Raw genomic sequence first — 113278 nt, forward strand, 5'->3', positions numbered from 1 at the left:
GTTCCGAAAAACGAAAGCGAAACGCCTGAGGGTTTGCTGCGCCAAATGGGCGCCTATCGCGCGATGCTGGGCGAAATCTATCCCGACACTCCAATCGAAATCGGCATTCTCTGGACCCGCACCGCCATCTATATGCCGTTGTCCGAAACCCTGACGGCACAAGCTCTCGTGAGGGCACGCCATCTTGACGCCCCTGCGCAGGATACCTAGTCTTCTAGATCGACCCACACATGCGCCAGAACCGCAAGGAGAGACCAGATGTCCACAGTCGCCGTCACCGATGACACTTTCGATGCCGAAGTGAAAAATTCAAGCGTTCCAGTTGTTGTCGATTTTTGGGCCGAATGGTGTGGCCCCTGCAAACAGATCGGCCCGGCCCTCGAAGAGCTTGCCGCCGAATATGGCGATACCATCAAGATCGCCAAGGTCGATGTCGACAACAATCCCAACACCGCCGCGGCGATGGGTGTGCGCGGGATCCCGTCGCTCTTCATCTTCAAAGACGGACAGATCGTCTCCAACCGCACCGGTGCTGCGCCAAAGGCGGCTCTCAAGGGCTGGATCGACGAAAGCATCTGAGGCTCCCCTCTCGTTTCGCAAACGCCCGGCCGTCACTGCCGGGCGTTTCGCGTTGCGGGGTTGTGTGACCTGCCTCTTCGGCCCATATCGACATCAAACGCGAGAAGGACAATCCATGGCTGACAACGAGTTTCCCGGCTGGCACGGCACCACGATCATCGGCGTTCGCAAAGGCGGCAAGGTCGTGATCGCAGGCGACGGGCAAGTCAGCCTCGGGCAGACGGTGATCAAGGGCACCGCGCGCAAGGTGCGGCGGATTTCTCCCGGCGGGTACGATGTCGTCGCCGGGTTCGCAGGCTCGACCGCGGATGCGTTCACATTGCTCGAACGGTTGGAGACGAAGCTCGAGGCGACGCCTGGTCAACTTCAGAGAGCCAGCGTCGAGTTGGCGAAAGACTGGCGTACCGACAAATATCTCCAAAAGCTCGAAGCGATGCTTATCGTCACCGACGGCAAGGATCTGTACGTCATCACCGGCGCGGGAGATGTGCTCGAGCCCGAGCATGATGTGACCGCCATCGGATCGGGCGGCAATTATGCACTGGCTGCCGGACGCGCTCTGATGGAGGGCGATCTTGACGCAGAAGAAGTGGCACGCCGCGCGATGGCGATTGCTGCCGACATTTGTGTCTACACCAATGGCAATCTGACCGTCGAAACCATCGAGGCCTGAATCGACTACGCCCGGTTCCGAAAAGGAAATCCCATATGACCGACCTCACTCCGCGCGAAATCGTCTCTGAACTGGACCGTTTCATCATCGGCCAGAAAGACGCCAAACGAGCTGTTGCCGTTGCGCTGCGCAACCGCTGGCGACGCAAGCAATTAAGCGATGATCTGCGCGATGAGGTGTACCCCAAGAATATTCTGATGATCGGCCCGACCGGCGTTGGCAAAACCGAGATCAGCCGCCGCCTCGCCAAACTCGCCCGCGCGCCCTTCCTCAAGGTCGAAGCGACCAAGTTTACCGAAGTGGGATATGTCGGGCGCGACGTTGAACAGATCATCCGCGACCTGATGGACGCCGCCATTGCCATGACCCGCGATCACATGCGTGAGGATGTGAAAGCCAAGGCACACGAGGCCGCCGAAGAACGCGTGATCGAAGCAATTGCCGGTGAGGGTGCCCGCGAAGGCACGCGCGAGATGTTTCGCAAGAAGCTCAAGGATGGCCTTCTCGATGACACCATCATCGAACTCGAACTTCAGGACACATCCAGCCCGTTCCCGACAATGGACATCCCCGGCCAGCCGGGCATGGGCGGTGCTGGCATGATGAATCTTGGTGATCTGTTCGGCAAGGCGTTCAGCGGGCGCACCACGCGCAAGCGCCTTACCGTGGCCGAAAGCTATGACATCCTGATCGCCGAAGAGGCCGACAAGCTGCTGGACGATGAACAGGTCAAGGAAGCCGCGCTCGAGGCGGTTGAACAGAACGGCATCGTTTTTCTTGACGAAATCGACAAGGTCGCTGCCCGCCAGGAAACCCGTGGCGGTGATGTCAGCCGCGAGGGTGTGCAACGGGATTTGCTGCCGCTGATCGAAGGCACCACTGTCAGCACCAAGCATGGACCGGTGAAAACCGACCATATCCTGTTCATCGCATCCGGCGCATTCCACATTGCCAAACCATCAGACCTCCTGCCCGAACTCCAGGGTCGCCTGCCGATCCGGGTCAACCTGCGCGCCCTCACCGAAGAGGATTTCGTGCGCATCCTGACCGAAACCGACAATGCGCTGACGCTGCAATACACCGCGCTCATGGCGACAGAAGAGGTGACCGTGACCTTCACCGAGGACGGAATCGCCGCCTTGGCCAAGATCGCGGCGGACGTAAACCAGAGCATCGAAAACATCGGTGCACGGCGTTTGTACACCGTCATGGAGCGCGTTTTCGAAGAGCTGAGCTTTGAAGCACCCGACAAATCCGGCGAAAGCGTCACCGTCGACGCGGACTTCGTGGAGCAACATCTGGGCGAATTGACGAGATCCACGGATTTGAGCAGATATGTTCTCTAGGCGCGGTCCAGTTTCTCTTTTTTCAGAATACTCCCGCCGGAGGCATCCTAACACTTCCCGGCGGGCCTGTTTCTGGATATGTGAGCGCCAACAACTCGCAAGAGGCGCTTATGAAACGATCCCGCATCAACGACATCCTGCGCGAAGGCGATGCCTTCATTCGCTCCTTCGGCTACACGCTGCCGCCATTTGCCTATCTGTCCCCGGATGCGTTGCGCGCCCGCGATCATACATGGATCAAGGCACGGCGCATGGGGTGGGACATTACCGATTACGGTGCCGAGCGCTTCGACGAGATGGGCCTGTTTCTGTTTACCGTTCGAAACGGGCTCACCAGCGATCTCGGCAAGGAAAGCGCTATGGTCTATGCCGAGAAAATTATGATTTCACAGCGCGATCAGCTTAGCCCGATGCATCGGCACGACCTCAAGGTCGAGGACATCATCAACCGCGGCGGCGGCACACTGGTGCTTGAACTTTACATGGCTGATCGCTCGGGCGAGATCGACCGTTCGGCAGAGGTGCAGGTGATGGTTGACGGCACATCGCGCAGTCTTCCCGCAGGTGGGCGTCTCAAGCTTGATCTCGGTGAATCCGTGACGTTGTTCCCGAATATATGGCACGCGTTCTGGGCCGAAGACGAAGATGTCTTGATTGGCGAGGTTTCGACTGTGAATGACGATCTGACCGACAATATATTCGAACAACCCATCGGGCGGTTTTCCAACATCGACGAGGACGAGCCACCGTTGCATCTGTTGGTGTCGGATTACGACACGTATCTGTGACGTAAGACGCCCCGCCTGTCGGCAGGGCGTCTTGGTCTTATAGCGGCCTTATGACATCCACCACCGCTCGGCCATCCGGCCATTGTCCATCTGCCAGAGGTTGCCGATAGTCTCTGGGTGGGACACCTTGCTGGCGACCGCTTGCACATAATTCGCGAACATCGGGAGGATCACGCCGCCTTCGTCGCGCAGAATCTGCTGCATCTCGTAATACATTTCGCGACGTTTGTTTGTGTCGAGTTCCGCACGCGCTTCGAGCAAAAGGTTCTGGAACCGCTCGCTGTCCTCGCGGCCCCATTGGGTGTCATTCCACGGCACGCCTTCCTCGTAGGCGCTCGAGAACATCCAGTCCTCGGTGGCGCGACCCGACCAGTAACACGCGCACCACGGCTTCTTGAGCCACACATTCGACCAATATCCGTCAGCCGGTTCCTGCACGACGTTGATGTTGATGCCACCCATCTTGGCCGAAGCCTGATACAGCTGTGCCGCATCCACCGCACCCTCGAAGGCCGCATTGGAGGCTGACATATCCACATCGAGCGAGTCGAGACCCGCTTCCTTGAGGTGGAATTTCGCACGATCGGGATCGTAGGCAATTTGCTCCATCTCGTCGTTGAAAAACTGGTTCGCGGGGCCGATGGGGGTGTCGTTGCCGACACGCCCGTGACCAAGCAGGATCTTGTCGACCATCTCTTGGCGGTTGACACCGTATTTCAACGCCTTGCGCACATTCACATCATTGAACGGCGCAACGTTGGTCAGCATGGGAAAGGTGTATTGCTGGTTGCCGGTAACTTCCTGGATACGGATCATCGGATTGGCGCGCAGCAACGCTTCGGTCTTGAAATCGATCCGGTTGATCGCATCCACCTGACCGGTCATCAGGGCGTTCATCCGCGCGGTATTGTCATTGATCGCGATATATTCGATCTCATCGAACCAGCCTGCGTCACCATCCTTGTAGTGTCCATCGACCCGGCTTGCGACCATGCGCACGCCCGGTTCAAACGACTCGACCTTGTAAAGACCGGTGCCGATCCCCTTGGCGATTGCTTCCTCGATCTGGCCTGCGGGATACATGAGCAGGTGGTAGTCAGACATAAGATACGGGAAATCCGCATTGCCCGCCTCCAGCGTGAATTGCACCTGATGATCGGTGATTTTCTTCATCTCGGTGATGGTGGAGATGATCGGCTGCGCGGCAGATTTCGCACCTTCGGCAACGTGAATTTGAAGCGACTCGATCACGTCATCGGCACCGAACGCCTTGCCGTTGTGAAAGGTCACGCCCTGTCGCAAGTTGAATGTCCAGACCTTGGCATCGGCCGAAGCCTCCCAATCTGTTGCCAACTCGCCTGCCAGCGAACCATCGGCTTTGATCTCGGTCAGGCTATCGAACACCGCACCTTGCGCGCTCGCGATCATGTAGAGATCCGAATGGGTGCGCCCATCCCAACTGTCTGACGTGTTGGCACCCGAGAGTCCCGCGCGAAGGCGCCCGCCCTTCTTGGCCTGTGCGCGCAGCGGCAGGCCGCTGGCTGCCAGAACCCCTGCGGCCGCGCCGGTCTTAAGTAGTCCGCGTCTTGAAATACGTGTCATCGTGTTCTCCCTGTTTTAGTTGGCGGTCTCGTGCCGCCTGACGGCCGTAAACGACCGATTCTCATGTCATCTTATCAATTGCAGCGTCGCCGATGTTATCAACTCCACGTTCATCGAGCAGATTGGTGAGCCAGTCCGGGTCCATTTCCGGAACTGAACTCAGCAATAGATCCGTGTAGGGGTGGTGTGGTGGCACAAACATTTCCGTCTTCGGACCTTGTTCGACAACCTTGCCCTCTTTCATCACCACAACCTCGTCAGCGATCGCCTTGACGGTCGCCAAGTCGTGCGTGATGAACATATAGCTCAACCGCAGTTCATCCTGAAGCCGCGCCAGAAGGCGCAGGATACCTTCGGCCACCAATTGATCGAGAGCGCTTGTCACCTCATCACAGATGATGAACTTCGGCTCTGCGGCAAGCGCGCGCGCGATGCCAACGCGCTGTTTTTGTCCGCCGGACAATTCACCCGGCAAGCGTTTGATATACTCAGACGCCGGCAATTCGATTTGCTCAAGCAATTCCTCGACCCGGCGGCGTTTGGCCTTTCCAGTCAGACCCATGTAGAACCGCACCGGGCGACCGATGATATCGCCAACGGTTTTGCGCGGATTGAGAGCCGTGTCGGCCATTTGGTAGATCATCTGAATCTGCCGCAACTGGTCCTTGGACCGCTTGCGGTAATCTGCGGGCAATGTTTCGCCGTCCAGCTGGATCAGTCCGTCGGTTGGGGGCAACAGCCCTGTGATGCAGCGGGCTGTGGTCGATTTGCCCGAACCGGATTCTCCGACAACCGCGACCGTGCGTCCTTCGTGAATGTCAAAGCTGACATTGTGCAACACCGGCACCTTGCCATAGGAGGCCGACATGTTCTGCACCGAGATAACCGGCGTTGCATCGCGTTTGACCGCTGGTTTTTGCGGACGCTCGAAAGCGCGAACAGCCCAAAGGCTTTTGGTATAGTCTTCTTCCGGCGCCGTTAGCATCGTCCGGGTATCCGCCTCTTCGACCTCGTCGCCTTTGAGCAGAACCTTGATCCGGTCAGCCATCTGGGCCACCACGGCCAGATCGTGCGTGATGTAAATCGCGGCAGTGTCGAATTGGTCGACAATATCGCGGATCGACGCCAGAACTTCGATCTGGGTTGTCACATCCAGCGCGGTTGTCGGTTCGTCAAAGATGATGAGATCGGGCCGACACGACATTGCCATCGCGGTCATCGCTCGCTGCAATTGGCCTCCCGAAACCTGATGGGGGTAACGGAAGCCGATTTCCTCGGGGTTCGGCAATCGCAGGCGGCGGTAAAGCTCGATCCCGTCTTCGATGCTCTCGGCGCGGGTCATCACATTGTGCTGCACCGGTCCTTCGGTGTGTTGGTCGATGATCTTGTGCGCCGGATTGAAACTGGCCGCCGCCGACTGCGCGACATAGGCGATCCGCTTGCCCAACAACGCCCGCTTTTGTGTTGCCGAGGCTTGCAGCAAGTCGATCCCGTCGAATGTGACCGACCCCTTGGACACCCGCACACCATCGCGGGTGAAGCCCATCGCGGCGAGCCCGAGCGTCGATTTGCCGGCGCCGGATTCTCCGATCAGACCAAGAACTTCGCCCTTGTCCAAATCAAGATCGACGCCGTTGATGATCGGCGACCACGCTTCGTCACTGCGCCCTTCGATCCAGAGATCGCGAATTTCGAGAAGCGCGCTCATTCCTTCAGCCCCGAACTTTTGTGCAGCATCCAATCGACGATAAAGTTGACGCCGACAGTCAGCAAAGCAATCGCACCGGCCGCCATCAGCGGCAGCGCCGCGGTCAGCGGTGAAAACGCCGCAAAGTTGATGAACTGAGCGCTGTCGCGCACCATCGTGCCCCAGTCGGCCAGCGGCGGCTGAATGCCGACGCCCAGAAAGCTGAGGGACGCGATTGTCAAAAACACGAAGCAGAAGCGCAAGCCGAACTCAGCCAGCAGAGGCGCAATCGCGTTGGGCAAGATTTCCTTGAAGATCAGATATCTCAGCCCCTCACCACGCAGCTTGGCCGCTTCTATGTAATCCATGACCACGATATTCGACCCCACCGCGCGGGCAAGCCGGAACACGCGCGTGCTGTCAATCACCGCGATGATCAGGATCATGTAGACGGTCAGCAACCAGCGTTCGGACCCTGCCCATGCGCTTGCGATGGTCATCAGCAACAGCGCGAAGATCAGCGACGGGATCGCCATGAGCACATCCACTGCGCGGCTAACGACCTGATCGAGCCATCCTTGCAACGTCGCTGCCAGAAATCCCAAAGAACCGCCCAGAAAAAACGCCAGGCATGTCGTGATGAATGCGATGCCCACCGTATTTTGCGCGCCGTATATCAAGCGGCTCAACAAATCACGTCCGATCTGATCGGTCCCCAGGAGGTGCGCCGGATCGCCTCCGGTGGCTTCGTTTCCACCAGGCAGGACATTCACGCGCGCGAAGATCTCGTCTTGACCATAAGGCGCCAGAACAGGCGCAAATATCGCGGTGATGGCGTAAAGTATAACGACCAAGACGCCGAAACTGGCTGTCAAAGGCATCTGGCGAAACAGCTTCTTGGTGGTCACAGTGCCGACATATTGGCCGAGCCATCGAAACAGGTACGCCGCCACCGCCGCGAAAAGGAAAAAATGCACGGCCCAGCGGAAAAACGTGACCCCGGCCACCGGCGTTCCGGCCTCGGTTTCCGTGGGCTGGAAATAGTAAATGATCGCCAAGACCAAAAGGCTTCCCGCCAGAACATACCCGAATGCCACCGCAAAGGGCATGTCGCGAAACCCTGGGGCGTTTGCAGTGACTTTTTGCCCCGCAAATCGAAACACCATCGCCCCCAAGGCAATCGCGGCAAGCGCCAAACCCGCTGTCATCGGCATGTTCATTTGGGATGCCTCAATCGGGGGTTCGACAGGATCGACATGATGTCTGCCAGTAGATTGAGCAGAATATAGGCTGCCGCGAAGATCAGGCAGCACGCCTGAACCACCGGGATGTCGCGTATCTTCACGCTGTCGACGAAGAGCTGGCCTATTCCGGGATACACGAACACAACCTCAACCACGACGACGCCGGTGATGAGATAGGCAAGATTAAGAGCGATGACGTTGATGATGGGCGCCAACGCATTTGGAAGCGCATGTTTCACGATCACCCGCATCGGTGATATCCCCTTGAGCCGCGCCATTTCGATGTAGGGGCTTGCCAGCAGATTGATAATCGCGGCGCGTGTCATCCGCATCATATGGGCCGTCACGACAAGCGTCAGCGTCAGCGCGGGCAACAACGTCTTCTCAAGTCGTTCGGCAAACGACATGCCATCATAGATGTTCGACAAGGAGGGCAGAACGGGGTTCAGGACCGCGAGAAACAGGATCAGCACGTAGGCCAGAAAGAATTCGGGCGACGAGATCGACGACAGGGTCGTCACATTGGCTGCGCGGTCGAACACGGAATTCCGGTAAAGCGCCGCAAGAATTCCCAGAACCAGCGACAGCGGTACGGCGATACAGGCTGTGACGGCGGCAAGAAACATCGTATTGGCAAAGCGCGGCGCGATCTGCTGTGCGACGGTTGTCCTCACACCGCTATCGGCACCGACGAAGCTGGCAAAGTTTGCTTGCGCGAATGAATTGCCAAGATCGCCTCGCATCGCGCCGGCAAGCCAATCAAAATATCGGACAACAGGCGGCTGATCCAGCCCAAGATCACGGCGGATCGAGGCAACGGCTCCGGGCGTTGCGCCCTGTCCCAGGATCGCCTGAGCGAAATCGCCGGGCAGCATGTTTACCGCGGTGAATATGACGATTGAAACAACAAAGAGCGTGAGCAGTCCAAGCGCGAGACGCTGCAAGATAATGCGAAGGACTGAATGCAAATGCTCGGCTTACACTTTGTTTCTTGGGTGGCGTACAGGTTAGCAACCGGTTCGCGCGAGTAAAACAGAAAAAGGAAAAAACCTCTATCCGTCTGGAATTGCGTCCATAATTCGCACCAGTTCCGCGCTTATGCCCGGTTCCGACAACGCATGTCCGGCGTTTCGGATCATCCGCAGGTCGCATTCCGGCCACGCGCGCGCCAATTCCCAGGCCCTGAGAGGAGGGCAGATCATATCGTACCGGCCCTGCACGATCACTCCGGGAACGCCCGAAAGACGGTGGACGTTTTTGAGAATCCATCCGTCCTCGTCGAGAAATCCGTTATTGATGAAATAGTGGTTTTCCAGCCGCGCAAAGGCACGCGCATATTCGCCGGGAGACTCGCCGCCGGACCCGTTCGAATAGACCGAGGCCAAGGCGTTCTCCCAGGCGGACCATGCCTTCGCGAAACGGGTTTCAGTCCGCAAGTCGCCACTGAACAGGCGATCGTGGTAGGCAGAGATCAAATCTCCTCGCTCGTTTTCGGGAATCATGTCAACGAAGCGCGCCCAGGTTTCGGGCCAGAATTGTCCGGCGCCGCCGCCATAAAACCAGTCAAGCTCCGCCTTTGTCATGGTAAAGACGCCGCGCAACACGAGATGGCTGACCGCCTGCGGGTGCGTGATGGCGTAAATGAGCCCCAACGTCGCGCCCCAACTGCCACCAAAGATAATCGCGTGCTCTATCCCCAAAGTTTTTCGGATGAGTTCGATATCCGCGACCAGATCCCATGTGGTGTTATTTACCACGCTGGCGTGCGGCCGGGAGCGTCCGCAGCCGCGCTGGTCAAACAATATAATCCGGTAGATCTTGGGATCGAAGTACCTGCGCATGGACGGGCTACAGCCGCCGCCGGGTCCGCCATGCAGGACAATCACCGGAATTCCTTGTTCCGCGCCGCATTGTTCGACATAAACCGTGTGCCCGTCGCCGACATCCAGCATCCGCTGATCGAACGGGTCGATGGGTGGATAGAGATATTGCACTGCGCGCTTTTGGCTCGGGAATTTATCCATACCCAAACTATATTGGCACTAAATACCAAAAGACCATGAGGAAACGTCGCATGACCGTGACCAGCACCGTCGATCCCACCGAAATTGCCAAATTCGAGGCTATGGCCGCCGAGTGGTGGGATCCCGAGGGCAAGTTCAAACCGCTCCACATGCTCAACCCGTGCCGTCTGGATTACATCTCGAACCAGATCGCCGCCGAGTTCGACCGAGACCTGACACAGCCATTGGCTTTCAAGGGCTTACGCATTCTTGACATCGGCTGCGGCGGCGGCTTGCTCTGCGAACCGATGGCGCGTCTTGGGGCCACCGTCGTTGGCGTCGATGCGGCAGAGCGCAACATTCCCGTCGCTCGCACCCATGCCGAACAATCGGGGCTCGAGATCGATTATCGCTTCACCACTGCCGAGGCGATGGCGGGTGAAGGAGAGCAATTCGACGTGGTTCTGAACATGGAAGTGGTCGAACATGTCGCTGACCCGTTGGCATATCTCACAGCATGCCAACAACTGCTCAAGCCCGGCGGGCTTCACATCTGCTCGACCATCAACCGCAATCCGAAAAGCTTTGCGATGGCCATCGTCGGGGCGGAATATGTCATGCGCTGGCTCCCCAAGGGCACGCATGAGTGGTCAAAGTTCATCACACCCGATGAGCTCTTTGAGCTTATGCGCAAGGCGGGCCTTGAACCGGTGGATCGCAAGGGTTTCCAGTTCAATCCCGTGACATGGAAATGGCGCTTGTCGGATCGTGATCTGAGTGTGAACTACGTCACAGCGGCGCTCAAACCGGCCTAATCTGCGCTATCGGGTTCGAGTTTGACGCGCAATTCGCGCAGCACAGGAATTGCGGCGCGCACCTTTGCCTCGCCCAGTTCCATCACCATCTCGTTGATCAGCGGCGTAATCGCCTCGATCGCGGCCTCCCGCGCCGTGCCGCCAGCCGGACTGATCGAGACCTGCTTGCGGCGGGCATCGTCCCAGTCGGGGCGAATATGGACATATCCCGCAGCTTCAAGCTTGCGCAGCGTGTTGGTCATTGCGCCCCGCGTGACGTGAAACGTCTTGGCAAGTTGCGCGGGCGTCTTTTCGGCGCCACCCCGCGCCAGTTGGTTCAACACCGAAAAATGCGAGATTTCCATCTTGTTCGGCAATACGCGTGTCAGACGGTTCCGCAAAAGCTGATCTGCGGTCAGCAATTCGCTGAATAGCGAGATGGCAAGAGGGCTGCTGTCGCTCATACCGGACCAGAGTACCCTCTAGGATGCTGTTTTGACGGGGCTGGTATGCACGTCTCTGCCATGTCGCCTAACGCAACGTCAATTGGCATCTTCGTTCCAGCCCGCGCACCGCGCGCTTGACAGCAGATCAACGCGCTACGCACCGGAATTACGCTTTCAACATCGGATCGAGCTTATTCGCACGATCCAAAGCGTAAAGCTCGTCACAGCCCCCGACATGCGTCTTACCGATAAAAATCTGCGGCACAGATGTCTTGCCATTGGCGCGTTGTATCATCTCGGGTTTGCGACTGGGGTCTGACCAGACGTCGATTTCCGTGAACGTCGCGCCTTTTTGCGTCAGCAAACGCTTTGCGGCATGGCAGAATCCGCACAGCGGAGAGGTGTAGATTTCGATGGTCGGCATGATTAATCCCTTTTGTCGTTTGTCAGGGATCTAGGTGGCCTTTGCAACACGCGCCAGAACCGCGATGAAAATCTTGTGCGAATGTAGCGGTCCCAGCGCCAAGGCACAGGCAGCGAGAGTTGCGCCCGACGTCATGACGTCGTCAACCAAAAGGATCGGCCGGCCGTGCAATACGGCCATCCTCTTGGGGTTGATGGTGATCGCGTCCGCCAGTTCCGCAAACCGCGCCTCACGGGATTTTCCGTTGAGCGATGCGGTGCGCCGCGACCGTCGCATCGCATCGGGGCAAAACTCCAGGTCAAGTCGCCGCGCCATCGCCCGGGCCAGCAAGGCCGATTGGTTGTAGCGTCGGCGCAACAGCCGGCCGAGGTGAAGCGGCACCGGAACCACCAGCGTATCGGACGGCGGTTTGATCGCAAGTGCGCTCACCATCCAATCCGCGGCGGTGCCGACAATTTCGTGCCGATCACCATGTTTCAATCCCAGCACCAGCTTGCGGCCCACGCCCTCATATTGCAAAGGCGCGCGGCCCTGATGCCAGGGGCGACCAACGGCTATGCAATCGTCGCACTGAACACCGTAATCGGACGCTCCGGGCAGTGGCACGCCGCACAGATCGCACACCAGTCCGGTGATAAAGGGCGTTTGCGCGAAGCAGTCGGCGCACAGGCCGTTCTCTTGCTCGACCATCCCGCCGCAGGCCAGGCATCGCGGCGGATAGATCATGCGCAGCGCGGTTTGCAATCCGGTGTGCAGCATCCTATTTGCCGATCATGTCCGAAACTCCTCAATTGACCGATCGCGCAGCGCTTGAACTGCACCGTGCCCGCGCGCTGCGTGATCCCGCGCTGTTTCTGCACGAAGAAGCGCTGGCCGAAATTCAGGATCGCCTGAGTCTGGTTAACAAGACCTTTAAGCGAGTGGCGATTGTCACGCCCTTCCCGCAGGTGTGGCAGAGCAGTTTTCCCGACGCGCATATCATCCCTGACACGGACATCCTCGATCTGACCGAGGGTGCACATGATCTGATCATCCACGCGATGGCTCTGCATTGGGCGAATGATCCGGTAGGGCAACTAATTCAATGTCGCCGCGCGCTTGTTCCCGACGGGCTGTTGCTGGTCATCGCGCCCGGCGGGCAAACCCTGCACGAATTGCGCGCGGCTCTTGGGCAAGCCGAGGTCGAGATCACTGGCGGCCTGTCGCCGCGTGTCGCACCCATGGCAGAGATCCGCGATCTGGGCGGCCTTTTGCAACGCGCCGGACTGGCCCTGCCTGTTGCCGATAGCGCCGTGGTGAACACCAGCTACGCTTCGGCCTTGCACCTGATGCGCGACCTGCGTGCCATGGGTGAAACCAACGCGTTGACCAACCGGATCAAGTGCCCGACGCGGCGCGAGGTGATGTTGCGCGCGGTTGCGCTCTATGGCGAGGCATACAAGCGCGACGGTGATCGCATCGCCGCCACGTTTGAGCTTATAACGCTGACGGGATGGGCGCCGGATGCGTCGCAACCTCAACCCCTGCGCCCTGGTTCGGCGGTCGGACGACTTGCGGACGCCCTCAATACGGCTGAAACGCCGCTGAAAGATTGACCTGCCCTGCATAGGGTTTAGGTATCCCAGAAACCGCATATAAGGACGCAGGACAGATGTTGGACGCCACCACACCCGCACAACGCCCGACCCACGCACCCAACGATCATCCAAAGGTCAAGACAGAGCGTGTCGGCATCCTGCTCGCCAATCTTGGCACGCCGGATGCCTACACCTATTGGCCGATGCGCCGCTATCTGAACGAGTTCCTCTCGGATCGGCGTGTGATTGATTACAGCCCCTGGAAATGGCAACCGTTGTTGCAGCTGATCATTCTCTCGAAGCGCCCGTTCACGTCCGGCGCGGCGTACAAATCCATCTGGAACGAAGAGCAGGGCGAGAGCCCTTTGATGACGATCACCAAAGATCAGACCGCCAAAGTGTCCGCCGCGATGCAGGCGCGCTACGGAGATCAGGTGATGGTGGATTTCTGCATGCGATACGGCAATCCGTCGACGAAATCCAAGGTGCGTGCGATGGTCGAGGCGGGATGCCGCAAGATCCTGTTCTTTCCGCTGTATCCGCACTACGCGGGAGCGACATCGGCCACGGCAAACGATGCGTTCTTCCGCGCCCTGATGGATGAAAAATGGCAACCGAGTGCGCGCACCGTCGATCCCTATTTCGACCATCCGCTTTATATAGAGGCGCTGGCCCAGTCGATCGAGCGTGCCTACGCCAAAGCTCCGAAACGCCCCGAGATTCTGGTCATGTCGTACCACGGAATGCCCGAGCGCTATCTCATGGAGGGCGATCCCTATCATTGCCAGTGTCAAAAAACGACACGTCTGGTCAAGGAGCGGCTGGGCTGGGGCGACACGGAAATCACCACCACGTTCCAATCTGTTTTCGGACCGGAAGAATGGCTCAAGCCCTATACCGTGAAACACGTCGCGGAGCTTGCCAAACAGGGGAAAACGAACATCGCCGTCGCCGCGCCGGCATTTTCAGCCGATTGCATCGAGACGCTGGAAGAGATCAACGAAGAGATCAAGGAAAGCTTTGAGGAGGCCGGCGGCGAACATTTCACCTATATCCCGTGCCTCAACGATGACGATGCCCATATCAAGGCGTTGTCGGCCGTAATCGAGGAAAACATGGGCGGCTGGCTTGAATGAAATCGCCGCCGAAACTGTGATCGCTCAACAAAAAAGGCGGTGCAAACGCACCGCCTTTTCCGTTTCGAATAATCCGCCGTGGATTAGTCAGCAGCAGCAGCAGCCAGCAGGGCGATAACGACCAGCGGGATGATGAGGCCAGCGGAAGAAGAGCTGGATGCGGCTTCTTCAACCACAACTACCGGCTCCATTACCACGTCATCTTTTGCGTAAGAACCGGCCATTGCTGTCGAAGCAGCACCAGCAAACGCAGCGGCGAGTACAAGTTTATTCATGTTAACCTCCAGATATTCGCCAATCGGAACGCATACAGCATCACACGACCAGCACCCAAGACTTACCTCGTAAGACTCTCTAACCAGCTTATCCGGGCAATTGCAAACCTATCTTATCACTCAACTTTCTCGCCGGATCGCATTGTCGTCAAATTAGCAACACCTGTGTGCCGACTTTCGCGAGCGCGTAAAGCTCTTCGATATGTTCGTTGTAAAGGCCGATGCAGCCGTTGGAGGAACGACGCCCGATCTTGCGCGTGTCATGGGTTCCGTGGATGCGATAATAGGTCCAGCTGAGGTGCAAGGCGCGGGTGCCGAGCGGGTTGTCCGGGCCGGGGGCGACATAGTCGGGCCACTCGGGATTGCGCTCTTTCATCGACGGAGTCGGGCGCCAATCGGGCGACGGATCTTTCAGCGTCACGCTGGTGCGACCGCGCCGCGTCAGGTCTTCGCTCAGCGGAACCGACGACGGGTAAAGCCGGTAATCGCCATTCTCGGCCCAATAATGCAGAGCACGCGAATCGATGTCGACTAGGATCGCACCATTGTTCAGATTGCTGAAATACGGACGCCAATCGAGCGTGCGGAAGCTTGAGATATTGCGCCGGACGGCCTGCGACAAATCGCGCTCCATCTCGGTTGTAGCCGCTCCATCAACGCTTTGCGCGATGGCTGGGGTTGCAAGAAATGCAGCCGAGCCTGCGAGAAACGCCCGGCGGTTTACGGAGAAACGCGGTGTATTTGCCATGACTGAGGCCTCTTTTGTTGCCAGCGACAGGATTCGAAGTCTTTAGTATATATGACCTGAATGCCGCAGTCGCAATTCAAAGGACCGCGAGATCTGCCAATCTCGCCTTTGTGTGTTTGCTCCGATCCGCTCAGCGGATAAGTGCGGCACTGATAATAAATAGGGTGGCGTAAGATGAAGCGTTCGACATTTCTGTTAGGTATGGCTGCAATGGCCCTGACCGCGTGCGCCGCGGAACCGATAGCACCGACGCTTGGCCCCGACGGCAAACCGCTGCCGCGCGTCTATCGGATCGGGCCGGGCGACAAGGGGCGTATCCAGTTCCGGATGCTCGATGCGATCAACTCTCTGCGCCAAGCCAAAGGTGCAACCGCACTCGAACTGGATTCCCGCCTCAACGCTGCTGCCGCCACACACGCACGTGACATGAGCGTGCAAAACCGGCCGTGGCATTTCGGCTCTGACGGATCGTCGCCCATCACGCGCATCCAGCGCGCCGGATATGACGGGCGCTTGGTGGGCGAAGCGATTTCGGAAACCTATGAGACAGAACTCGAGACGCTTGGCGCATGGATGGAAGCCGCGAATACGCGCACCGTCATTCTTGACCCGACAGCGCGCGATATGGGCTTTTCCTGGTATCAGGAATCCAACGGTAAGATCTGGTGGAACCTCATTCTGGGTGCGCCCGGAGAGTCGGGTTTCATTCCGCTCAACGCGCCGTCCTAAAGGCCGATATTCTCAGGGATTGATCGTGATCGGTGTGCCATCTTTCACCATCGCATAGATTTGGCGAATTTCACGGTTCGATACAGCGATACACCCCCACGTCCAGTCGCGCCCGCCCTTGCGATTCTTCCAGGGTCGGCCGTGAATGAAGATGTCGCCGCCGGGTGATTTGCCCATGGTGCTTGCGATCTCGATGTCCCGTGGACGCGGATAATCAATGCCGATCGACAGGTAAAAGTTGCTGTTGGGATTGCGGCGGTCAATGAGGTACTCGCCTTCCGGCGTTCTGCCGTCACCCTCGACCTGCTTGTGCCCCTCCGGAGCAAATCCGAGACCGACATCATAGCTTTCGAGAACCGTGTTGTGATGCAGCAAATGCATCCGCCGCTCGCCTTTGTTGACGATCACCCGCGTCACTTCGGGCCCGTCATAGGTTTGAAATTTGCTCGCGCATCCGCTCAGGCCCAAAGCCAGAGTAAGTAGAATAATTAGCCGAAACATGCCTGCCACACTGCTCTTGGTTTTTTTGACATGATACACGACCAAGAGCGATTTGGCGAAACGAAAACGCCACCTCACCGCTGATTTAGCTGTTTCTCAATGGCTTCAAGGCGATGCAGCACTTCATCCCGATACGCGTCGGTCTTTTCGTTGGATTCTTCGGCATGCGCGTCTTGCATGGAATTGACGATCAGACCCACCAGAAGGTTCACGACAGCAAATGTCGTGACCATGATGAACGGAACGAAGAATGCCCATGCCCAGGGATAGACCTCCATCACGGGCCGGACGATTCCCATTGACCATGATTCGAGCGTCATGATCTGGAACAGCGAATAAGCCGACTGACCGAGGTCGCCAAACCATTCGGGAAACGCTGCGCCAAAGAGCTTCGTCGCCATCACAGCGCCAATGTAGAAGATCAGCGCCATCAACAGAAAGACGCTGCCCATCCCTGGAAGCGCCGTGACAAAGCCCTCGACCACGCGTCGCAGACGGGGCGTCGCCGATATAACCCGAAGAATCCGCAAGATCCGAAGAGCACGCAGAACAGCGAACCCCTGGGTCGCCGGAACAAGCGCGATGCCCACGATGAAAAAATCGAAGAGATTCCAGCCATTGCGAAAGAAACGCCAGCCATGGGCAAACAGCTTGAGCCCGATTTCGATCACAAAGATCATCAGGCACAAAGTATCGAGCGTCAGGATAACCGGCCCCGCAAGAGCCATGAGCGTGTCAGACGTCTCCATCCCAAGCAGGATCGCGTTGAACACGATCACCCCGATGATGAAATTCGTCACCCATGGCTGCGCCATGAACGCGGCAACCCTGTTGCGCATCGCTTTGCCCTTCACCTGACCCGGCGCAGCAGCGCCACCAGTTCCACATGGGTGGACCATCGGAATTGATCAACCACTCTGACCCATTCCACGTCGAACCCGGCGCCAACTAGCGTTGCGGTGTCGCGCGCGAATGTCGCTGGGTTGCAGGACACATGAGCGATTCGCGATACGCTTGATTTCGCAAGTTCGGCCACCTGAGCTAGGGCACCGGCGCGCGGCGGGTCGATCACCACCGCATCGAAACGTGCAAGTTCGTCAGCCAGTAACGGGTTGCGAAACAGGTCACGGGCTTCATGTGTGACACGCTTCAATCCTTCGGTGTTCCGCCAACCATGATCCAACGCGACTACCATATCCCGGTCACCCTCAACGGCATGAACCGCCGCACGTTCGGCCAATGGCAGCGCAAATGTGCCACATCCGGCGAACAGGTCGGCGATGTGTTTCGCCCCTGTCAGAGCCTGCTTCACAGACTCTACGAGCACCGCTTCTCCTGCTTTGGTGGCTTGCAAGAACGCGCCGGGCGGCGGTGTCACGTGCGCGGTGCCAAGCCGCACCAGCGGTGCGCGGCGCTGCAATGCGACCTCGCCATCCCAGGCGATGCGCGCCAGGTCATATTCCCGCGCGAGCGCGGCAAGCGACTGATGCAAGTCCACGTCAAGCGGCTTGCCGCCGGTGACGGATACGTCCAATCCGGTGTCCGACAACGTCAGAAGAACCGACAGCTCACCCTTGCGCGACGCGGCCAACACGCCCAGCGCTTCGACCATTGGCAATGCGGCTGCCAGATCCGGATGCACCAACTGACAGTTGGGCACCGCGATGATCGTGTCGGAGGCCTTCATGTGAAAGCCCGCCAACGCACCCTTCTTGGTTCGGCGCACGGAAAAAGTTGCCCGGCGGCGCGATTGAGGCGGCGACGTGATCGGCAGGCCCGGATCGGCAGAAATCCCCTGCATCTCCAATGCCTGACGCACCACATCGCGCTTCCATTCCGCAACGAACCTGTCGGAGGCGTATTGCAACTGGCACCCGCCACAGGATTTTGCGTGCGGACACGGTGGTTTGACACGGCTCTCCGACGGCGTGACGATTCTGACGTCTCGCAAGTGATCACCGGCCAGAGTGCCGGTGACCTGCTCGCCGGGCAACGCACCGGGCACGAACACTGGCCCATCCGCGATACCATCGCCCAAATGGCCCAGCCGTTTGATGGTAAGTTCTGTCATGCGCCGGCTAATGCCTTAGCTGAGATGCCGGGTCGAGGCTTATTCCGCAGCATCGCGCAGATTGAGAAAGCCGCCAGATTGCCTGTCCCAGTAACGCGCATATAGTCCACCCTTGGCGAGCAGGTCGTCATGCGTGCCAATCTCGGCGATGTGGCCCTGATCCATGACCACGATCCGGTCCATGTTGGCGATGGTCGACAGGCGGTGCGCAATGGCCAGCACTGTCTTGCCGGTCATCACACGATCAAGCGCGGATTGGATCATCGCCTCGACCTCGGAATCCAGCGCACTTGTGGCTTCGTCCAGAACAAGGATCGGAGCGTCCTTGATGATCGCGCGGGCCAAGGCGATGCGCTGCCGCTGACCGCCAGACAGCTTGACACCGCGTTCGCCCAGGTGAGCGTTATAGCCGGTGCGCCCACGGTGATCCTCCAAGTCCAGAATAAACTCATGGGCCTCGGCCTTGCGCGCGGCGGCAATCACCTCGTCCTCGGTCGCATCGGGGCGGCCATAGCGGATATTGTCCATGGCCGACCGGTTGAACATCGCGGTCTCCTGCGTGACCATCCCGATCTGGCGACGCAAGCTTTCCTGTGTGACGTTGCCAATCGGTTGACCGTCTATTGAAATGACGCCGCTTTCGGTATCGTAGAGCCGCAACAGCAGCGCGACCAATGTTGATTTGCCCGCACCCGACGCCCCGACAATGGCAAGTTTTTCGCCCGGATGGATCGTGAGAGAGATATTCTCGATCCCTCCGGTTCTGCGTCCATAGGCAAAGCTGACATTGTCAAACGTCACTTCGCCGTTGTGCACAACCATGTCATTCGCATCGTGCGCATCGCTGAGCGTGTGCGCCGGCGTCAATGTGCGCATTCCGTCCTCAACCTCGCCGATGTTGGCGTAAAGACCCATCAACGTGAAGCTGACCCAGCCGGTCATCTGTGCAAGCCGCAAGCTGACTGCGCCCGTCGCCGCGATGTCGCCCGCTGAAATCAGACCGCGCGACCAATACCAAAGCGCACCGCCGATCAGAAGGACTGGCAAGACACCAGCCAGCGCCATGAGCCAGAAGCGGAACGCAACAGAAACGTACCCAAATTCAAGATAGCGCTTGCGATATTCGCCCATCGCGCCCAGCGCCGCGCGATCCTCATGGCCCATGTGAGCAAACAGCTTGACCGTCTTGATATTGGTCACGGTATCGACAACCTGCCCCGTCACCATGGCACGCGCCGACGCGCGCGCTTTCGAGCGTTTTCGGATGCGCGGCATGAAGTACCTGATCAAAAAGCCGTAGGCAATCATCCACACCAACAGACCGGCGGCGATCCGGATATCGACAGTGCCAAGCAGCAGGATCGCACCGACGACAGAGGCAAGCGCGAACAATACGGTGTGCACGATCTCGATCACGCTGTCGTTCAACGCGCGCGCAGTCTGCATTTCTTTCTGCGCAATCCGCCCGGCAAAGTCGTTGTCAAAGAACGTCACTGCCTGTCCCAGCGTGTAGCGGTGAATCCGAGACAACACGAGGTTCAGGATATTTGGCTGCATCAAGACGGTCTGCGAATATGCGCTTAAGCCCAAAACGGCAGGCCGCAGGAACAGGAAAAACACGGCCGACGCGATCAGCAGCCCAGAGCCGTCGCTGAAGACGGTCTCGGGCCCGGATTGCAATGCAGAGTCGATCACCTGACCCAACAGAATCGCCGCCGCAACTTCGGCCACCCCGCCAACGATTGACAACGCGCTGGCGAGCCACAGCACCGGCCAGCAGCCGCGCAGTGCCCATCCAAAGAACGCGCCGAGCGTGTTCGGAGGTGGCCCGTCAGCCGGGGCAAAGGGATCAATGAGAAAACGCTTCACTCTGCAGCCTCGGTTTTGCTATCAGTGTCGGTTGCGATGAACCCGCCAGATTGACGGGCCCAGAACCCCGCATATAGCCCGCCTTGCGCCAAAAGCGCGTCATGGGTGCCATCTTCGACAATTCGGCCCTGGTCCATGACCAATATGCGATCCATGTGCGCGATGGTGGACAAGCGGTGCGCAATCGCGATCACCGTCTTGCCCTCCATCATCCCGTAGAGCGTGTCTTGAATGGCTGCCTCGACTTCGGAGTCAAGCGCGCTGGTCGCTTCGTCCAGAAGCAGGATCGGCGCGTCCTTGAGGATCACCCGCGCCAATGTCACGCGCTGCCGCTGACCGCCAGACAGTTTCACGCCACGTTCGCCCACCTGAGCGTCATACCCGGTGCGACCCTGAGGATCGGCGAGATCGAGGATAAACTCGTGCGCCTGCGCTTGCCGGGTCGCCGCGACGATCGCCTCCTCGGTCGCATCCGGACGTCCGTATAGAATGTTGTCGCGCACGGAGCGGTGTAGCAGGGAACTGTCCTGTTGCACCATTCCGATGGCCAGCCGCAGACTGTCTTGGGTGACATGCTTGATGTCCTGACCGTCAATCAGAATGCGACCCTGCTCCGCCTCGTAGAACCGCAACAACAGCTTGACGAGCGTCGACTTCCCCGCGCCCGACCTGCCGATCAGTCCTACTTTCTGGCCCGGCTCGATTTTCAGATCAATCCCGTTCAGCCCACCGGAGGTGCGCCCGTAATGATGGGTCAGACCCTCAAGCTCGATCTTGCCCTTGCCAAGCTGCAACGGCTTTGCGCCGACATGATCCACCAGGGTGATCGGCTGTGCGATCGTCTGCATTCCTTCGGCGACCACGCCAAGCTGGCGGAAAAACGACGTCAGCGCCCACATGATCCAACCGGTCATGGAGTTCAGACGCAGCGTCAGCGCAATCGCCGCCGCAACGACTCCAACGCTGGCCTGCCCATTCATCCAGAGCCAGAACGCCCACCCCACAACAGACACGATCAACAGCCCGTTCAGGATCACGAGGACGACATCCATGATGGTGAACAGCCGCATTTCGTACTGAAAGGTCCGGCGGGTGTTTTCAATCGCGTCCTTTGCGTAGTCGAGTTCCTGAGTGTTGTGGGCGAACATCTTGACGGAATGGATATTGGTATAGCTGTCGACAACACGCCCCGTCACTTCAGAGCGTGCGTCCGACGCGGCTTGCGACGCCGGGCCGACCCGCTTTATCGTCCACACGACCAACGCGCCATAAAGCACAAGCCACCCCAGCATCGGGAGCGCCAACCGCCCATCTGCCTGCCCCAAAAGGATCAGCGCGCCGACGACATAGGCAATCGAAAAAGTGATCGCATCGAACACCTGAAACACCGCTTCCCCCGCAGCGGGCGGCGTTTGCATGATCCGATTGGCGATACGTCCGGCAAAATCATTCTCGAACCAGCCAACGGATTGGCGCAGCACGTGCTTGTGCGCGCGCCACCGGATGAGCGTGCCAAAGTTCGGCAGGATCGTATTGTTCAGCAGCAACACATCCAGCGCCTGCAAGGCCGGTCGGATCAGCAGAATGAACAGCGCCAGCGCGATCAGCCAGCCGCCATATTCGTCCCACACCTGAGACGGCTCACCGTTCAGGATATCAACAACCCATCCCATCGCCCAGATCAACCCGATCTCGATTCCCGCAACGATAACCGACATGATCGCGGCAAGAGCAAATACGCGTTTGAAGGGCTGGGCATAGTCGAGCATGAACGGCAGCAGCTTGGCGGGTGGTGCGTCCTTCTCGTCGTAAGCAACATAAGGATCCACGAGGTTTTCAAAGTAGCGAAACACCGTTTGGTCTCCTTTGGCGCAAATTTCACAGAAGGCGTGCGATTGATCTGAAACGCGCGTTTTGCGCGAAATCGTGTGTTGATCGGCCCGCCGTCGCAACCATAGCCAAGCCGGTCGAAAAATGGAAACTGATCAGTCGAGGAGATCTGACCTGGTGAGCGAAAATCCGGACGCGATCCAGCGGTCCTCAATCTCGCGCAGTTTCTCGCCCAGCGCAACGCCACTATAAACGGGCATCAGATCGGCAGCCTTGACCGGGCAAGTCGCAGTAGAACCGCATTGTGCGGCACTTAACGCCTCTGGTTCGAGACCGGTTTCGAACAAGACCGCGCGCAACACGAGAATGTCGGTCGCGACTTCTGGACCGCGCCGGTAGCCAAGTTCAGACGCGCTTTGAGTGCCCGAAATCAGGCTCTGATACAACGAAAGACGGCGCTGATCCTTCCTCGACAGGCGCAAAGCCGCTCCGTCGACCACTCCGAGGCAGGTGAGGCGACGCACAGGATCGGCAGGAATGCCAAGGCTTTGTTCGATGTGAACAAGTGGCGCAAGAAACCGAGAGTCGGCTCCGGGCAGGATCGCGTGCATAACGCCAGTCTGCGCCATCGACCCCACCGCTGGAGCAGGGTCAAGTGCTGTCAAAAGCTTCATCAACTCCGCTCCGACACGCTCTCGCGACAGGCCGCTCAACCCGTCAAGGTTCTGCCCAATCGCGGCCAGCGCGTCAGCGTCAAAACCATACGCCGGATCGCCGTACCACGCTGAAAACCGAAAGAAGCGCAATATCCGCAAGTAATCCTCGGTGATCCGCGCATTTGCGTCGCCGATAAATCGCACGCGCCGCGCCTTGAGATCCTCGAGCCCACCCAGCGGATCGACAACACGCCCGTCTGCGGCGGCGTAAATCGCGTTCATGGTGAAATCGCGGCGCGCGGCGTCTTCTGCCATGTCGGTCGAAAAACGCACAACCGCATGTCGCCCGTCAGTTTCGGTGTCTGCGCGAAAGGTTGTAACTTCATATCCCACGCCGCCCGAAACGATCGTGATCGTGCCATGATCGATCCCGGTTGGCACCGATTTCAGGCCAGCGGCCTCGGCCAGGAATTGAACCTCTTGAGGCGTCGCACTGGTGGCGATGTCCACATCCGTCACCGCGACACCCATCAGTGAATTGCGCACGCAACCACCGACGGCAAAGGCGGAGTGGCCTTGCTGTGTCAGCGCGGCAAAGACCGCCTGCGCGCCATCCGCTTCAAGCCAGTCGCCCGAGACCTTCATATGCCCTCCAGTTGCTGGGCCAATCCACGCAGGATTCGGGCGGTTGCGCCCCAGATGTAGTAGGGACCAAACGGAACGGTGTAGTAATGGCGGCGCGTGCCGCGCCAGCGCCGCGATTGCACGTTGAAACATGACGAGGCGGTGACGTGGGCAAGTGGCACCTGAAACACCTCTGCCACTTCACCCGGTTCCGGCACGATGTCGAATGGATTTTCGATCCACCCAATGACCGGCGTGACAAGAAATCCTGTCACTGTTTCATGCGCGGGCAGCGTACCCAAAACCTGCACATTGTGCGGTTCCAGCCCAACTTCCTCGCGCGCCTCGCGCAAGGCAGCGGCAATGACGTCCGCATCACCTTCGTCCTGCTTGCCACCGGGAAACGCGATCTGGCCTGGATGGTGTTTGAGCCGGGAGGATCGTACCGTCAGCAACACCTTTGCGCCGTGCACTCCGGCCATGACCGGCACCAGAACCCCGGCCGGACGCAGTTTGCGTCCCGCCGGCAACACGACATCCGGGTTCAGATCGAAATCAGACGATGCGCCCGCATCCCGCTGTGTCGCAATGCAAAGTCGGTCCCGGTCATTCACCAGGCACCTCTTTGGCCTCAAACCCCACGGTCGCCGGATCAAGGTCATAATGGGCGCCGCAAAACTGGCAGTCGGCAGTGACCCGGCCATTTTCGGTCGTCATGGTGGCGATATCCTTGGCCGAATAGATTGACAGGCTTTGGCGTACACGCTCTTCGGAGCAGGTGCAGCCAAAACGCACTGGTAGAGCATCGAACACACGCGGGTTTTCCTCGTGAAACAGGCGGACCAGCAGGTCCGTGGGCGGAAGCGACGGGCCGATCAGTTCCATCTCTTCGACCGTCGCCAACAAATGATTGACCCGGTTCCAGTTTTCGCCTTCGTCCTCGTCCAGAAGATCGTCGGGCAGCAGCAAGCCGCCCTCACCCGACCCTTCTCGAGCGGCACTGGGCGACGCTTTGGGCATATGCTGGATCATGATGCCCCCCGCGCGCCAATGCGACGCGACCCCCGGTTCAATCGATTGGCCAAAGCTCAGAGCGAACCGCGTCGGCAATTGCTCGGATTGCGCGAAATACGCCTCGGCACAGTGCGCCAGCGAGTCTCCACTGAGGCTGGTAATGCCTTTATATGGCTCCATCCCCGACCCCTGATCCAGCATGACCGCGAAATAGCCTTTGCCGATCTGTTCCATCGCGGGGCCGTCGGTCACTCGTTCGGGATCATAGCTGGCATAGGCGCGAATGCGTGCAGGTTCACCTTCGGCCTCGGGTGCGTAGAAATCGGTCGCGATCATGCGCACTGCGCCCTTGGACTGAACCTGCAACGACAGCTTCCAGCGCAGCTTGATCGTCTGACCGATCAACGCCGTCAAAAGCGCCATTTCCGCAACCAGCGCCTCGACCGCCGGAGGATAATCGTGCTGTCTGAGGATACCGCTCAGAACGCCATCAAGGCGGGCCACCCGACCGCGGATGTCCGAACGATCAAGCTGAAATGGCAGGACTGTGTCGTCCCAGACGAGTTTCGATCCAAAAGACATGGAATTTCCTTGCTTGCTGCCCGTGGGCATGTCCGCGACTATATAAGCGACGATCCGGCAGGTCCAAGGGGTGCAAAGGAATTGCTATGCTGCGCAGGTTTGGTGAACCACCGGAAACTGGCCGGATTTACACACTGCGCACCGGCGCTTACGCGATCCTTCCGGGAGAAGACGGGCTCTTGGTGACATACCAATCCGCAGAGAATTCGGAATACCAACTGCCCGGTGGCGGAGTCGATCCTGGCGAATCGCCAACTCAAGCCCTGGTGCGAGAAGTACACGAGGAAACCGGCTGGCGCATCGCCCGGCCACAGCGGCTTGGCGCGTACCGCCGGTTCACGTTTATGCCGGAATACGATCTTTGGGCGGAAAAGCTTTGCCTGATCTACATGGCTCTGCCTGTCATGTGCTACGGCCCGCCGACAGAAGCGGATCATACCGCCCTTTGGATGACACCCGATATCGCGTTGCGCCATCTGGTCAATTCCGGCGATCGAGAATTTGTGCGCCGCTTTGCACTACGCGCCGCCATATTCCAGAAGCGCGGCTGAAATATCATCATCGAATTCGCGCCCAAGCCGGGTTTTCGACTTGAGAGCATCGTACAGCGCGTCGAGAAAATCAGCGCCTGTACGGTGCGAGGGGACGGATTGTACGATCTCAAGTAACCCATCCTCCTCAAGCATCGTACCATCTGCAAGAACCGCCTCGGTAAAGCCGTCGGAATATAGAAGCATCCTGTCACCCGGACAAAGTCGCACGAAGTGGTCTTCATATGTTGCACCCTCGATCAGTCCGATGGGCAGCCCGCCATCTCCGATAAATCCCGCCTCACCATTACGGCGCAGCAAAAGAGGCGGCGGATGCCCGGCCTGCACCAAGCTGACCCGTCCGGAGTGCGCCGCCACCTGCACATAGGCCATGGTCAGATACTCGGTCACACCTTTCTGGCCCACCATCCTCTCGTTCAACCGGCGCGCCACGCATTGTGGGGGCAAGAAACCATAGTCAGACCCATCCGGACACAGAGCCAGATTTTCATCCGGGTATTCCGAACTCAGATATCCGGCAACACGCGCCGTAATCATTGCCGAGGTGATGCCGTGCCCGGAGACATCGAGACTGAACAGGCCAAAATCGCCTGATTCGATCCCGCACATGCCCGCCAGATCACCGCCGACATGACCACACGAGTGCAACATCACGCTGACCCGACTGTTGCCATAGGTCACGCTTCGCGTCGGCATCAGTGAGTGTTGCAAGACACGCGCGCGCTGCAGATCCTTGTCGATAGAGGCGTGAACGGCCTGCAACTCTGACAGCGTTTCCGCGATGACGCCGTTTTTGGCCTTCAACTCCCGCTCCATTGACAGGATACGCGCGCCAGCGCTGATGCGCGCGCGCAATTCGTCCCCGTGAACCGGCTTGGTCAGAAAATCATCCGCGCCCGATTCAAGCCCCGATGCGACCGCTGCCTTTTCGCTCTTCGACGTGAGAAGGATGAAATAGCCGTAGCTTTCCCGCTCCATGTTGCGAAACGCGGCACAAAACTCGACACCGCTCATGCCCGGCATCATCCAATCCGAGATAACAAGGTCCGGCTGAAAGCTCTGGCAAAGACGCATTCCCTGGTAGGCGTCTTCAGCCTCTTCCACCTCGAACCCCCAGCGCTTGAGCATCAGTGTCAAAATCCGACGCTGCGCGCGGCTGTCGTCAACCACCAGCACACGCTGAAGACAGGCGCCATGCACCTCGGGGAACGCCAACTGCGCGTCCTGTAACATACCCATTTTACCAACCCCTACGTTGGCCCCCGACAATGGTTTTAGGGATCGAGTCTTAACGAGGGATGAAGCCTAAAATTGACACCAGTTCGATAATGAAAGTCAGGAGATCTTCATCTCTTATCTTTATTGAGACCTAAATCGAGGAGGTTTTCATGATCGACTGGACGCGTATCGCTGAATTGCGCGATGAAATCGGCGTTGACGATTTTGATGAGGTTGCCGAGCTGTTTCTGATGGAGGTCGAAGACACGCTCTCGCGACTGGACAGCACTGTGGATGACCCGATCCAGTTGCACGAATTGCTGCATTTTCTGAAAGGCGCGGCGTTGAACCTCGGTTTTTCCGATATGTCGAAGATGTGTGAATCCGGAAACAACGGCGCGGGGATCGAATTGGCAGATCTTAAATCGCTCTACGCGGAATCGCGTGCACTGTTTGAAAGGGAATATGGCCAACGCTTTGCGGCCTGACGGCGCAATCAGTGCTAAGCGGTATCAAATCATGAACTGCGACAGGAGATCATCGTCGGTGATATCCTGATAGGTGAACCCACCGGCATCGAGCTTGCCGAACAGACGGTCGAAGTTTTCCGCGTCCCGAGTTTCGATCCCGATCAGGACCGAGCCGTAATTGCGCGCAGATTTTTTCAGGTACTCGAACCGGGCGATGTCATCGTCGGGCCCCAAGAGGGTGAGGAAATCCTTCAACGCTCCGGGGCGTTGTGGCATGCGCAGGACAAAATACTTCTTCAAACCGAGAAATTTTTGCGCGCGTTCCTTGACCTCCGGCAAGCGCTCGAAGTCGAAATTTCCCCCCGAGGTGATGCACACCACGGTGCGCCCGCGAATGGACTGGCCTAAATCCTGCAACGCATCAATCGACAGAGCACCGGCAGGTTCCAACACGATGCCCTCGACATTCAGCATTTCCAGCATCGTCGTGCACAAGCGATCTTCGGAGACCCTCAGGGTATTCGCCAATCCCACGTTCTGAAGCCGGGAGAAGGTTTTTTGCCCGATCTGCCCAACAGCCGCACCATCGGCAAAATTGTTGACACGCTCCAGCCGCACCGGTTTGCCCGCCTCCAGGGCTGCATGCAAACATGCGCCCCCGGCGGGTTCCACGAAGGTATACTGGCACTGCGGGCCAAGGTAACTTAGCATGCCGGCCGACAATCCGCCGCCGCCCACGGGGATCACCAGGTTATCCGGCATCTTGCCCAGCTGCTCAACCAGTTCCACAGCAACGCTCGCCTGGCCTTCAATCACATCCTCATCGTCGAACGGCGACAGAAAATGCCCGCCCGCCTCGGCACAGAACGCCTGAGCAGAGGCAAGGGTGTCATCGAAATAATCACCCGTCAGACGTATTTCGACGCTATCGCCGCCAAACATCGCGGTTTTCTGGATTTTCTGTTGAGGCGTGGTCACGGGCATGAAGATCACGCCCTGCTTGCCGAAATGCTTGCACATGAACGCCACGCCCTGTGCGTGATTGCCCGCGCTTGCACAGACAAACAGATCAACGTCAGGCCGCTTGCGCATGGCATTGAACGCGCCGCGCAGCTTGTAACTGCGCACCGGCGACAGGTCTTCGCGCTTGAGATACACATCTGCGTCATAGATTTCCGACAGATGCGCGTTGCGCAGAAGCGGAGTTGCGGGAAACACGGCACGCATTGCCTGTGTCGCGTCACGCACGGATTGGGCAAAATCACACATATGGCACCCCTAAGCAATCTCGGCCGGATCGCAAGCTGTCAGTCGATGGATCGACCTTCGACGTAGTGGCCGTAGAGCGTGGTCAGAACGGAAATACCGATCATCGTCGCAATCCAGTTCATCACCAGCGCATAGACCAGGTTGATGATCGAGGACGGATCGTCGTTGAACCAGGACGGCAACTGGATGACGATGCTTGCGCCGACAACGATCAGCGCCAGAACCAGAATGGTCGCGCTTTGCCCCTTGGTCGCGGCCCATGCTTCGCCAAGGCGCAGCTTGTTGCCCAGCGCCGCGGCTGGCAGCATGATGCCGAGCCTGAAGAACAGATATGCCGCGAACCCGACCAGAAACAGGGTGAGCAGGCCCAACAGCGCAGGCAGTCCGGCTGACAGCAGCCCGACGGGAACAGATACAATGATCACACCGAACACGATCAGGAAGCCGATCAGGATCGACCTTCCGAGATAGGACAGAATTTCGGAGCCGTGAAACCGCGGAACCCAGCCTCTGACTTGCTCGCCCATAAGTGCAAAACGGTGCCACGCGACGGCAATCCAAAGGCTTGCGATCACCGCCAGTAGCCCAAGCACGATGGTTGGGAGCACCGTTTCCGGAGACATCGTGGGGATTTGCGTACCTTCGACTTCCGTCAACTCCGGCGGGTTGAGGTAGCTGTAGATCGTGTACGCACTTTGAACGAGATAAAGCACCAGCGACAGGCGCAGCGCCTGATCGAGATTGGTCATCACCAGATTGAACGAATGTCGGAATATCTGCCAACCTTGCATCATAACTATCCTTGGTCTTGCGCCGCCTTATTCAAAGGCGGCTTCTTGCCCCTGTCTTCAAAAACAAGTAATCGCCCGATCAAACCCGTTAAAGGAAAACCCATGTCTGCGCCCAAAAAAGTTGTGCTGGCCTATTCCGGTGGCCTCGATACCTCGATCATCCTGAAGTGGCTCCAAACCGAATATGAGTGTGAGGTTGTGACCTTTACCGCCGATCTTGGTCAGGGCGAAGAGCTCGAGCCTGCGCGCGAAAAGGCGGTGATGCTGGGGATCAAACCCGAGAATATTTACATCGAAGACATCCGCGAAGAATTCGTCCGCGATTTCGTGTTTCCGATGTTCCGCGCCAATGCCGCATACGAGGGTGTGTATCTTTTGGGCACCTCCATCGCACGCCCGCTGATTTCCAAACGTCTGGTCGAAATCGCTGCCGAAACCGGCGCGGATGCTGTGTCTCATGGCGCCACGGGCAAGGGCAACGATCAGGTACGTTTCGAACTCGCGGCCTATGCGTTGAACCCGGATATCAAGGTGATCGCGCCTTGGCGGGAGTGGGATCTGTCCTCGCGCACCAAGCTGCTCGACTTTGCGGAAAAGAACCAGATTCCCATCGCCAAGGACAAGCGCGGCGAAGCGCCGTTCTCGGTTGATGCGAACCTCTTGCACACCTCGTCCGAAGGCAAGGTTCTGGAAGACCCGGCACAGGAAGCGCCCGATTACGTCTACCAGCGCACGGTGCATCCCGAGGACGCGCCCGACACAGCGGAGATGGTGGAGATCACCTTTGAAAAGGGCGACGCGGTTGCTATCAATGGCGAGGCGATGTCACCCGCGACGATCCTGACCAAGCTGAACGAACTGGGTGGAAAACACGGTGTTGGGCGTCTGGACCTTGTTGAAAACCGCTTTGTCGGTATGAAATCACGCGGCATTTATGAGACACCGGGCGGCACTGTCCTGCTCGAAGCGCATCGCGGGATCGAGCAGATTACGCTGGATAGCGGCGCAGGTCACCTGAAGGATTCGATCATGCCGCGTTACGCGGAACTGATCTACAACGGCTTCTGGTTCAGCCCCGAGCGCGAGATGTTGCAAGCGCTGATCGACAAAAGCCAGGAACACGTCACCGGCACCGTCCGGGTGAAGCTCTACAAGGGCTCGGTGAACACGGTTGCACGCTGGTCGGATCATTCGCTTTATTCCGAGGCGCATGTGACCTTTGAGGAAGACGCCGGAGCCTACGATCAGAAGGACGCACAGGGCTTTATCCAGCTGAACGCATTGCGGCTGAAGTTGCTCGCGGCGCGGAATCGGCGATTGAAAGGCTGAGCCGTCACGGCGGCATTCATCCAGCCTTCAACGCATTGGCTTTCATTTTGTCGTAATATGGCAAGGCGCGACGCGTTACGTCCTCCAACCGGGGCGACAATTCGGGCAGTTTCTCTTCCGGCCCGGCAAAACCGGTCGTTTCGTGAAGTGATTTGTACCAGATCGGTGCCCAAACGCCGTCATAAGCCTTGGGTCCGGCGGGCCAATTCAGCATCGCCGGATCCCATTGCAGCTCGACTGCATGACACAACGCACGCAACATCGCTTCGGGATCGCGGCGGATGTCGGCGCTGTCGATGACGATGGGATGTTGGCCCAGCGCCATCGCCTCGTCGTATAAATCGGCCTGTTGCCAGAACCCAATATCGTCCAGCGTGACCTGCGGATAACCCTTGGCAAAACTCGCGGTGACGCGGGCGGGGTGGCGGATCAGAAAGACGTTTACACACTCCGCCATGAACTGGCGCGGAACTCCGGCGATCATATGTTGGCACATGTGCTTGTGATAGACATGTGGTTTGCCGCCGGGGATCGGGCCAAGCAGCCTTTGCTCCACCGCATTCGCGTCATGCTGTCTGCTTTGGAGAATTTCGTCGCGCATCGGGTGATCGAGGCCAGTCAACCGGAGGTACGGCCCGTAGAACGGCTCGTCGACGACCGAAAAGTCGTCTCGTTGAGCAAACGAATACATCAGCGCCGTGGATAGATTCCGTGGCCCTGACCACATTGCGAGTCTCATTGATCTCTCTGACCCCTTTTACACCAGACGCTAAACCAAGGACGGTCTCACGCAAGCGGTAACTCACGCTCACCTTCGAGTGAACCGGGGCATTGGCAAATTGCGTTGGGCGCAAAAGCTGTTGCATGGTGACATCAATCAAAGGAGTACCGTTATGCGCCCACTTCGCCAATCTCGCCCTGTCTTGCTGTCCCTGGCCATCATCGCAGGTTGTATCATGCAATCCTCTGCCGCCGAAGCCGCAGAAACCCGCGATATCGTGGTTGCGGGCGGCTGTTTCTGGTGCGTCGAATCCGATTTTGAAAGCGTGCGCGGAGTGAAGGAAGCGGTGTCCGGATATACAGGCGGCACAACCGAAAACCCGACGTACAAAGAGGTTGGACGCGGCGGAACAGGCCATTACGAGGCAGTCAAAATCACCTATGACAGCGGCGAAATTGATCGCGCGCGGTTGTATGACCTTTTCTTTCGCTCGATCGACCCGACCGACGCGGGCGGCCAGTTCTGCGATCGCGGCGAAAGCTATGCAACGGCCATATTCGTCTCTAACCCAGAGGAACGCGCAGCAGCCGAGAAAGCAAAAGCCGAGGCCGAAGCCGAGCTGGGCCAAAAGATCGTCACGCCGATCCTGGACGCGAAAACCTTCTACGACGCCGAGGATTACCATCAGGATTACTACAAGGGCGATAATCTGGTGCTGTCGCGGTTCGGTCCGATCAAGCAATCGGACGCTTACAAACGCTATCGCGAGGGCTGCCGTCGGGATGAGCGCGTCAAGGAGCTTTGGGGAAATAACGCCCCGTTTGTGTCACATTAAGCCAAACGCGCGTCTTCGATATCCTTAAGGTCTGGTATGACATCCGCAGTACCCCGGCGCGTCACCATAATCGCGCCGGCCTGTTGTCCGAGTGAGATCGCCTGCTCCATCGGCAAGCCGCGATCCAGACCCGCAATCAAAAAACCGGTAAATGTATCGCCTGCGCCAGTGGTATCGACGGGGGCGACGGGAATGGCTGGAAATTGTGTGTCAGTCCCTAAATCGGTGTTCAACCAGCGGCAACCTTCACCGCCAAGCGTCACGATGACGTCGCGCACCGGCAAATCCGGCAACGCGACCTTCAGCGACGCGCTCAGCTGCTCTGCCTCGACCGCATTCATCACAAGCATGTCGAGCATCGGCAAAACCGCACGCACCGCATCCGCGTCAAACGGTGCGGCAGCGTAGACAACGCGTAACCCGCGTGCAGATGCCAATGCCGCGCCTTCACGCTGTGCGGATGTTTCGTTCTGAAAGAGGAACGTGTCGCCATCACTTGCGTCTTTCAGAACGGCCTCGATATGCGTCTCTAACACGGTGCTGTTCGCGCCGGGATGAATGAGAATGGCATTCTCGCCCTGAGGATCAACCATGATGATCGCATGGCCAGTCGCTTCGGAGACCTCGGAAATATGACGCGTGTCCACGCCGTATTCGAGCAGTCGCTCCACCGCCCAACGCCCGTCGGTCCCAACCGCGCCGATGTGGACCACACGGGCGGCAGCGCGGGCAATGGCGACCGACATGTTCGCGCCCTTCCCGCCCAACCCGCGGTTATGTGCCGTTGCCGCCAAAGTTTCACCGGGCGCGAGCAGATGCGGCACTTGGTAAAACAAATCGGCGTTGATCGAACCAAGATTGAACACCGTCACGATCAGTTGCCCTTGCACGCGGCAAGCACCGCCATGTTGAGAATGTCATTCGCTGTCATGGTGGTCGAGCACACCTGAATCGACTTGTCGATCCCGACCAGAATTGGCCCGATCACCGTCGCATGTGCGATTTCCTGCATCAGCTTGACCGATATCGAGGCGGAGTGACGCGCTGGCACCACCAGAATGTTGGCCGGACCCGTCAGCCTTTGAAAGGGATAATGCGCCTGTGCTTTGGGATTCAATGCCACGTCGACGGTCATCTCGCCTTCGTATTCGAAGTTCACGCCTCGACGGTCCAGCACACGCGGCGCCAGATACATCTTTTCGGCACGCTCCGACACCGGATAGCCGAAGGTCGAGAACGACACGAAGGCAACCCTCGGCTCCAGGCCGATCAGTCGCGCCACCTCGGCCGCCCGCTCCGCGATGTTGGCCAAATCCTCTTCGTTTGGCCATTCGTGGACCAGTGTGTCGGCGATCAGAACGATCCGTCCATTATAAAGGACCGCTGTAACGCCCGCAGCGCCATGCGCCGCATCCGCGTCAAACACGTGGTTGATCAGCTCAAGGACATGCGCGGATTTGCGCGTCGCGCCTGTCACCAGTGCATCACCATGCCCTTGCTGCAACATCAGCGCCGCAAACACATGGCGGTCGCGCGCTGCAAGTCGGTGAACGTCTTGTCGATCAAGTCCCTTGCGCTGCAATCGTCCGTAGAGGAACTCTTTGTATTGCTCCAGATACTGGGTGTTTGCCGCGTTGATCACTTCGATTTCGCGCACCGCGTCACCAAGACCGGCATCCTCCAGCTTGGTTTTGACGTCGCTCTCACGCCCGACAACCAGCGCTTTGCCAAAACCGGCGCGCTGATACATGACCGCAGCGCGCAGCACGCGTGGGTCATCGCCTTCCGCGAAGATCACACGCGCCTGAGCCGACCGCGCCCGCGCATTGATCCCGCGCAGGATGCTGGCTGTCGGATCCATTCGCGACTTGAGCGACTCTTCGTAAGCCTCAAGATCAATGATCGGTCGCCGCGCTGCGCCGGTATCCATGCCCGCCTTGGCAACGGCTGTGGGAATCCGGTGGATCAATCGCGGGTCAAACGGCGTGGGAATGATGTAGTCCCGCCCAAAGCTCAGGTTCTTGCCATATGCCAGAGCAACCTCGTCTGGCACATCCTCACGCGCCAGTTCGGCAAGCGCCTGGGCACAGGCGATCTTCATCTCGTCATTGATCGCGCGCGCATGAATGTCGAGCGCGCCTCGGAACAGATAGGGAAAGCCCAAAACATTGTTCACCTGATTTGGATAATCGCTGCGTCCGGTGGCAACGATCGCATCCACCCGGACCTCATGCGCCTCTTCCGGCGTGATTTCGGGATCCGGGTTGGCCATCGCAAAGATCACCGGATTGTCGGCCATATTGCGAACCATCTCCTGCGTCACCGCACCTTTGGCGCTGACCCCGAGAAACACGTCGGCGTTCAACATCGCCTCTTCAAGCGAACGTATGGCGGTGTTCACGGCATGAGCCGATTTCCACTGGTTCATTCCTTCGGTACGGCCTTGGTAAATAACGCCCTTGGTGTCGCAGACGATACAGTTGTCGTGCCGCGCGCCCATCTGCTTGAGCAGTTCGATACAGGCTATACCTGCCGCACCGGCCCCATTCAGCACGATCTTCACATCCTCGATCTTTTTGCCCGACAAATGCAGCGCGTTGATGAGACCGGCGGCGCAAATCACCGCTGTGCCGTGCTGATCGTCATGGAACACCGGGATGTCCATTTCTTCCTTGAGCCGCTGCTCGATAATGAAACATTCTGGCGCCTTGATGTCCTCAAGATTGATCCCGCCGAATGTCGGACCCATGAGCCGCACGGCGTTGCAAAAAGCATCCGGGTCTTCCGTATCAAGCTCAATGTCGATCGAGTTCACATCGGCAAACCGCTTGAACAGCACGGACTTGCCTTCCATCACCGGCTTCGACCCGAGCGCTCCGAGGTTTCCCAAGCCCAAGACGGCCGTTCCATTGGAAATGACCGCGACAAGATTGCCTTTGTTGGTGTAGTCATAGGCAAGTTCAGGGTTCTTCGCGATGTCTTCGCACGGCACCGCGACCCCGGGCGAATAGGCCAGCGAAAGGTCGCGTTGTGTGGTCATGGGAACGGTGGCCTGAACCTCCCATTTGCCCGGCGTCGGATCGAGGTGGAACGCCAGCGCTTCTTCGCGGGTGAACTTGGGTCTGGACATGCGTTGGAGCCTCTTTCGTCAAATTCGGGTTTTCCACCCGTACCGGTCGCCTTAATGTCACGCCAAAGCACCGAGGGGAAGCTTGTGAACGCGAATAAATCTGCCGTCACACCCATGATGGCGCAATATCTGGAAATAAAATCTCAGTATGCAGATGCTTTGTTGTTCTATCGCATGGGTGATTTTTACGAATTGTTCTTCGATGACGCCGCAGCGGCGGCTGACGCGCTGGACATTGCGCTGACCAAACGGGGGAAACACGACGGCTCGGACATTCCGATGTGCGGCGTTCCCGTACACGCCGCCGAAGGGTACCTGCTCACCCTGATCCGCAAGGGCTTTCGCGTTGCGGTCTGCGAACAGATGGAAAGCCCGGCCGAGGCCAAGAAACGTGGCTCCAAATCTGTCGTCAAGCGCGATGTGGTTCGGTTGGTGACGCCCGGCACGCTGACCGAAGACACGTTGCTCGAAGCACGGAGACATAACTTTCTGGCCGCATTGGCCAGTGTTAGAGACGAATGGGCGCTGGCCTGGACCGATATCTCGACCGGCGCGCTGCATGTGCTGCCACTGCCGTTGGCAAGGGTCAGCCCAGAATTGGCACAACTTGCGCCGGCGGAAATCCTGATCGCGGAGGGAGACGATGAAGCTTTGGCCGCCGTTCTCGATGATCTGGGACTTGAGCCGACCCGGCTCGGGAAATCCAGTTTCGACTCCATCGGTGCGCTCGCCCGTTTGACGCAGCAGTTCAATGTCACCTCACTTGACGCATTTGGACGATTTACGCGCCCGGAGCTGGCCGCGATGGGCGCTTTGGTTGACTATCTTGACCTCACCCAAAAGGGACGGCTGCCGCTACTTCGCCCGCCGCAGCAAGAACAGATCCACAACGCCATGCAGATCGACGCCGCGACGCGTCGCAATCTTGAATTGACGCATAGCTTGAACGGCGGCAGGTCGGGATCGCTTCTTTCCGTGATCGATCGTACCGTGACAGCCGGCGGCGCCCGGTTGCTGGAGCGGCATCTGTCCACTCCGTCGCGTGACCTCACCGTGATCCGCGAGCGACAAGAGGCAATTACATGGGCGTCGAACACGCCGGCGCTGGCGTCTGATGTCCGTTTCAGGTTGAAACGTGTTCCGGATGTCGACCGGGCGCTCTCACGCCTCGGACTGGAGCGCGGCGGTCCACGGGATATGGCGGGCATCCGAAACACTTTGGCTCAAGCAGAAGGCATTTCTTCCCTTTTAGAGACACTAGAGTTGCCTGCGATCCTCGATGCGGCGCGGACCTCGCTGCGGGGGCACGACGCGTTGATGGCGTATCTTGACGATGCGCTGGTCGCCGATCCGCCGCTCTTGGCGCGCGATGGCGGCTTCATCGCAACGGGATACAATGCCGAGCTTGATGAAGCCCGCACGCTGCGCGACGAGGGGCGCGGCATCGTGGCCGGTCTTCAGGCGCAATATGCGGAACAAACCGGAGTTTCGTCCCTGAAAATCAAACATAACAACGTTCTGGGCTATTTTATCGAAACAACCGCGACACACGCACAAAAGATGATGGCTGCGCCGCTGAACGAGACGTTTATTCACCGCCAGACAACTGCAAACCAAATCAGGTTTACGACGGTTGAACTGTCTGAGCTTGAACGACGCATCATGAATGCCGGTGCCGAAGCAATAGCCATCGAAAAGCGGCTCTATTCCGAATTAAGTGACGCAATTCTGGCCGAACAGGCTGTCTTGAACGCGCTTTCCGCCGGACTTGCGGAACTCGATCTCGCCACATCCCTGGCCGATCTTGCTGCCGATCTGGATTGGACCTGTCCCACCGTCGACAAAAGCCGCGCCTTTTCAATTGAAGGCGGGCGGCACCCGGTTGTCGAGCGTGCCCTCAAGGCGCAAGGGGGCGCGAGTTTCGTCGCCAATGATTGCAACCTGAGCGCCGAAACCGATCATGCGGCGATCACACTTTTGACCGGTCCGAACATGGCCGGCAAATCAACCTATCTGCGCCAGAATGCACTGATCGCGCTGCTGGCGCAAATCGGGGCTTATGTTCCGGCGAAATCGGCGCATATCGGGCTTGTCAGCCAGATCTTCAGCCGCGTTGGTGCCTCCGACGATCTGGCAAGAGGGCGCTCCACCTTCATGGTCGAAATGGTCGAAACCGCAGCGATTCTCAATCAGGCTGATGATCGCGCCTTGGTGATCCTTGATGAAATCGGGCGTGGAACTGCAACCTATGACGGGTTGTCCATTGCGTGGGCGACGCTGGAACACCTGCAATCGGTGAACAAGGTGCGTGCATTGTTTGCGACGCATTATCACGAACTGACCGCGCTGGCGAAAACGCTAGACGGAGTGCGAAATTCGACCGTGGCGGTGCGCGAATGGGACGGAGACGTCATATTTCTCCACGAAGTCCGCGACGGCGCAGCAGATCGGTCTTATGGCGTACAAGTGGCGCAGCTTGCGGGTCTGCCAGCTGCGGTCATCACCCGCGCGCGATCGGTTCTCGACGCGTTGGAAAAAGGCGAACGTGAGAACACGTCGCCGAAAGCCCTGATCGACGATCTGCCGCTTTTCTCGGCGGTGGCGGCGGCGCCTGCCCCGGCGAAACAGGAGCCCAAAACGGAAATCGAGGCGCAGATCAAACATCTGCACCCCGATCAAATGACCCCGATTGAAGCTCTACAGGCGCTTTACGATCTGAAGGCGCTGCTTCAGGACGGCAACTAGGACGCTGGCATCGAGCTCACACCTACCTGCGCGGGCCGCAGCAAGCGATCATAGAGCATGAAGCCTTCGGCAGAGACCTGGATGATCTCGCCAGCCTTGGTTCCCGGCAACGGCGCTTCGAACATCGCTTCGTGATGCTGAGGGTCGAACTTGTCACCGACTTCGGGCTTGATGACCTGAACGCCATGCTTTCCGAACACGTGCAGCAGTTCACGCAGCGTCAGCTCTACACCTTCAATCAGCGCCGCGGACGCTTCACGCTGGTCTTCGGCGATGGCGCCTAAAGCACGCTGGAGGTTGTCGTAAACCGGCAGCAGGTCGCGCGCCAGACGCGAACCACCATATTGCTGCGCCTCGCGGCGATCCTTGTCAGACCGTTTGCGCGCGTTCTCGGCATCGGCCAATGCGCGCATGAACCGATCCTTCAACTGGTCACGCTCAGCGCGCAGCGAATCGATCTCTGCCGCTTCGTCGTCGATTTCTTCCTCAAGCGCTTCGTTTTCTTCTGCCTCAGCCTCGGCCAGGCTATCGAGAAAATCTTTTGTGTGATCTGTTTCCGCCATCTCGTTACCCTTGGTTGCGATCGCCGAGAAGTTTCCCGACGAGCTGCGCGGTGTAGTCTACGATAGGAACGATGCGCCCATAGTTGAGACGCGTCGGCCCGATGACTCCAACCGCACCGATTATTTTACGATCCGAGTTCATATATGGAGAGACGACCAAAGAGGAACCCGAAAGTGAGAAAAGTTTGTTCTCCGAACCGATAAAAATACGCACACCTTCGCCCGTTTCGGTCAATTCAAGAAATTCGGCAATGTCCCGCTTGCGCTCCAGGTCGTCAAACAGCTCTCTGATACGGCCCAACTCTTCGGCATGGGCGTCTTGAGACAAAAGATTTGAGCGGCCGCGCACGATCAGACGTTCGGATGTATCGCCGTTGTCGTCCCAGATGGCCAGCCCCTGTTCCACCAGTGTCGCCGCAAGCGCGTTAAGCTCCTGACGGCGGGCTGCGATCTCTTCGGTCATCGAACGGCGCAATTCCGACAGCGTGCGTCCTTCAACCAGCGCATTGAGAAAATTCGCCGCTTCGCGCATGGAACTCGGCGTTTGCCCCAGCGGCGGTGTGAACAGACGGTTTTCAACGTGTCCGTCAGAAAACACCAGAACCACCAACGCTTGTTGCCCGCCGACATGCACGAATTCGATATGCTTGATGGCCGCCTCGTGTTTGGGCGTCAAAACCAAAGATGCGCCTTGCGTCACACCCGACAGCGCAGATCCGACACGATCCAGAATGGTGCTCACATCCTGGCTGTTGCTGGTGAGCGTTGCGTCGATCTTCTGGCGATCCGCCTGATCCAGATCTCGGACTTCAAGCAAGCCGTCCACGAACATCCGCAATCCAAGCTGCGTGGGAACCCGCCCGGCACTGATATGCGGACTGTTGAGCAATCCCAAAAATTCGAGGTCCTGCATGACATTGCGGATCGTCGCCGCTGAAACCTTTTCATCCAGCGTGCGCGTCAACGTGCGGGAGCCAACAGGCTCTCCGCTCGTCAGATATCCTTCGACCACCTTGCGAAACACCTCGCGAGAGCGATCGTTCATTTCGTCCAGGAGTTTCGATCCGTCGCTCACTTACTCACCTCGCGTCAGCACCGACCGTCCTTGTACAACACTCTGTAATGGGTTGCGAACCCCGCAAGCCTGCCTGTATCGGTACACCGAAATCAAAGGAAATGCCCATGCGACCGTCAGGACGGAAATTAAGCCAAATGCGCGAGGTTTCAATCGAAACCGGAATAAGCAAACACGCCGAAGGATCTTGCATGATCCGGATGGGCGACACCCATGTGCTGTGCACAGCCACAATCGAAGACCGCGTGCCGCCCTTTATCAAGGGGTCGGGCCTTGGTTGGGTGACAGCGGAATACGGAATGCTCCCCCGCTCAACCACCAGCCGGATGCGTCGCGAGAGCTCTGCCGGAAAGCAACAGGGGCGCACCGTTGAGATCCAGCGCCTGATCGGCCGTAGCCTGCGCGCCGGTGTGGATCGCGTGGCCTTGGGCGAACGCCAGATCACCGTCGATTGCGACGTCATCCAGGCCGATGGTGGCACCAGATGTGCCTCTATCACTGGCGGTTGGGTCGCATTGCGGCTTGCGGTCAACAAACTGATGAAGATCGGAGATGTCAAAACCGACCCGCTGATTTCACCGGTCGCGGCCGTGAGTTGTGGGATCTATGCGGGTCAGGCGGTGCTTGACCTTGACTACCCCGAGGACAGCGAGGCCGGTGTTGACGGCAATTTCATCATGCGCGGCGACGGCCAGCTGATCGAAGTACAAATGTCCGCTGAAGGCTCTACTTTCTCTCGTGAGCAGATGACTGCATTGCTCGATCTTGCCGATTCCGGCGTGCAGGAACTTGTCGCGATGCAAATTAAGGCAGCGGAATGACTCGAACGTTCGAAGGAAACCGGCTTCTCGTGGCAACCCATAATCGGGGTAAGCTGGACGAGATCGCGGATCTTTTGAAAGATTACAATGTCTCGGTGGTTGGCGCCGCCGAGATGAACCTTCCCGAACCCGACGAAACCGGCACGACCTTCCTGGAGAATGCGCGCATCAAGGCTCACGCCGCCGCAAAAGCAACCGGTCTCCCTGCCCTGTCGGACGATAGCGGCTTGGAGATCGACGCCTTGGACGGAGCGCCGGGGGTTCATACTGCCGATTGGGCAGAGACCGAAACTGGCCGGGACTTTCAAATGGCGATGGAGCGCGCCAACAATGCCATCCGTGAAACCGGAGCGCCGCCGCCCTGGACCGGGCGGTTCTGCTGCACGCTTGTGCTGGCATGGCCTGACGGGCATGACGAAGTGTTCCCCGGCACTATGGACGGTCAACTGGTGTGGCCCGGCCGAGGGGATCAAGGGCATGGCTACGATCCGGTGTTTCAGCCCGACGGATATGATCTCACGTTCGGTGAAATGGACCGCTGGGAAAAGAACCGTATCAGCCACCGCGCCGATGCGTTTAAAAAGCTCGTTGCGGGCTGCTTTGCCTGAGCTTTGGCAAGACCGCGGCTTTGGCCTTTATGTGCACTGGCCTTTCTGCGCCGCGAAATGCCCCTATTGCGACTTTAACAGCCATGTCAGATCGGCGGTCGATCAAGAAAAGTGGTCCGAGGCGCTTGCGTCCGAGATCAGACGAACCGGCGAGCAGACCGGCCCACGCGTTGTGTCATCCGTTTTCTTCGGCGGCGGTACGCCCAGCCTGATGGAGCCGGAAACCGTTGGCACGGTCCTGTCCGCTGCGCGTGATGTGTGGAGTTTTGCCAATGACGTTGAAATCACGTTGGAGGCGAATCCCACCTCGGTAGAGGCGCACAGATTCGAAGGCTACGCTGAACGAGGTGTCAATCGCGTGTCGCTCGGCGTTCAAGCTCTCGAAGGCGAAGACCTTGCCAGATTGGGACGTCTGCACACCGTCCAAGAAGCGCTATCCGCGTTCGAAACCGCCAAGATGTTCTTTGACCGCGTGAGCTTTGATCTAATTTATGCCCGACAGGATCAAACTCTGGATCAATGGCGCGCGGAACTTTCAAGGGCGTTGGATCTCGCGGTCGATCACCTGTCGCTCTACCAGCTCACACTAGAAGAAGGCACGCCCTTCTGGGATCGCGCGCAGCGTGGCGGCTTGAAAGGCCTGCCCAACGACGATCTCGGGGCAGATCTTTATGAGTTGACCCAGGAGCTGTGTAGCGCGGCGGGAATGCCTGCCTATGAAGTTTCCAACCACGCTCGCGCAGGGGCGGAGTCCAAACACAATTTACTGTACTGGCGCGGCGGGGACTATGCCGGAATTGGGCCGGGCGCACACGGTCGATTGACATTGAAGGACCAGCGATGGGCCACCGAAAGTTGGAAACAGCCCGAAGCATGGCTAAGGCAGGAAGCCTCGGGGTCTGCAATCAAGTGTATGAATCCGCTCTCACCCATAGATGTGGCGGAAGAACGCCTTATTATGGGTCTACGCCTTAGCGAAGGACTATATATAGACGACGTAGCCTCGATTCTTGATCACGCTCGCCTACGCCAACTTGTCGAGGATGGCTATATCTGGCAAAGCGGCGACCGAATTGGCGCGACCCACCAGGGCCGACCCCTCTTGAACTATTTGATTTCGCAATGTGCGAGAGCGTGATTCAACCAGTTGCGCTTAAGACCATACACAAGGCATCCAAATCTTCGAGCGTGTCGTAACTCACGGTCAGCGAACCCGACTCCTTGCCGGGGTCGTGATTGATCGCAACCTTCATGCCGAGCGCGGCTGACAGATCCGCTTCCAGTGCTTTTGTGTCGGCGTCCTTTTCGTCTTGGTGCGACTTGGTTGTTTCTTTACGAACGGTTTCTTTCTCAGGGTTGAGCGCCGATTTGACCAACTTTTCGGTTTCGCGCACGGACAAACCGCGCCGGACAATATCACTCGCAAGCGTTTCTGCATTCGGCGCGGTGACCAAGGCCCGCGCGTGACCTGCGGACAACTTGCCATCCTGAACCATCGTCTTCACAGCGTCCGGGAGGTTCAGCAATCGCAACAGGTTTGCGATGTGACTGCGGCTTTTGCCAAGTGCTTGCGCCAGTTTTTCTTGCGTATGGCCGAACCGTGACATCAGTTGTTCGTATCCCGCGGCCTCTTCGATTGCATTGAGGTCCGCACGCTGGATGTTTTCGATGATTGCAATTTCTAGCACATCTTCATCCGAAAGGTCGCGCAAAACCACTGGAAGTTCGTGCAGTCCAGCAGCCTGCGCCGCTCTCCAGCGCCGCTCGCCGGCTACGATTTCAAATGTCGTATTCGAATTCGGGCTTGGCCGTACAATCAGAGGTTGGATCACACCCTTGCTGCGAATGGAATTCGTGAGATCCTCCAGCGAGTCGGCATCAAAGTGACGTCTGGGCTGATCGGGATTTGGTACCAGATGCTCAATCGGAAGCGTGCGAGCGGGACGAGCTGCCTCTGTGTCCGCGCCCTGGGAGTTCGGTTCAATATCCGCCATCAATGCGGACAATCCACGCCCCAAACCGCGCCTCTGTTCTTTTCTTTCGGACATGATCGACCCCTAAGCTGCCGTTTTGGTTTTGAGATTTTCAAGAAATTCGCGCGCCAACGCGCGGTATGCGGCCGCGCCTTTCGAGTTGGTATCGTATTCTAACACGGGCAGCGCATAGGAAGGCGCTTCGCTGACTCTGACGTTTCTGGGTATGACGGTCTTGAAGACCAAGTCGCCAAGATTGTCGCGCGCGTCGGCCTCAACCAATTGAGACAAGTTGTTTCGCGCATCGTACATCGTCAGGACAACGCCCTCTATGCGCAGATCAGGATTGGCCGTTTGGCGAACCTCACGGATGGTCAACATCAACTGACTCAAACCTTCCAGCGCGAAAAATTCGCTTTGGAGCGGGACGAGGACGGAATGCGCAGCGACCATAGCATTCACAGTCAAAAGGTTCAGCGAAGGTGGGCAATCTATCAGGACAAAGTCGAAGCCGAAATGGTCCATGTCAGCTTGACGCAGGGCGTCGTGCAGCAAAAAACTGCGTTTTTCATTTGCAATCAGCTCAATATCCGCCGAGCTGAGGTCAGTTGTGGATGGCACGAGGCTCAAATTCTCTTGCTGCGTTTTGCAAATGATGTCGGCAAGCGGAAAGTCATCCAACAAGAGGTCGTACGTGGTTGCCCGACGGTTCTCCGGCATAATCCCGAGACCGGTCGAAGCGTTGCCTTGTGGATCGAGATCAACCACGAGAACGTTCTGACCGATTTCAGCCAAGGCTGATGCAAAGTTGATGGCCGTCGTCGTTTTTCCGACCCCGCCCTTTTGATTGGCGATGGCGATTATTTTGGGCCCTTCGGGGCGTGACAAATCATGCACGAGACAGGCCTCCAATTTCCAGGATCGCGGCTTCTGGGTCAGTTTCACTTGTATGCGCGTGATAGGTGAATCGCCACGTTTTTTCGGCCTCTGCGACCTCTTTGCGCCAAGTTCGTCCTTTTGGAAAAAGGGCAGTGCCGCCCTGGGACAGATGGCGGTCGGCATACCCCAACAGTATCGAAAGTGGCGCGAGCGCTCTCGCGGTGATTACGTCCGCTCCGAGTGGAGACAGGGCCTCGATTCTCTCTGCGAGGACGTCGAAACCTACTCCTGTTTCACGTGAAACAGTGCGCAGGAACGTCGCCTTCCTCAAATCGCTCTCCACGAGCGTCACTGTCGTATCTGGCTCACCCGCGGCTTTCATAATAGCAATAACAGCGCCCGGAAAGCCCCCGCCCGATCCAAAATCAATCCAACGATCTCCGTCGACCGAACGAAGTCGCGCGATTTGTTCGGAGTCACGAAAGTGCCGATCGACAGAGTGTTTGAGTGAATCAGCGGAAACCAGATTAATTTTCGGCGACCACTTCTCTAGAAGAGCTAAAAAAATTGCTAAGCGCTCGCTTGTTTCACGTGAAACATTCATCACGCGGAGCGCTTCGTGCTAGACTGCTCGCGAAGATTGGAGAGTATCAACAGTAACGCAGATGGAGTCATCCCATCAATGCGCGAAGCTTGGGCCACATTCCCAGGCTGGTTCAAAATCAACTTCGACTTCAACTCGTTAGACAACCCGTGTACCGATTCATAAACGAAGTCTGACGGGATCAATTGTGCTTCATCGCGACGCAGCGTTTCCACATCCTTGTTCTGACGCTCCACATAGTTTGCGTACAGAGCATCCTTGGACAATTGTTCCCGAACCTCAGATCCAACCACATTAAATGCGTCGGTCATCCGATCTAGAACACCCCATGTCACGCATTCCATGGCCAATGCTTCGAACCCGTTTCTACGGCTTCCATCTTTCGCAACCAGCACCCCAGCATCTGAAAGTTGTTTGGAGGTGACAGAGAAGTTTAGCAATTTCTGCTTCCCGGCAGTCAAATCAGCCAACTTGGATTCGAACCGTCGTTGACGTTCACTTGAAATGCACCCAAGTGCAATTGCTTTAGGTGTCAAACGCTGATCGGCGTTATCCGCGCGAAGCGAGAGTCGATACTCCGCCCGCGATGTGAACATGCGGTACGGCTCGGAGACACCACGAGACGTGAGATCGTCAATCAATACGCCAATATAGCTTTCTGCTCGGCTGAAATGAACTGCTTCGCGACCCTGAACTCGGCGGGCCGCATTCAAGCCCGCAACAAGACCCTGCGCAGCCGCTTCTTCATAACCGGTGGTGCCGTTGATTTGACCGGCCAAAAACAAGCCTTCACAGCACTTCAACGACAAATCCATACCAAGTGAGCGGGGATCTACGTAATCATATTCAATTGCATAGCCGGGCTGGAGAATGTCAACGTTCTCAAGCCCCTTGATGGACCTGACATATTGGAGCTGAACATCCTCCGGGAGTGAGGTCGATATCCCGTTAGGATATACCGTATGATCATTCAGCCCCTCCGGTTCCAAGAAAATCTGATGTGATGGTTTATCTGCAAACCGTACAACCTTATCTTCAATCGACGGGCAATATCTTGGCCCGATACCTTCAATCTGGCCACTATACATAGCCGATCGGTTTAAATTTTCGCGAATGATCTCGTGCGTTTTTTCATTTGTGTGGGTAATGGCGCAAGAAACCTGACGGGCTGTCGGCGACGTCGACATGAACGAAAACATCGTCGGGACGTCGTCGCCTGGCTGCTCGTCAAGTTCGTTCCACGCAATTGTTCTGCCGTCGAGGCGCGGCGGGGTTCCGGTCTTCAGTCGACCGAGTGGAAGATTGAAGCGCTCCAATGCCGTTGCCAAGCCATGAGAGGCACGATCGCCCATTCTTCCGCCAGAGATTTTCCTGTCTCCGATATGGATCACGCCACGCAGGAACGTCCCGGTGGTTAGAACAGTCGAGATAGCGGTAATTTCCGTTTTATGGTCTAGCTCTATCCCACCGATGCGATGTTGATCGCAAATCAAATCAGTCACTTCGCCTTCTATGATACTGATATTATCATATTTCATAAGGCTCGCGAGCATCTCTTGTTGATAGAGACGGCGGTCAGCCTGCGCTCTTGGGCCCTGCACTGCTGGGCCTTTTCGACGATTGAGAAGACGAAACTGAATTCCCGCCTTATCCGCAACCTTCCCGATCAAGCCGTCAAAGGCATCAATTTCACGAACAAGGTGCCCCTTGCCCAAACCGCCAATCGCCGGATTGCATGACATCACACCTATTCCGGCCTTGTTTAGCGTGACAAGCGCAGTCTTGGCGCCCAGGCGCGCGGACGCCGCTGCGGCTTCACAACCCGCATGTCCGCCTCCTACAACGATGACGTCGAAGTCGTATTGTTTCACGTGAAACACTCCTCACTTACCGATGCAGAAACTCGAAAATATCCTGTCCAACACATCTTCCACATCCACCCGTCCAACAAGTCTTTCCAAGGAGAAGATTGCGGCGCGCAGTTCCTCTGATGCCAGATCATAGCGTTCAGGACCACGGGATACAAACACGAGAGAAGACGAGAGATAAGAGTGCGATTCTGCCAAGGCTACTTTCTGCCGCTCATGCGAAACCAGCCCCGCACCCGATAGGCGCGATACCAATTCACGCTTCACGTTGACAACAAGGCGCTCGATTCCTTTCCCAGTAAGGCCTGAGACGCCTTCGCCGCTCTCTAGAAGATCGGATTTACCCTGCACCACGATGTCAAAGTCCTTCGGTACAATGTGGGTAAAGGGCCCTGACCCCTTCAGAAAAATCCGAAGATCCGCCGACTCTGCGCGATCGACGGCACGTTGGATCCCGATGGATTCGACCTCATCCTCAGTCTTACGGAGCCCGGCGGTATCAAGGAATGTGACTGGCAACCCGTCAAGATCCATCCGAACTTCGATCACGTCACGCGTCGTACCTGCAATCTCCGAAGTAATAGCAGCGTCCCGCCCCGCCAAGGCATTCAAGAGCGTCGATTTCCCTGCGTTCGGTGGCCCGACAATTGCGACCTCAAATCCGGTTCGAACCCGTTCGGCCACTCCAAAACCCTTGATTTCGCGATCCAAGGTCGACAACACATCCGACAATAAGCTCAAAACGTCTTCGGAGACGTCCACCGGAACGTCTTCGTCGGCAAAGTCAATCGTCGCCTCAAGCAGAGACAATGCCTGTATGAGGTTTGCGCGCCAACCTTCTGCCGCATCCCGCAAGCGGCCGGAAAACCCGTCCAAAGCCTGTTTGCGCTGCATCTCGGTTTCTGCATCAATCAGATCTGACAGCGCTTCGACTTGTGTGAGGTCGATTTTTCCATTGGATAAAGCGCGCCTGGTGAACTCTCCTGCCAGAGCAGGGCGAAATCCCGGTTGATCTCCCAAAGCACTCAGAACAGCTTGAATGATGGCGATGCTTCCGTGCAGATGATATTCGACGACCGGCTCTCCGGTAAAGCTTTTGCCGTCTTCGAATACCACGACGAGAGCTTCGTCCAGAAACCCTCGGGTCGCGTGGTTTAGCCGGCGCACGCGTGTACGGCGCGGCTCAAAAGGGTCGAATCCGAAAAAAGAACAGCTCTGAAACGCTTCGGGTCCCGACACCCGGATGACGGCGACGCCGGATTTCCCCGGCACCGTGGCGAGCGCAAAGATCGTGTCCATGATATTGCACCCTTGCAGGCCTTAAGTATTCATCGAATCAAAGAACTCTGCGTTCGATTTCGTCTGCTTCAACTTCGAAATCAGAAATTCGATCGCATCCGTGGTTCCCATCGGGTTCAGAATACGGCGCAAGACGAACGTCTTCTGCAAGTCGATCTTGTCGACCAGCAGTTCCTCTTTCCGTGTCCCAGACTTTAGAATGTCCATCGAGGGGAACACGCGTTTATCCGCAACCTTGCGATCCAACACAATTTCAGAGTTACCGGTGCCTTTGAATTCCTCAAAGATCACCTCGTCCATACGGCTGCCCGTATCGATCAAGGCGGTCGCGATGATCGTCAAGGATCCGCCCTCTTCGATATTGCGTGCCGCACCAAAGAATCGCTTGGGCCGCTGAAGCGCGTTTGCATCGACGCCGCCGGTCAGAACCTTTCCGGACGATGGCACCACAGTGTTGAACGCTCTACCAAGTCTTGTGATAGAATCCAAAAGGATCACAACATCTCGCTTATGTTCCACCAAGCGCTTGGCTTTTTCGATCACCATTTCGGCGACAGCGACGTGCCGGGTCGCGGGTTCGTCAAATGTCGACGAGATCACTTCACCTTTCACCGACCGCTGCATATCGGTGACTTCTTCGGGCCGTTCGTCGATCAGCAAGACAATCAGATAGCACTCGGGATGATTTCGCTCGATCGAGTTTGCGATATTCTGCAAAAGAACAGTTTTACCCGTCCGCGGCGGAGCGACGATCAGCGACCGTTGGCCTTTGCCGATCGGTGCGACCAGGTCGATGATGCGGGCAGAGCGATCCTTGATGGTGGGATCCTCGATTTCCATCTTCAGGCGTTCGTCGGGGTAAAGCGGTGTCAGGTTATCAAACGCGATCTTGTGGCGGGCGCGTTCAGGTTCCTGGAAATTGATTTGCGTGCAATCCATCAGTGCGAAATAGCGCTCGTTGTCTTCAGGCGCTTTGATTTCACCATCAATCGTGTCACCGGTGCGCAAAGCGAATTTCCGGATCATCTCGGGCGAAACGTAGATGTCGTCAGGACCTGGCAGGTAGTTCGCCTCGGGAGATCGCAGGAAGCCGAACCCGTCTTGCAGAACCTCAAGGACACCATCGCCGAAGATCGTCCAATCATCGTCCGCACGCTCGCGCAGGATCTGGAACATGATCTCGCCCTTGCGCATGGTCGATGCATTCTCGATCTCAAGGTCCTCGGCGACAGCCAGAAGATCTTTGGGGCTTTTTGCCTTCAAATCGGCAAGATGAAGTTTATCGGTCATGAAAAATCCCGGACCGCGTATCATCGCGGTCTTATCGCTAAGGTCTTAGGAAGGTGCTCATCCAGAACAGGACTGTGCTGCTCTTAGCCAAACGGATCACGACTGTCAAACGACCGCGCTTCTTAAATAAATAAAGAGAAAATTAAGGTTTTTGATGTCAGTAGTGTCGAGCTTTGGCTGTGGATTATAGAACTGTACACGACTTATCTCCACGGGAGGAAATCATCCCACCTCGTGTATAAGTCGACAACAAAAGCCTAGAATTCCGATCAAGTAATTGTTATTATTGAGAGAAATGTTAAATTTTCGAAAGTGGAACCCTGCTTTAGTGGTGGATAATTCGTGGCGATCACCTTTGGTTAACAGCTTCGTGATATCCAATCCACACCCTGTACAAGGCCCGGATTTCTCCTGCGCGATTCCGCGAAATCCGGAACACCTTGCTCAAGCTTGCACTTTTCCTCAAAAACCACACGGATAGAAACCGGGTTTATCCTTAGAGTTGTCCACATGAATCTTGATCTTGTACTGGCTTCAGGGTCTGAAATCCGCGCCGATTTGCTGCGCAACGCCGGTTTGCGGTTCGAGGTTGCCGTAGCGCGAATCGACGAAGATGCCGTGCGCCGCGCGCTTGAAATCGACAAAGCCTCACCGCGTGATATCGCCGACACTCTGGCTGAAATGAAGGCCCGCAAGATCTCGGACAAACGCCCCGGCGCGTTGGTTTTGGGCTGCGATCAAGTGCTGTCGTTCGAAAACCGGATCTTTGGCAAGCCGACGTCGCAAGATGACGCCCGCACTCAACTGAAAATGTTGCGCAATCGGTCGCACAGCTTGTTGTCGGCAGCGGTTCTATATGAAGACGGAGCACCGAAATGGCGTCATGTCGGTGTCGTCCGTCTCCGGATGCGCGATTTTAGCGACACTTACCTTGAAGACTACTTGACCCGGAACTGGCACAGTATCCAGCAGTCCGTCGGCGGTTATAAACTGGAAGAAGAAGGCGCGCGCTTGTTCACACAGGTTCAAGGCGACTATTTCACAGTGTTGGGACTTCCGTTATTGGAGGTGCTGAACCACCTTTCATTGACCGGGCGGATCGACGGATGAGTGAGCAAAAAATTCCATTGGCCGGCGTGATCGGTCACCCGATCGCACATTCCAAAAGTCCCAGCGTGCATGGCTATTGGCTGCGTAAATATGGGCTCAAGGGGTTTTATGTGCCGATTGACATCGACCCCGAGAAGATTGCCGAGATGTTGCCGCGCCTTGCCGATCTGGGGTTCGTCGGCGCCAATGTGACCATTCCATACAAGGAAACCGTGATGGAAATCGCGGATTTGATCACTGATCGCGCGACGTTGATCGGCGCAGCAAATACTCTGATCTTTCGCAAGGATGGCCGGATTCACGCCGATAATACAGATGGTTACGGTTTTATCGAGAATATCCGACAGACCATACCTGACTGGATGCCAAAATCCGGCCCGGCTGTTGTGCTGGGGGCCGGCGGCGCCGCGCGCGCGGTCATTGCATCGCTTCTGGACGTGGGTGTTCCGCATATCATGTTGACCAATCGCACCCGCATCAGAGCGGAAAAGCTGCGCGAGGATTTCGGACCCAAAGTTCATGTGATTGACTGGGTGCAGGCCGGCAATGCGCTTGATGACGCGGATCTGGTAGTCAACTCGACGTCGCTCGGCATGGCGGGCAAACCCGATCTGCGCATTCCACTGGACGGGTTGCGCCCGGGGACGATTGTGAACGACCTGGTTTACACCCCTTTGCGAACACGGCTATTGGCAACGGCGGAGGAGCGCGGCTGCCGGGTGGTTGACGGTTTGGGCATGCTGCTCCACCAGGCGGTTCCCGGTTTCGAGCGCTGGTTTGGGAAGCGTCCAGTGGTGGACGACCATGTGCGCGCGGCGGTGTTACGGTGACGTTCCGGCTGGGGCTGACAGGCTCAATCGGCATGGGAAAATCAACAACTGCGCAGATGTTTGCGGATGCTGGCTGCGCGGTATGGGATGCCGATGCTGCGGTGCATCGCCTTTACCGCAAGGACGGCGCGGCCGTTTCGGCTATCGGCGCGGCCTTCCCCACCGCTGTCATGGATCACGCGGTAGATCGTTCGGCCCTGCGCGAGATCATCGGCAAAGACCCGAGCGCTTTGCGCCGGATCGAGGTAATCGTACACCCTCTTGTTCGCGAGGATCGTTTGGAATTTGCCAACCGCGCCAAGTCTGACATCCTTGTGTTCGACATCCCCCTGATGTTCGAAACCGGGTCGGATTCCGAGATGGACGCCGTTGCCTGTGTCTCTGTATCGCCTGAAATCCAGGAAAGCCGGGTCCTCGAGCGTGGCACGATGACCCGAGAGGAATTTCTCGCGATCCGCGACAAACAGATGCCAAATGCGGAAAAGATCGCACGATCGGATTTTGTGATAGACACCACCACGCTTGAACACGCCCGAGCGCAGGTTCAGGATATCATCGAGGAAATCAAGGAACGGGTAAGCAATGCGTGAGATTGTTCTTGATACCGAAACGACAGGGTTCGAGCCGGATCAGGGCGACCGGATTGTCGAAATCGGCGCGGTTGAGCTGTTCAACCATGTTCCAACGGGCAGGACGTATCATCAATATATCAATCCCGAACGCGCCATGCCGCAGGAAGCATTCGAGGTTCACGGTCTGGGCGACGATTTCCTGCGCGACAAACCGGTTTTTGTCGATATCGCGCAGGCGTTCGTCGATTTCATAGCTGACGCAAAGCTGATTATCCACAATGCGGCCTTCGACATGAAGTTTCTCAATGCCGAGCTGTCTTGGGTCAAACGAGCGCCCATTCCGTTTGACCAGGCGATTGATACGCTGGCCATTGCGCGGCGCAGATTTCCCGGCTCGCCAGCCTCGTTGGATGCACTCTGCCGCCGTTTCGGCATCGACAACACTGCACGCACGCTTCACGGCGCATTGCTCGATTCCGAGATTTTGGCCGAAGTGTATCTTGAATTGATTGGCGGCAAGCAGCCGGATTTCGCTTTGAGCGTGTCGCAAGACCGATCAGCGCAGAGAGACGGCGGACAAAACTGGCGGCCGCAACCGCGCCCCACCCCGTTGCCGCCCCGTCTGTCGGATAGCGAAAAGGCGGCACATGCCGCCTTTGTCGAAACTCTGGGAGAAAGCGCTCTCTGGAAGCGCGCCTGACGTTCAGGCGTCTGCCGTCTCGGACTTTTGCGCGCTTGCCCGGCGGGCCAGTTCGGTGCGATAAAGTTGAACGAAATCAATCGTTTCAAGGTTGAGCGGCGGAAACCCACCATCGCGTGTCACGTCGCTGACGATGCGGCGTACAAACGGGAACAACATCCGGGGGCATTCGATCAGAAGGAACGGATGAAGCTGTTCTTCCGGTACGTTTTCGACGTGGAAGACGCCGGCGTATTCCAGCTCCAGCACGAACAGGGTATCGCCGCTTTCCTTGGCTTTGGATGTGACCTGAACTTTCAGGATCACTTCGAATTGGTGATCAGGCGTGCGTTTCTTGGCATCGAGATTGACCTGCAACTGAACATCAGGCTGCACTTCGCCCTGCACACCTTTTTGAGCCAGAATGTTTTCAAACGACAAATCACGCACAAACTGTGCGAGCACGTTCATCTTGATCGGCGCAGGTTGCTCTGCGGCACCGTTTGCGCCTGTTTCGGGCGTATCAGCCATGTGTCTCTCCCTCGGATCGAGCGTTTCAATAAATCCAGCGATGCTTAACAGCAGCCGTCAGCGTCCTCAATGCTTGGTCCAGCCGGAACTGGGATGGGTCGGCTTTTTCTTGTCGGTAATGTCCTGAAAATCGCCTTCGATGACCACATCGCGCGGCTTCGGGCGCGATTGGCTCGCACGGGGATCGGTCTGTGGACCCATTTCAAAACGCTGAACCGTGATGCGTTTGCGCAGATAGGTGATGACCATATCCCGCACCGGTGGTGCCAACAGCGCGAACCCGACAAAATCGGTGAAGAATCCCGGCGTGAGCAATAGAGCGCCGGCCAGGAGGATCATTGCGCCATGTGCCAATGGCTCTGACGGATCTTCCAGTCGAGAAAAGGAACCGCGCAGATTATCGAGCGCCAAAGACCCTTGGGAGCGGACCAAATATGTGCCGATCACCGCCGTCAGGACCACGATCCCAAGCGTGGGCCAAAGGCCGATCAAACCGCCGATCTGGATGAACAAACCGATCTCGATCAGCGGGACCAGCAAAAAAGCCACAAAAAGCCACATATCGAGACACTCCTTTCGCCGGGCGTGCGGTGGACTATACATCACCCAACACCTACATAAGTAGGCAACAAAGATGTTTCCACTTTTGATCTGGGCGAGGTCCTGATGAATTCTCCGCTGATACAGCTTTTGGTGCTTGCCGGCATTGCCGTTTTTTTGATCCTGCGATTGAAGAATGTCCTTGGCACGCGCGAAGGGTTTGAAAAACCGTCCCTGCCCGAAAACGAAGCAACTCCGACGTCACGGCGCGACTTCGAAGTTATCGAAGGTGGCCCCGATCACGATATCGTTGATCACGTCGATTCGGGCAGTGACGCGGCCGACGCCCTGGCACGAATGAAGCGCGCGGAGCCCTCTTTCAGCGTTGGTGAGTTTCTGGGCGGTGCGCGCGGTGCGTACGAGATGATCCTGATGGGGTTCGAGCGTGGTGATCTTGCAGAGATCAAGCCGTTCCTGTCAGACGAAGTCTATCAGAGCTTTGCCGAAGTGGTCGAAGCCCGCGAGGCACAGGGTCTGACCATCGAGGCCGAGTTCAGCGGCGTGCGCGAAATGACCCTCTCAGACGCAACTTTCCACGAAGAGACGCAGACTGCCGAAATTTCCGTCAGGTTCATCGGTGAGATGACATCGGCCGTGCGCGACAGCTCTGGTGAAATCATCGAGGGGTCGACAACCCAGATGAAGCGACAGAAAGATGTCTGGACCTTTGGGCGTCGCATGGGTGCGGATGATCCCAATTGGCAGCTTGTCGCCACGGGCGAATGATCCGACGGCTCGGCGCGGCCATTTTCCTGAGCGCAATGATTGCAGGACCAGCCGTGCCCGAACAAACGGAACCAACCTATAAAATCCTCGGCTTTGATGATCTGGAGGGTTGGGACAACGACGATCACGCGGCTGCCCTGACGGTTTTCAAGAACACATGCGGAGATCTGGACGGCCCGGATTGGTCATCGTTGTGTGCGCTCGCGTTCGATGCGACCGACGCAAAACAGTTTTTTGAACTGTTCTTCCGCCCCGTTCTGGTCACCGATGGTGCCAATACACTGTTCACGGGATATTTCGAACCTGAGTTGAACGGCTCCCCGATACGCACGGATCGTTATCGCTTTCCGATATTCAAAATGCCGCCCGAAGCCGAAGAGATGCGGCCTTGGCTGACACGGCGGGATATTCTGACAAGCGGTGTCATGGACGGGCGCGGCTTCGAAATCGCCTGGGTCGACGATCCGGTCGAGCTTTTCTTCCTTCAGGTGCAGGGATCAGGTCGCGTGCGCTATCCCGACGGGCGCATGATCCGCGTCGGATATGGCGGAGCCAACGGTCACACCTATCGCTCTATCGGCAAGGAACTCGTGCGCCGCGGCGTCTACCAGGCGCATCAGGTGTCTGCCGATGTCATCAAGAACTGGGTGCGTCGCAACCCGTTAGAGGGCGAAGCGCTGTTGTTTCACAACGAATCCTACGTTTTTTTCCGTGAAGTCAGCCAAGTCCCGTCCGACAAAGGGCCGCTCGGAGCGATGAACCGATCGATCACGCCGATGCGCTCGATCGCTGTTGATCCCGCATTTACCCCATTAGGTGCGCCCGTCTGGATCGAGAAAAAGGGGCGCACCCCATTGAGCCGTCTGATGATTGCGCAGGATACCGGATCGGCCATCAAGGGTGCACAACGGGCCGATGTGTTCTTTGGCACAGGCGATGCAGCCGGCCGGAAAGCAGGCAAGATCAAGGATCCTGGGCGCATGGTTGTTCTTATGCCGATCCAGCGCGCCTATGCCTTTCTGCCCGAGGCGCTGCAATGAGCCGTCGCCGACTGAGAGCCGAGGAGCGGGAGCTTTGGCGCAAGGTCGCCCATTCGACCACGCCCTTGCCGGGATCGCTTCGCCGCGCCAAGGAAACACCCGACCCGCCGGCCCCGCGCGTGCAGGAGCGCGAACCGATGGATTTGCCGAAAGCGTTCGGAATCGGGGCCAATGCGCCATTGCCGCACGGGCAGATCACGACTCCGCAACCTGCATCGCGCAAGCCGAATATGGACAAGAAGACATTCGGCAAGATGCGGCGGGGCAAGCTGGTTCCCGAGGCGCGGATTGATTTGCATGGGATGACGCTGGATCAGGCCCATCCGGCACTAACACGGTTTATCCTGACGGGATATTCACGCGGGTTCAGACTTGTCCTGGTGATCACCGGCAAAGGCCAGCGTGGAGATCCGCACGATCCCATGCCCCGACAGCGCGGCGTGCTGAAGCGGCAAGTTCCCATGTGGCTCAAGATGGCGCCTCTCAACACAGCCGTGCTCGACGTATCAGAGGCCCATACCCGTCACGGCGGAGGTGGTGCATATTATGTTTATCTGCGAAAACCAGGTCGCGGTTAAACGCCCTGCCCGATCATCAGGCCCAATCCAATGCGTCTTCGAGCATCCCCGTCACGCTGATGGTAAATTCTGACGTTTCGGCGGAATTGGCGACATCGGCATGCGCTTCGATCATGTCCTTGACTTCGCACACTGACGTATCTGTACCGTCGAACCCTTGCATCGCGCTGCGCGCAACGTCGACATTGTTCAACCCGTTCACAACCGCGAAATAGGCACCGATCTCGGCCTTGGTTGCCAGATAATCGGCATCACTCGCGCCGCCGGATGGCGCTTTGGCACCGTCGATCATGGCAAGAATGAATTCCGCGCGCTCGACAGCGCCGGAATTCAGCACGTCGACCCAATAGGCAAAGCCGTCCGCGTCGGGGTCGCGACCCAGAATGTTGGAATATACTGCGGTTACAAAGTCAGAATTGCCATTCGCGCCATCGTAAAGCGCCTGAGTCTCGGGCTGGTTGAAAAAGGCGCGGGCGATGTCTTGCATCGTCATGCCGTCGGCAAGACGGGAGCCCCAGAACAAAAGCCCGGCGGAATCCGGTGCCCGGTTGAAGTAGGCGACATACAGTTCGCAGAACGCCAGCATATCGGCGTCGGTCAGAGTGCTGACATTGGTGAATTGCTCCAGCGCAAACGTGCTATCGGCGAACTCCAAAGCTTCGATGCTGTTCAACGTATCAACGCCATCCGCACCGCTGCGATCCTCGATAACGATAGATCCGCGACTGATCGTGATGCCGTAATTTTCGGCGTCGTTCATATAGACGGCCGTATCAAAGCCACCATTGCCAGACAGGATATCGTTGCCGCCCGATCCTGTGAAAACGTCGTCCTGTTCGGTGCCGACAAGGTTTTCTGCGGTGGATGTGCCTACCAATACGCCGCTCGTCTCCACAACTGCTGGCGGTTCTGCCACCTGTTCAGGGATGTCGGGCGTTGTGCTACCGCCGGTCATGGCAAAGTTTTGCGTCACCATGACCGAGAAATAGGTGCCGGTGCTGTAGGTGAAGGTCCCGGTTTGAATGCCGATCCCGACGACTTCCAGCTCGGGAGTCAAAATGTTCTCGCGATGTCCGGTACTGTTCATCAGCGCCAGATGCAGATCGTACACATCGTCGAACAGACCCGAATCGCCCCGTTCGCTTTGCGCTGCAATGTTTTCCGCCGTGCGCCACGATCCGGCAAAATCAAAACCCGCATCTGTCATGCGTTCGGTTGGAGTGGAATTGCCAGCGCCCGTGTGGCTGAACACGTTATTGTCCAGCATCCAAACGGAATGTGCGTCCGCCGATCCGTTCAAAACCTTGTCGAGAACCAAGGCGTTCAGGCCACGGCTCGTGCGTTCTTCGTTGACAAGATCCAGCATGTACCGTTCCAGATCACTGGCGGCAGTAGCAGCAGCAGACATCCCAAACTCCCCAGTTCGAGCCCCACTTAAAGGTTTAGGCATAAACTGGGGCAAGAAACAGGAGCTAATATGTTTAAAATTGGCTGTATTACGCTGGTGACGTACGGGAAATCGCCAAGTCGCCAAGGATTTGAGATGCGTGCTCCTCAAGGTATATGCGCAACCAGGGCGTAAAGCGGCCAGGCTCTCTGCGAACCTCGTGCTCGAGATCGTCGTAACGCTCCCAGCGGGTCTCCATCACTTCCAAGGGATTGATTTTCATGGCAGGGGCCGCATCGACATGTGCCACGAAGATATCCACCACCTCATGTTCGACCAAGCCACCGCCGACATCGGCGCGATATTCCAGCTGATTGCGGTACTCCAGCGGAATGCCCGTGATACCCAGTTCTTCGCTCAACCGCCTCTCGGCACAGTCAAGACTTGGCTCGTCCCACTCGGGATGCGTGCAACAGGTGTTCGCCCAGAGCCCGGGCGTGTGGTACTTTTCCAGGGCACGACGCTGCAGCAGGATTTTGTCGTTCTGCATTACGAAAACCGACACCGCCTTGTGCCGCAAACCCCTTACATGCACGTCGAGCTTCTCCACCGGGACAAGCCGATCATCAAGCCAGGCGGGAATGAATGTCTGCGACATTTGAAGGCGATCTCCAATCTTGCTTCGGCGCGTGCAGGGCAGGGCACTCTCGCGCATTCCTTTACCCGAAACTGACCCTGTATTGCACGTCGCAATCAGAATATGTCTATATATCCAATGATTTGAATATGATCGACATCAATTACAAGCTGTGCCAGATTCGCGACAAGATGAAGCGGAACCCAATGGCCTTTCCATTGGTTTCCAACCCGACCGTGCGCTAAAAGCACGCGAACGATAAAGGAGTTCAACATGAAGTTTATGGTTGCAACCGCCGTCACCGCGCTGTCTTTCGCCGGGGCCGCATTCGCAGAAAGCCACGCCGGATCAGGCGATCCCGCTGCTGGCGAAAAAGAATTCAACAAGTGCAAATCCTGCCACATGATCGTGTCCGACGACGGAACCGAGATTGTTAAAGGCGGCCGCACGGGTCCGAACCTCTGGAACGTCATCGGGCGTCAGGCCGGTATGGTCGAGGATTTCAAAGGCTACGGTGACTCTCTGGTCGCTGCCGGCGAAGCAGGCCTTGTCTGGGACGAGGAAAACTTCGTGAAATATGCCGAAGACCCCAAGAAGTTCCTTGCCGAGTATCTGGACGACAAAGGCGCACGCTCCAAGATGTCGTTCAAGCTGCGCAAGGGCGCAGAAGATGTCTACGCCTATCTCGTTTCCGTCTCGCCAGAGCCGGAATCCTGAGTTAACGAGCGGTCCAGCTGCTTGAAGGTTTAAAAGGGCGCCCCGTCGCGGGCGCCCTTTTTTCATGTCGTGTGGACTGGGGTGTTGACGCCTGTGGCGTGAAACCGCAGAACAAAGTGATTATCAAAGGACGAGTGTATGAAGATTGCGATGATTGGGACCGGATATGTCGGTCTGGTGTCGGGTGTGTGTTTTTCGGACTTTGGACATAACGTCGTGTGCGTCGACAAGGATCAGCGCAAGATTGACATGCTGAATGACGGCAAGGTGCCGATCTACGAACCCGGACTTGAAGCCCTTATGGCCCGCAATGTTGAGGCGGGTCGGCTTGAATTCACGCAGGATCTGGACAGGGCGGTCGAGGGTGCGGAGGCGGTTTTCATCGCGGTCGGAACGCCCACGCGGCGGGGCGACGGGCATGCGGATCTGACCTATGTGATGGCCGCTGCCGAAGAGATCGCAAAAGCCGCCAAGGGCTACATCGTGATCGTGACGAAATCGACGGTGCCTGTGGGCACGAACCGCAAGGTCCGAGAAGTGGTGTCCGCCGCCAATCCGGATCTCGACTTCGATGTCGCGTCGAACCCGGAATTTCTGCGCGAAGGTGCGGCGATTGACGATTTCATGAAACCGGATCGCGTTGTCGTCGGCGTTGAAACCGACCGAGCGGCGGCTGTTATGTCCGACATTTACAGCCCGCTTTACCTGCGTGATTTTCCGATCGTGACCACCGATCTGGAATCCGCCGAGATGATCAAATACGCCGCCAACGCCTTCCTGGCGACCAAGATCACCTTTATCAACGAGATCGCGGCGTTGTGTGAAAAGGTGGGTGCGAATGTCAAACAGGTGTCCAAGGGAATGGGCATGGACAACCGCATCGGCAACAAGTTCCTGCACGCCGGTCCGGGGTATGGAGGTTCATGTTTTCCCAAGGATACCAAGGCGCTGGCGCGTATCGGACAGGATCACGCGAGCCCGATGTACATCACCGAAGCTGTGATCGCGGTCAACGAGGACATCAAGCGCCGTATGATCGGCAAATTGCAGGATCTGTGCGACGGATCGTTCAATGGAAAAACCATCGCTGTCCTCGGAGTGACCTTCAAGCCCAATACGGACGACATGCGCGATGCACCATCGTTGACCATCGTGCCGTCGTTGGTCGGCGGGGGCGCTAAGGTGCGTGTCTGCGATCCGCAAGGCCAGCACGAAGGCGAGGCACTGCTGCCCGGAGTGCACTGGGAGGAAGACCCGTATGAAGCCGTAAAGGGGGCAGACCTTTTGGTGTTGTTGACCGAATGGAACGAGTTTCGCGCCCTTGATCTGAAGCGGATGGCAGAAGATATGGCGCGGCCGGCGATGGCCGATCTGCGCAATATCTATAATGGCGAGGTAGCAAAGGAAGCGGGGTTCGTCGCCTATGAAAGCGTCGGACGTATCGGTTACGCATGATTTGAAGTTAACAGCCCGTTAAGCTTTGCACGGTTATCTTGGCACTTGTCCTGAACCCGAGGCCTGATGCCACGTGCGAAACATCAAAGCGCCAAACCTCAAACGCCTGCTCGATTTATGCGTCGCGCTTCCGATGCTACTGGCGTGTGGTCCGCTTATTGTAACCTGTGCCGTTCTGATCGCTGTTTGCGATCGACATTCGCCTTTCTTTGGCGCGATCCGGATGCGCACAATGGATGAACCGTTCACGATGTGGAAGCTCAGAACCATGCGGGGTGTCGATGACGGTCTGCCAACCGGTGGCAGCAAGGTGCACTTGATGACAGCGCTGGGCCGGTTCTTGCGCCGGTGGCGGTTGGACGAGTTGCCCCAACTGTGGAATGTCCTGATCGGAGATATGTCCCTGGTCGGCCCGCGCCCGCCGACAAGACTGATGGTCAGAAATTTTCCGGAATTGTTCAGCCAAACACTCAAATCACCACCGGGCATCACCGGGCTGGGCACCATCAAATACACTCACCGCGAAGCGCGGGTTCTTGGGTCTGCGCGAACCTCTGCCGAGGTCGAGCGTGTCTATCGGCGAGATATCCTGCCTAAAAAGATGCGGCTTGATCGGTTTTACGCAGACCGCCAGTCGGTCGGATGCGATCTTTGGATTCTCTGGCAGACGGCGCGGGTGATTCTGGCGCTGAACGTCGCGGCAGATCGAGCGCGTGTTGCTGGTTTATGCCGCAATTGCGGCACCATTGATCTTCGCTCTGAACACAGTGACGCTCGTATCTCAAGATTGTTCATCAGGCGGCCTTTGGATCGCGTGAAAGTGGTAAAACCCTTGGCGGCGCGCCACAATTCTGACAAAAGCTATCCCATCGGGCGGGGGCTCGAACACTGGTGATGTCCATGCGTCTGGTCTCCGACCACGTCCATACTCTCTCTTTGCTCACGGATGCCGCGAATCGCGGAACACGGTCGCATGGGACACCCACCGCTGTCGCGCAGGAGCTTTGGTCTAACGGCAGATAACGGCACGCGCGGGGGCGCGACTTTGCAGCTACGACTCGTTATCCGAGGTGAAGTGCTGTGTGCCATGTCAGCGGCGGGGGCCGCGCCAAAGTTCCTGCGGATCCTATAACCTAGCCCGACGTTCCGGATTGCAGAATTGCGCGCAACACCTCTCGGGCATTGTCCGATGCCCAATCTGCATCACCCTGCATCCGCGCGACTTCCTTGCCCTCAGGATTCAGAATGACCGTGATCGGCAGGCCCAAAACGCCCATTTCCCGCCCCAGTCCGGATTTGGGATCGCGGTGCAGCGGCAGGTTGTCGACGCCGATATCCTGGAAAAACGATTGCATCGCAGGCGGCGGATTGCGGCCGGTCGCAATGGTAACCACCTCGAAGTCATCGCCGCCGAATTCGCTTTGCAGCGCTGACAGCATCGGCATTTCCTTGCGGCATGGCGCACACCACGTCGCCCAGAAATTCAAAAGCACCCATTTCCCCTGATACTCGGCCAGCGAAAGCGGGTCACCGTCAAAGGTCGTGAACTCTGATGTTCCGGCATCTTTTGCTTCGCTGTGGAAGGTCAGCTTTTTCATATCCCCGTCGCGCAATGCTTCGGCAGCGGCCAGATCGGCCAAGCCGGGATTTGCAAGCATCACAAGGCCCGTATAGAGCATGGCGGCAAACGTTTTCTTCATTTTCCCTCCGAAGGGCCAGTATATGTCGGACAAATCCTCGAACCAGATGTGGGGTGGCCGTTTCGCCGCCGGGCCGGACGCGATCATGGAGGCGATCAACGCCTCTATCGGGTTCGACAAACGTATGGCAAAGCAGGACATCGCCGGATCAAGAGCCCACGCCGCCATGTTGGCCACGCAAGGCATCGTCAAGGATAGCGACGCCGAGGCGATGCGGGAAGGGCTGCTCACTGTTTTGTCAGAGATCGAGTCCGGAGAGTTTGCCTTCTCGACGGCGCTTGAAGACATTCACATGAATGTCGAGGCGCGTTTGAAAGAGGTGATCGGCGAGCCGGCAGGCCGCTTGCATACGGGTCGCTCGCGCAACGATCAGGTCGCCACCGATTTCCGCCTTTGGGTGCGCGACCAGCTTGATGCAGCCGCGTCAGGCCTGACCGCGCTGATCCGCGCTTTGCTGACACAGGCCGAGGCCGGGGTCGATTGGGTGATGCCCGGCTTCACACATCTGCAAACTGCACAACCGGTGACATGGGGGCATCACATGATGGCCTATGTGGAGATGTTCGCCCGCGATCTTGGCCGCGTCCAGGACGCCCGCAAGCGCATGAACGAATCGCCTTTGGGCGCTGCGGCATTGGCCGGCACGTCCTTTCCAATCGACCGCGATATGACGGCAAAGGCGCTGGGCTTTGACCGCCCGATGGCCAACAGCCTTGATGCGGTCAGCGACCGCGATTTCGCGCTGGAATTTCTGAGCACCGCCAGCATCAGCGCCATGCACCTGTCGCGCTTTGCCGAGGAGTTGGTGATCTGGTCCTCGGCCCAGTTCCGTTTCGTGACCCTGTCGGATCGGTTTTCCACCGGATCGAGCATCATGCCGCAGAAGAAGAATCCGGACGCGGCCGAACTGATCCGCGCCAAGATCGGGCGGATTTTCGGCGCGAACGTCGCTTTGATGATGGTGATGAAGGGGCTGCCGCTGGCCTATTCCAAGGACATGCAGGAGGACAAGGAACAGGTCTTCGACGCCGCCGACAACTGGATGCTGGCGCTGGCCGCGATGGAAGGCATGGTGCGCGACATGACCGCCAACCGTCCGGCGCTGGAGGCCGCCGCTTCGGCGGGATTTTCCACGGCCACCGATCTTGCCGACTGGCTCGTGCGTGCGCTCGACCTACCTTTCAGGGATGCACACCATGTGACAGGGTCACTGGTGGCGATGGCGGAACAGAAAGGATGCGACTTGCCCGACCTGAGCCTGCAAGACATGCAATCGGTTCATGAAACCATCACCGATGATGTGTTCGAGGTGTTGGGCGTTCATAATTCCGTCGCCAGTCGTACAAGTTTCGGCGGCACCGCCCCGGTTCGCGTGCGCGAGCAGATCACCCGCTGGAAAGGGGTTTTGGGATGAAAGTCGGTTTATTGTCATTGAGTGTGTTGGTGCTGACAGCCTGTGGCGCGGATGACCCGCCGATCCGGCCTTCGGTGAACACCACGGTCTCGGTCGGTTCGGACGGCATGCGCACGTCGACAGGCGTTGTTTTGCGCCGCGGCCCCGTTAGCGCCGGAGTCGCGTTCTGATGACGCCGCTGCGCTGGCTCTATCTAGCCTTGGCCGTCTGGGGCGCGATCCATCCGATGGCCTATTTCATCGCATGGTTTCAAGGCAACGGCTGGTCGCTGAGCGCGATGATCGACGCATGGTATGTAAATGATGCGACGACCGGCCTGACCTGGGATCTGACCATTGCCGCGATCACGTTGACGATCTGGATCATCGCTGAAGTGGCGGTTCGGCGAAACTGGTCTGCGCTCATCGCGATCCCGGCGACGTTCGGGATCGGCGTCAGCTGCGGCTTGCCGCTTTACCTGTTCCTGCGCGCGCGCCCGATTGCCTGAGCCGCTTCGCAGGTGGCTCTGGCGGGGTTGGCAGATTAGAAAAGAGAAGAGCAGGGGGGTGGCGCGACGGACTTGTGTACGCTACTGCGACGCGGTCTGTTCTCGGAGGCGACCTTGGATCATTTTCTCTATCGTGACGGCACATTATATGCCGAGGATGTAGCTGTCTCGGATATTGCGGCTGCGGTTGGCACTCCGTTTTACCTTTACTCGACCGCCACACTGACCCGGCACTTCCAGCTTTTCGACGACGCGCTTGCGGGCATGGACCATCTCGTTTGCTACGCGATGAAGGCAGCCTCCAACCAGGCAATCCTGAAAACGCTGGCGGATTTGGGGGCAGGGATGGATGTTGTGTCGGGCGGCGAATACGCCCGCGCCCGCGCCGCCGGAGTTCCCGGTGACCGGATCGTCTTTTCCGGCGTCGGCAAGACACGGCCCGAGATTCGCGCTGCACTGGAAGGCGGCATCCGGCAGTTCAATGTCGAAAGCGAACCCGAGATGCGCGTCATCTCGGAGGTGGCGACAAGTTTGGGCAAGATCGCGCCGATCACCGTACGGGTGAATCCCGATGTCGATGCCAAGACCCATGCAAAGATCGCCACGGGCAAGTCCGAAAACAAGTTTGGAATCCCGATTGCCCGCGCCCGCGAGGTTTATGCCGAAGCGGCGGCGTTGCCGGGGATCGAAGTGATCGGCATAGACGTTCATATCGGCTCGCAACTGACCGATCTGGAACCGTATGAGCTGGCCTACCGAAAGGTTGCCGATCTGACCGAGCAATTGCGCGCTGACGGGCATACGATCAAGCGGCTTGATCTGGGGGGCGGCTTGGGCATTCCCTATACGCGCTCCAACGAGGCTCCGCCGTTGCCCTCCGAATACGGCGCTCTGATCAAGCGCACGGTTGGCCATCTCGGCTGCGAGATCGAGATCGAGCCGGGACGGTTGATTGTCGGCAATGCCGGCATTCTCGTCTCACGGGTCATCTATGTAAAACAGGGCGAGGATCGCCAGTTTCTGATTTTGGACGGGGCGATGAACGACCTTATTCGCCCGGCGATGTATGATGCATGGCATGATATCGTTCCTGTGAAAGAGGCCGAACCCGGCGTCGAGCAGCAACCCTATGATATCGTCGGCCCCGTTTGCGAATCCGGAGATACATTCGCGCGAAACCGTATGATGCCGCCGCTTGCGGATGGCGATCTGGTCGCCTTTCGGTCGGCCGGCGCTTATGGCGCGGTGATGGCGAGCGAATACAACACACGACCCCTCGTTCCCGAGGTTCTGGCGAAGGGTGATCAATTCGCCGTCATTCGCAAGCGCCCCACCTTTGACGAAATCATAAATCGCGATACCATTCCCCCGTGGCTGTAGGGCGCTATCCTGCCATCCCAGCCTCGGGAGATCGGAATGAGAGCACGCGATGACCTGCCTGCCCAGATAAAAGATGCCCTTCGCTGGCCGCTGGCGCTGACACGTCTCGGCATGGGCGCAGAGGCAATCGTGAGGTCATTCTGGCCGCTCTGGTCGCTTGTTTTTGCCGTGCTTGCGTTTCTGATGCTCGGTCTGCACGACATCCTTCGGCTTGAAGTGGTGTGGGCCATATTGGCCGCTTTCGCGTTTGGCCTGATCTGGTCACTGGTGTGGGGCATTCGTCGGTTCCATTGGCCGTCCAGGCCTGCCGCGCTTGCTCGGTTGGATGCGACCATGCCGGGCAATCCCATTCTCGCCACGATGGACAATCAAGCCATCGGCGCTGACGATGACGCATCGCTTGCCGTCTGGGCGGCGCATCAGGCGCGTATGCAAGCGCGCCTGAAAGACGCCAAAGCGGTAGAGCCGAACCTGCGCGTGTCGAAAGCCGATCCATATGCGCTGCGCTATGTTGCCACTTTGGCGCTGTTGGTGGCGTTGGTGTTTGGGTCAGTCATGCGCGTGCAATCGGTTTCGGCGATGGGACCAACCGTATCAGGGCTCGCCTCAGGCCCGACATGGGAAGGCTGGCTTGAACCGCCATCTTATACCGGATTGCCTTCGATCTATCTCAACGACATCACCGCCACACAGCTGGATGCGCCAGAGGGAAGCCGTGTCACCTTGCGGTTTTACGGTGAGGTCGGCGCGCTGGGCGTGCGCGAGACAGTTTCGAATACCCCTGCCTTGGCCGAACCCACTAATGCCGCAATGATGCAAACGTCTCAGGAGTTTTCCGTCGCACAGTCCGGCACACTCGAAATCGAGGGCGCGGGCGGTCGGTCGTGGGATATCGCCGTTATCCCGGATCAGGCGCCCGAGGTGCTGCGAAGCGACGAGATCGAAGCCAGTTACGAAGGCGAAGCACAAATCCCCTTCACCGCGCGTGACGATTACGGCGTGGTCGAGGGCAGCGCCCGGTTTCAACTGGCGCTCGACTCGGTTGACCGACGTTACGGTCTACGCATCGCGCCGGAAACCCGCGCGCCGATCAACGTGCCCTTGCCGATGCCCATCACCGGAGACAGAGCCGATTTCAGCGAAACGCTGATCGACAATTTCTCTGAACACCCTTGGGCCAATCTGCCCGTGACGTTGAACATGAGCGTGACCGACGATGCCGGGCAGACCGGCGATTTGGAGCCAGAGGTGATCACCCTGCCCGGACGGCGGTTTTTCGATCCGATGGCCGCGGCGATCATTGAACAGCGCCGCGCCCTGTTGTGGAACCGCGACAATGCCACCGACATCTCGATGCTGCTGCGCGCCGTTTCATACAATCCCGATTCCGCTTTCCGCTCGGCCACCGATTACCTGCGCCTCCGCGCAATTCTGCGCCGCGTCGAGGCCCTGTCGCGTGTCGAAATGACCGATGATCAGCAGACCGAGATTGCCGAGGCAATGTGGGATTTGGCGCTGCGCCTTGAGGAGGGCGACCTGCAAGATGCGCTTGAGCGGCTCGAACGCGCCCAGGACCGGCTGGCAGAGGCGATGCGCAACGGCGCTTCGGACGAGGAAATCGCCGAGTTGATGCAGGAAATGCGCGACGCCACCGACGATTATCTGCGCCAACTGTCCCGCCAGGCCCAGCAGGACAACCCCGATCAGCAAAGCGCGCAGAACGATCAGAACATGGTGGAGATGAACCAGAGCGATCTTCAGGCGATGATGGATCGCATTCAGGAACTGATGGAACAAGGCCGCATGGCCGAGGCGCAAGAGGCGCTCGAACAATTGCGTCAGATGATGGAAAACATGCAGGTTACGCAAGGGCAGGGACAACAGGGTCAATCCCCCGGCGAACAGGCTATGGAAGGATTGGGCGAAACGCTGCGCGAACAGCAGGGGTTGTCGGATCAGGCGTTCCGCGATTTGCAGGAACAGTTCAACCCCGGTCAGGACGGTCAACAACAACCCGGACAACAGGGCCAACAGCCGGGTCAGCAAGGACAGGGCCAGCAGGGGCAGCCAGGCCAGCAGGGGCAGGGTCAACAGCCCGGACAAGGCGAACAAGGCCAGAACGGTGACGGGCAGAGCCTCGAAGAGAGCCTTGCCGACCGCCAGAATGCACTGCGACAGGAACTGAACCGCCAGTCACGATCCTTGCCGGGTGCGGGAACCGAAGCCGGCGATGCGGCCCGCGAAGCGCTGGAGCGTGCGGAAGGCGCTATGGAAGGCGCAGAACAGGCATTGCGCGAAAACGATCTGGCCGGGGCGATCGACAACCAGTCCGAAGCGATGGAAGCCCTGCGCGAAGGCATGCGCAACCTCGGCGATGCGATAGCGCAACAACAGCAGGGCCAGAGCCAGCAAGGAGTGGCAGAAGGAGCCGATCCGGGACGGCAGCGCGACCCGCTTGGCCGCAGCGTGGGCTCGGACGGCCAGATCGGATCCGATGAAAACCTGTTGCAAGGCGAAGATGTCTATCGGCGCGCGCGCGAACTGCTGGACGAAATCCGCCGCCGCTCCGGTGAAGGAGAACGCCCTGCCGAAGAACTCGAATATCTCGAACGGCTTCTCGACCGCTTTTGATCCTTGTGTCTTCTTTGGGCTCAAAATACCTCGGGGAGCGCGAGGGGCTGGCCCCTCGCTTCTGTCTGATTGGCAATGCCAACCCGAAACCGGAGGCATCATTCTTCTGGATCGACCTTGCCGCGCAGTGATTTCACCTCGCCGCGCACTTTCTTGGCCTTCAACCGCCGTTTCTTGGATCCGTAGGTCGGCTTTGTCGCCACCCGCCGCTTGGGCGGTTTCAACGCCGCGACGATCATCTCTTTCAGCCGGTCACGCGCGATATCCCGGTTGCGGGCTTGCGAGCGTGTCTCATCAACCTGCACGACAAGCGCGCCTTCTTTGGTCCATTTCCGACCGGCGATCCGGCGCAGCCGGTTTTTGACTGGGCCGGGCAGGTTGGGCGAGCGCTCCGCTTCGAAGCGCAATTCAACCGCAGTTGCCACCTTGTTGACGTTCTGCCCGCCGGGGCCGGACGCGCGGATGAACTGTTCCGTCAGTTCCCAGTCCTCAATGATGATGGCGTCGGTAATTTTCAGCATATGGTCAACACCTATCGCCAATCGCGGGACGCAAAAAGGGCCACCGAAAAGGTGGCCCTTCGAGACTTACGGAGGCGGGGCCGGTTAGGTCCTCACCAATTCGTTCGGGTCGTCATCAGGGGCTGCCCTAGATGCGCACCTCGCGAACTGTTCCGACACCTCTCTCCAATACCTCTCTCGACACTGGACACCTCCTTTCAGCTGTTAAAATAAAGCATCTTCAAGGTGGCATGCTTTGGATTTATTGCAAATGTTTTCTTAACCCGACGGCGCGTTCTTGCGAAAACGCAACACCATGAGCCGAAAAGGGATTAATGCAATCAGCGCGAGCGAGAGCTTTACCAGCCAGTCGGCGACCGCCAGAGATACCCATAGGGGCATGAGCGGCCCCGCTCCCAGAACCGGTGTCAGTTCGCCGGCCCAGGACACGTCATTGGCCGGATCAAGAAAGACCAGCGTGCCGGAAAACGCGATGGAAAAGAACAGCGCAGTATCAAGCGATGCACCGACCAGTGTCGATGCCAGTGGCGCGCGCCACCATGCGCCCCGTCTAAGCCGGTCAAAGATCGCGACGTCAAGAAGCTGAGCGCTCAGAAAGGCGACGCCGGATGCCAGAGCGATGCGGATCGTCACCAACGGTCCGAATTCGCCTTGGACTTGCGTGCCAGCCAGGGAGCAGAAAACACCGACCACAAAGCCGGTGAAAACCACCTGCCGCGCGGCACTGGGGCCGTAGAGGCGGTTCATCAGATCTGTGACAAGGAACGCGAACGGATAGGTAAACGCCCCCCATGTCAGCCAGTTTCCGAACAGGAACTGCACCAGAATGTTGGAGGCCAACACGATAACGGCCATCGCGAGGATGCCGGGAATATGTGCGCGGGTCATGTGTGACTCCCGTTTTGCCAAGGTAGCGGGGACTTGATTCCCAACCGGCGGGAATGGCGCGGTGAGTATAGCGGCTCGAGCAGAGGTTCAAGCTATTTGCTCAAAGCGTATTCGACGATCTCGGTCTTTTGGAAAAACTGGAAATTGTCATCCGACACCATTGTCAGACGCAGATCGCCCGTGTCCGTTTGCCAAACCGCAAGCCCTTCCAGATTGTCGTGCTGGCGGATTTTTGTCGTTAAAACGATCTCGCCCGTCTGCAACGACGCCCCATCCGCATCGATCCGGCGCACACGACTGGAAAAGCCGAACCCTCCGAAATGACGCTCCAGAACGTACAGCAAGCCGTCCGGGCCAAAATCGGCCCCCACCGGCAAGAACCCGTCGCTTCGTGTCAGGCGAACCGGAATGTCCCATGCGCCGCTGTCGCGGTAGCGGTAGACCGGGAACGGCGTGTGCAAGTTGCCCGAGGATTCAGGGATCGCGAAGACGGCTCCGTTTCCTGATACGGCCAGCGCTTCCAATCCCTTGTTGCGCGGCAGCGACACGATCTCGGGGAAGGGCGGCAATTTCGACCATGTCCCGTCCAGATCGCGCCGCAGAATGATATTGTCGGTTTCGAGCGAAATATACAGCTGCCCAAGAGCATCATGCGCCATTCCTTCCGTGTCCCACACGTCGACGCCATCGACTGCGAAATCAGTATTGAGCGGTATGGGCGCAGAGCTGCGAATGCCGATGATGCGGTCTTGGTGCCGGGTAATTGTCCCTTCGAGAAGATGCGCGCGGTCGCTCAGCAACTTGAAACGTGTGCCATCCGGAGACAGTGTGATCCCCGAATAGCCGCCGAAGCTCCTGTCGTTTTCCGTCCAGTCGTATGACGACAGAAACTGCGCCTGCGTGCGATTTTCAGTCAAAGCGGAGCGTGCTTCATCGTCAACTCAGTTCGACGTCAGGACAGTGGCGCATTGCGCCGGCAGATCCGCAACCGTGAGTTCCCGGCGCTTGCGCGGCGGCGGCGCGTTGGGGTCGGGCGGTGGCGGGTTGAGAATGTTGTTCACCCATTGCTGGGCGTCCGCACAGCCATCCCCGGCGGGCGGAGCTGCCTGATCCTCGCACCCGCGCATACCCTTCGGGCAGTTCAGGCGCACATGGAAATGATAATGATGCCCATACCAAGGCCGGATCTTGCGCAGGTACGTGCGATCGCCCTTTTCGGCATTGCACATGGCGACCTTGGCGCCGGGAAAGACAAAGATGCGTGCAACACGCGGATCGCTGGCCGCTGCCTTGAGGATACTGTGGTGAGATCTCGTCCACTTATCGTTGGTAAAAGCCCCGTTGGAACGGCGCATCGAGATTGACGAGATGTTTTCGCGCTCGGTCCGCGACAGGTTCAAGCGATCCGGCGGGCGCATCCAGATGTCTGCATCAAGACCGATCTGGTGGCTCGCATGTCCGGTCAGCATCGGCCCGCCGCGCGGCTGGCTCATGTCGCCGACATAAAGCCCGCCCCAACCCGGCTCGCGCGCCGCGACGCGCGACAGATCCTGTACGAAATCCACCGTTATCGGCAATGCCCAATTGCGGTTGCGCGACAGGCGCATGGCCTGCCAGGTCGGCCCGGTTTCCGGCAATTGCACGGCACCGGCGGCACAGCCCTTGGAATACCCACCGAACGCCGCAGACGATTGCTGCGATCCGGTGCTCATCTTGCCGAACAGCTGCTTGGCCTCGCGTGTGCTCAATACGCCGCTGACGCGGGCGGGGGATGCCGCCGCTTCGGTCTTGCGCGGCGGGCTATCACTACCACACGCCGTCAGAAATAATGCCAGTCCTAAAAGAAGCGTAAACCGTTTCATGTCACTGCCCGATGCCCGTTTGGTTTTACCCAGACTAACAACACAAGCCCGATCAGGAAAAGCCCTATCACCGGACTGACCCCCAATTGCTGTGATCCGCTCATGTACGTGACGATACCGATCAGCAACGGCGCGAGGAAACTGGTCGCTTTGCCAGCCAGCGCGTACAGGCCGAAGGCCTCGGTCATGCGGTCCGGGTTGGCTTGCCGCACCATCATCGTGCGGCTGGCCGCTTGCAGCACGCCCCCTGCCGCGCCGATCAGTGCGCCGTTGATGTAAAACGCGATGTCGGGCAGGGCGGAGTCCTGCTCCAACGGAACTCCGAACATCGCATCGCGCGAAATCAGCACGATGGAAATCGCGACGGCGGTCAGCACCAGAATGGCCGTCACGATGACCCGCTTTGGCCCAAAGCGCGCATCTGCCTTGCCACCCATCCATGCGGCAAACGCGCCCGCGATGATCGCGACGATGCCGAAAATGCCGACATTCTGAACGCTCCAGTCCAGAACACCTGCTGCATAGATTCCGCCGAATGCATACATTCCGTTCAAAGCGTCGCGGTAGAACATTGCAGACGCAAGATAGGCAAACAACGATCGCTCCTGCGGCAGCCGAATGATCGTTGCGCGCAATTCTCGTAACGCGCGCTTTACAGCGCCTTTGGGTGCTTTATGCGACTTGGGATCGCGCACCCAGGCAAAGAACGGCACCATGAACACCACGAACCAGATCGCCGTCAGAGGCCCGACAAACCGCGTGCCTTCTCGCATCGCCGGGTCGAGCCCAAAGGCGGGCTCAAGCCCGATCAAGGTAAGCCCGGTGTCGGCATTGTCGGCAAAGAAGGCCAGCATGATGACCAGCGCGACAAGCCCGCCCAGATAGCCGAACGCCCAGCCATTGCCGGAAATGCGCCCGATCTCTTCGGGTGGGCCAAGGTCGGGTAGCATGGAGTTGGTGAACGTTGTCGCAAACTCCATTCCGATCATGCCGATGGCAAAGAACGTCAGGATCGCAATCAGGCTGAAATCGCCGGGCACCGCAAACCAAAGGCCTGCCGCACCGACAACATACATTCCCGAAAACAGCCAGATCCAGCGCATCCGGTTGCCGCCAGTATCGGCCAATGCGCCCAAAACGGGTGCAAGCAGCGCAATCACTAACCCCGCCGCGCCAATGCCGAAGCCCCAGGCCGATTGCGCCGCGCTGCCGTCGCCCATCAGTTCCTTGACGTAAGGTGCGAAGATGAAGGTGATCAGCAGAGTGTTATAGGGTTGGCTGGCCCAGTCGAAAAAGAACCATCCCCAGATGCGCTTGCGCAATGTGCCGTCTGCCATGCCCGATCCTCTTTTCGCCTTATGAGCGGGAAAGCGCGGCGCTGGCAACCTGTCAGGTGTCCTGCATCGGCGGCCAGGGGCGTTTGTCTTCCGCCTCAAGCCAATGCGCGACCCAATCGGGCATCGTGGGCGAAGGGGTTTCCGCCAGCCCCAACGCGTCGATCACACGGTCGGTCGCGACAATGCCGTTCTTGTCAGTCACGGCAGACCGATACACGGCATGGTTGGCGCATTCACCGTTCATCTTCCACATGGATTGCTCGATATACATGAACCGCGCGTCCCAGCACAAAAGACGGCTGCGCATCTCGAACCTCTCGAACGCGCGCACGCGGCGGCGGTAGCGGACGACGACACCGGCCATCGTCAGCCCCCATCCCTCGCGCCGTCCGGCGGCCAGCAGCCCCGTCGCCTTGGCCAGCGGAATCCGCCCCAGATCATAGAGCGTCAGGGTGCGCCCGTTGTTCAATTCCATCCACATGTCGATATCCCACGGCCAGCAGCGATGCTGCGAAACGTAGGTTTCAGTCGCGCCCAGTTTCGGGGTCTTGCGGGCACGCCATAGGCCGTGCGCCATGCGGATAAAAGGATACATCGGCACTCTCCTGTCGCGCGCTAGGGTGACCTTGTCACAGGTCGCGTCAACCGCGACGCTGCGGCAACCGGCTCTTGTCCTTCGCGCCGCTTGCCCCTACCTGTTGGCCAGCCAAAACCCAAGGAAAGATCACCCGATGCAATCGTTGTTTCAAATCCTCATGCTGCTTTTGGACATCGTGTGGTTCTTCATCATCGCGCATGTCATCATGAGCTGGCTGATCAACTTTCAGGTGCTCAACCTGCGCCAGCCGCTGGTGGCGCAGATTTGGGACGCGCTGAACCGTATCCTTGAGCCGATGTACTCCCGCTTGCGCCGCATCATTCCGCCGATGTCGGGTGTCGATCTGGCCCCGCTGGTGGCCCTGATCGCGATCTACATCTTGCGCATCGTGCTGCAAAACAACGCCGGGTTCTTCTATAGTTTCTGAGCGAACCAAGGCTTGTTCACACATCCTTAGTATGAGACTGTCAGAAACAGAGCAGATATAGTAAAAAACCTGACAGGTCTCCCATGCCGCGCGATATGCCCGACGCAGATATCATTCTGCGGGATGTCTTTGGATTCGACAGCTTTCGCCCCGGTCAGGCCGAAATCGTAGAGGCCGTTGCGCAGGGCGAAAACGTGCTTGCGATCATGCCGACGGGCGGGGGTAAGTCGCTTTGTTTCCAATTGCCGGCGCTGGTTCGGCATGGTGTCACGGTTGTCATCTCTCCGCTGATCGCCTTGATGCGCGACCAAGTGCGCGGGCTTCGCGAGGCGGGGGTGGCCGCTGGCGCGCTCACCTCGACAAACACCGAGGAAGAGAATGATGGCGTCTGGGAGATGCTTCATTCCGGCACGCTGAAGCTGCTCTACCTCGCCCCTGAACGTCTTGCCTCTGGCGGTGCGCAACGAATGCTTCAGCAGGCTGGTGTGTCACTGATCGCCGTGGACGAGGCACATTGCGTCAGCCAGTGGGGCCATGATTTCCGCCCCGATTATCTGCGCATCGGCGAATTGCGCCGTGCCCTCGATGTGCCTCTGGCCGCTTTCACCGCCACGGCCGATGCGGAAACGCAGGAAGAGATCGTCAATCGCCTGTTCGATGGTCAACCGCCGCGCGCTTTCCTGCGCGGCTTTGACCGGCCCAACATCCATCTGATGTTCGCGCCCAAGAACAAGCCGCGCCAGCAGATCATGCAATTCGCCGCCGCGCGCAAAGGCCAATCCGGCATCGTCTATTGTGGCACCCGCGCAAAGACCGAAACCCTGGCGCAAGCGTTGAATGCCGAGGGCCATTCTGCCTGTTTCTATCACGGCGGCATGGACCCGGACGCCCGTCGTTCGGTCGAGGCGCGTTTTGCCACCGAGGACGGGTTGATCGTGGTCGCCACGGTTGCCTTTGGCATGGGGGTCGACAAGCCCGATATCCGTTGGGTGGCCCATGCCGATCTGCCCAAATCCATTGAGGCGTATTACCAGGAGATCGGCCGCGCCGGGCGTGATGGTGCGCCTGCTGAAACGCTGACGCTCTATGGCGCGGATGACATTCGCCTGCGCCGCAGTCAGATTGACGAAGGGCTGGCACCGCCCGAACGCCGCCATGCCGATCACGGGCGGCTGAACGCATTGCTGGGTCTGGCCGAGGCGCAGGAATGTCGCCGCAAGACGTTGCTGACCTATTTCGGAGAATCCGAATCCACCTGCGGCAATTGCGATCTCTGTGACACGCCCGCCAAGGTGTTCGACGGCACCGAAGCGGTGCGCAAGGCACTGTCCGCCGCACTTCGCACCGGCGAAAGTTTCGGCGCCGGGCATCTGATCGACATTCTGCTGGGCACGAAAACCGAAAAGGTGCTTGCGCGCAGCCATGATAATTTGCCGACGTTCGGCGTTGGCAACGATCTCAAACGCGGTGAATGGCAGGCAGTGTTCCGTCAGATGATGGGGTTCGATCTGATGCGCCCGGATGCCGAACGCCACGGTGCGCTTGTCATGACCGAAGCCGCCCGCCCGATCCTGCGCGGAGAGGCCGAGATTTCACTGCGCCGTGACAGCATCGAGGCCGCCAGCGAGCGTCGCCCCAAAGTGCGTGCGCTGGTCAGTGATGAAGACGCGCCGTTAATGTCGGCGCTCAAGGCCAAGCGGCGCGCGCTGGCCGAGGAACAATCCGTGCCTGCCTATGTCATCTTCCCCGACAAGACCCTGATCGAGATGGCCGAGAGTCGACCAAAGACATTGGATCAAATGGCGCGGATCAGCGGAGTCGGCGCGAAAAAGCTCGAACGCTACGGACAGGCTTTTCTGACGGTGATCGCCGGTGACGTGCCGCAGGATCACCCGGCGCGGCGCAAGCTGGCCAGTGGCACTGCCGGTGGCGTTTACGATGCGCTCCTGAATGCACAGGCCAACCTGACGCGGGGGCCGTGCGGGACATTGAAGCCGATGTCTTGTGATGCCGGTCAACTCGCCAAGCTGGCCCAGACCAAACCGCGCGATGCGACAGGCGTGGCGCGAATTATCGGTGACCGTCGCGCAGACCGTTTTGCCGGGGCATTTCTGGACGTTCTGCACAGTCCGGACTAGATCGTTCGCCACTGCTCAACAGGAAAGGTGCTGCCATGCTCGTCGTGATATCCCCGGCCAAACGGCTCGACTGGTCGGAACGTGATGTGACCATGACGGAGCCGGTGTTTCAGGACGACGCGAACCGTCTTGCCAAGACGGCGCGCAACCTGACCCTGGGCAATCTGAAATCTCTGATGGATCTGAGCGACGACCTTGCGAAGTTAAATCGCGACCGATTTCGTGACTATGACGATGCACCGAACAATGCCGATCTGCGCCCGGCTGCGCTGGCGTTTGCGGGTGACACCTATCAGGGGCTGGAGGCCGGCACGCTGGATGATAATGAAATGCGCTGGGCGCAGGATCATCTGCGCATCCTGTCGGGCCTGTATGGCATATTGCGTCCGCTGGACGGGATACAGCCCTACCGCCTTGAGATGGGGAGCCGCCTGAAAACCCGGCGCGGCGGCAATCTTTACGAGTACTGGCGCGACCAGATTTCCAAGGAACTGAGGCGCGAGGCGGAGGCATTGGACACCGACGCGCTGGTTAATTGCGCCAGCCAGGAATATTTTGGCGCAGTGCCGCCAAAGGCGCTGGGCCTGCGGATCGTCACGCCAGCGTTCATGGAGGACAAGGGCACCGGAAAGGGGCCGAAGATCGTCAGCTTTTTCGCCAAGAAGGCGCGTGGCGCTATGGCGCGGTTCATTGTCCAGAATCGTCTGACCGATCCCGACGCGATCAGGGAGTTTGATCTTGGCGGCTATGCCTATCGCGACGACCTGTCAGAGCCGGACAAGCCGGTTTTTGTGCGGCCCTACGAAGCCAGTTGAAGCTGCGGACAATAGAGCGTCAGCTTTTCCATCAGCGCAGCCTTGCGCAACGGCTTTGTCAGGTAGTCGGTCAATCCCGCACCGAGGATCATCTCGCGGTCGCCGTCCATCGCGTGCGCGGTCACCGCGATGATTGGCACGTTCGGCCCGTCCCCTTCAAGCGCGCGGATGCGGGCGGTGGCTTCCTTTCCGTCCATGCCGGGCATCGAGATGTCCATGAATATCACATCCGGCCGTTGCGACTGAAAGGACTCCACCGCCTCGAACCCGTCATTGGCGGTGTGCAGCGCGATGGCCAGTTTGCCGACCATTTTCCGAAACACCATCTGGTTGGTCTTGTTGTCTTCGGCCAGAAGCACCTTCGGCAAATCTTGATCTGCCGAAGCCGTGACGGGCAAGTCGGACGTTCTGGCTTGGTCGTGTTCCGTTGCATCGATTGCCGACGGCAGGGTGACGCGGATGCCGAAGCAGCTTCCAACGCCCTCCTGCGATTCGACCCAAACCTCGCCTTGCATCAATTCAACAAGGCGCTTGGTGATCGAGAGGCCGAGGCCGGTGCCTTCGAATTGCCGGTTGCGGTCGTCCTGGACCTGATTGAACTCACCAAAAACGTGCTCAATTTGATCGGGCGAGATCCCGATGCCCGTGTCCTTGACCGAGATATGGAGCGTTGTTTCGCCGTCGCCCGCCGGAACGCCGACGACGCGCAACAGCACTTCGCCCTTGAGCGTGAACTTGACGGCATTGCCCATCAAGTTTGTGACGATCTGGCGGATGCGGCCGGGATCGGCGATGAATTGCTTGGGCAGGAACATGTCATAGTCGATCCTGAGCGTCAGCCCCTTGGCCTGCGCGCTGGGCTGCAAGAGCATCACCACTTCCTGCAGCGTTTTTTGCAAATCGAACGGCACCGGGTTCAGTACCAGCTTGTCGGCGTCGATCTTGGAGTAATCCAGAACGTCGTTAATGATGACCAGAAGAGCCTCGCCGGAATTCTTGATGGTTTCCACGAAAAGATGCTGTTCGCTGTCCAGATCCGTCTCGGACAAAAGATCGGCCATGCCGACGACACCGTTCATCGGAGTCCTGATTTCGTGGCTCATATTGGCCAGAAACGCCGATTTCGCGCGGTTTGCCGACTCCGCCCTTTCGCGCGCTTCGGTCAGCTGTTCCTGATAGCGCACCGATTCGGTGATGTTGAGAGCAAGACTGACGACATCGCCTGACGGACCGCGGCGATCGATCATGCGGATGTGTTCGCCATTCCAAAGCACAATCTCCATCGGCTCGGGCGCCGCCTGCTGCCAGCGTTCCTGCATTCGCGCGCGCCATTCGGCTGGAGGTTCGTCGCCGATGTTGAGAATGCCTTCTTCGGTCAGCAATTGCAGGATGCGGGGATAGGTGATGCCGGGCTGCGCCTCTTCAAGCTCATCGAACACCGCGAGATAGGCGCGGTTGGCGACGATCATCCGGTTGTCGCTGTCGAAAAAGGCAAACCCGTCTTGAATGGTCTCGATCGAGTGCCAGAGGCGACGTTCGGCGATCTGCACCTTTTCATGCGCGACGCCAAGTTCGGTTTTGACCCGTTGGTTTTCACCACGCACCAGCGCCACCTCGGCGCGGGTTTCGACGATTTCATTGCTGAGCTGCTGCGCGTGTGTTCCCAGTTTGCGATTTGCGGCGAACAATTCGGCCTGCTTGAGTTCCAACAGCCGCTCCGCCGCCAATCGCGCGCGGCGTTCCTCGGCCAATTTGTTGGCGAGACTCATCCAGACCTCCGTTTGCCATTGGGTTTGACCTTCGAGGATTATGGTGAAGAAGAAATTAACCCCGCCGCAATTCAACGCGACGGGGTAACATTTTCTGCCAGAGCCGCAGCGTTACAGACGTTCGACGGCCAGCGCGATGCCTTGTCCGCCTCCGATGCACATCGTGATGAGCGCCTTGGAACCGCCGATGCGCTCCAATTCATAGAGAGCCTTGATCGTGATGATCGCGCCGGTTGCGCCAACAGGGTGGCCCAGCGCAATCGCTCCGCCGTTGGGGTTTACCCTTTCGGAGTCAAGCCCAAGCCCTTTGTTCACGGCCAGCGCCTGCGCCGCGAAGGCTTCGTTGCTTTCGATCACGTCGAAATCGCTGATCGACAGGCCGGTGCGTTCGAGCAGGTTTTCCACTGCCGGAACGGGGCCGATGCCCATCACCTCGGGGCGCACGCCGGCATGTGCATAACCCAAGACGCGTGCCTTGGGTTTGAGCCCGGCGCTGTTGGCGGCAGAGGCCGTGGCCAAAACCAACGCGGCCGCGCCGTCGTTGATGCCCGAGGCGTTGCCCGCAGTCACCGTGCCGTCTTTCTGGAACACGGTGCGCAACCCCGAAAGCGTGTCTTTCGTCGTCGCCTTGGGATGTTCGTCGGTGTCGAAGGCAACCATGTCGCGCTTGACCTTGACTTCGACCGGGACGATCTGGCTTTTGAAACGGCCTTCGCTGATGGCTCGCGCGGCGCGGTCCTGGCTGGTGACGGCAAATTCGTCCTGCGCATCGCGGCTTACGTCATGTTCCGCCGCGACGTTTTCCGCTGTCACACCCATGTGGCCGGTGCCGAACGGGCAGTTGAGCGCGCCCAGCATCATGTCGAGCGTCTGCACATCGCCCATCTTGGCGCCCCAGCGTTGCGAGGGATTGATATAGGGCGCGCGGCTCATCGATTCGGCGCCGCCGGCAAGCGCGAATTCGGCGTCACCCAGCATCAGGGATTGCACGGCAGAGACGATTGCCTGCGCACCCGATCCGCAAAGGCGGTTCACGTTCATCGCCGGAGTCGTGTCGGGGATGCCGGCCTGCATGGCGGCAACACGGCTGAGGTACATATCGCGCGGTTCGGTGTTGATGACATGGCCGAAAACCACGTTGCCGATCTGCGCCGGATCAATGCCCGACCGCTCCATTGCCGCGCGTGCGACCGTGGCTCCAAGGTCGATCGGCGGCGTGCCCGCCAGTGATCCGCCAAACGTGCCGATCGCGGTGCGTGCGCCGTCAAGAATTACGATGTCGTCTGCCATAGGTAATCTCCATTAAAGTTCAGTAATCCCGACCATGATGTTGTGCGCCAAAAGCAGTCCATTCAGTCGAGGGTATCATTTGTCGCCAATTGTGAGCCTTCGAGCATTTTGACCTCGCGTTGCGGGAACGGGATCGAGATGCCATTTTCCTGAAATGCATCCCACAATGCCAGATAGACATTGCCACGAATGTTGGTCAGCCCGCCAGTGGGGTCTCGGATCCAGAAGCGCAGGATGTAGTCGACCGAACTGTCGCCAAACCCGACGATATGGCACACAGGCGCTTTGAAGCTGAGCACGCGATCCACGGATTTCGCCGCCTGGATCGCAATATCGCGCACGATGTGCGGATCGTCGCCGTAAGCGGTGCCGAAGAAAATATCGAGCCGCACGTATTCGTTCGAATGGGACCAGTTGACCACCTGCCCGGTGATCAGGTCTTCGTTCGGAATCAGGTATTCCTTGCCGTCGCGGGTGACCACGCTGACATAGCGCGCGCCCAGCGAATTGATCCAGCCGAACGTGTCGCCGAGCGAGATCACGTCACCCGGTTTGATCGACTTGTCGAGCAGGATGATGATGCCGGACACCAGGTTCGACACGACCTTCTGCAAGCCGAACCCAAGTCCGACGCCGATTGCGCCCGACAGGAACGCCAGCCCGGTGAGATCAACGCCGACAAGCCGCAAGCCCATGAAGAATGCGGCACCGTAAAGCGTCACTTGCAGGAACTTGATCGCCAACACCTGCATTGACGGCGAAATGTCTTCGTTCTTTCGAATCGTGGTGGCGGTGGTGGTGCTGACAAGACGGGCGATGGTGAACAAGGCGGTGACAATGACCACCGCTTGCACCACGAGCCAAAGCGACAGGCGCGTGTCGCCAATGCTGAACGCCGCGCTTTCGAGCAGCGATTGCGCATCGTCCGCGGCACCGGTGATCGACAGGGCGACCCAAATCCACGCACCGTAGCGCACGATGCTGCGCAACACCGGGTTCTTGATCAGACGTGTCGCCAGAACGATCGACAGCCAGGCGGTCGAAAGATTGGCAATGATGCCCAGGAGATAGGAGCGCGATGGCCACGTCACTTCGCGCATCACGAAGATGACGATCCAGATCAGCGCGACAAACAGGATCATGCGCAGCCGGCGATGAAAGATCACCAGCGCGCGCATGCGCCATTTGGGCCAACCTTCGCGGGTCCGCATCCAATCGTGAAGGCGCGGTTTGAGAACGCTGGCCAGCAAATGCGCCACGACGAAAACCGCCAGCACGATCAAAAGCTGGTAGGCGTTCCACGGGCGCACCAGGCTGTCGGTGAACCCTTGGATCCACGCGAACAGATCAAGCGTGAATTCGGTGACTGACTCGGTGGTGACTGTGTCTGAGTCCATATGAAGGATCGGTTCCCTGCCTCTTTGGCAAGGTCGCATCACCAGTGCCTTTGCGCAACTGTTATGGGGAGGGGTTCGGGGTGCCCTCAGACGCCTTGCGGGATGGAGGGGCGATGATGTATGGCTCGCTGCATGAAGATGGTCTTCGATATGGATGATCGCGCGCGGTTGCGTGAACGGTTCTTTGGTTCGACGCACACGGTGCGTGCCCGACTACGCACCCGCGCCTGAACCCACGACCCCTTTCACGTTACCTTGCCTCAAGGGAGAGGACCCATGTCCCCCAAAACGCTTTACGATAAAATCTGGGATGCCCATCTGGCCCACGAAGCCGAAGATGGCACCTGCCTGCTCTATATCGACCGTCACCTTGTTCACGAAGTGACCAGCCCTCAAGCCTTCGAAGGCCTGCGCATGGCGGGCCGCACCGTGCGCGCGCCGGACAAGACGATTGCTGTTCCCGATCACAACGTCCCCACGACGCTGGGCCGCGAGAACCCCGACCAGATGACGCCTGACAGTCGCATTCAGGTCGAGGCGCTGGACATCAACGCCAAGGAGTTCGGCATTCATTACTACCCCGTCTCCGATGTGCGTCAGGGGATCGTGCATATCGTCGGCCCCGAACAGGGCTGGACGTTGCCCGGTATGACCGTTGTGTGCGGCGACAGCCACACCGCGACGCATGGCGCATTCGGCGCTTTAGCGCACGGGATCGGCACGTCCGAGGTTGAGCACGTTCTGGCGACGCAGACGCTGATTCAGTCGAAATCCAAAAACATGAAGGTCGAGATCACCGGCAAGCTGCGCCCCGGTGTGACGGCCAAGGACATCACTCTGACCGTGATCGGCGAAACCGGCACGGCGGGTGGCACCGGCTATGTGATTGAATACTGCGGTGAGGCGATCCGCGATCTGTCGATGGAAGGCCGTATGACGGTTTGCAACATGGCCATCGAAGGCGGAGCGCGTGCCGGATTGATCGCGCCCGACGAAAAGACGTTTGAATACGTCAAGGGCCGCCCGCACGCTCCAAAGGGCGCGCAATGGGAAGCGGCGCTGAACTGGTGGAAGACGCTCTATTCCGATGATGATGCTCATTGGGACAAGGTCGTCACGATCAAGGGTGAAGATATCGCTCCGGTCGTCACCTGGGGCACGTCGCCCGAAGACGTTCTGCCGATCACCGCAGAGGTGCCCGCGGCTGACAGCTTTGAAGGCGGAAAAGTGGGCGCGGCGCAAAGGTCTCTTGACTACATGGGGCTGACGCCGGGCCAGAAGCTTTCGGATATCGAGATCGACACCGTCTTCATCGGCTCTTGCACCAACGGCCGGATCGAGGATCTGCGTGCCGCGGCGGAGATATTGAAAGGCAAGAAGATTGCCGTGAAACGCGCGATGGTCGTTCCCGGGTCGGGCCTCGTGCGTGCGCAAGCCGAAGAAGAAGGGCTGGCCGATATCTTTATCGAAGCCGGTTTTGAATGGCGCCTTGCGGGCTGTTCCATGTGCCTCGCGATGAACCCGGATCAATTGTCGCCGGGCGAGCGCTGCGCCGCCACATCGAACCGCAACTTTGAGGGCCGTCAGGGCCGAGGCGGACGCACGCACCTGATGTCCCCTGCAATGGCAGCCGCAGCAGCGGTGACGGGCAAACTGACCGACGTTCGGGAGATGATGTGATGGAAAAGTTCGAAAAACTGACCGGCATCGCCGCGCCGATGCCCTTGATGAATATCGACACCGATATGATCATCCCCAAGCAGTTTCTGAAAACGATCAAGCGGTCGGGCCTTGGTGCGAACCTCTTTGACGAGATGCGCTTTGACGACGATGGCAAGGAAATTCCCGATTTCGTGCTCAACAAGCCGCAATATCGCGAGGCCGAAATTCTGGTGGCCGGCGACAATTTCGGCTGCGGCTCATCGCGCGAACATGCGCCTTGGGCGCTCAAGGATTTCGGCATCAGGGCGGTGATTTCGACATCGTTCGCCGATATCTTCTACAACAACTGCTTCAAGAACGGCATTCTGCCCATCGTCCTGCCGCGCGAGGCCGTCAATGTGCTGATGAAGGATGCCGAGAAGGGATCGAACGCGCGGATGACCGTCGATCTGGAAAATCAGGTTGTGACCACATCGGATGGAGGGAGCTTTGCCTTCGAGTTGGACAGCTTCAAGAAGCATTGCCTGATGAACGGCCTCGACGATATCGGCCTGACGATGGAAAAAGCTGCTGCAATCGACACGTTTGAATCGCAGGCGGCACAGGCGCGGCCTTGGGTCTGAATGTGCTCGACATGACTTGAAAGAGGCCGCTCGAACATGGGCGGCCTTTTTGCTGGATGACCTCCAAAAAAAACGCGCCACAAGATGTTGTGTACGCGCATCCACTGGCCACATCAGACGATCCGATTTGATGTATTCGCGCACCAGTTAACCGTCAACTCCAATGAATTCACGTGCTTGAACGGACACCGCAGTTGAGCCGTCACCGCAATTTGGGCAAAACTGGGGCAAGAATGAGGCAGTCCGTCGATCCTGACGGCACAAATCTGGAACAAGGGTTCGGCATCGTATCGCGCCCGTCCAGTTTGAAGGGAAACCGGAGTGGTCAAGCGGATCATCGGATCAGCTCTGCGCGCGCTGTTGATGGCGCTTTTGGTGGCGATTCCGTCACTTGTGCTGACTGACACGTCCAACGATGCGGCGCAGATGGCGGCTCTGATCGCGATGGTGGCGGCGGTCGTGACGTTTGTTGAGTATTTTAGTGAATACCCAACCTTTCTCGAATTCCGCAACGCGCCGCCGTTCAACAGGCTACGTTTCCTCGCGCTCTTTTTCTGTGTGCTGTTCGCGTCATTGCTGATGCGTTCAGCTGGCAATCCAGATGATGCCAGTTTGTTGAAAGACCTGTCCTTCAGCGCAGCAGCGGTTCTCGACATCCCGTTTTCACCAATTCGACTGGTGACAATTGCGTTTGGCGATCTCTCCCATTTGGTCGATATCTCGACGGTCGCGCGCATCGCGAGCGTCTTGTTTGCAGTGACGGTCATCGTATTGGTTTTGTTCTGGCTTCATGCGCGGTTCATTTTCTGGCCGATCCGCAAGAAAGCATTCAACTTCTGGATCAACTTGCCTTTGTTCGACCCGACCTCTGGCCGCGATGTGCTGTTTCGGCTGAAGCGAGATGCACATGTTAACCTCGCCTTAGGATTTCTTCTGCCATTCCTGATCCCAGCATTGTTGCAGTGGAGCTTGGGCGCGTTCGACGCGGCGCTGTTGGCTGTGCCTGTCGTAGTGATCTGGATACTGTGCGCATGGGCGTTTTTGCCACTGACATTGATGATGCGCGGCATTGCCTTGTTTCGCGTCGCGGCTCTGGTCGAGGAAAAGAGACGCCGCGCCTACGCGCAGGACGACGAGTTGCAAATCGCCTGATCCTGCTTTTGGCCGCGCTGATGACAAGCGCCTCAGTTACGTTTGCGCAGGAATTGCGACTGGCATTGTGGCATGTGCCACTGTCGCGCGACGGGCCGGGGCTGCTGCTGCGCGATCTGCAAAAACGCGATCCTGAACTGGCGGCGCTGGCCGCGGCGCTGAACAATGCGGATGCGGATGTCATCGTGTTGACCAAATTCGATTACGACGCAGCAGGTGCTGCGTTGGCGGCCTTTGTCGAAATGCTTGGTGGAGGCTATGACTTCACGCTGCCTCTGCGTCCCAATTCCGGGATCGCAACCGACTTTGACGCCGACGCCGACGGGCGTCTTGGCGAACCCGAGGATGCTCAGGCCTACGGACGGTTTCCGGGGCAGGAGGGGTTGGCCGTGCTGTCTCGTTACCCGATCCACCTCGAGGGAGTGCGTTCATACAATCAGTTGCTTTGGAGCGAAATTCCCGGCTCGCACATGTCTCGCGAGGATGCCGGATATGGCGCGCAGCGGCTGTCTAGCGGCGGGCATTGGGTGGTGCCGGTCAACGTGGCAGAGAACGCAGAGGCGCCGCGTTACCTGTCCCTGATGATCGGCCATGCCGGCGCGCCGGTGTTTGACGGCCCCGAAGATCGCAACGGGCGGCGTAACTTTGATGAGTTGCGATTGTGGGAACAGATCATGGATGGCGTTCACGGTCCTCCACTCGGCGCGCCCTTGGTGTTCATGGCGAACTCCAATCTCGACCCCGACCGTGGCGAGGGATATCGCGGGGCGATGGGGCGATTTCTGTCGCGACCGGATTTGCAAGATCCTCTGCCGCGCCAGCCGACGGCCCATTGGGACGACCCAGGTGCGATGCGCGTGTCCTATCTCTTGCCGTCGCGCGATCTGACCTTGCGCGATGCGAGGGTCTGGCCAGTGATGCCGGAGCAGGATCACAGTCTGATCACTGTCGACATCGTCGTGCCAGATCCGCCGTTGCCTTGACCAACCGGCTTTGCGGGGCTAGGCGAAACGCAAACCAGATGTTCAAAGGAACCCCATGATGAGCAACGCTTCGCTTCTGATTTTGCCCGGTGACGGGATTGGCCCCGAGGTGATGACCGAGGTGCGCAAGGTTATCGACTGGTACGGTGCCAAGCGCGATCTCAATTTCGACGTGAGCGAGGATCTTGTCGGTGGGGCGGCCTATGACAGGCATGGAACGCCTCTGCACGACGATACGATGGCCAAGGCTCAAGAGGTTGACGCGGTCTTGCTGGGGGCCGTAGGCGGACCGAAGTACGACGCGCTCGATTTCAGTGTAAAGCCTGAACGGGGACTGTTGCGGTTGCGCAAGGAGATGGACCTGTTCGCCAACCTGCGCCCGGCGCAGTGCTTTGATGCATTGGCCGATTTTTCTTCACTCAAGAAAGACGTGGTTGCCGGGCTCGATATCATGATCGTGCGCGAACTTACGTCAGGCATCTATTTCGGAGAGCCGCGCGGCATCTTCAACGAAGGCAATGAACGGGTTGGCATCAACACCCAGCGCTACACTGAAAGCGAAATTGACCGCGTCGCGCGTTCTGCGTTCGAGCTTGCGCGGCGGCGTGGCAACAAGGTCTGCTCGATGGAAAAGGCCAACGTCATGGAATCAGGTATTCTGTGGCGAGAGGTCGTGCAGAAGGTGCATGACGAGGATTACCCGGATGTCGAGCTGAGCCACATGTATGCCGACGCTGGTGCCATGCAGTTGTGCCGCTGGCCCAAGCAGTTCGACGTGATCGTGACCGACAACCTGTTCGGCGATCTTCTATCGGACGCGGCGGCGATGCTGACCGGATCCTTGGGCATGTTGCCGTCTGCGAGCCTTGGCTCTCCGATGGAAAACGGTCGCCCCAAAGCGCTTTATGAACCGGTTCACGGGTCCGCGCCCGATATCGCGGGCCAGGGCAAGGCCAACCCGATTGCCTGCATTCTCAGCTTCGCGATGGCGCTGCGCTATTCCTTCGATCAGGGCGATGAAGCCGCGCGGCTCGAGGCGGCGATCGAGACCGTTCTGGCCGATGGTGCACGCACGGCAGACCTCATGGGCCCGGAAGACGGCACACCGATGTCCACGTCCGAGATGGGCGATGCGATCATCTCAGCGCTTGACGCCAGCCTGTAACGCTAGGGGCCAGTGATGTCATCGAACGTCAAAGGTGCATTGCTGGCCCTTTTTGCCTTCGGGTTGTTTTCGACCCACGACATTTTCATCAAGACGCTTGGCGCGCATTATTCACCCGTCCAGATCGTGTTTTTCAGCGTTCTGCTGAGCTTTCCCTTGGCGACGATCATGCTTATGCGCGACGCCAAGCCCGGAACCCTTCTTCCGGTGCATCCGTGGTGGATGGCGGTGCGCACGCTGGGCGGCGTTATATCAGGAGTGTCGGCATTTTACGCCTTTGCGCATCTGCCGCTCACTCAGACCTACGCCATCTTGTTCGCCACGCCGATCCTGATCACCGTATTGTCGATCCCGATCCTCGGCGAAACAGTGCGTGTGCAACGCTGGTTGGCGGTTATCGTGGGTTTGGCAGGTGTGATGGTCGTGCTCCGGCCTGGCTCGACGGATCTCACTCTGGGCCATGCGGCTGCCATTGCGGCGGCCTTTGCCGGAGCCTTCGCGTCAATCGTTGTGCGCAAGATCGGTGCCGAAGAACGAACGCTCGTGATGCTGTTGTACCCGATGATGGGCAACTTCATCGTGATGGGAGCAGCGCTGGGGTTCGTCTACAAACCCATGCCAGTCGAACATCTGGGAATGCTGGCGATCATCTCAATCCTGGCATGGATCGCGGCGCGCTTCATCATTGCGTCCTACCGCACCGGTGAGGCTGCGATTGTCGCGCCGATGCAATATTCGCAGATTCTCTGGGCGACGGTCTATGGTCTGATCTTTTTCGGCGAAACGCCCGACGTCTATACGATGGTCGGTGCCGGCATCATCATCTTGTCGGGCGTGTTCATCGTGTTCCGTGAAAGTCGGGTCGGTGCGTCACGCAATACACCCGTGTTGCGTACCCGCACCCGCATCGGCACTCCATCGACCTTGCGGTTGAGCGGGTTGATGACCTCGGGGCGCTTTCGCGACAAGGACAAGCCAAAGCCCGACGCCTAGAGTTTTGCAACCGCTGGCCGGCCAGTCTTGCAAAACAAGGCTTGTCAAAGCCGCGGCTGCGCAGTACTCCGGCGCACACGGTCGGGCTGTAGCGCAGCCTGGTAGCGCACCTGCTTCGGGAGCAGGGGGTCGGAGGTTCGAATCCTCTCAGCCCGACCAATTCTTAACCTTCGATCAGTATCATCAGCGCCCCAAAGCGGGAATCGCTCGGCCTTCTGGTCAGCGCGATCTAGGTCCGCGGTGCGATCAGATTTGCCATCAGGCGAAATGCGCCGGGGACGAGGTTGGCCATCTGGTGATGCAGGATCAGGCTGCAATGCGTATGGCGGCCCTTGCCAATCTCGGCTGTCACAAGCGCGCCTTTCAAGGGCTCCTCTTCCGGGTCTGACATGGACAGAAGCGGCACAAAGGCCGCATCCCAGCTCTTGGCAAAATAAAGACCGCGTTCCTTGACCCAGCCCTCCCAATCGTCTGCCGTGATTTCATTCGGAGTTTGCAAGATCGGATGGTATTGCAACTGTGTCACCTCGGCCTGAGCGTCCGTCACGCGCCAGCGCAGCGAAGGCTGGCCAATCTCGAGCCGTTCGGGCGGTACTGCGTCCGGGTCCCAGTTATCACAAGGCCGGTGATAGAGCGTCAAAAGTGTGCCGCCGTCGCGCACCCATGTGTGCAGGCGCGGCATCTCGCTGACCAAGCCGTCGCGGAACCGCAAGGCAAAGATGCCGATGACGATGGTGTCAAACTCCGCCAACGCGCGTTCGCTGTTGATCTGGTCATCCGTCAGGTCGGTAACATCGGCCCCCATCGCACTAAGCCAATGCGCGACACCATCGTGGCCACTGCCGATATAGCCGACCTTTCCTTCCGGTACGGCTACGTCCAAAACACGCACGCGCAAGGCCGCCGGATTGGCGAAAGCTGTGGGGTCGATATGCTCATACGCGATCCGCCGTTCGGTCATGGCCGGATAGGGGCCGACGAATAATGGCAGCGTGTAAAGACCAGGCGCGGTGTCCTTGGGGAGGGTCACTCTCACGCCGCCTTCGCAAACGTCGCTTTTCCAGTTTTCCGGCAGATCGAACGTCACTTTGTTGCCTGCCGGGCTGACATCTCCGATCGCGATCGTCAGGGCGCGCTGATCCGTGTTGAGGTTTACCAAAGCCGAATCCGGGGCCATGAAGGCCACGCGATCAGGAAGCATCACCGGCGGTTCGCGCATGGGCAGGGCGACGCTGGTTGTCCCAAACGTCAGCGACAGGCAAGGAGCCGGCGGGTTGGCCGGGTCATATTCGGTGCGATAGGGATCGGTGACATTGGCGGCGCGCGTGGTCGTTAGCTCATCGTCCTCGTGTTGCCAGCCGACCGGCAGATCAAGCGTGAGCGTCGCGTCGGCCGCATCGCCGGGATCGAATTCAACGGTCAGCGGCGTGCTGTCACCGGGGCGCAGCCAGGTGGCGTCTGTGTGTGCGCTCGCCTCTATGCCGAGGGCAAGGCGCAGGACATGGGACAGTTGCGTTTCCTTGTCGCTCAGCCGGTGCTCGATCTCCGGCGGGCAGTCGTCAAGGACGCGTTGCACGTGTCTCAGTGCGGTTTGCGCGGTTGCGGCCATGTGGGTGAAGTTGGGAAAAGCAGACACTGTTTCGGTGATATAGCCATGCGCGGCAAGCAGGTCTTCGCGCAGGTCAGGGGCCAATTCGACCAGATCGGCCAACGTTTGCGGCAAGCCGGAGGTCAGTGCGGTATCCGGCCCGCTCACATGGGTCTGCGCCAGATGCAGCGGCCAATCGGGGCCGGGGCCAGCGGGAACCCAGCGTCCCATGCCCTGCGTGCGGTGCGCGGCGCGCGACATCTGGCCAATGCGCGCATAGCTCCAGCCGCTGACCGGATCCTTGCCCGCACCATCCACGGTGAGGGTCGTTTCAGGGGGCGGCAGATCGTCGTCATACGCCTGCCCCGCGCCGGACCATGCGGGCAGGTAAAGCTTGCTGATCTGCCAGACAGGTAGATTTGACGAAAACTCTGGGTCGGCGGCAGCCTGCATCACCTCTATGGCAGCCTGCGTCATGGCGCGGTGGTGGCCGTGCTGACCGGGCACGTCAAGAAATGTCGGAAGAAGGATATCGGGGCGGTCAATGCGGATGATCTCGACAAAACGATGCAGCAAGTGATCGCGGTCCCAGATCTCCATCGTTTCATCACCGCTCTTGGAGAAACGGAAATCGGTGATCGTGTCGTCGGGAGAGGTGCCGAGCCAGTAAAGCCGCATGTTGAGTAGGTCGCAGGCGCGCTCCATCTCGCGTGTGCGCAACGCCCCAAGAGCGGGGCCGTTCTCGGTGCCGATATCGTTTTGTCCGCCTTCGCCGCGGGTGGAGCACGCATAGCTGAGGCTGATTCCGTCGCGCAGTGCGACCGCGGCAAGCAGCGCGGTGGTTTCGTCGTCAGGATGCGCCCCGCTGTTCATCAGGCGCACCACGGAGGTCAGCGGACGCAGCGCCCACCAGAGATCGAGCACACGAGGGCGCATCCGGGTCTCGTTCAGACGGGTTTGGTCGGGGGTGGACATTGCATACCTCGCAGCGTCAGGGACGATTTCAGGATCGGTCAGGCGCGCGGCGATTGCAACCGACGGCTCGCGCATATCGCTCGATCTGCGAAAAACCGGGTTTGGGGTTGGCAGCGGGCGCATTCAGCATAGAGTGAGATCAGCTATTTTGTCCGAACAGGGAGGGTTCAATGACATATTTCAAGCTCAAGACAATGGCCGTCGCCAGTGCTGCTGCACTTCTGGCCAACAGTGCAAGCGCGGTAGAGATCGAATACTGGCAGTATTTCTTTGATGCGCGCGTCGCCGCGATGGAAACGCTGATCGAGAATTTTCAGGAGGCAAACCCCGATATCACGGTCAAGATGACCCATTTTCCCTATGCCGACTACCGCACCAAGGTCGCCGCCGCGATTCCGGCGGGTGAGGGGCCGGACGTCGTGCAGCTGTTTTATGGCTGGCTGAATGACTACGTCGCCGCCGAGTTGATCCAGCCTTTGCCCGCAGACGTGTTTCCCGCCGACAAGATCGACGCGGAGTTCTTTCCGATGGTGCAGGCGATGAAGGAGGGCGATCAATACTGGGCGTTGCCGACAGCGGTTCGCTCGCTGGCGCTGTTTTACAATGAACGCCTGATGGAAGAAGCCGGAGTCGAACCACCTACCACGCTCGACGAATTGATGACCGCCGCCAAGGCAATGACCAAGCGCGACGGCGCAGGGAACCTCACGCAAGTGGGTCTGACCGCCGGAATGACGGCGCAGGACCACCACTGGTGGCGCGAAGGTCTGGTGCGCCAGTTCGGCGGCGAACCTTATACCGACGACTACAAGACGGTGAATTACAATTCGGAGGCCGGTCTTGAGGCGCTGAAATACTACACCAGCCTGTTCATGGGCGATGACGCGGTCACCTCGGTCGGGTTCATGGACGAGCCGCAGGCGGCCTTCAAGGCGGGACGTGCCGGGATGCATATTGACGGTTCGTTCCGCATAGGCGCGCTGGATGACACGCGCGGGCTCAAGTGGGGAGTGACCGAGTTGCCCGCAAACGATGATGGCATGCGCTCAAACTACTCATCCTACTGGGTCAACGCGATCACCTCCAAGGCCGAGGGCGAAAAATATGACGCAGCGGTCAAGTTCATGGACTATATCACCTCCGACGAGGCAATGCAGATCTGGCTCGATACGGTGGGTGAGCTTCCGGCGAAACCCTCGGTCGGGATGACGGACGAAAACGCCAACGACCCGGTGTTCGGCCCGTTCATTCGCGGTCTGGAATACGCACACACCACCAAGTTCGTGGATGAAAGCGCGCAGCGCCAGCAAATGGTCGAGATGGTAGAACGCATGACCCTGCAAGACATGAGCGCCGAAGACAGCCTGGCCAAGGCTGCCGAGGCAGAGCAGAAGATCCTCGACGATTACTACAACAGCGCGAACTGATCGCGACGTTCGCAAGCCCCGGCTTCACATCCAGAGCCGGGGCGTTCTCATGTTCGGACACCGCCATGTATCGCAACCTGACCATCCGACAGAAACAGATCGTTTGGGCCTGGGCCTTCCTGGCGCTGCCGATCCTGTTCTATTCGGTGATCCGGTTCTACCCAACCGGCAACGCGATCCTCATCAGCTTTCAGGAATGGAACCTCTTGGGAAGCCGGACATGGACGGGCCTTGATAACTACCAAAAGCTGTTTGCCGATCCTGTGTTCTGGAAGGTGTTCAGGAACACCTTTGTCTATCTGCTTCTCGGCACACCGATCAGCCTGATCGTGTCGTTTGTGATCGCCTACCACCTTGATCAGGTGCGGTTCATGCACGGCTTTCTGCGGATGCTCTATTTCCTGCCATTCATGACCAGCGCGGTGGCGATGGCTTGGGTCTGGCGCTGGTTTTACCAGCCGGTTCCGGTGGGGCTTTTCAACAACGCGCTGGCCAGCCTTGGCATCCCGCAATTCCCGTTCCTTCAATCGACAACCTGGGCGCTGCCCGCGGTTCTTGCCCCGGCGGTCTGGGCGGGCTTGGGCTTTCAAGTGATCATCTTCATGGCCGGGCTGCGCGCCATACCGCGCAGCTATTACGAGGCCGCGCGCATCGACGGTGTGTCAAGCTGGACGGTGCTGTGGGAAATTACGCTGCCACTGTTGAAGCCGACAATCGTGTTCATCGTGGTGTTTTCCTCCATCGGATTCCTGCGCATTTTCGACCATGTCTTCAACATGACGACGAACAATCCCGGCGGGCCGCTCAACAGCACCAAGCCTCTCGTGCTGATGATCTATGAGACCGCATTCAGTTCGTTCGACATGGGCTATGCGGCGGCGCAGACCGTGGTTCTGTTTCTTGTGCTGTTGGTTGTCAGCCTCGTGCAGCTTCGCATTCTGAGGGACAGCTAGATGACCGCCACCGAAATCCGCCCCACCACGGATGCGCTACTCAACACCGAGGCACCGAAAAAGCCCGCCAATATGGGCCAGATCCTGCGCTGGATGCTGCTGTTTCTGGGTGGCGTGGCGATGGTGATGCCGATTGCCTACATGATCTCTACGTCGCTGAAATGGCCGCACGAGGTCTACAATCTCAAGCTCATTCCGGATGAACCGCATATCGAGAACTACACCTATGTGCTTGAAGACGGGCGCTTTTACTGGTGGTTTCTCAACTCGATGGTGATCGCGGTTGTGACGACGATCTGCAACGTGATCTTTGACAGTCTTGTCGGCTATACGCTGTGCAAGTTCCGGTTTCCGGGCCGCTATATCATCTTCATCGCGATCCTGAGCACCTTGATGATCCCGACCGAAATGCTGGTGATCCCGTGGTATCTGATGAGCCAGCAGTTCGGCTGGCTCGACACCTACTGGGGCATCATGTTTCCGGGTTTGATGACCGCATTCGGCACCTTCCTGATGAAACAGTTCTTCGAAACCGTGCCCGACGATTTCATCGAAGCGGCGCGGATTGACGGGCTGAATGAATTGCAAATCTGGTGGACCGTAGCGATGCCGCTGGTCAAACCGGCATTGGCGGCGCTGGCGATCTTTGTCTTTCTGGGCAATTGGACGGCGTTCATCTGGCCTCTGATCGTGACCAATTCGGTCGAGATGTACACGCTGCCTGTCGGCCTTTCGTCCTTCGGCGATGAGGCGGATGTGGCGTGGGAACTGATCATGACCGGAGCCGCAATCTCGACCATCCCGACGCTGATCGTGTTCCTGATCTTCCAACGCTACATCATTCAGGGCGTGGTCATGGCGGGGCTCAAGGGATGATCGGCGGTTCTATGCCAGCGGCTGTGTTGGAGTATGTCTTGAGAGAAGAAGCATGGAGTGCCGCGTATGACCGATCATAGCGTCTTTCCCGATCCGACCTATCGCGACACGGTGCTGACGCCGCTCTTTGAGGGGGTAAAGACGCATTTTGCTGGCCACATGGGCGCGATCAATCGGGCGCATCTGGTGATGCTGTCGGAGACGGGCATCCTACCGCCTGACGATGTGCGTTCCATCGCGCAGGCGCTTGCCGCGATCGAGGCGGATACCGAGATTGCGTCACTTGAATACACCGGCGAGCATGAGGATTACTTTTTCCTTGTCGAAGCCGAACTGAAACGCCGTCTGGGCGATTTGGGCGGTGCGCTGCACACCGCACGGTCGCGCAATGACATGGATCACACGCTGTTCAAGCTGGCGCTACGGGGCAGAGCGGGGGCTTTACTGGATCATGCGTTGACCTTGACGGACGCGTTGATCGCAAAGGCCGAACTGGAGAAGGCGACTCTGATTGTGGCCTATACTCACGGCCAGCCCGCGCAGCCGACGACTTACGGCCATTATCTCGGGGCCGTCATCGAGGTGCTCTTGCGCGATATAGCGCGGCTCAATGCAGCTGCCGACGGGCTGGAGCATTGCCCGATGGGTGCGGCGGCGATCACGACCAGCGGTTTTCCGATTGACCGTGCGCGTGTGGCCGCGCTGCTGGGATTCGAAGGGCCGCTGCTCAATTCCTATGGCTGCATCGCATCGGTGGATTATGTCACCGCGCTTTATTCCGCGATCAAGCTGATGTTTCTGCATCTGGGCCGCGTCATTCAGGACATGCAATTCTGGACCGCGTTCGAGGTGGGGCAGCTTCATGTGCCCGACAGCCTTGTGCAGATCAGCTCGATCATGCCGCAAAAGCGCAATCCGGTGCCGATCGAGCATCTGCGCCATCTTGCCAGCGCCACCGTCGGCCATTGCGACACGATCACCAACGTGATGCACAACACGCCGTTCACCGATATGAATGACAGCGAAGGCGAGGTTCAACAAACCGGCTATGCCGCGTTCGCCAGCGGCGAGCGGGTGCTGCAGTTGCTGACGGCTCTCATTCCGGCCTGTTCCATCAATGCCGACAGGGTGCGGCGCACGAGCGATGCGGCCTGTATCACGATCACCGAACTGGCTGACACCTTGGTGCGCGACGAAGCGCTGAGCTTTCGCGCCGCACACGAGATTGCCGCCGCGACCGCCAAGGCGGTGATTGCCGAAGGCGCGCCTTTGGGCCAAGGCTATACGGCCTTTCGAAAGGCCTTTGGCGCGGCAACGGAACGTTCGCCGAAACTGGACGAGGCGGCGTTCCAAACTGCGGTTGCGCCGGAAACGTTCGTCGCCCGTCGTGACCGCGAGGGTGGACCTGCCGAAGCTGCGCTGACGTCTGCGCTGTCGAGCTATCGCGACACTGCGAAGGTCGAGCGTGCAAATTTGCAAGCGCGGCAAGGTCGACACCAAACCGCCCAACAGGCTCTGAATTCCGCGTTTGACGCGCTTCTTTGAAGGACGACACATGGCCGATCTCGCGATCCGCAATCTGGTGAAACGCTATGACAAGACCGAGGTGCTGCACGGCATCAGCCTTGAGGTCGAGGATGGCGAATTCGTCGTGTTCGTCGGGCCGTCGGGATGTGGCAAATCCACCACTTTGCGCTTGATCGCCGGTCTGGAGGATGTGAGCGGCGGCGAAATCCTTATCGGCGGTCGGGTGGTCAACAATCTGGAACCGAAAGAGCGCGACATCGCGATGGTGTTTCAGAATTACGCGATCTATCCCCACATGACCGTGCGCAAGAATATCGGGTTCGGTCTGCGCACGTCCAAGATGTCCAAGGCGGACAAGGAAGCGCGGATCGAGGAAGTTGCCGGCATTCTGGGCATGACCGATCTTCTGGGCCGCAAACCCAGCCAACTGTCCGGGGGGCAGCGCCAGCGCGTCGCCATAGGCCGCGCGATGGTGCGTGATCCTGCGGTGTTCCTGTTTGACGAGCCTTTGTCGAACCTAGATGCACAATTGCGCACCCAGATGCGCCTCGAGATCAAACGTCTGCACCAGCGCGTCGGCAACACGATCATCTTTGTCACCCACGATCAGGTCGAGGCGATGACGATGGCGAACCGTATCGTGATCATGAAAGACGGTCATATCCAGCAGGTCGGAACTCCGGCAGAGGTATATCACCAGCCGGCCAATACCTTTGTCGCCCGCTTCATCGGTGCGCCGTCGATGAACATGCTGACAGGCACGGTGGTCGGCTCCAAATTGCGTTTGGCGGCGGGCACGGAGATTGATTTGAATGTGGCATTGCCGGAAGGGCGCGATGTCATCCTGGGCGTGCGTCCGGAGGATCTCCACCCCGGCGACGGGCCGGAATTGGTGCGTGGTCCGGTCTTGGTGCAGGAACCGCTTGGACATGAAACACTGATTTACGTGGGCGTCGAGGGGCAGGAGATCATCGCCAAGGCAGACGGCCGCACGCCGCCCGCTGTGGGGCAGGAAGTGACGCTGACGGCAGAAAAAGAGAACCTGCACCTGTTCGATGCGCAGTCCGGAACCGCGTTGCCCTAAGCGGGGATGACCGCCCACCGGATCGCATACGCCACCACGGCCAGAGCGGCGACGCTCGCCACCCAGATCAGCACGAACCAACCAACGCGCCTCATCCACATCAGTGATACCCTTCCTTGGGGTCGACCTTGCCGCGAAACACCCAATAGGCATAGCCGGTATAGATCAGGATCACCGGCAGTAGAACCAATGTGCCGATCAGCGTGAACAGCAGGCTGCTGTCGGGCGCTGCCGCCTCTGCGATGGTGAGGCTGGGCGGAACGATATGTGGATAAAAGCTGATGCCGATTCCTGCAAAGCCCAGCACGAAGAGCGCCAGAGCGGAGAGAAACGGTGAAATGTCGCGCTCGTCACGCAATCCGGTAAAAAGTCGCCAGACCGCCAGCGCGATCGGGATCGGCACGAGCAGGCTGAACCCCATATACGGCCAAGTGAACCACCGCACCCAATATTCGGGATCAAGGAAGGGCGTCCAAATGCTGACCGCAGCCATCGCAATGACGGTTGCGATACTGGTTGTAAAAGACAGGCGTCGCATCTGATCCTGTATCCGGCCAGTCAGCTTCATGTTGAGCCACGTCGCGCCCAGCATCGCATAACCGACCACGACGGCGAACCCGGTCAGCACTGAGAACGGTGTCAGCCAGTCCCACGCGCCGCCGACATAGGCCCGGTCCTCGATTGCGATCCCCTGCACCAGCGCACCGAGCGCAAGGCCTTGGCAGAACGCGGCCAGAAACGAACCGACAGAAAAGCCGAAATCCCAAACCTTGCGCAGTCTTTTCGTGCGCCAGCGGTACTCAAACGCAACCCCGCGAAAGACCAGCGCCAGCAGCATCACAATGATCGGAATATACAATGCAGGCATGACCACCGCATAGGCGAGTGGAAACACTGCGAACAAGCCGCCGCCGCCAAGCACCAGCCAGGTTTCGTTGCCGTCCCACACGGGTGCGATGGAGTTCATCATCACGCTGCGATCGGCCTCTTCCTTGGCCACGGGAAACAGGATGCCGACGCCGAGATCGAACCCGTCCATGATGACATAGACCAGGACGGCAAAGGCGATGATGCCGGCCCAGATGAATGAAAGCTCCAATCCAATCATCGCGTCACTCCGTCCGGCCGAGGAATTCATCGTCGTGCTGAGGCGCCGGTGTGATCCCGGCACTGCGCGTTGGCTTGTCGCGCAGTGATTTCTCCTCGGCGCTTCCGGGCAGGGCGTGCATCATTCTCAGGATGTAAAACGCGCCAGCCCCGAACACGAAGAAATAGACGACGATAAATGCCAGAAGCGATGCGCCAACAGTGCCCGAGGACACCGGAGCCAGACTGTCGGATGTGCGCAGTACGCCGTAAACCGTATACGGTTGGCGCCCCACTTCGGTCGTGACCCAGCCAGCCAGGACCGCGACGAAACCCATCGGAGACATGATGATTGCCGCTCTTTGCATCCAGGGAGAGTCGAACAAAGTGCCGCGATAGCGGCTCCATGCGGCCCATAACCCAAGTCCGAGCATCGCAAACCCGAGGCCGACCATGATGCGAAATGAAAAGAACACGAGCGCGACGGGCGGCTCTTCATCGTCGGGAATTGTGTCCAACCCGTCCAATGGCGCGTTCAGATCGTGTTTGAGGATCAGCGAAGACAATTTCGGGATTTGGATGGCGTAATCGACACGTTTTTCCTCGGCGTTCGGCACGCCGAACAAGATCAGCGGGGCGCCGGCCTCGTGACTGTCGTAGTGTCCTTCCATCGCCATGACCTTGGCGGGTTGGTGTTCCAGCGTATTGATCCCGTGAAAATCTCCGGCCAGGATTTGCAAAGGAGTGACTGCGATCAGCATCCACATCGCCATCGAGAACATCTGCTTGACCGGCACACTCCGATCGCCCCGCAGCAGGTGCCAGGCACCTACACCGCCGACGACAAGTGCCGTCGACAGGAACGCCGCCAGCACCATATGCACCAGGCGGTAGGGAAACGACGGATTGAAAACGATCTGCCACCAATCTTGGGGAATGAACTGACCGGCCTCGTTGAAACCGTATCCCACTGGGGTTTGCATCCAGCTGTTGACGCTCAAAATCCATGTCGCGGAAAGCAACGTGCCGAAGGCGACCATCGCGGTGGCAAACATATGCAGGCCGTCACCGACCCGTTCACGACCAAACAGCATGATTCCGAGAAAACCGGCTTCGAGGAAGAACGCTGACAAGACCTCGTATGCCATCAATGGTCCGACCACCGGACCAGCGCGATCCGAGAAGACGCTCCAATTGGTGCCGAACTGATACGACATGACGATACCGGAAACGACACCCATGCCGAAGGCAACGGCGAAGATCTTGCGCCAATAGTCAAAGAGAGTGAGGTATTTCTGCTCTCGCGTCATCAGCCAGCGCGCATTGAGCACGGCCAGAAAACTGGCAAGACCTATGGAAAACGCCGGAAAGACAATGTGGAAACTGATCGTGAAGGCGAATTGGAAACGCGCCAAGAGTTCGGCCGTAAACTGATCGAACATACCCGAACCTCCTTTCAAAAGCGTCCCTTCGGCTACGATATGTCACTGAATAAGGAAACGAAACACAACAAGACCGATCCAGAGAGAGAGACGAGACGAATGGAGCGCACCGGGACAGTGTCATTGCCCGACGGTTTTCTTCATCGCTATAACGCTTGTACTGATCGAGAGGTCCCGCGCGCTATCCGAAAAGGCTTTTGATGACTTTTGCTCTGATCCTTCACGGTCTTTTGGTGCTGACCTTCACGGCGCGCATTCTCCTGCGCGATGATCTATCGCCGCCAGCGCGGCTGGCCTGGTTTATTGTGCTCAATTTGCTGCCGTATTTCGGCAGCATTGTCTATTTTCTGTTTGGCGAGATTGACATCGGCAATCGGGTGAACCGGCGGCATGGTGAAATCTTCGAGGAGATCCGCAACAAGGCCGCCCATTTCATGGGTGCGCCTGAAAACGCGGAACACCTGATCGATCCGAAATATCGCCCCGGCTTTCGTTATGCAGGCTCTATCAACGGGTTTCATGCGACGGACGGCAATACCGCCGAGTTGATGGCGGACGGAGATGAGACGCGCGCCCGGATCGTGGCCGATATTGATGCCGCGAGCGATCATGTGCATGTGCTTTACTACATCTGGCTCACTGACAATACCGGCACCGATGTGGCCAACGCACTGATCCGAGCGGCACGCCGGGGTGTCACATGCCGCGCGATGGCCGACGGGATGGGGTCGCGCGCCATGATCAAGTCTGAACTATGGAGACAGATGGAGGAAGCGGGCGTTCAAACTGCGACGGCCCTGTCCTTCCGCAATATCATTCGCACCGTTTTGACCAGCCGGATCGACCTGCGCAACCACCGCAAGATCACGGTGATCGACAGTCGCATCACCTATTGCGGCAGTCGGAACTCTGCGGACCCGGAGTTTCGCGTCAAAGAGAAATATGCGCCTTGGGTCGATATCATGCTGCGATTCCAAGGCCCGGTGGTGACGCAAAACCAGTTGTTGTTCGCCAGCGACTGGATGTTGGAAACAGGAGAGAACCTCGATGGGATCGCGCTTGAGTCCGAAGTGATCGAAAACGGCTTTCCGGCTCAGGCGATGGGGGTTGGACCCACCGAGCGGCACGGCGCAACGCCGCAGCTGTTTGCCAACCTGATCGCGTGCGCGGCGTTCGAACTGACGCTCTCGACACCGTATTTCGTTCCCGACGCGACCGTCCTCGAAGCGCTCTGCGCCGCCGCGCATCGCGGCGTCAGGGTCACGCTGATTTTTCCCGAAAGAAACGACAGCTGGATCGTGGCGGCCGCAAGCCGGAGCTATTATCGTCAGCTGTTGGATGCAGGGTGCGTCATAAACGAATTTCAAGGCGGTCTGCTACACGCGAAAACCCTGACAATCGACAACAAGATCAGCCTCGTCGGATCTTCCAATCTTGATCTCAGGAGCTTCGATCTTAACTACGAAAACAACATTCTGTTGCAGGATGAGGCAACGACCCAAGCCATTTTCCAGCGCCAGCAGGATTATATCGCACGCTCGGTCCGGGTGTCGTTACCGACGGTTCTGAACTGGCCGTACCACCGCCGAATCTGGAACAACGTGATTGCGACAATCGGTCCGATCCTGTGACCGATCCCCTCCTCAGAGCGCAACCGGAAGACCTGACTCCAGCGACTGAGCCGCAGCATCAGCCAGCATCTGCGCGCGCAGCCCATCTGTGATTGACGGTGACTGTGCTGCCCCTTTTTCAAGTGCCGAGATGAATTGAAGCAGCTCTGCCCTGTAGGCGGCCTCGTAACGCTCAAGGAAAAAGTGCTGAGCGGGCGCGGTGCGAAACCCGTCCGCCGTTGCGATTTCGACAGTGTTTTCGCGCTGGTTTTCGGCGCGCAACATGCCTTTCGACCCATGCACCTCGATGCGCTGATCATACCCATAGGTGGCGCGGCGCGAATTGCTGATCTGGCAAATCTTGCCCGACTCGGTGGTAAGAGTGACCGCCGCTGTATCGACATCGCCCGCCGCACCGATCTCCGGATCGACAAGCGCCGATCCAACGGCAAAGACCGTGACCGGTTCCTCGCCCAATAGAAACCGTGCCATGTCAAAATCATGAATCATCATGTCGCGAAAGATGCCGCCCGACGACGTGATATAGCTGACCGGGGGCGGATTGGGGTCGCGCGAAAGGATGGTGACGATTTCGACATTGCCGATAACGCCCTCAACAATTCGGGCCTGCAAATGGGCAAAGTTCGGATCGAAGCGGCGGTTGAATGCGGTCATGAACGGCGTGTCGTTTGCTGCCACCACATCCATGCAATCGCGGATACGATCAGCCGACATATCAACGGGCTTTTCGCAAAAAATCGCCTTGCCCGCTTTGGCGGCCGCATGGATGATATCGTAGTGCGTGTCGGTCGGAGTGCCGATGATCACGGCGTCGATGTCGGAATTTCCAATGATGTCGTCGGTCGTTTGTACCGATGCGCCGGTCTTTGCCGCCAGCGCCTGCGCTGCGTCATCCACAAAATCCGACACCGCGACGAGTTGTACGTTGGCCAGTCGCATGATGGTTGCGGCATGAACCTGCCCGATGCGGCCGCAGCCAAGGATACCGATCTTAATCATTGCGTTACCTTTGATTTGGGGCGCCGAAGGCGCGAAGAACCTGTCTGGTGGCCGCGACAAGCGGTTCATGTGTCTCTTTGAGAATCTGCACGCGGTCGAACCGCTCTGGGTCGCTGTTCACAGCCTCGCGAAGCGCCGCCCCGAAGGCCATGCGCAGCTCGGTCCCGATGTTGAACTTGCAGATTTTCGAACGCTGCGCGAGGCGCTGCCGCTGTTCGACCGGCACGCCGGAGCCGCCGTGGATGACCAGTGGCACAGAGGTCACGGCCTCGATCGCGCGGATGCGATCCTCGTCGAGCCCGCCTTCCTTGTCTTGTTGCAGATGGACATTGCCGACCGAAATCGCCATCGCATCAACACCAGTGGCGCGCGCAAAGATCTCCGCATCGCCCGGATGTGTTCCAGCCGAGCTTTCCCCCTTGGCATAGCCGACAAACCCGATCTCGCCCTCACAGGAAATACCCGCCGCATGCGCCATTTCGACAATCGCCGCCGTTTCATCGATGTTCTGCTGCAAGGGCGCACGCGAGCCGTCATACATAAGCGATGTAAAACCAGCTTCGAGCGCCTCGCGGCATTCATTGAACGTGTAGCCGTGATCCAGATGGGCGACGACCGGCACGCTTGCCTGTTCGGCCAGATGGCGAAACATCTTGCCCAGGACGGGCAGGGGGGTATGGGCGCGACAGGATGGCCCTGCCTGAAGGATGACCGGGCACCCCTCGGCCTCGGCGGCGGCCACATAGGCGCGCATGTCCTCCCAGCCAAGCGTGACTAGTCCAGCCACCGCATACCCGCCCCTCAGCGCGGGCTGCAGAACCTCTGACAAAGTGGCGAGCGTCATTTGAACTTGGCCACCATGTCCTTGATGCCGGGGATGGTTTCGACCTGCGCGGCATGGGTCGGCTGGAAATATTGCACCAAAGACCGCTGGCTCAGCCCGCCGAGGATGGTGAAATAATACATTTCGTAACCAGGCATCACAGCACAGGGGTGATACCCCTTGTCGATGCAGATCGTAGAGCGATCCATGAGTTGATAGGCATCTCCCGGCTTGCCCTCTTCGCGTTGCAGGATCTGCACGCCAGAGCCGTGGTTCGGCTTGAAGCGGAAATTATACGTCTCGTCGTGGCGCGTTTCATCGGGCAGGCGGTCGGTGTCGTGCTTGTGCGATGGAAAGCCGGACCAGCCGCCCTGGCCCACGGTGAACAACTCGCTGACCAAAAGACGCCCGACCTTGTCGTGCTGCTTTTGGCCAAGGATATGCTTGATTTTGCGATGCGTCTTGGTGTCGTCACTGCCGTATTGCACCTTGTCGAGATCGGCCACGCGCACGTCGAAGGGATCAAGCACCTTGTCGTATTTTGCACCGGCGATGAAAGTCTCTGTGTCGCGGGTCGCGACGATGCGCGCTTTCGCTCCGACAGGCACATACACCCCTTCGGGCTCTCCGTCCCAGACGTCCTCGGTGCGGTTGCCAAGGGAGTCGAACGATACGCCTTCGACCTCCACATCGACCGTGCCGGTCGCGGGAACGATGCAGGTCTCGTAACCGGGAACCTGATATTCGAACGCCTCTCCTGCTTTGAGCATGACGATGTTGAAATAGTTGAGCGGCACGGTCGGATCGTCGGCATCCACGATGGGTTTATTCTTGTTGTCATGGGGGGCGATATGCATGGGAAAGGCTCCTTAGGCAGCTTCGGTTGGGCCGGGATGGGTGGCGAGAAAGTCTTCGAGCTCTGCCGGTTTGGGCATGGCCGGGGCGCAGCCCGGTTTGGCCACCACGATCGCCGCGCAGGCAGAGCCGCGCAAGACAGAGGCTTCCAGATCATGACCGCCCGCAAGCGCGGTCAGAAAACCGGCCATGAAGCTGTCGCCCGCACCGGTGGGTTTGAGCGCGTTGACCGGATAAATGCCGGTGCGCAGTTCGCCGCCATTGTGAAAGGTGACCGCGCCGTGTTCGCCCATCTTGTAGACGACGATACTCGCGCTGGTCGCGGCCAGATCGCGCGCCTTGGCAAGCCCCTTGTCTTTCGCGCCCGCCATGAACCCGAATTCATCATCATTGCCGACGATCACATCCGACATGGCCCCGGCCTTGGACAGCACCTCTTCGGCCACTTGCGGGCTTGGCCAGCTATAGGGTCGGTAATCGACGTCAAAAATGATCGGCAATCCGGCTGCTTGGGCCAATTCGAATGCGCGGAACGTCGCGGTACGGGACGGTTCAGCGGCAAAGACGGTGCCGGCGGTGATCAGCGCGCTGAACTTGCTGAAATCAATCGCCTCGACATCGGCGGTCGTCATTTCGAAATCGGCAGCACCGTTGCGATAGATAACGGACTGATGTCCTTCGACGCGGCTTTCATAGAGCGCCAGAGAATTGCGCGCCTCTCCGCCAACGGGTGTGACGTAAGTTGTATCGACGCCATACCGTGCAAGCTTGTTCAGACAAAACCGCCCGACTGCATCGTCCGACACCCGGGTGACGAGCGACGCCTGCCCGCCCAGCTTGACGATACCGGCGGCAATATTGGCCGAAGATCCGCCCATGTCAGCGGTAAAGTTCTCCGCATCCTCGGTCGCGACACCGGGCGGGGGATAAAGATCCATCCCGACGCGGCCCACCACGACAAAGCGGTTTTCTCTTATGGCAGCGATCACATCCATCAGACGCCGGTCCGCTGCTTGGCGCGTTCAGCTTCGATTTCGGCGTGCTTTTCGGCGACCTTCGGGTTGTCGGTCACGTGCGGCGTGCCAACTTCCCACCAGGCGTGGCCCTGCGTCGTCCAGCCGTCGTAAGGATCGACCTGCATCACGATCACGCTCGTCTTGTCAGCTTCCTTGGCCCGCTTGAACGCCTCTCCCAGTTCGGTGGCGTTCGAGACGGTTTCGGCATGTGCGCCCATGGAGGCCGCATGCGCTTCGAAATCGACGGTAAAAGGTGCGGGCATAGTGGGCGTGTCTGCGATGAGGTTGTTGAAACTCTCGTTGCCGGTGTTGTTTTGCAGCTTGTTGATGACGGCAAAACCGCCGTTGTCGAGCACCAGAATGATCAGCTTGCGGTCGGTCAGAACGGATGAATAGATGTCGGAATTGAGCATCAGGTACGATCCGTCGCCGGTGAACACGATGGTGTCCTTGTCAGGCTCGCGCTGGTGTTGCGCGATGCGCGCGCCCCAGCCACCGGCGATTTCATATCCCATGCAGGAATAGCCGAATTCAACGTCAACCGTTCCGGTGTCCTTGGTCTGCCAATGCGCCGTGACCTCGGCCGGAAGCCCACCCGCCGCAGTCACGATCCGGTCGCGCGGATCGCACAGGTCGTTGACCGCACGGATCGCCTGCGCATAGGAATTTGGGCCGTTGCCCACCTTGGTAATCTCGTCGGTGTAAGCCACCCACTTGGCGCGCTCGTCCTTGGCAAAGTCGGTCCAGCTGCCCGGCGCAGTGTAATCGCCCAAGGCGTCGTTGAGAGCGGTGATCCCAAGCTTGGCATCCCCGATGACAGGCATCGACAGGTGCTTCATCGCGTCATGGCGGCCAACGTTCAGGCCAATGATCCGCGCATCCTTTGCGAACGCGGTCCATGATCCGGTGGTGAAATCCGGCAAGCGGGTGCCAACGGCCAAAATCACGTCTGCGCGCTCGGCAATCGCATTTGCGCTGTCCGATCCGGTCACGCCGACCGGTCCGATATTGAGCGGATGATCCTGAAGCAGGTTGGCGCGTCCGGCGATGGTTTCGACAACGGGAATGTCATGGCGCGTCGCGAAATCGGTCAATTCCGTCACTGCGCCGGAGTATTGCACACCGCCGCCCGCGATGATTATCGGGCGTTTGGCGGTCTTCAAAAGCGTGGCGGCGTCTGCCACTTCATCGGTGTCGGGCGCTTGCCGGCGGATGCGGTGAACGCGCTTGGCAAAAAAGCTCTCGGGATAGTCGAATGTCCAGCCCTGCACGTCCTGCGGCAAACCGATAAACGCGGGGCCGCAATCCGCCGGATCGAGCATCGTGGCCAGCGCGGCGGGAAGGGATTGCAGAATTTGCGCCGGATGGGTGATCCGATCCCAGAACCTCGTCACGGCCTTGAATGCGTCGTTCACGCCAAGCGTCGGGTTGCCGAAATGCTCAAGCTGTTGCAGCACCGGATCGGGCAGGCGGGTGACGTAGGTATCGCCACACAACAGCAACACGGGCAGACGGTTTGCATGTGCCAGAGCGGCGCTGGTCAGAAGGTTCGATGTGCCCGGACCCGCGCTTGCCGTGCAAAACATGAACCTTTGGCGCAACCATTGTTTGGCGTAACCGGCGGCAGCGAACCCCATGCTTTGTTCGTTCTGTCCGCGATAGAGCGGCAGCGTGTCCTGCACGTCATACAGGGCTTCGCCCAGACAGGTCACATTGCCATGACCGAAGATTCCGAAACCGCCGCCGCACAGGCGCATTTCCTGCCCATCGACGACGATGAACTGATTGGCCAGATATTTGATGATCGCCTGAGCGGTCGTCAGTCGGAGCGTGGACTCTGTCATTCGATTGTCTTTCTCAATTCCGGCGATCCGCGCCGGGCATCCGCGATTGCCGCTTGCGTGGCTTCGAATCTGAAGATACAAATTTTGCAACCGGTTGCAAACCATATTCCAACAACGGAGGCGCGACATGGCGGAAATAGGCATCGGCATTGTTGGCGGCGGCTATATGGGCAAGGCCCACGCCGTTGCCATGTCGGCCGTAGGCGCTGTCTTTGATACGGCGCTGCGTCCCCGGTTGGAAATGGTCTGCGCGAATTCCGCCGAATCGGCAGAGAGATATCGCGCCGCCTATGGGTTTGCGCGCGGCACAGACAGTTGGGAAGCACTGGTGAATGATCCGCGCGTCGAGGCGATTGTTATCGCTTCGCCGCAACACACGCACCGCCAGATCGCCGAAGCCGCGTTTGCCTTGGGGAAACCCGTACTGTGTGAAAAGCCGATGGGCGCGTCGCTCGAGGACAGCCGCGCAATGGTTGCGGCGGCGCAGGGTCAGACCAACATGGTCGCGTTCAACTATATCCGCACGCCCGCCAGCCAGTTTGCCCGGCAACTGATTGCCGAGGGCGCGATTGGTGACATTACATGGTTTCGCGGTGAACACACCGAGGATTTTCTGGCCGATCCCAGGACTCCGGCGAACTGGCGTACGGTTGGCGACGCGAACGGTACGATGGGCGATCTTGCGCCGCACATGATCAACGCGGCGCTCGCGCTGATCGGGCCGATCGGATCGCTGATCGCCGAAGTGGAAACGGTCCATCCGGCCCGCCCTGGCGGCGCGGTCACCAATGACGATCACGGCCAGATGATGTGCCGGTTCAAGGGCGGCGCGATGGGGCAGATGTATTTCAGCAGGATCGCCCACGGCCGCAAGATGGGCTACGCCTATGAGGTCACCGGAACCAAGGGCGCGATCCGTTTCGATCAGGAAGACCAGAATGCGATCTGGTTCTACACAATGGATGAACCCGAGGCGACGCGTGGCTTTCGCAAGATCCTCACCGGCCCGGCGCATCCTGACTATCTTCCCTTCTGTCAGGGGCCGGGGCACGGAACGGGCTATCAGGATCAGATCATCATCGAGGCGCGAGATTTCCTTCACGCGATCGAATCGGGAAAACCCGTCTGGCCGACGTTTCAGGACGGCCTTGACGTGAACGAAGTGGTCGCAGCGACGATGGTGTCGTCGCGTACCAAAGCATGGGTCAATGTGACCCCGGAATGAATGTCTGAAAGGCACGCGAATGACTATCAAGATCGGAAACGCCCCGTGCTCGTGGGGTATCGAATTTGCAAGCGATCCGTCTTATCCCACATGGCAGTCGGTTTTGGACCAATGCGCCGCCGCTGGCTACAAGGGTATCGAGCTTGGCCCCATCGGGTACATGCCCGAAGACCCTGCGATCCTCGCGCCGGAGTTGGCCGAACGGGATCTGGAGATCATCGGTGGCGTGATCTTCCGCGCATTTCACGATCCGGAAAAGTGGGATGACGTGATGGACGCGAGCGTGCGCACCTGCAAGGCGCTGGTGGCGCATAGGGCACAGCATCTGGTGCTGATCGACAGCATTTCACCGCGCCGCGCGCCAACGGCAGGGCGCTCTGGTGAGGCCGAGCAGATGGACGATGCAGAATGGGGCGCATTCCGCGACCGGCTTGCCACGATCGCCAAGATGGGTACCGAAGAATATGGGCTGACCGTTGGCATCCATGCCCATGCCGCCGGCTTTCTTGACTTTGAGCCGGAACTCGAGCGTCTGCTTGACGAGGTCGACGAGAACATCCTGAAAATCTGTTTCGACACCGGCCACCACTCCTATGCCGGTTATGATCCCGTGGCCTTTATGAAACGTCACATGGATCGCATTTCCTACATGCACTTCAAGGACATCAACCCGTCGGTGAAAGCCGATGTCGTCGCCAACCGAACCGATTTCTACAAGGCGTGCGGGCAAGGAATATTCTGCAATCTCGGACAAGGAGATGTTGATTTTCCCGCGGTGCGCGAGGTGCTGCTTGATGCCGGATTCGAAGGCTGGTGCACCGTCGAGCAGGATTGCGATCCGTCGATGCCGGGCACGCCGCTCGAAGACGCGCGCGCCAATCGTGAATACCTTCAATCCATCGGTTTTTAAGGACGATTTGACATGGCAAATCTGAAATGGGGTATGATCGGCGGCGGTGAGGGCAGCCAGATTGGCCCCGCCCATCGCCTCGGGGCGCAGGCGGACGGGCTGTTTGACTTCACCGCAGGTGCGCTTGATCACCGTGCTGATGAGGGCCGGGCCTATGCGCAGCGTTTGGGCATTGCGCCGGACCGCGCCTATGGCGACTGGCGCGAAATGCTGGCAGGTGAGAAAGACCGCGATGACCGTGTGGACCTTGTCACTGTTGCCACGCCCAACGCCACCCATTTCGAGATCACCAAGGCGTTTCTCGAAGCCGGGTTCAACGTGCTGTGCGAAAAGCCGATGACGATGACCGTCGAGCAGGGCGAAGAAATCGTGCGCGTCGTTGAGGCGACCGGCAAGATCTGCGCGGTGAACTATTGTTATTCGGCCTACCCGATGGTGCGTCAGGCGCGGGCCATGGTGCGGGCGGGCGAGATCGGCAAGATCCGTCTGGTCGTGACCAATTTCAGCCACGGCCATCACGGCGACGCGAGTGATGCCGACAATCCGCGTGTGCGCTGGCGCTATGATCCGGCCATGGCTGGCGTGTCGGGCCAATTCGCCGATTGCGGCATTCACGCGATGCACATGGCCAGCTTTATCTGTGACGACGAGGTTGAAACGCTGTCCGCCGATTTCGCCTCGACCATTCCCAGCCGTGAACTGGAAGACGATGCGATGGTCAATTTCCGCATGACAGGCGGCACCGTCGGGCGGCTTTGGACATCGTCCGTGGCGATCGGGCGACAGCACGGGTTCGACATTCAGGTGTTTGGTGAAACCGGCGGGTTGCGATGGGCCTCAGAGCAGCCGAACCAGTTGGTCTATACGCCCGTCGGCGGGCGGACCCAGATCATCGAGAAAGGCGAGGCTGGCTTGCACGAAGACGCGCAACGCCTGTCGCGCGTGTCCATCGCGCACCCAGAGGGTTTCCCGCTCGCCGTGGCGAACATCTACTGTGACCTTGCCGACGCGATCCGAGGCGAGACGCGCGACGGGTTGCCAAGTGCCGCTGACGGCGTGCGCTCGATGGCGGCTGTTCACAGCGCTGTTTCATCGGCACAGTCCAAGGGTGCCTGGGTAGACGCGCGACCGCCGATGTTCAGGTGATCGCCTCAGGTCGCGCGCGCAAGGTCGCGCGCGTGACCACTTCGCACGGAAACAGCCGTGCTTCCGGATAGCGTTCCGGGTCGTCCAGCATGGCGACCATCAATTCGACGGACGAGGTGATGATTTGCTTGATCGGCTGACGAATCGTCGTCAACGCGATGTTTTCCCAGCTTGCCATCTCCATATCGTTGAAGCCGATGATTCCCACATCCTCTGGCACGTTGCGACCCACATCCTTGAGCGCGCTGAGCGCCCCGATGGACAGCACGTCGTCACCGCAAAAATACGCCTGCGCCAGATCACGTTTCGCCAGTTCAAGCATCGCCGCGCGACCGGCTTTGAACGAATAGGCATCGGCAAAGCTATGGCGGTGTGACACCCCCGGATGCTTGGCAAGTTCCTCTTGAAACCCCTTCAGGCGGTCTTGCGTCGAAGTTGCGCTTTGCGGACCGCCCAAAAAGGCAACGTCGGTGTAGCCACAGGCCACAAGTTCCCGCGCGGCCATGCGGCCGGCGGCGATGTTATCTATGCCCACAACGTGCACTTCAGGGCTGCTGAAATAGCGGCCAAACGTGTTTACCACCGGGATCTTCTTGTCGCGAAACGCCTTTGAAAACATTGGCGGCAGCGTGGACGAGGCAACGATCACGCCATCCACCGAATATTGGTGCAGCATCCGCACCGAGTTTTCGGGGTCTGTCTCATTGCTCAGGTTCACCAGCAAAGGCCGCAATCCGCGATCCTGCAAGCTGCGCGTGAACAGGTCGAACACTTCCAGGAAGATCGGGTTGTGAAAATTGTTGGAGACGAGGCCGATCAGCTTGGTGCGACGGGTCGTCAGACTGCGCGCCAGGAAGTTGGGGCTATATCCAAGTTCAGCGGCGGCTTTTTCCACCTTGCGGCGCATTTTGACGGACACCGACGCGCCATCGGTGAAAGCGCGCGACACTGCAGACGTGGATACGCCGGCTCTGTTTGCCACATCCTTGAGCGTTGCCGCCATCTTGAGACCCATCTTTCTGTTTCGAGGCATGTGCTTAAAGCACGAGCGCTCGGCCCGCAGTAAAAATCTAATCGATTCTTTTTGCAACCGGTTGCAAAAAATCCGAATCCGTGCTTGTTTTAATCTACGAGAGAGGCACGCCCATCTCTGTTGCCAAGATTATTGGTGTCCTTGGGAGGAAGAAGAATGAAATCCATAATGAAGACTTTAATGCTGACAGCGGCAGTGATTGCGTCGCCACTCATGGCGAGCGCGCAGAGCGAGGGTGATGACCTGACCTATATCCTGGTCAGCCATGCGCCCGATTCCGACAGTTGGTGGAACACCGTCAAGAACGGAATCGCGCTGGCCGCCGAGCAGATGGGTGTGACCACCGAATACCGCAATCCGCCGACGGGCGATCTGGCCGATATGGCGCGGATCATCGAACAGGCGACGGCAGCGGCGCCAGACGGCATCATCACCACGCTGGCCGATTACGAGGTCTTGTCCGGTCCGATCCGCTCTGCGGTGGATCAGGGCATCGACGTGATTATCATGAATTCAGGCTCACCGGAACAAGCGCGCGAACTTGGTGCGCTGATGTATGTCGGCCAGCCCGAATATGACGCAGGTCTTGCCGCCGGTCAGCGTGCCGCTGGCGATGGTGTCGGCAGCTTTTTGTGCGTGAACCATTACATCAGTTCGCCATCGTCGACCGAGCGGTGTCAGGGTTTTGCCGATGGTCTGGGCGTCGATCTTGGCAACCAGATGATCGACGCTGGGCAGGATCCGTCTGAGATTAAGAACCGCGTTTTGGCCTATCTGAATGCCAACCCGGACACCGACGCGATCCTGACGCTGGGTCCGACATCGGCTGATCCGACCTTGCTTGCGCTTGATGAGAACGGTTTGGCGGGCGAGATTTACTTCGGCACGTTCGATCTTGGCGAGAACATTGTTCAAGGCATCAAGGACGGCGTTATCAACTGGGGAATCGACCAGCAGCCTTTCCTGCAAGCTTATCTGCCGGTCGTCGTTCTCGCCAACTATGACCGCTACGGCGTTCTGCCGGGCAACAACATCAACTCCGGCCCCGGTTTCGTGACCGCCGACGGTCTTGAAAAGGTCGAGCAGTTCGCGGGCGAATTCCGCTAACGTAAATTCAAGGCGGGCCGGATCACCCGGTCCGCCTTTTACCTTCCGCACGAAATTTTGGGAGCCCGGCAATGTCCGAGACACTTACCACCGACGAACGCGTCAAGGAGATGTCCGGCCTGCGCCGCGCGTTGATCCGCCCAGAGTTGGGCGGCATCGTCGGCGCGGTAGCGGTGTTCACGTTCTTTTTGCTCTTCGCGTTCGACAGCGGCATGTTCAACGCGCAGGGCGTTTTGAACTGGTCCACCGTGTCCGCCCAATTCATGATCATTGCAGTCGGCGCCTGCCTGCTGATGATCGCCGGCGAATTCGACCTGTCCGTCGGCTCGATGATCGGCTTCGCAGGCATGATGGTCGCTATCTTCGGCGTTGTTTTGGGCTGGCCGATGTGGGCCGCCATTCTGATAACATTCGCGATCTGCGTCGCGTTCGGCGCGCTCAACGGCTATATCGTCGTCAAAACCGGCCTTCCCAGCTTTATCGTCACCTTGGCCACGCTGTTCATCCTTCGTGGCTTTACGATCTTCATTCCCCAGACCATCGAAAGCAAAACCATCATCGGTGGCATTCGCGAAGCGGCGGAGGGCGACTGGCTTGCTGCGTTGTTCGGGGCCAAGATCGGGGGGCCGATTTTCCAATGGCTGGGCGACGCGGGCGTAATCGGCGTGTTCGATCGAGGCAATCGCGCCGGAGAACCTGTGGTTGATGGCATCCCCATGCTCATCATCTGGGCGCTGGTGCTGGTGATCGGTGGTCATATCGTTCTGACCCGTACACGCTTTGGCAACTGGATCTTTGCGGCCGGTGGCGATGCCCAAGCTGCACGTTACGCCGGTGTTCCGGTCGATGCCGTCAAAATCAAGATGTTCATGTTCACCGCATTCTGCGCAACGGTGTTTGCGGTTTGCCAGGTAATGGAGTTCGGCTCTGCCGGTGCCGACCGCGGATTGCTCAAGGAATTCGAGGCGATCATCGCGGTGGTGATTGGCGGCGCTCTGCTGACGGGGGGCTATGGCTCGGTGATCGGAGCCGCGCTGGGTGCGTTGATCTTCGGGGTCGTGCAACAGGGGCTGTTCTTTGCGAATGTCGAAAGCTCACTGTTCCGCGTGTTTCTCGGGGTTATCCTGCTGCTCGCAGTAATCTTGAACACCTATATCCGCCGCCTGATCACGGGAGAACGTTGATGGACCCGATCATTCAGATGACCGATATCGAAAAGCATTTCGGCTCTGTCATAGCGCTTGCCGGTGTCACGATTGATTTTTATCCCGGCGAATGTCACTGCCTTTTGGGCGACAACGGGGCCGGTAAATCGACGTTCATCAAGACAATGTCGGGCGTCCACAAACCCACTCACGGAGAGATCAAGTTCGAAGGCAAACCGATGCACTTCGACGATCCGCGCGATGCAATCGCTGCCGGGATTGCCACGGTGTATCAGGATCTCGCCATGATCCCGCTGATGTCGGTCAGCCGGAATTTCTTCATGGGCAATGAGCCGATCAAGAAGATCGCCGGATTGCCGTTCTTCGATCACGACCATGCCAACGAGGTCACGATGAAGGAAATGCGGGACATGGGCATCAACCTGCGCGGGCCCGACCAGGCGGTCGGGACGCTGTCTGGTGGTGAGCGCCAAACCGTCGCCATCGCCCGCGCGGTGCATTTCGGAGCCAAGGTTCTGATCCTCGACGAACCGACATCGGCTTTGGGTGTGCGCCAGACCGCGAACGTGCTGGCGACTGTCGACAAGGTGCGCAAACAGGGCATTGCGGTGGTCTTCATCACGCACAATGTCCGGCACGCAATGGCCGTCGGAGACAGGTTCACCGTGCTCAATCGTGGCAAGACGTTCGGCACCGCCAACAAGGGTGAGATCACGCCCGAGGAATTGCAGGACATGATGGCCGGTGGTCAGGAACTGGCTCAACTGGAAGGCTCGCTCGGCGGCACGGTTTAGGTGTCGTTCTCGAGTTCCTGACTATGGCTCAATTCAAATAAAGCCGTCATAGGCTTGGTAGTTTACCGTATTGGCAACCATGCGGGCCAAAGTCACGAGGTCGAAAATAGGCCGTGACAGAGCGTGTTGCAGGGTGTGGGCGTAGGGCGGCAAGTCGGTGCACTCCAGGACGATTGCGCCAATTTCCGGCGCGCGATCACACAGGGCGCGGCCGGCCGCGATAACCTCATCCGTCACCTTGTCGAGATCCATCGCTGTGCGCTCGTTGCGCAAGATGACGGACGCGAATTCGCTGGTGTCGTCCAAGCCCTGAATTTCGATCGGGATATCGTTCGCCCCGACGTTTTTCAAATGCTCTTCCGTCAACGCCGACGCCGAAGCGGTCAGAATTCCGACAGGTGCAGCTGTCATGTAATAGACCATCGGCACGTGAATCAGCG

Annotated in this window: 110 protein-coding genes and 1 tRNA gene (2 of these 111 only partly in view); 54 read left to right on the forward strand and 57 right to left on the reverse strand. The window is 58.6% G+C overall.

The window, feature by feature from the left end:
• From addA to ACGKZZ_RS01100, 5 genes are all read left to right on the forward strand, one after another.
• Positions 1-210, forward strand: partial view of a double-strand break repair helicase AddA gene (gene addA / locus ACGKZZ_RS01080; RefSeq protein ID WP_411221582.1) — the end only. 3186 nt of this gene lie to the left of the window's left edge; 210 of the gene's 3396 nt are visible here — the last part of the coding sequence; its start codon lies beyond the left edge, outside the window; the stop codon is at positions 208-210.
• A gap of 48 nt (positions 211-258) precedes the next feature.
• Positions 259-579 (forward strand): thioredoxin, encoded by a 321-nt coding sequence (gene trxA, locus ACGKZZ_RS01085; protein ID WP_411221583.1) that lies wholly within the window; start codon positions 259-261, stop codon positions 577-579.
• A 115-nt stretch (positions 580-694) separates the two neighbouring features.
• Positions 695-1252: an ATP-dependent protease subunit HslV gene (hslV, locus tag ACGKZZ_RS01090; RefSeq protein ID WP_411221584.1), complete on the forward strand. Its 558-nt coding sequence runs from the start codon at positions 695-697 to the stop codon at positions 1250-1252.
• Between the two features lie 35 nt (positions 1253-1287).
• A complete protein-coding gene (gene hslU / locus ACGKZZ_RS01095) occupies positions 1288-2598 on the forward strand; it encodes an ATP-dependent protease ATPase subunit HslU (RefSeq protein ID WP_411221585.1) in 1311 nt (436 codons plus the stop codon).
• A 110-nt stretch (positions 2599-2708) separates the two neighbouring features.
• Positions 2709-3386 carry a D-lyxose/D-mannose family sugar isomerase gene (locus ACGKZZ_RS01100; protein WP_411221586.1) on the forward strand — a complete coding sequence of 226 codons (678 nt, stop codon included), beginning with the start codon at positions 2709-2711 and terminating at the stop codon, positions 3384-3386.
• A 48-nt stretch (positions 3387-3434) separates the two neighbouring features.
• Here ACGKZZ_RS01100 and ACGKZZ_RS01105 read toward each other — a convergent pair whose 3' ends face one another.
• The 5 genes from ACGKZZ_RS01105 to pip all read right to left on the reverse strand — a co-directional run bounded on the left by ACGKZZ_RS01105 (position 3435) and on the right by pip (position 9943).
• Complete coding sequence (locus ACGKZZ_RS01105; protein WP_411221587.1) at positions 3435-4988, reverse strand: ABC transporter substrate-binding protein; 1554 nt, start codon at positions 4986-4988, stop codon at positions 3435-3437.
• 61 nt (positions 4989-5049) lie between these two features.
• The gene (locus tag ACGKZZ_RS01110; RefSeq protein ID WP_411221588.1) at positions 5050-6696 is read right to left on the reverse strand and encodes an ABC transporter ATP-binding protein; all 1647 of its coding nucleotides are present in this window, start codon (positions 6694-6696) and stop codon (positions 5050-5052) included.
• Positions 6693-7889: an ABC transporter permease gene (locus ACGKZZ_RS01115; protein ID WP_411221589.1), complete on the reverse strand. Its 1197-nt coding sequence runs from the start codon at positions 7887-7889 to the stop codon at positions 6693-6695. Before ACGKZZ_RS01115 ends, ACGKZZ_RS01110 begins: the two co-directional genes overlap by 4 nt.
• A gap of 2 nt (positions 7890-7891) precedes the next feature.
• Positions 7892-8887 (reverse strand): ABC transporter permease, encoded by a 996-nt coding sequence (locus ACGKZZ_RS01120; protein WP_411221590.1) that lies wholly within the window; start codon positions 8885-8887, stop codon positions 7892-7894.
• An 84-nt stretch (positions 8888-8971) separates the two neighbouring features.
• Positions 8972-9943, reverse strand: coding sequence for a prolyl aminopeptidase (gene pip / locus ACGKZZ_RS01125; RefSeq protein ID WP_411221591.1), 972 nt, complete (start codon positions 9941-9943; stop codon positions 8972-8974).
• Positions 9944-9993: 50 nt separating this feature from the next.
• Here pip and ubiG point away from each other — a divergent pair, with 50 nt between their 5' ends.
• Complete coding sequence (gene ubiG, locus ACGKZZ_RS01130; RefSeq protein WP_411221592.1) at positions 9994-10737, forward strand: bifunctional 2-polyprenyl-6-hydroxyphenol methylase/3-demethylubiquinol 3-O-methyltransferase UbiG; 744 nt, start codon at positions 9994-9996, stop codon at positions 10735-10737.
• Here ubiG and ACGKZZ_RS01135 read toward each other — a convergent pair.
• The 3 genes from ACGKZZ_RS01135 to ACGKZZ_RS01145 all read right to left on the reverse strand — a co-directional run bounded on the left by ACGKZZ_RS01135 (position 10734) and on the right by ACGKZZ_RS01145 (position 12345).
• On the reverse strand, positions 10734-11180 hold the full coding sequence (locus tag ACGKZZ_RS01135; protein WP_411221593.1) for a MarR family winged helix-turn-helix transcriptional regulator: 447 nt from the start codon (positions 11178-11180) through the stop codon (positions 10734-10736). The genes ubiG and ACGKZZ_RS01135 overlap by 4 nt on opposite strands.
• 148 nt (positions 11181-11328) lie before the next feature.
• Entirely contained in the window at positions 11329-11586 is a 258-nt protein-coding gene (gene grxC, locus ACGKZZ_RS01140) for a glutaredoxin 3 (protein ID WP_411221594.1), read from the reverse strand.
• A 30-nt stretch (positions 11587-11616) separates the two neighbouring features.
• Positions 11617-12345 (reverse strand): ComF family protein, encoded by a 729-nt coding sequence (locus ACGKZZ_RS01145; RefSeq protein WP_411221595.1) that lies wholly within the window; start codon positions 12343-12345, stop codon positions 11617-11619.
• 14 nt (positions 12346-12359) lie between these two features.
• On the opposite strand from ACGKZZ_RS01145, the gene ACGKZZ_RS01150 reads away from it, so the two are divergent.
• Positions 12360-13181: an SAM-dependent methyltransferase gene (locus ACGKZZ_RS01150; protein ID WP_411221596.1), complete on the forward strand. Its 822-nt coding sequence runs from the start codon at positions 12360-12362 to the stop codon at positions 13179-13181.
• A gap of 56 nt (positions 13182-13237) precedes the next feature.
• Positions 13238-14299, forward strand: coding sequence for a ferrochelatase (gene hemH, locus ACGKZZ_RS01155; protein WP_411221597.1), 1062 nt, complete (start codon positions 13238-13240; stop codon positions 14297-14299).
• 83 nt (positions 14300-14382) lie between these two features.
• On the opposite strand, the gene ACGKZZ_RS01160 is transcribed toward hemH, so the two are convergent.
• Positions 14383-14574, reverse strand: coding sequence for a ferrochelatase (locus tag ACGKZZ_RS01160; RefSeq protein WP_411221598.1), 192 nt, complete (start codon positions 14572-14574; stop codon positions 14383-14385).
• Between the two features lie 148 nt (positions 14575-14722).
• Positions 14723-15322 (reverse strand): L,D-transpeptidase, encoded by a 600-nt coding sequence (locus tag ACGKZZ_RS01165; RefSeq protein WP_411221599.1) that lies wholly within the window; start codon positions 15320-15322, stop codon positions 14723-14725.
• 174 nt (positions 15323-15496) lie between these two features.
• Here ACGKZZ_RS01165 and ACGKZZ_RS01170 point away from each other — a divergent pair, with 174 nt between their 5' ends.
• Positions 15497-16051 carry a CAP domain-containing protein gene (locus ACGKZZ_RS01170; protein WP_411221600.1) on the forward strand — a complete coding sequence of 185 codons (555 nt, stop codon included), beginning with the start codon at positions 15497-15499 and terminating at the stop codon, positions 16049-16051.
• 12 nt (positions 16052-16063) lie between these two features.
• Here ACGKZZ_RS01170 and ACGKZZ_RS01175 read toward each other — a convergent pair whose 3' ends face one another.
• From ACGKZZ_RS01175 to ACGKZZ_RS01210, 8 genes are all read right to left on the reverse strand, one after another.
• Positions 16064-16552, reverse strand: coding sequence for a L,D-transpeptidase family protein (locus ACGKZZ_RS01175; protein WP_411221601.1), 489 nt, complete (start codon positions 16550-16552; stop codon positions 16064-16066).
• A 74-nt stretch (positions 16553-16626) separates the two neighbouring features.
• Complete coding sequence (locus ACGKZZ_RS01180) at positions 16627-17391, reverse strand: ion transporter (RefSeq protein ID WP_411221602.1); 765 nt, start codon at positions 17389-17391, stop codon at positions 16627-16629.
• An 11-nt stretch (positions 17392-17402) separates the two neighbouring features.
• Positions 17403-18623: a class I SAM-dependent RNA methyltransferase gene (locus tag ACGKZZ_RS01185; RefSeq protein WP_411221603.1), complete on the reverse strand. Its 1221-nt coding sequence runs from the start codon at positions 18621-18623 to the stop codon at positions 17403-17405.
• Positions 18624-18662: 39 nt separating this feature from the next.
• On the reverse strand, positions 18663-20492 hold the full coding sequence (locus ACGKZZ_RS01190) for an ABC transporter ATP-binding protein (protein ID WP_411221604.1): 1830 nt from the start codon (positions 20490-20492) through the stop codon (positions 18663-18665).
• Positions 20489-22345: an ABC transporter ATP-binding protein gene (locus ACGKZZ_RS01195; protein WP_411221605.1), complete on the reverse strand. Its 1857-nt coding sequence runs from the start codon at positions 22343-22345 to the stop codon at positions 20489-20491. Before ACGKZZ_RS01195 ends, ACGKZZ_RS01190 begins: the two co-directional genes overlap by 4 nt.
• Before the next feature lie 132 nt (positions 22346-22477).
• Positions 22478-23623 carry a CCA tRNA nucleotidyltransferase gene (locus ACGKZZ_RS01200; RefSeq protein WP_411221606.1) on the reverse strand — a complete coding sequence of 382 codons (1146 nt, stop codon included), beginning with the start codon at positions 23621-23623 and terminating at the stop codon, positions 22478-22480.
• A complete protein-coding gene (locus tag ACGKZZ_RS01205) occupies positions 23620-24264 on the reverse strand; it encodes a CoA pyrophosphatase (RefSeq protein ID WP_411221607.1) in 645 nt (214 codons plus the stop codon). Before ACGKZZ_RS01205 ends, ACGKZZ_RS01200 begins: the two co-directional genes overlap by 4 nt.
• Complete coding sequence (locus ACGKZZ_RS01210) at positions 24209-25198, reverse strand: Hsp33 family molecular chaperone HslO (protein ID WP_411221608.1); 990 nt, start codon at positions 25196-25198, stop codon at positions 24209-24211. The genes ACGKZZ_RS01205 and ACGKZZ_RS01210 overlap by 56 nt, the downstream gene beginning before the upstream one ends.
• A gap of 86 nt (positions 25199-25284) precedes the next feature.
• On the opposite strand from ACGKZZ_RS01210, the gene ACGKZZ_RS01215 reads away from it, so the two are divergent.
• Positions 25285-25749 (forward strand): NUDIX domain-containing protein, encoded by a 465-nt coding sequence (locus ACGKZZ_RS01215; RefSeq protein WP_411221609.1) that lies wholly within the window; start codon positions 25285-25287, stop codon positions 25747-25749.
• On the opposite strand, the gene ACGKZZ_RS01220 is transcribed toward ACGKZZ_RS01215, so the two are convergent.
• Positions 25717-26982: a PP2C family protein-serine/threonine phosphatase gene (locus ACGKZZ_RS01220; protein ID WP_411222181.1), complete on the reverse strand. Its 1266-nt coding sequence runs from the start codon at positions 26980-26982 to the stop codon at positions 25717-25719. The two genes, ACGKZZ_RS01215 and ACGKZZ_RS01220, sit on opposite strands and share 33 nt — an antisense overlap.
• Positions 26983-27137: 155 nt before the next feature.
• Between ACGKZZ_RS01220 and ACGKZZ_RS01225 the strand changes: the two genes are divergently transcribed.
• Entirely contained in the window at positions 27138-27455 is a 318-nt protein-coding gene (locus ACGKZZ_RS01225; protein ID WP_411221610.1) for an Hpt domain-containing protein, read from the forward strand.
• A 24-nt stretch (positions 27456-27479) separates the two neighbouring features.
• Here the strand turns inward: ACGKZZ_RS01225 and ilvA are convergent, their stop codons facing one another.
• Positions 27480-28706 (reverse strand): threonine ammonia-lyase IlvA, encoded by a 1227-nt coding sequence (gene ilvA, locus ACGKZZ_RS01230; protein ID WP_411221611.1) that lies wholly within the window; start codon positions 28704-28706, stop codon positions 27480-27482.
• A 38-nt stretch (positions 28707-28744) separates the two neighbouring features.
• Positions 28745-29455 (reverse strand): hypothetical protein, encoded by a 711-nt coding sequence (locus ACGKZZ_RS01235; RefSeq protein ID WP_411221612.1) that lies wholly within the window; start codon positions 29453-29455, stop codon positions 28745-28747.
• Positions 29456-29599: 144 nt separating this feature from the next.
• Here ACGKZZ_RS01235 and ACGKZZ_RS01240 point away from each other — a divergent pair, with 144 nt between their 5' ends.
• A complete protein-coding gene (locus ACGKZZ_RS01240; RefSeq protein ID WP_411221613.1) occupies positions 29600-30826 on the forward strand; it encodes an argininosuccinate synthase in 1227 nt (408 codons plus the stop codon).
• Positions 30827-30842: 16 nt separating this feature from the next.
• Here ACGKZZ_RS01240 and ACGKZZ_RS01245 read toward each other — a convergent pair whose 3' ends face one another.
• The gene (locus ACGKZZ_RS01245; protein WP_411221614.1) at positions 30843-31565 is read right to left on the reverse strand and encodes an HAD family hydrolase; all 723 of its coding nucleotides are present in this window, start codon (positions 31563-31565) and stop codon (positions 30843-30845) included.
• Between the two features lie 154 nt (positions 31566-31719).
• Between ACGKZZ_RS01245 and msrA the strand changes: the two genes are divergently transcribed.
• Positions 31720-32382, forward strand: a complete 663-nt coding sequence (gene msrA / locus ACGKZZ_RS01250; protein WP_411221615.1) for a peptide-methionine (S)-S-oxide reductase MsrA — start codon at positions 31720-31722, stop codon at positions 32380-32382.
• Here msrA and ACGKZZ_RS01255 read toward each other — a convergent pair.
• Together ACGKZZ_RS01255 and ACGKZZ_RS01260 are read right to left on the reverse strand one after the other, a co-directional pair.
• Positions 32379-33254: a ribokinase gene (locus tag ACGKZZ_RS01255; RefSeq protein ID WP_411222182.1), complete on the reverse strand. Its 876-nt coding sequence runs from the start codon at positions 33252-33254 to the stop codon at positions 32379-32381. The two genes, msrA and ACGKZZ_RS01255, sit on opposite strands and share 4 nt — an antisense overlap.
• 2 nt (positions 33255-33256) lie before the next feature.
• Entirely contained in the window at positions 33257-35512 is a 2256-nt protein-coding gene (locus tag ACGKZZ_RS01260; RefSeq protein ID WP_411221616.1) for an NADP-dependent malic enzyme, read from the reverse strand.
• Positions 35513-35626: 114 nt separating this feature from the next.
• Between ACGKZZ_RS01260 and mutS the strand changes: the two genes are divergently transcribed.
• On the forward strand, positions 35627-38257 hold the full coding sequence (gene mutS / locus ACGKZZ_RS01265; protein WP_411222184.1) for a DNA mismatch repair protein MutS: 2631 nt from the start codon (positions 35627-35629) through the stop codon (positions 38255-38257).
• Here the strand turns inward: mutS and ACGKZZ_RS01270 are convergent.
• Both ACGKZZ_RS01270 and hrcA read right to left on the reverse strand, forming a co-directional pair.
• On the reverse strand, positions 38254-38820 hold the full coding sequence (locus ACGKZZ_RS01270) for a nucleotide exchange factor GrpE (RefSeq protein ID WP_411221617.1): 567 nt from the start codon (positions 38818-38820) through the stop codon (positions 38254-38256). The genes mutS and ACGKZZ_RS01270 overlap by 4 nt on opposite strands.
• Before the next feature lie 4 nt (positions 38821-38824).
• The gene (gene hrcA / locus ACGKZZ_RS01275) at positions 38825-39895 is read right to left on the reverse strand and encodes a heat-inducible transcriptional repressor HrcA (RefSeq protein ID WP_411221618.1); all 1071 of its coding nucleotides are present in this window, start codon (positions 39893-39895) and stop codon (positions 38825-38827) included.
• A gap of 107 nt (positions 39896-40002) precedes the next feature.
• On the opposite strand from hrcA, the gene rph reads away from it, so the two are divergent.
• From rph to hemW, 3 genes are read left to right on the forward strand one after another with little or no spacing between them, the layout of a single operon-like run.
• Positions 40003-40716, forward strand: a complete 714-nt coding sequence (gene rph / locus ACGKZZ_RS01280) for a ribonuclease PH (protein WP_411221619.1) — start codon at positions 40003-40005, stop codon at positions 40714-40716.
• Positions 40713-41324, forward strand: a complete 612-nt coding sequence (rdgB, locus tag ACGKZZ_RS01285) for an RdgB/HAM1 family non-canonical purine NTP pyrophosphatase (RefSeq protein ID WP_411221620.1) — start codon at positions 40713-40715, stop codon at positions 41322-41324. Before rph ends, rdgB begins: the two co-directional genes overlap by 4 nt.
• Positions 41287-42462 (forward strand): radical SAM family heme chaperone HemW, encoded by a 1176-nt coding sequence (gene hemW / locus ACGKZZ_RS01290; protein ID WP_411222185.1) that lies wholly within the window; start codon positions 41287-41289, stop codon positions 42460-42462. Before rdgB ends, hemW begins: the two co-directional genes overlap by 38 nt.
• Before the next feature lies 1 nt (position 42463).
• Here hemW and ACGKZZ_RS01295 read toward each other — a convergent pair whose 3' ends face one another.
• The 6 genes from ACGKZZ_RS01295 to rho are packed head-to-tail and all read right to left on the reverse strand — an operon-like array spanning position 42464 to position 49237.
• The gene (locus tag ACGKZZ_RS01295; RefSeq protein WP_411221621.1) at positions 42464-43372 is read right to left on the reverse strand and encodes a ParB/RepB/Spo0J family partition protein; all 909 of its coding nucleotides are present in this window, start codon (positions 43370-43372) and stop codon (positions 42464-42466) included.
• Between the two features lie 9 nt (positions 43373-43381).
• Complete coding sequence (locus ACGKZZ_RS01300; protein ID WP_411222186.1) at positions 43382-44194, reverse strand: ParA family protein; 813 nt, start codon at positions 44192-44194, stop codon at positions 43382-43384.
• Positions 44187-44780, reverse strand: a complete 594-nt coding sequence (gene rsmG / locus ACGKZZ_RS01305; RefSeq protein WP_411222187.1) for a 16S rRNA (guanine(527)-N(7))-methyltransferase RsmG — start codon at positions 44778-44780, stop codon at positions 44187-44189. The genes ACGKZZ_RS01300 and rsmG overlap by 8 nt, the downstream gene beginning before the upstream one ends.
• Positions 44780-46660: a tRNA uridine-5-carboxymethylaminomethyl(34) synthesis enzyme MnmG gene (mnmG, locus tag ACGKZZ_RS01310; protein ID WP_411221622.1), complete on the reverse strand. Its 1881-nt coding sequence runs from the start codon at positions 46658-46660 to the stop codon at positions 44780-44782. Before mnmG ends, rsmG begins: the two co-directional genes overlap by 1 nt.
• Before the next feature lie 3 nt (positions 46661-46663).
• Complete coding sequence (gene mnmE, locus ACGKZZ_RS01315; protein ID WP_411221623.1) at positions 46664-47947, reverse strand: tRNA uridine-5-carboxymethylaminomethyl(34) synthesis GTPase MnmE; 1284 nt, start codon at positions 47945-47947, stop codon at positions 46664-46666.
• A 21-nt stretch (positions 47948-47968) separates the two neighbouring features.
• Positions 47969-49237: a transcription termination factor Rho gene (rho, locus tag ACGKZZ_RS01320; protein WP_411221624.1), complete on the reverse strand. Its 1269-nt coding sequence runs from the start codon at positions 49235-49237 to the stop codon at positions 47969-47971.
• 510 nt (positions 49238-49747) lie between these two features.
• Between rho and ACGKZZ_RS01325 the strand changes: the two genes are divergently transcribed.
• The 4 genes from ACGKZZ_RS01325 to dnaQ are packed head-to-tail and all read left to right on the forward strand — an operon-like array spanning position 49748 to position 52449.
• A complete protein-coding gene (locus ACGKZZ_RS01325) occupies positions 49748-50347 on the forward strand; it encodes a Maf family protein (protein WP_411221625.1) in 600 nt (199 codons plus the stop codon).
• A complete protein-coding gene (locus ACGKZZ_RS01330; RefSeq protein WP_411221626.1) occupies positions 50344-51177 on the forward strand; it encodes a shikimate dehydrogenase in 834 nt (277 codons plus the stop codon). Before ACGKZZ_RS01325 ends, ACGKZZ_RS01330 begins: the two co-directional genes overlap by 4 nt.
• Positions 51174-51767, forward strand: coding sequence for a dephospho-CoA kinase (coaE, locus tag ACGKZZ_RS01335; RefSeq protein WP_411221627.1), 594 nt, complete (start codon positions 51174-51176; stop codon positions 51765-51767). Before ACGKZZ_RS01330 ends, coaE begins: the two co-directional genes overlap by 4 nt.
• Positions 51760-52449: a DNA polymerase III subunit epsilon gene (dnaQ, locus tag ACGKZZ_RS01340; protein ID WP_411221628.1), complete on the forward strand. Its 690-nt coding sequence runs from the start codon at positions 51760-51762 to the stop codon at positions 52447-52449. The genes coaE and dnaQ overlap by 8 nt, the downstream gene beginning before the upstream one ends.
• 3 nt (positions 52450-52452) lie before the next feature.
• Here dnaQ and secB read toward each other — a convergent pair whose 3' ends face one another.
• Positions 52453-52959 (reverse strand): protein-export chaperone SecB, encoded by a 507-nt coding sequence (gene secB, locus ACGKZZ_RS01345; RefSeq protein WP_411221629.1) that lies wholly within the window; start codon positions 52957-52959, stop codon positions 52453-52455.
• 66 nt (positions 52960-53025) lie between these two features.
• Complete coding sequence (locus tag ACGKZZ_RS01350) at positions 53026-53520, reverse strand: FxsA family protein (protein WP_411221630.1); 495 nt, start codon at positions 53518-53520, stop codon at positions 53026-53028.
• Between the two features lie 105 nt (positions 53521-53625).
• Here ACGKZZ_RS01350 and ACGKZZ_RS01355 point away from each other — a divergent pair, with 105 nt between their 5' ends.
• Genes ACGKZZ_RS01355 through ACGKZZ_RS01365 form a run of 3 tightly spaced genes read left to right on the forward strand, consistent with a single transcriptional unit; the run spans position 53626 to position 55903 of the window.
• Positions 53626-54285, forward strand: a complete 660-nt coding sequence (locus ACGKZZ_RS01355) for a Tim44/TimA family putative adaptor protein (protein ID WP_411221631.1) — start codon at positions 53626-53628, stop codon at positions 54283-54285.
• Entirely contained in the window at positions 54282-55325 is a 1044-nt protein-coding gene (locus ACGKZZ_RS01360) for a murein transglycosylase A (protein WP_411221632.1), read from the forward strand. Before ACGKZZ_RS01355 ends, ACGKZZ_RS01360 begins: the two co-directional genes overlap by 4 nt.
• Complete coding sequence (locus ACGKZZ_RS01365) at positions 55322-55903, forward strand: Smr/MutS family protein (RefSeq protein ID WP_411221633.1); 582 nt, start codon at positions 55322-55324, stop codon at positions 55901-55903. The genes ACGKZZ_RS01360 and ACGKZZ_RS01365 overlap by 4 nt, the downstream gene beginning before the upstream one ends.
• A 16-nt stretch (positions 55904-55919) precedes the next feature.
• Here ACGKZZ_RS01365 and ACGKZZ_RS01370 read toward each other — a convergent pair whose 3' ends face one another.
• The gene (locus tag ACGKZZ_RS01370) at positions 55920-57311 is read right to left on the reverse strand and encodes a DUF4214 domain-containing protein (RefSeq protein WP_411221634.1); all 1392 of its coding nucleotides are present in this window, start codon (positions 57309-57311) and stop codon (positions 55920-55922) included.
• Positions 57312-57399: 88 nt separating this feature from the next.
• Positions 57400-57948: an isopentenyl-diphosphate Delta-isomerase gene (idi, locus tag ACGKZZ_RS01375; RefSeq protein WP_411221635.1), complete on the reverse strand. Its 549-nt coding sequence runs from the start codon at positions 57946-57948 to the stop codon at positions 57400-57402.
• Between the two features lie 252 nt (positions 57949-58200).
• On the opposite strand from idi, the gene ACGKZZ_RS01380 reads away from it, so the two are divergent.
• The 3 genes from ACGKZZ_RS01380 (at position 58201) to ACGKZZ_RS01390 (ending at position 60994) form a co-directional block, all read left to right on the forward strand.
• Complete coding sequence (locus ACGKZZ_RS01380; protein WP_411221636.1) at positions 58201-58644, forward strand: c-type cytochrome; 444 nt, start codon at positions 58201-58203, stop codon at positions 58642-58644.
• A gap of 138 nt (positions 58645-58782) precedes the next feature.
• Positions 58783-60099 (forward strand): UDP-glucose dehydrogenase family protein, encoded by a 1317-nt coding sequence (locus ACGKZZ_RS01385; RefSeq protein WP_411221637.1) that lies wholly within the window; start codon positions 58783-58785, stop codon positions 60097-60099.
• A 73-nt stretch (positions 60100-60172) separates the two neighbouring features.
• On the forward strand, positions 60173-60994 hold the full coding sequence (locus ACGKZZ_RS01390) for a sugar transferase (RefSeq protein ID WP_411221638.1): 822 nt from the start codon (positions 60173-60175) through the stop codon (positions 60992-60994).
• Between the two features lie 238 nt (positions 60995-61232).
• On the opposite strand, the gene ACGKZZ_RS01395 is transcribed toward ACGKZZ_RS01390, so the two are convergent.
• Entirely contained in the window at positions 61233-61799 is a 567-nt protein-coding gene (locus ACGKZZ_RS01395; RefSeq protein WP_411221639.1) for a TlpA disulfide reductase family protein, read from the reverse strand.
• A 22-nt stretch (positions 61800-61821) separates the two neighbouring features.
• On the opposite strand from ACGKZZ_RS01395, the gene argH (ACGKZZ_RS01400) reads away from it, so the two are divergent.
• The 5 genes from argH (ACGKZZ_RS01400) to ACGKZZ_RS01420 all read left to right on the forward strand — a co-directional run bounded on the left by argH (ACGKZZ_RS01400) (position 61822) and on the right by ACGKZZ_RS01420 (position 67711).
• Positions 61822-63213 carry an argininosuccinate lyase gene (gene argH / locus ACGKZZ_RS01400; protein ID WP_411221640.1) on the forward strand — a complete coding sequence of 464 codons (1392 nt, stop codon included), beginning with the start codon at positions 61822-61824 and terminating at the stop codon, positions 63211-63213.
• A complete protein-coding gene (locus ACGKZZ_RS01405) occupies positions 63210-63383 on the forward strand; it encodes a hypothetical protein (protein WP_411221641.1) in 174 nt (57 codons plus the stop codon). Before argH (ACGKZZ_RS01400) ends, ACGKZZ_RS01405 begins: the two co-directional genes overlap by 4 nt.
• Entirely contained in the window at positions 63383-63700 is a 318-nt protein-coding gene (locus tag ACGKZZ_RS01410; RefSeq protein ID WP_411221642.1) for a DUF2834 domain-containing protein, read from the forward strand. The genes ACGKZZ_RS01405 and ACGKZZ_RS01410 overlap by 1 nt, the downstream gene beginning before the upstream one ends.
• A gap of 114 nt (positions 63701-63814) precedes the next feature.
• Positions 63815-65080: a diaminopimelate decarboxylase gene (gene lysA / locus ACGKZZ_RS01415; protein ID WP_411221643.1), complete on the forward strand. Its 1266-nt coding sequence runs from the start codon at positions 63815-63817 to the stop codon at positions 65078-65080.
• Between the two features lie 36 nt (positions 65081-65116).
• A complete protein-coding gene (locus tag ACGKZZ_RS01420) occupies positions 65117-67711 on the forward strand; it encodes a TIGR02302 family protein (protein ID WP_411221644.1) in 2595 nt (864 codons plus the stop codon).
• 98 nt (positions 67712-67809) lie between these two features.
• On the opposite strand, the gene arfB is transcribed toward ACGKZZ_RS01420, so the two are convergent.
• The 6 genes from arfB to ACGKZZ_RS01450 all read right to left on the reverse strand — a co-directional run bounded on the left by arfB (position 67810) and on the right by ACGKZZ_RS01450 (position 72914).
• Positions 67810-68232 (reverse strand): alternative ribosome rescue aminoacyl-tRNA hydrolase ArfB, encoded by a 423-nt coding sequence (gene arfB / locus ACGKZZ_RS01425; protein WP_411221645.1) that lies wholly within the window; start codon positions 68230-68232, stop codon positions 67810-67812.
• A 258-nt stretch (positions 68233-68490) separates the two neighbouring features.
• Entirely contained in the window at positions 68491-69120 is a 630-nt protein-coding gene (locus ACGKZZ_RS01430) for a queuosine precursor transporter (RefSeq protein ID WP_411221646.1), read from the reverse strand.
• A gap of 92 nt (positions 69121-69212) precedes the next feature.
• On the reverse strand, positions 69213-70037 hold the full coding sequence (locus tag ACGKZZ_RS01435) for an esterase-like activity of phytase family protein (RefSeq protein ID WP_411221647.1): 825 nt from the start codon (positions 70035-70037) through the stop codon (positions 69213-69215).
• Positions 70038-70061: 24 nt separating this feature from the next.
• Positions 70062-70982 (reverse strand): penicillin-insensitive murein endopeptidase, encoded by a 921-nt coding sequence (gene mepA, locus ACGKZZ_RS01440; RefSeq protein ID WP_411221648.1) that lies wholly within the window; start codon positions 70980-70982, stop codon positions 70062-70064.
• Positions 70979-72319, reverse strand: coding sequence for an MFS transporter (locus ACGKZZ_RS01445; RefSeq protein ID WP_411221649.1), 1341 nt, complete (start codon positions 72317-72319; stop codon positions 70979-70981). Before ACGKZZ_RS01445 ends, mepA begins: the two co-directional genes overlap by 4 nt.
• A 52-nt stretch (positions 72320-72371) precedes the next feature.
• A complete protein-coding gene (locus tag ACGKZZ_RS01450) occupies positions 72372-72914 on the reverse strand; it encodes an acyl-CoA thioesterase (RefSeq protein WP_411221650.1) in 543 nt (180 codons plus the stop codon).
• A 136-nt stretch (positions 72915-73050) separates the two neighbouring features.
• Between ACGKZZ_RS01450 and ACGKZZ_RS01455 the strand changes: the two genes are divergently transcribed.
• The 3 genes from ACGKZZ_RS01455 (at position 73051) to yaaA (ending at position 76297) form a co-directional block, all read left to right on the forward strand.
• Positions 73051-73344 carry a YggT family protein gene (locus ACGKZZ_RS01455; protein WP_411221651.1) on the forward strand — a complete coding sequence of 98 codons (294 nt, stop codon included), beginning with the start codon at positions 73051-73053 and terminating at the stop codon, positions 73342-73344.
• An 83-nt stretch (positions 73345-73427) separates the two neighbouring features.
• Positions 73428-75482 (forward strand): DNA helicase RecQ, encoded by a 2055-nt coding sequence (gene recQ, locus ACGKZZ_RS01460; protein WP_411221652.1) that lies wholly within the window; start codon positions 73428-73430, stop codon positions 75480-75482.
• Positions 75483-75517: 35 nt separating this feature from the next.
• Complete coding sequence (gene yaaA, locus ACGKZZ_RS01465; RefSeq protein WP_411221653.1) at positions 75518-76297, forward strand: peroxide stress protein YaaA; 780 nt, start codon at positions 75518-75520, stop codon at positions 76295-76297.
• Here yaaA and ACGKZZ_RS01470 read toward each other — a convergent pair.
• The 3 genes from ACGKZZ_RS01470 to ACGKZZ_RS01480 form a co-directional block, all read right to left on the reverse strand.
• Positions 76282-78066 (reverse strand): ATP-binding protein, encoded by a 1785-nt coding sequence (locus tag ACGKZZ_RS01470; RefSeq protein ID WP_411221654.1) that lies wholly within the window; start codon positions 78064-78066, stop codon positions 76282-76284. The genes yaaA and ACGKZZ_RS01470 overlap by 16 nt on opposite strands.
• A gap of 111 nt (positions 78067-78177) precedes the next feature.
• Positions 78178-79356, reverse strand: coding sequence for an acetyl-CoA C-acyltransferase family protein (locus ACGKZZ_RS01475; RefSeq protein WP_411221655.1), 1179 nt, complete (start codon positions 79354-79356; stop codon positions 78178-78180).
• Positions 79357-79418: 62 nt separating this feature from the next.
• Entirely contained in the window at positions 79419-80753 is a 1335-nt protein-coding gene (locus ACGKZZ_RS01480) for a mechanosensitive ion channel family protein (protein WP_411221656.1), read from the reverse strand.
• 276 nt (positions 80754-81029) lie between these two features.
• Between ACGKZZ_RS01480 and leuC the strand changes: the two genes are divergently transcribed.
• From leuC to ACGKZZ_RS01515, 7 genes are all read left to right on the forward strand, one after another.
• Positions 81030-82433: a 3-isopropylmalate dehydratase large subunit gene (gene leuC / locus ACGKZZ_RS01485; RefSeq protein WP_411221657.1), complete on the forward strand. Its 1404-nt coding sequence runs from the start codon at positions 81030-81032 to the stop codon at positions 82431-82433.
• Positions 82433-83038, forward strand: coding sequence for a 3-isopropylmalate dehydratase small subunit (gene leuD / locus ACGKZZ_RS01490; RefSeq protein ID WP_411221658.1), 606 nt, complete (start codon positions 82433-82435; stop codon positions 83036-83038). Before leuC ends, leuD begins: the two co-directional genes overlap by 1 nt.
• 363 nt (positions 83039-83401) lie before the next feature.
• Entirely contained in the window at positions 83402-84190 is a 789-nt protein-coding gene (locus ACGKZZ_RS01495) for a hypothetical protein (RefSeq protein ID WP_411221659.1), read from the forward strand.
• A 20-nt stretch (positions 84191-84210) separates the two neighbouring features.
• Entirely contained in the window at positions 84211-85173 is a 963-nt protein-coding gene (locus tag ACGKZZ_RS01500) for an endonuclease/exonuclease/phosphatase family protein (RefSeq protein ID WP_411221660.1), read from the forward strand.
• 58 nt (positions 85174-85231) lie between these two features.
• Positions 85232-86338: a 3-isopropylmalate dehydrogenase gene (gene leuB / locus ACGKZZ_RS01505; protein WP_411222188.1), complete on the forward strand. Its 1107-nt coding sequence runs from the start codon at positions 85232-85234 to the stop codon at positions 86336-86338.
• A gap of 15 nt (positions 86339-86353) precedes the next feature.
• Entirely contained in the window at positions 86354-87331 is a 978-nt protein-coding gene (locus ACGKZZ_RS01510; protein ID WP_411221661.1) for a DMT family transporter, read from the forward strand.
• Positions 87332-87413: 82 nt separating this feature from the next.
• Positions 87414-87490, forward strand: a tRNA-Pro gene (locus ACGKZZ_RS01515).
• Between the two features lie 70 nt (positions 87491-87560).
• Here the strand turns inward: ACGKZZ_RS01515 and ACGKZZ_RS01520 are convergent.
• Entirely contained in the window at positions 87561-89969 is a 2409-nt protein-coding gene (locus ACGKZZ_RS01520; RefSeq protein ID WP_411221662.1) for a PIG-L family deacetylase, read from the reverse strand.
• A gap of 95 nt (positions 89970-90064) precedes the next feature.
• Between ACGKZZ_RS01520 and ACGKZZ_RS01525 the strand changes: the two genes are divergently transcribed.
• The 5 genes from ACGKZZ_RS01525 (at position 90065) to ACGKZZ_RS01545 (ending at position 95761) form a co-directional block, all read left to right on the forward strand.
• Positions 90065-91321: an extracellular solute-binding protein gene (locus ACGKZZ_RS01525; RefSeq protein WP_411221663.1), complete on the forward strand. Its 1257-nt coding sequence runs from the start codon at positions 90065-90067 to the stop codon at positions 91319-91321.
• Positions 91322-91386: 65 nt separating this feature from the next.
• Positions 91387-92274 (forward strand): carbohydrate ABC transporter permease, encoded by an 888-nt coding sequence (locus tag ACGKZZ_RS01530; protein WP_411221664.1) that lies wholly within the window; start codon positions 91387-91389, stop codon positions 92272-92274.
• The gene (locus tag ACGKZZ_RS01535) at positions 92275-93150 is read left to right on the forward strand and encodes a carbohydrate ABC transporter permease (RefSeq protein WP_411221665.1); all 876 of its coding nucleotides are present in this window, start codon (positions 92275-92277) and stop codon (positions 93148-93150) included.
• A gap of 66 nt (positions 93151-93216) precedes the next feature.
• A complete protein-coding gene (argH, locus tag ACGKZZ_RS01540; protein WP_411221666.1) occupies positions 93217-94695 on the forward strand; it encodes an argininosuccinate lyase in 1479 nt (492 codons plus the stop codon).
• A 10-nt stretch (positions 94696-94705) separates the two neighbouring features.
• Positions 94706-95761, forward strand: coding sequence for an ABC transporter ATP-binding protein (locus tag ACGKZZ_RS01545; protein ID WP_411221667.1), 1056 nt, complete (start codon positions 94706-94708; stop codon positions 95759-95761).
• Here ACGKZZ_RS01545 and ACGKZZ_RS01550 read toward each other — a convergent pair.
• The 3 genes from ACGKZZ_RS01550 to ACGKZZ_RS01560 are packed head-to-tail and all read right to left on the reverse strand — an operon-like array spanning position 95758 to position 98289.
• On the reverse strand, positions 95758-95862 hold the full coding sequence (locus tag ACGKZZ_RS01550) for a DUF2474 family protein (protein ID WP_411221668.1): 105 nt from the start codon (positions 95860-95862) through the stop codon (positions 95758-95760). The genes ACGKZZ_RS01545 and ACGKZZ_RS01550 overlap by 4 nt on opposite strands.
• Positions 95862-96869, reverse strand: a complete 1008-nt coding sequence (gene cydB / locus ACGKZZ_RS01555) for a cytochrome d ubiquinol oxidase subunit II (RefSeq protein WP_411221669.1) — start codon at positions 96867-96869, stop codon at positions 95862-95864. The genes ACGKZZ_RS01550 and cydB overlap by 1 nt, the downstream gene beginning before the upstream one ends.
• 4 nt (positions 96870-96873) lie before the next feature.
• Positions 96874-98289 carry a cytochrome ubiquinol oxidase subunit I gene (locus ACGKZZ_RS01560; protein ID WP_411221670.1) on the reverse strand — a complete coding sequence of 472 codons (1416 nt, stop codon included), beginning with the start codon at positions 98287-98289 and terminating at the stop codon, positions 96874-96876.
• A 200-nt stretch (positions 98290-98489) separates the two neighbouring features.
• Here ACGKZZ_RS01560 and cls point away from each other — a divergent pair, with 200 nt between their 5' ends.
• On the forward strand, positions 98490-99920 hold the full coding sequence (gene cls, locus ACGKZZ_RS01565) for a cardiolipin synthase (protein WP_411221671.1): 1431 nt from the start codon (positions 98490-98492) through the stop codon (positions 99918-99920).
• A 12-nt stretch (positions 99921-99932) separates the two neighbouring features.
• Here the strand turns inward: cls and iolG are convergent, their stop codons facing one another.
• The 5 genes from iolG to iolD are packed head-to-tail and all read right to left on the reverse strand — an operon-like array spanning position 99933 to position 105457.
• Entirely contained in the window at positions 99933-100919 is a 987-nt protein-coding gene (iolG, locus tag ACGKZZ_RS01570; RefSeq protein WP_411221672.1) for an inositol 2-dehydrogenase, read from the reverse strand.
• A 4-nt stretch (positions 100920-100923) separates the two neighbouring features.
• Positions 100924-101763, reverse strand: a complete 840-nt coding sequence (locus ACGKZZ_RS01575; RefSeq protein WP_411221673.1) for a class II fructose-bisphosphate aldolase — start codon at positions 101761-101763, stop codon at positions 100924-100926.
• The gene (locus ACGKZZ_RS01580) at positions 101760-102599 is read right to left on the reverse strand and encodes a 5-deoxy-glucuronate isomerase (RefSeq protein WP_411221674.1); all 840 of its coding nucleotides are present in this window, start codon (positions 102597-102599) and stop codon (positions 101760-101762) included. The genes ACGKZZ_RS01575 and ACGKZZ_RS01580 overlap by 4 nt, the downstream gene beginning before the upstream one ends.
• 12 nt (positions 102600-102611) lie before the next feature.
• The gene (gene iolC / locus ACGKZZ_RS01585; protein WP_411221675.1) at positions 102612-103592 is read right to left on the reverse strand and encodes a 5-dehydro-2-deoxygluconokinase; all 981 of its coding nucleotides are present in this window, start codon (positions 103590-103592) and stop codon (positions 102612-102614) included.
• Positions 103592-105457, reverse strand: a complete 1866-nt coding sequence (gene iolD, locus ACGKZZ_RS01590; protein ID WP_411221676.1) for a 3D-(3,5/4)-trihydroxycyclohexane-1,2-dione acylhydrolase (decyclizing) — start codon at positions 105455-105457, stop codon at positions 103592-103594. The genes iolC and iolD overlap by 1 nt, the downstream gene beginning before the upstream one ends.
• Before the next feature lie 127 nt (positions 105458-105584).
• On the opposite strand from iolD, the gene ACGKZZ_RS01595 reads away from it, so the two are divergent.
• From ACGKZZ_RS01595 to ACGKZZ_RS01605, 3 genes are read left to right on the forward strand one after another with little or no spacing between them, the layout of a single operon-like run.
• On the forward strand, positions 105585-106682 hold the full coding sequence (locus ACGKZZ_RS01595) for a Gfo/Idh/MocA family protein (RefSeq protein WP_411221677.1): 1098 nt from the start codon (positions 105585-105587) through the stop codon (positions 106680-106682).
• Positions 106683-106701: 19 nt separating this feature from the next.
• Complete coding sequence (locus tag ACGKZZ_RS01600) at positions 106702-107592, forward strand: TIM barrel protein (protein WP_411221678.1); 891 nt, start codon at positions 106702-106704, stop codon at positions 107590-107592.
• A gap of 12 nt (positions 107593-107604) precedes the next feature.
• The gene (locus tag ACGKZZ_RS01605; protein WP_411221679.1) at positions 107605-108738 is read left to right on the forward strand and encodes a Gfo/Idh/MocA family protein; all 1134 of its coding nucleotides are present in this window, start codon (positions 107605-107607) and stop codon (positions 108736-108738) included.
• Here ACGKZZ_RS01605 and ACGKZZ_RS01610 read toward each other — a convergent pair.
• Positions 108731-109741 carry a LacI family DNA-binding transcriptional regulator gene (locus ACGKZZ_RS01610; protein WP_411222190.1) on the reverse strand — a complete coding sequence of 337 codons (1011 nt, stop codon included), beginning with the start codon at positions 109739-109741 and terminating at the stop codon, positions 108731-108733. The genes ACGKZZ_RS01605 and ACGKZZ_RS01610 overlap by 8 nt on opposite strands.
• Positions 109742-109939: 198 nt before the next feature.
• Between ACGKZZ_RS01610 and ACGKZZ_RS01615 the strand changes: the two genes are divergently transcribed.
• From ACGKZZ_RS01615 to ACGKZZ_RS01625, 3 genes are all read left to right on the forward strand, one after another.
• Entirely contained in the window at positions 109940-110878 is a 939-nt protein-coding gene (locus tag ACGKZZ_RS01615) for a sugar ABC transporter substrate-binding protein (RefSeq protein ID WP_411221680.1), read from the forward strand.
• Positions 110879-110949: 71 nt separating this feature from the next.
• Entirely contained in the window at positions 110950-112062 is a 1113-nt protein-coding gene (locus ACGKZZ_RS01620) for an ABC transporter permease (protein WP_411221681.1), read from the forward strand.
• A complete protein-coding gene (locus ACGKZZ_RS01625; protein WP_411221682.1) occupies positions 112062-112838 on the forward strand; it encodes an ATP-binding cassette domain-containing protein in 777 nt (258 codons plus the stop codon). Before ACGKZZ_RS01620 ends, ACGKZZ_RS01625 begins: the two co-directional genes overlap by 1 nt.
• A gap of 33 nt (positions 112839-112871) precedes the next feature.
• On the opposite strand, the gene ACGKZZ_RS01630 is transcribed toward ACGKZZ_RS01625, so the two are convergent.
• On the reverse strand, positions 112872-113278 hold the 3' portion of the coding sequence (locus ACGKZZ_RS01630; protein ID WP_411221683.1) for an aspartate/glutamate racemase family protein. The gene runs 319 nt beyond the window's last position; only the last 407 of its 726 coding nucleotides appear in the window; the start codon falls outside the window, past its right edge; the stop codon is at positions 112872-112874.

Origin of the sequence: Marivita sp. S2033 (genome assembly GCF_046592965.1) — a bacterium.
In the GTDB taxonomy this organism is placed as follows: domain Bacteria; phylum Pseudomonadota; class Alphaproteobacteria; order Rhodobacterales; family Rhodobacteraceae; genus Marivita.

Bases quoted from the DNA above. Each gene is read 5' to 3' on its own strand.
- trxA (WP_411221583.1), top strand. From the start codon at position 259: ATGTCCACAGTCGCCGTCACCGATGACACTTTCGATGCCGAAGTGAAA.
- hslV (WP_411221584.1), top strand. From the start codon at position 695: ATGGCTGACAACGAGTTTCCCGGCTGGCACGGCACCACGATCATCGGC.
- hslU (WP_411221585.1), top strand. From the start codon at position 1,288: ATGACCGACCTCACTCCGCGCGAAATCGTCTCTGAACTGGACCGTTTC.
- ACGKZZ_RS01100 (WP_411221586.1), top strand. From the start codon at position 2,709: ATGAAACGATCCCGCATCAACGACATCCTGCGCGAAGGCGATGCCTTC.
- ACGKZZ_RS01105 (WP_411221587.1), bottom strand. From the start codon at position 4,988: ATGACACGTATTTCAAGACGCGGACTACTTAAGACCGGCGCGGCCGCA.
- ACGKZZ_RS01110 (WP_411221588.1), bottom strand. From the start codon at position 6,696: ATGAGCGCGCTTCTCGAAATTCGCGATCTCTGGATCGAAGGGCGCAGT.
- ACGKZZ_RS01115 (WP_411221589.1), bottom strand. From the start codon at position 7,889: ATGCCGATGACAGCGGGTTTGGCGCTTGCCGCGATTGCCTTGGGGGCG.
- pip (WP_411221591.1), bottom strand. From the start codon at position 9,943: ATGGATAAATTCCCGAGCCAAAAGCGCGCAGTGCAATATCTCTATCCA.
- ubiG (WP_411221592.1), top strand. From the start codon at position 9,994: ATGACCGTGACCAGCACCGTCGATCCCACCGAAATTGCCAAATTCGAG.
- ACGKZZ_RS01135 (WP_411221593.1), bottom strand. From the start codon at position 11,180: ATGAGCGACAGCAGCCCTCTTGCCATCTCGCTATTCAGCGAATTGCTG.
- grxC (WP_411221594.1), bottom strand. From the start codon at position 11,586: ATGCCGACCATCGAAATCTACACCTCTCCGCTGTGCGGATTCTGCCAT.
- ACGKZZ_RS01145 (WP_411221595.1), bottom strand. From the start codon at position 12,345: ATGCTGCACACCGGATTGCAAACCGCGCTGCGCATGATCTATCCGCCG.
- ACGKZZ_RS01150 (WP_411221596.1), top strand. From the start codon at position 12,360: ATGTCCGAAACTCCTCAATTGACCGATCGCGCAGCGCTTGAACTGCAC.
- hemH (WP_411221597.1), top strand. From the start codon at position 13,238: ATGTTGGACGCCACCACACCCGCACAACGCCCGACCCACGCACCCAAC.
- ACGKZZ_RS01160 (WP_411221598.1), bottom strand. From the start codon at position 14,574: ATGAATAAACTTGTACTCGCCGCTGCGTTTGCTGGTGCTGCTTCGACA.
- ACGKZZ_RS01165 (WP_411221599.1), bottom strand. From the start codon at position 15,322: ATGGCAAATACACCGCGTTTCTCCGTAAACCGCCGGGCGTTTCTCGCA.
- ACGKZZ_RS01170 (WP_411221600.1), top strand. From the start codon at position 15,497: ATGAAGCGTTCGACATTTCTGTTAGGTATGGCTGCAATGGCCCTGACC.
- ACGKZZ_RS01175 (WP_411221601.1), bottom strand. From the start codon at position 16,552: ATGTTTCGGCTAATTATTCTACTTACTCTGGCTTTGGGCCTGAGCGGA.
- ACGKZZ_RS01180 (WP_411221602.1), bottom strand. From the start codon at position 17,391: ATGCGCAACAGGGTTGCCGCGTTCATGGCGCAGCCATGGGTGACGAAT.
- ACGKZZ_RS01185 (WP_411221603.1), bottom strand. From the start codon at position 18,623: ATGACAGAACTTACCATCAAACGGCTGGGCCATTTGGGCGATGGTATC.
- ACGKZZ_RS01200 (WP_411221606.1), bottom strand. From the start codon at position 23,623: ATGAAGGTCTCGGGCGACTGGCTTGAAGCGGATGGCGCGCAGGCGGTC.
- ACGKZZ_RS01205 (WP_411221607.1), bottom strand. From the start codon at position 24,264: ATGACCTTGATCCGGCGACCGTGGGGTTTGAGGCCAAAGAGGTGCCTG.
- ACGKZZ_RS01210 (WP_411221608.1), bottom strand. From the start codon at position 25,198: ATGTCTTTTGGATCGAAACTCGTCTGGGACGACACAGTCCTGCCATTT.
- ACGKZZ_RS01215 (WP_411221609.1), top strand. From the start codon at position 25,285: ATGCTGCGCAGGTTTGGTGAACCACCGGAAACTGGCCGGATTTACACA.
- ACGKZZ_RS01220 (WP_411222181.1), bottom strand. From the start codon at position 26,982: ATGTTACAGGACGCGCAGTTGGCGTTCCCCGAGGTGCATGGCGCCTGT.
- ACGKZZ_RS01225 (WP_411221610.1), top strand. From the start codon at position 27,138: ATGATCGACTGGACGCGTATCGCTGAATTGCGCGATGAAATCGGCGTT.
- ilvA (WP_411221611.1), bottom strand. From the start codon at position 28,706: ATGTGTGATTTTGCCCAATCCGTGCGTGACGCGACACAGGCAATGCGT.
- ACGKZZ_RS01235 (WP_411221612.1), bottom strand. From the start codon at position 29,455: ATGACCAATCTCGATCAGGCGCTGCGCCTGTCGCTGGTGCTTTATCTC.
- ACGKZZ_RS01240 (WP_411221613.1), top strand. From the start codon at position 29,600: ATGTCTGCGCCCAAAAAAGTTGTGCTGGCCTATTCCGGTGGCCTCGAT.
- ACGKZZ_RS01245 (WP_411221614.1), bottom strand. From the start codon at position 31,565: ATGAGACTCGCAATGTGGTCAGGGCCACGGAATCTATCCACGGCGCTG.
- msrA (WP_411221615.1), top strand. From the start codon at position 31,720: ATGCGCCCACTTCGCCAATCTCGCCCTGTCTTGCTGTCCCTGGCCATC.
- ACGKZZ_RS01260 (WP_411221616.1), bottom strand. From the start codon at position 35,512: ATGTCCAGACCCAAGTTCACCCGCGAAGAAGCGCTGGCGTTCCACCTC.
- mutS (WP_411222184.1), top strand. From the start codon at position 35,627: ATGATGGCGCAATATCTGGAAATAAAATCTCAGTATGCAGATGCTTTG.
- ACGKZZ_RS01270 (WP_411221617.1), bottom strand. From the start codon at position 38,820: ATGGCGGAAACAGATCACACAAAAGATTTTCTCGATAGCCTGGCCGAG.
- rph (WP_411221619.1), top strand. From the start codon at position 40,003: ATGCGACCGTCAGGACGGAAATTAAGCCAAATGCGCGAGGTTTCAATC.
- rdgB (WP_411221620.1), top strand. From the start codon at position 40,713: ATGACTCGAACGTTCGAAGGAAACCGGCTTCTCGTGGCAACCCATAAT.
- hemW (WP_411222185.1), top strand. From the start codon at position 41,287: ATGCGTTTAAAAAGCTCGTTGCGGGCTGCTTTGCCTGAGCTTTGGCAA.
- ACGKZZ_RS01295 (WP_411221621.1), bottom strand. From the start codon at position 43,372: ATGTCCGAAAGAAAAGAACAGAGGCGCGGTTTGGGGCGTGGATTGTCC.
- rsmG (WP_411222187.1), bottom strand. From the start codon at position 44,780: ATGAATGTTTCACGTGAAACAAGCGAGCGCTTAGCAATTTTTTTAGCT.
- mnmE (WP_411221623.1), bottom strand. From the start codon at position 47,947: ATGGACACGATCTTTGCGCTCGCCACGGTGCCGGGGAAATCCGGCGTC.
- rho (WP_411221624.1), bottom strand. From the start codon at position 49,237: ATGACCGATAAACTTCATCTTGCCGATTTGAAGGCAAAAAGCCCCAAA.
- ACGKZZ_RS01325 (WP_411221625.1), top strand. From the start codon at position 49,748: ATGAATCTTGATCTTGTACTGGCTTCAGGGTCTGAAATCCGCGCCGAT.
- ACGKZZ_RS01330 (WP_411221626.1), top strand. From the start codon at position 50,344: ATGAGTGAGCAAAAAATTCCATTGGCCGGCGTGATCGGTCACCCGATC.
- dnaQ (WP_411221628.1), top strand. From the start codon at position 51,760: ATGCGTGAGATTGTTCTTGATACCGAAACGACAGGGTTCGAGCCGGAT.
- secB (WP_411221629.1), bottom strand. From the start codon at position 52,959: ATGGCTGATACGCCCGAAACAGGCGCAAACGGTGCCGCAGAGCAACCT.
- ACGKZZ_RS01350 (WP_411221630.1), bottom strand. From the start codon at position 53,520: ATGTGGCTTTTTGTGGCTTTTTTGCTGGTCCCGCTGATCGAGATCGGT.
- ACGKZZ_RS01355 (WP_411221631.1), top strand. From the start codon at position 53,626: ATGAATTCTCCGCTGATACAGCTTTTGGTGCTTGCCGGCATTGCCGTT.
- ACGKZZ_RS01360 (WP_411221632.1), top strand. From the start codon at position 54,282: ATGATCCGACGGCTCGGCGCGGCCATTTTCCTGAGCGCAATGATTGCA.
- ACGKZZ_RS01365 (WP_411221633.1), top strand. From the start codon at position 55,322: ATGAGCCGTCGCCGACTGAGAGCCGAGGAGCGGGAGCTTTGGCGCAAG.
- ACGKZZ_RS01370 (WP_411221634.1), bottom strand. From the start codon at position 57,311: ATGTCTGCTGCTGCTACTGCCGCCAGTGATCTGGAACGGTACATGCTG.
- idi (WP_411221635.1), bottom strand. From the start codon at position 57,948: ATGTCGCAGACATTCATTCCCGCCTGGCTTGATGATCGGCTTGTCCCG.
- ACGKZZ_RS01380 (WP_411221636.1), top strand. From the start codon at position 58,201: ATGAAGTTTATGGTTGCAACCGCCGTCACCGCGCTGTCTTTCGCCGGG.
- ACGKZZ_RS01385 (WP_411221637.1), top strand. From the start codon at position 58,783: ATGAAGATTGCGATGATTGGGACCGGATATGTCGGTCTGGTGTCGGGT.
- ACGKZZ_RS01395 (WP_411221639.1), bottom strand. From the start codon at position 61,799: ATGAAGAAAACGTTTGCCGCCATGCTCTATACGGGCCTTGTGATGCTT.
- argH (WP_411221640.1), top strand. From the start codon at position 61,822: ATGTCGGACAAATCCTCGAACCAGATGTGGGGTGGCCGTTTCGCCGCC.
- ACGKZZ_RS01405 (WP_411221641.1), top strand. From the start codon at position 63,210: ATGAAAGTCGGTTTATTGTCATTGAGTGTGTTGGTGCTGACAGCCTGT.
- ACGKZZ_RS01410 (WP_411221642.1), top strand. From the start codon at position 63,383: ATGACGCCGCTGCGCTGGCTCTATCTAGCCTTGGCCGTCTGGGGCGCG.
- ACGKZZ_RS01420 (WP_411221644.1), top strand. From the start codon at position 65,117: ATGAGAGCACGCGATGACCTGCCTGCCCAGATAAAAGATGCCCTTCGC.
- arfB (WP_411221645.1), bottom strand. From the start codon at position 68,232: ATGCTGAAAATTACCGACGCCATCATCATTGAGGACTGGGAACTGACG.
- ACGKZZ_RS01430 (WP_411221646.1), bottom strand. From the start codon at position 69,120: ATGACCCGCGCACATATTCCCGGCATCCTCGCGATGGCCGTTATCGTG.
- mepA (WP_411221648.1), bottom strand. From the start codon at position 70,982: ATGAAACGGTTTACGCTTCTTTTAGGACTGGCATTATTTCTGACGGCG.
- ACGKZZ_RS01445 (WP_411221649.1), bottom strand. From the start codon at position 72,319: ATGGCAGACGGCACATTGCGCAAGCGCATCTGGGGATGGTTCTTTTTC.
- ACGKZZ_RS01450 (WP_411221650.1), bottom strand. From the start codon at position 72,914: ATGTATCCTTTTATCCGCATGGCGCACGGCCTATGGCGTGCCCGCAAG.
- ACGKZZ_RS01455 (WP_411221651.1), top strand. From the start codon at position 73,051: ATGCAATCGTTGTTTCAAATCCTCATGCTGCTTTTGGACATCGTGTGG.
- recQ (WP_411221652.1), top strand. From the start codon at position 73,428: ATGCCGCGCGATATGCCCGACGCAGATATCATTCTGCGGGATGTCTTT.
- yaaA (WP_411221653.1), top strand. From the start codon at position 75,518: ATGCTCGTCGTGATATCCCCGGCCAAACGGCTCGACTGGTCGGAACGT.
- ACGKZZ_RS01470 (WP_411221654.1), bottom strand. From the start codon at position 78,066: ATGAGTCTCGCCAACAAATTGGCCGAGGAACGCCGCGCGCGATTGGCG.
- ACGKZZ_RS01475 (WP_411221655.1), bottom strand. From the start codon at position 79,356: ATGGCAGACGACATCGTAATTCTTGACGGCGCACGCACCGCGATCGGC.
- ACGKZZ_RS01480 (WP_411221656.1), bottom strand. From the start codon at position 80,753: ATGGACTCAGACACAGTCACCACCGAGTCAGTCACCGAATTCACGCTT.
- leuC (WP_411221657.1), top strand. From the start codon at position 81,030: ATGTCCCCCAAAACGCTTTACGATAAAATCTGGGATGCCCATCTGGCC.
- leuD (WP_411221658.1), top strand. From the start codon at position 82,433: ATGGAAAAGTTCGAAAAACTGACCGGCATCGCCGCGCCGATGCCCTTG.
- ACGKZZ_RS01495 (WP_411221659.1), top strand. From the start codon at position 83,402: ATGGCGCTTTTGGTGGCGATTCCGTCACTTGTGCTGACTGACACGTCC.
- ACGKZZ_RS01500 (WP_411221660.1), top strand. From the start codon at position 84,211: ATGACAAGCGCCTCAGTTACGTTTGCGCAGGAATTGCGACTGGCATTG.
- leuB (WP_411222188.1), top strand. From the start codon at position 85,232: ATGAGCAACGCTTCGCTTCTGATTTTGCCCGGTGACGGGATTGGCCCC.
- ACGKZZ_RS01510 (WP_411221661.1), top strand. From the start codon at position 86,354: ATGTCATCGAACGTCAAAGGTGCATTGCTGGCCCTTTTTGCCTTCGGG.
- ACGKZZ_RS01520 (WP_411221662.1), bottom strand. From the start codon at position 89,969: ATGCGCGAGCCGTCGGTTGCAATCGCCGCGCGCCTGACCGATCCTGAA.
- ACGKZZ_RS01525 (WP_411221663.1), top strand. From the start codon at position 90,065: ATGACATATTTCAAGCTCAAGACAATGGCCGTCGCCAGTGCTGCTGCA.
- ACGKZZ_RS01530 (WP_411221664.1), top strand. From the start codon at position 91,387: ATGTATCGCAACCTGACCATCCGACAGAAACAGATCGTTTGGGCCTGG.
- ACGKZZ_RS01535 (WP_411221665.1), top strand. From the start codon at position 92,275: ATGACCGCCACCGAAATCCGCCCCACCACGGATGCGCTACTCAACACC.
- argH (WP_411221666.1), top strand. From the start codon at position 93,217: ATGACCGATCATAGCGTCTTTCCCGATCCGACCTATCGCGACACGGTG.
- ACGKZZ_RS01545 (WP_411221667.1), top strand. From the start codon at position 94,706: ATGGCCGATCTCGCGATCCGCAATCTGGTGAAACGCTATGACAAGACC.
- ACGKZZ_RS01550 (WP_411221668.1), bottom strand. From the start codon at position 95,862: ATGTGGATGAGGCGCGTTGGTTGGTTCGTGCTGATCTGGGTGGCGAGC.
- cydB (WP_411221669.1), bottom strand. From the start codon at position 96,869: ATGATTGGATTGGAGCTTTCATTCATCTGGGCCGGCATCATCGCCTTT.
- ACGKZZ_RS01560 (WP_411221670.1), bottom strand. From the start codon at position 98,289: ATGTTCGATCAGTTTACGGCCGAACTCTTGGCGCGTTTCCAATTCGCC.
- cls (WP_411221671.1), top strand. From the start codon at position 98,490: ATGACTTTTGCTCTGATCCTTCACGGTCTTTTGGTGCTGACCTTCACG.
- iolG (WP_411221672.1), bottom strand. From the start codon at position 100,919: ATGATTAAGATCGGTATCCTTGGCTGCGGCCGCATCGGGCAGGTTCAT.
- ACGKZZ_RS01575 (WP_411221673.1), bottom strand. From the start codon at position 101,763: ATGACGCTCGCCACTTTGTCAGAGGTTCTGCAGCCCGCGCTGAGGGGC.
- ACGKZZ_RS01580 (WP_411221674.1), bottom strand. From the start codon at position 102,599: ATGCATATCGCCCCCCATGACAACAAGAATAAACCCATCGTGGATGCC.
- iolC (WP_411221675.1), bottom strand. From the start codon at position 103,592: ATGGATGTGATCGCTGCCATAAGAGAAAACCGCTTTGTCGTGGTGGGC.
- iolD (WP_411221676.1), bottom strand. From the start codon at position 105,457: ATGACAGAGTCCACGCTCCGACTGACGACCGCTCAGGCGATCATCAAA.
- ACGKZZ_RS01595 (WP_411221677.1), top strand. From the start codon at position 105,585: ATGGCGGAAATAGGCATCGGCATTGTTGGCGGCGGCTATATGGGCAAG.
- ACGKZZ_RS01600 (WP_411221678.1), top strand. From the start codon at position 106,702: ATGACTATCAAGATCGGAAACGCCCCGTGCTCGTGGGGTATCGAATTT.
- ACGKZZ_RS01605 (WP_411221679.1), top strand. From the start codon at position 107,605: ATGGCAAATCTGAAATGGGGTATGATCGGCGGCGGTGAGGGCAGCCAG.
- ACGKZZ_RS01610 (WP_411222190.1), bottom strand. From the start codon at position 109,741: ATGGCGGCAACGCTCAAGGATGTGGCAAACAGAGCCGGCGTATCCACG.
- ACGKZZ_RS01615 (WP_411221680.1), top strand. From the start codon at position 109,940: ATGAAGACTTTAATGCTGACAGCGGCAGTGATTGCGTCGCCACTCATG.
- ACGKZZ_RS01620 (WP_411221681.1), top strand. From the start codon at position 110,950: ATGTCCGAGACACTTACCACCGACGAACGCGTCAAGGAGATGTCCGGC.
- ACGKZZ_RS01625 (WP_411221682.1), top strand. From the start codon at position 112,062: ATGGACCCGATCATTCAGATGACCGATATCGAAAAGCATTTCGGCTCT.